The organism is Actinomyces provencensis (genome assembly GCF_900155435.1).
GTDB classification, from domain to species: domain Bacteria; phylum Actinomycetota; class Actinomycetes; order Actinomycetales; family Actinomycetaceae; genus Pauljensenia; species Pauljensenia provencensis.
The window spans coordinates 2,804,602-2,919,944 of sequence record NZ_LT700212.1 but is presented as its reverse complement, the minus strand read 5'-3'; the positions used below and the strand labels follow the sequence as shown (position 1 = coordinate 2,919,944).

Annotated in this window: 86 protein-coding genes and 11 pseudogenes; 52 read left to right on the top strand and 45 right to left on the bottom strand. The window is 68.7% G+C overall.

Annotation, left to right across the window (positions count from 1 at the left end; genetic code table 11):
- Nucleotides 1-372 precede the first annotated feature (372 nt).
- The 9 genes and pseudogenes from BQ9890_RS12705 to BQ9890_RS12665 all read left to right on the top strand — a co-directional run bounded on the left by BQ9890_RS12705 (nt 373) and on the right by BQ9890_RS12665 (nt 11,653).
- Nucleotides 373-1,299, top strand: a complete 927-nt coding sequence (locus tag BQ9890_RS12705; protein ID WP_075891976.1) for an ABC transporter permease — start codon at nt 373-375, stop codon at nt 1,297-1,299.
- On the top strand, nt 1,292-2,266 hold the full coding sequence (locus tag BQ9890_RS12700; RefSeq protein WP_075891974.1) for an ABC transporter permease: 975 nt from the start codon (nt 1,292-1,294) through the stop codon (nt 2,264-2,266). The genes BQ9890_RS12705 and BQ9890_RS12700 overlap by 8 nt, the downstream gene beginning before the upstream one ends.
- 179 nt (nt 2,267-2,445) lie before the next feature.
- Nucleotides 2,446-4,182 (top strand): dipeptide ABC transporter ATP-binding protein, encoded by a 1,737-nt coding sequence (locus tag BQ9890_RS12695; RefSeq protein WP_075893213.1) that lies wholly within the window; start codon nt 2,446-2,448, stop codon nt 4,180-4,182.
- Nucleotides 4,183-4,372: 190 nt separating this feature from the next.
- Nucleotides 4,373-5,626 carry a Na+/H+ antiporter NhaA gene (nhaA, locus tag BQ9890_RS12690; RefSeq protein ID WP_043534885.1) on the top strand — a complete coding sequence of 418 codons (1,254 nt, stop codon included), beginning with the start codon at nt 4,373-4,375 and terminating at the stop codon, nt 5,624-5,626.
- Nucleotides 5,627-6,268: 642 nt separating this feature from the next.
- Nucleotides 6,269-6,577 (top strand): type IV toxin-antitoxin system AbiEi family antitoxin domain-containing protein, encoded by a 309-nt coding sequence (locus BQ9890_RS16970; protein WP_407638905.1) that lies wholly within the window; start codon nt 6,269-6,271, stop codon nt 6,575-6,577.
- 57 nt (nt 6,578-6,634) lie between these two features.
- Nucleotides 6,635-7,750: pseudogene (locus BQ9890_RS12680) on the top strand (ISL3 family transposase); the annotation flags it as partial.
- 136 nt (nt 7,751-7,886) lie between these two features.
- Nucleotides 7,887-8,981 (top strand): annotated as a pseudogene (locus BQ9890_RS12675) (ISL3 family transposase); the annotation flags it as partial.
- A 136-nt stretch (nt 8,982-9,117) separates the two neighbouring features.
- A pseudogene (locus BQ9890_RS12670) lies at nt 9,118-10,212 on the top strand (ISL3 family transposase); the annotation flags it as partial.
- A gap of 136 nt (nt 10,213-10,348) precedes the next feature.
- Nucleotides 10,349-11,653 (top strand): ISL3 family transposase, encoded by a 1,305-nt coding sequence (locus tag BQ9890_RS12665; protein WP_075891970.1) that lies wholly within the window; start codon nt 10,349-10,351, stop codon nt 11,651-11,653.
- A gap of 464 nt (nt 11,654-12,117) precedes the next feature.
- Here the strand turns inward: BQ9890_RS12665 and BQ9890_RS12660 are convergent.
- Nucleotides 12,118-13,580, bottom strand: a protein-coding gene (locus BQ9890_RS12660) for an IS3 family transposase (protein WP_407638904.1) whose coding sequence is annotated in 2 segments (ribosomal slippage) — nt 12,118-13,211 and nt 13,211-13,580 — 1,464 coding nt in all. Because the reading frame shifts where the segments join, the coding sequence is not laid out codon by codon here.
- Between the two features lie 23 nt (nt 13,581-13,603).
- Complete coding sequence (locus BQ9890_RS12650) at nt 13,604-14,158, bottom strand: hypothetical protein (RefSeq protein ID WP_075891966.1); 555 nt, start codon at nt 14,156-14,158, stop codon at nt 13,604-13,606.
- 301 nt (nt 14,159-14,459) lie between these two features.
- Here BQ9890_RS12650 and BQ9890_RS12645 point away from each other — a divergent pair, with 301 nt between their 5' ends.
- A complete protein-coding gene (locus BQ9890_RS12645) occupies nt 14,460-14,885 on the top strand; it encodes a NifB/NifX family molybdenum-iron cluster-binding protein (protein ID WP_075891964.1) in 426 nt (141 codons plus the stop codon).
- Nucleotides 14,886-15,123: 238 nt separating this feature from the next.
- Here the strand turns inward: BQ9890_RS12645 and BQ9890_RS15985 are convergent, their stop codons facing one another.
- Entirely contained in the window at nt 15,124-15,276 is a 153-nt protein-coding gene (locus BQ9890_RS15985; RefSeq protein WP_195907713.1) for a hypothetical protein, read from the bottom strand.
- Between the two features lie 25 nt (nt 15,277-15,301).
- Between BQ9890_RS15985 and BQ9890_RS12640 the strand changes: the two genes are divergently transcribed.
- Entirely contained in the window at nt 15,302-15,565 is a 264-nt protein-coding gene (locus BQ9890_RS12640) for a four-helix bundle copper-binding protein (RefSeq protein ID WP_230297945.1), read from the top strand.
- Between the two features lie 106 nt (nt 15,566-15,671).
- Here BQ9890_RS12640 and BQ9890_RS12635 read toward each other — a convergent pair whose 3' ends face one another.
- Complete coding sequence (locus tag BQ9890_RS12635; RefSeq protein ID WP_195907678.1) at nt 15,672-16,013, bottom strand: hypothetical protein; 342 nt, start codon at nt 16,011-16,013, stop codon at nt 15,672-15,674.
- 234 nt (nt 16,014-16,247) lie between these two features.
- Entirely contained in the window at nt 16,248-19,433 is a 3,186-nt protein-coding gene (locus BQ9890_RS12630; protein ID WP_075893205.1) for an alpha-mannosidase, read from the bottom strand.
- 325 nt (nt 19,434-19,758) lie between these two features.
- On the opposite strand from BQ9890_RS12630, the gene BQ9890_RS12625 reads away from it, so the two are divergent.
- Nucleotides 19,759-20,241: a hypothetical protein gene (locus BQ9890_RS12625; RefSeq protein ID WP_075891962.1), complete on the top strand. Its 483-nt coding sequence runs from the start codon at nt 19,759-19,761 to the stop codon at nt 20,239-20,241.
- Nucleotides 20,242-20,289: 48 nt separating this feature from the next.
- Here the strand turns inward: BQ9890_RS12625 and BQ9890_RS12620 are convergent, their stop codons facing one another.
- From BQ9890_RS12620 to BQ9890_RS12605, 4 genes are all read right to left on the bottom strand, one after another.
- Nucleotides 20,290-22,044 (bottom strand): alpha-glucosidase, encoded by a 1,755-nt coding sequence (locus BQ9890_RS12620; RefSeq protein ID WP_075891960.1) that lies wholly within the window; start codon nt 22,042-22,044, stop codon nt 20,290-20,292.
- Nucleotides 22,045-22,093: 49 nt separating this feature from the next.
- Nucleotides 22,094-22,996, bottom strand: a complete 903-nt coding sequence (locus BQ9890_RS12615; protein ID WP_075891958.1) for a carbohydrate ABC transporter permease — start codon at nt 22,994-22,996, stop codon at nt 22,094-22,096.
- Nucleotides 22,983-23,933 (bottom strand): carbohydrate ABC transporter permease, encoded by a 951-nt coding sequence (locus tag BQ9890_RS12610; protein WP_075891956.1) that lies wholly within the window; start codon nt 23,931-23,933, stop codon nt 22,983-22,985. Before BQ9890_RS12610 ends, BQ9890_RS12615 begins: the two co-directional genes overlap by 14 nt.
- A 78-nt stretch (nt 23,934-24,011) precedes the next feature.
- Nucleotides 24,012-25,310, bottom strand: coding sequence for an ABC transporter substrate-binding protein (locus BQ9890_RS12605; RefSeq protein WP_075891954.1), 1,299 nt, complete (start codon nt 25,308-25,310; stop codon nt 24,012-24,014).
- A 233-nt stretch (nt 25,311-25,543) separates the two neighbouring features.
- Here BQ9890_RS12605 and BQ9890_RS12600 point away from each other — a divergent pair, with 233 nt between their 5' ends.
- Nucleotides 25,544-26,695, top strand: coding sequence for an ROK family transcriptional regulator (locus BQ9890_RS12600; protein WP_230297944.1), 1,152 nt, complete (start codon nt 25,544-25,546; stop codon nt 26,693-26,695).
- 122 nt (nt 26,696-26,817) lie between these two features.
- Here BQ9890_RS12600 and BQ9890_RS12595 read toward each other — a convergent pair whose 3' ends face one another.
- From BQ9890_RS12595 to BQ9890_RS12585, 3 genes are all read right to left on the bottom strand, one after another.
- Nucleotides 26,818-27,645: a Cof-type HAD-IIB family hydrolase gene (locus BQ9890_RS12595; protein WP_075893201.1), complete on the bottom strand. Its 828-nt coding sequence runs from the start codon at nt 27,643-27,645 to the stop codon at nt 26,818-26,820.
- Between the two features lie 290 nt (nt 27,646-27,935).
- Nucleotides 27,936-30,314, bottom strand: a complete 2,379-nt coding sequence (locus BQ9890_RS12590; protein ID WP_075891952.1) for a glycoside hydrolase family 3 C-terminal domain-containing protein — start codon at nt 30,312-30,314, stop codon at nt 27,936-27,938.
- A 146-nt stretch (nt 30,315-30,460) separates the two neighbouring features.
- The gene (locus BQ9890_RS12585) at nt 30,461-31,342 is read right to left on the bottom strand and encodes an alpha/beta fold hydrolase (protein ID WP_075893199.1); all 882 of its coding nucleotides are present in this window, start codon (nt 31,340-31,342) and stop codon (nt 30,461-30,463) included.
- Nucleotides 31,343-31,635: 293 nt separating this feature from the next.
- Here BQ9890_RS12585 and BQ9890_RS16475 point away from each other — a divergent pair.
- The 3 pseudogenes from BQ9890_RS16475 to BQ9890_RS17060 form a co-directional block, all read left to right on the top strand.
- A pseudogene (locus tag BQ9890_RS16475) lies at nt 31,636-32,178 on the top strand (MptD family putative ECF transporter S component); the annotation flags it as partial.
- A 64-nt stretch (nt 32,179-32,242) separates the two neighbouring features.
- Nucleotides 32,243-33,580: pseudogene (locus tag BQ9890_RS16470) on the top strand (ABC transporter ATP-binding protein); the annotation flags it as partial.
- 1 nt (nt 33,581) lies between these two features.
- A pseudogene (locus tag BQ9890_RS17060) lies at nt 33,582-35,329 on the top strand (ABC transporter ATP-binding protein).
- Between the two features lie 645 nt (nt 35,330-35,974).
- Here the strand turns inward: BQ9890_RS17060 and lpdA are convergent.
- Genes lpdA through BQ9890_RS12550 form a run of 4 tightly spaced genes read right to left on the bottom strand, consistent with a single transcriptional unit; the run spans nt 35,975 to nt 41,148 of the window.
- Nucleotides 35,975-37,468, bottom strand: a complete 1,494-nt coding sequence (gene lpdA, locus BQ9890_RS12565) for a dihydrolipoyl dehydrogenase (RefSeq protein WP_078062447.1) — start codon at nt 37,466-37,468, stop codon at nt 35,975-35,977.
- Nucleotides 37,469-37,475: 7 nt separating this feature from the next.
- Nucleotides 37,476-39,095, bottom strand: coding sequence for a 2-oxo acid dehydrogenase subunit E2 (locus BQ9890_RS12560; protein ID WP_075891948.1), 1,620 nt, complete (start codon nt 39,093-39,095; stop codon nt 37,476-37,478).
- A 1-nt stretch (nt 39,096) separates the two neighbouring features.
- Nucleotides 39,097-40,113 carry an alpha-ketoacid dehydrogenase subunit beta gene (locus BQ9890_RS12555; RefSeq protein ID WP_075891946.1) on the bottom strand — a complete coding sequence of 339 codons (1,017 nt, stop codon included), beginning with the start codon at nt 40,111-40,113 and terminating at the stop codon, nt 39,097-39,099.
- A gap of 27 nt (nt 40,114-40,140) precedes the next feature.
- Entirely contained in the window at nt 40,141-41,148 is a 1,008-nt protein-coding gene (locus tag BQ9890_RS12550) for a thiamine pyrophosphate-dependent dehydrogenase E1 component subunit alpha (protein WP_075891944.1), read from the bottom strand.
- A 214-nt stretch (nt 41,149-41,362) separates the two neighbouring features.
- On the opposite strand from BQ9890_RS12550, the gene BQ9890_RS12545 reads away from it, so the two are divergent.
- Nucleotides 41,363-42,616: a GAF domain-containing protein gene (locus tag BQ9890_RS12545; protein WP_078062446.1), complete on the top strand. Its 1,254-nt coding sequence runs from the start codon at nt 41,363-41,365 to the stop codon at nt 42,614-42,616.
- 230 nt (nt 42,617-42,846) lie between these two features.
- Here BQ9890_RS12545 and BQ9890_RS12540 read toward each other — a convergent pair whose 3' ends face one another.
- From BQ9890_RS12540 to BQ9890_RS12470, 15 genes are all read right to left on the bottom strand, one after another.
- Nucleotides 42,847-44,034: an ABC transporter ATP-binding protein gene (locus BQ9890_RS12540; RefSeq protein ID WP_078062445.1), complete on the bottom strand. Its 1,188-nt coding sequence runs from the start codon at nt 44,032-44,034 to the stop codon at nt 42,847-42,849.
- Nucleotides 44,034-45,794 carry an ABC transporter permease gene (locus BQ9890_RS12535; RefSeq protein ID WP_078062444.1) on the bottom strand — a complete coding sequence of 587 codons (1,761 nt, stop codon included), beginning with the start codon at nt 45,792-45,794 and terminating at the stop codon, nt 44,034-44,036. The genes BQ9890_RS12540 and BQ9890_RS12535 overlap by 1 nt, the downstream gene beginning before the upstream one ends.
- Nucleotides 45,791-46,855: an ABC transporter substrate-binding protein gene (locus tag BQ9890_RS12530; protein WP_075891940.1), complete on the bottom strand. Its 1,065-nt coding sequence runs from the start codon at nt 46,853-46,855 to the stop codon at nt 45,791-45,793. Before BQ9890_RS12530 ends, BQ9890_RS12535 begins: the two co-directional genes overlap by 4 nt.
- A 156-nt stretch (nt 46,856-47,011) precedes the next feature.
- The gene (locus BQ9890_RS12525) at nt 47,012-47,704 is read right to left on the bottom strand and encodes a response regulator transcription factor (RefSeq protein WP_075891938.1); all 693 of its coding nucleotides are present in this window, start codon (nt 47,702-47,704) and stop codon (nt 47,012-47,014) included.
- Nucleotides 47,704-48,585, bottom strand: coding sequence for a sensor histidine kinase (locus BQ9890_RS12520; protein ID WP_143226347.1), 882 nt, complete (start codon nt 48,583-48,585; stop codon nt 47,704-47,706). Before BQ9890_RS12520 ends, BQ9890_RS12525 begins: the two co-directional genes overlap by 1 nt.
- Nucleotides 48,586-48,703: 118 nt before the next feature.
- Nucleotides 48,704-49,621 carry a VOC family protein gene (locus BQ9890_RS12515; RefSeq protein ID WP_075891936.1) on the bottom strand — a complete coding sequence of 306 codons (918 nt, stop codon included), beginning with the start codon at nt 49,619-49,621 and terminating at the stop codon, nt 48,704-48,706.
- 186 nt (nt 49,622-49,807) lie between these two features.
- A complete protein-coding gene (locus BQ9890_RS15700) occupies nt 49,808-51,067 on the bottom strand; it encodes a CehA/McbA family metallohydrolase (RefSeq protein WP_078062443.1) in 1,260 nt (419 codons plus the stop codon).
- The gene (locus BQ9890_RS12505; RefSeq protein ID WP_075891934.1) at nt 51,064-53,868 is read right to left on the bottom strand and encodes a glycoside hydrolase family 38 N-terminal domain-containing protein; all 2,805 of its coding nucleotides are present in this window, start codon (nt 53,866-53,868) and stop codon (nt 51,064-51,066) included. Before BQ9890_RS12505 ends, BQ9890_RS15700 begins: the two co-directional genes overlap by 4 nt.
- Nucleotides 53,865-54,956: an ABC transporter ATP-binding protein gene (locus tag BQ9890_RS12500; protein ID WP_075891932.1), complete on the bottom strand. Its 1,092-nt coding sequence runs from the start codon at nt 54,954-54,956 to the stop codon at nt 53,865-53,867. Before BQ9890_RS12500 ends, BQ9890_RS12505 begins: the two co-directional genes overlap by 4 nt.
- Entirely contained in the window at nt 54,953-55,822 is an 870-nt protein-coding gene (locus BQ9890_RS12495) for a carbohydrate ABC transporter permease (RefSeq protein ID WP_078062442.1), read from the bottom strand. The genes BQ9890_RS12500 and BQ9890_RS12495 overlap by 4 nt, the downstream gene beginning before the upstream one ends.
- A complete protein-coding gene (locus BQ9890_RS12490) occupies nt 55,819-56,745 on the bottom strand; it encodes a carbohydrate ABC transporter permease (RefSeq protein WP_197067831.1) in 927 nt (308 codons plus the stop codon). The genes BQ9890_RS12495 and BQ9890_RS12490 overlap by 4 nt, the downstream gene beginning before the upstream one ends.
- An 8-nt stretch (nt 56,746-56,753) precedes the next feature.
- Nucleotides 56,754-58,172: an extracellular solute-binding protein gene (locus tag BQ9890_RS12485; protein WP_052450461.1), complete on the bottom strand. Its 1,419-nt coding sequence runs from the start codon at nt 58,170-58,172 to the stop codon at nt 56,754-56,756.
- A 61-nt stretch (nt 58,173-58,233) separates the two neighbouring features.
- On the bottom strand, nt 58,234-59,403 hold the full coding sequence (locus BQ9890_RS12480) for a Gfo/Idh/MocA family protein (RefSeq protein ID WP_195907677.1): 1,170 nt from the start codon (nt 59,401-59,403) through the stop codon (nt 58,234-58,236).
- Complete coding sequence (locus tag BQ9890_RS12475; RefSeq protein WP_230297942.1) at nt 59,400-60,308, bottom strand: TIM barrel protein; 909 nt, start codon at nt 60,306-60,308, stop codon at nt 59,400-59,402. The genes BQ9890_RS12480 and BQ9890_RS12475 overlap by 4 nt, the downstream gene beginning before the upstream one ends.
- Nucleotides 60,309-60,433: 125 nt before the next feature.
- Nucleotides 60,434-61,669 carry an ROK family transcriptional regulator gene (locus tag BQ9890_RS12470; protein ID WP_143226346.1) on the bottom strand — a complete coding sequence of 412 codons (1,236 nt, stop codon included), beginning with the start codon at nt 61,667-61,669 and terminating at the stop codon, nt 60,434-60,436.
- Nucleotides 61,670-61,788: 119 nt separating this feature from the next.
- On the opposite strand from BQ9890_RS12470, the gene BQ9890_RS12465 reads away from it, so the two are divergent.
- The 10 genes and pseudogenes from BQ9890_RS12465 to BQ9890_RS16960 all read left to right on the top strand — a co-directional run bounded on the left by BQ9890_RS12465 (nt 61,789) and on the right by BQ9890_RS16960 (nt 70,788).
- Complete coding sequence (locus tag BQ9890_RS12465) at nt 61,789-63,306, top strand: MFS transporter (RefSeq protein ID WP_230297941.1); 1,518 nt, start codon at nt 61,789-61,791, stop codon at nt 63,304-63,306.
- A complete protein-coding gene (locus BQ9890_RS12460) occupies nt 63,303-64,190 on the top strand; it encodes a carbohydrate deacetylase (protein ID WP_075891924.1) in 888 nt (295 codons plus the stop codon). Before BQ9890_RS12465 ends, BQ9890_RS12460 begins: the two co-directional genes overlap by 4 nt.
- A 260-nt stretch (nt 64,191-64,450) precedes the next feature.
- Nucleotides 64,451-64,762, top strand: a complete 312-nt coding sequence (locus tag BQ9890_RS12455) for a hypothetical protein (protein WP_143226345.1) — start codon at nt 64,451-64,453, stop codon at nt 64,760-64,762.
- Between the two features lie 26 nt (nt 64,763-64,788).
- Nucleotides 64,789-65,643, top strand: a pseudogene (locus tag BQ9890_RS12450) (IS256 family transposase); the annotation flags it as partial.
- A gap of 132 nt (nt 65,644-65,775) precedes the next feature.
- Nucleotides 65,776-66,996 carry a site-specific integrase gene (locus BQ9890_RS12445; protein ID WP_075891920.1) on the top strand — a complete coding sequence of 407 codons (1,221 nt, stop codon included), beginning with the start codon at nt 65,776-65,778 and terminating at the stop codon, nt 66,994-66,996.
- Nucleotides 66,993-67,934, top strand: coding sequence for a tyrosine-type recombinase/integrase (locus BQ9890_RS12440; protein WP_075891918.1), 942 nt, complete (start codon nt 66,993-66,995; stop codon nt 67,932-67,934). Before BQ9890_RS12445 ends, BQ9890_RS12440 begins: the two co-directional genes overlap by 4 nt.
- Nucleotides 67,931-68,923: a tyrosine-type recombinase/integrase gene (locus tag BQ9890_RS12435; protein ID WP_075891916.1), complete on the top strand. Its 993-nt coding sequence runs from the start codon at nt 67,931-67,933 to the stop codon at nt 68,921-68,923. The genes BQ9890_RS12440 and BQ9890_RS12435 overlap by 4 nt, the downstream gene beginning before the upstream one ends.
- A 109-nt stretch (nt 68,924-69,032) precedes the next feature.
- Nucleotides 69,033-69,554, top strand: a pseudogene (locus BQ9890_RS12430) (transposase); the annotation flags it as partial.
- 23 nt (nt 69,555-69,577) lie between these two features.
- A pseudogene (locus tag BQ9890_RS16965) lies at nt 69,578-70,312 on the top strand (DUF222 domain-containing protein); the annotation flags it as partial.
- Nucleotides 70,313-70,473: 161 nt separating this feature from the next.
- Nucleotides 70,474-70,788, top strand: coding sequence for an HNH endonuclease (locus tag BQ9890_RS16960; protein WP_075891912.1), 315 nt, complete (start codon nt 70,474-70,476; stop codon nt 70,786-70,788).
- A 303-nt stretch (nt 70,789-71,091) separates the two neighbouring features.
- Here the strand turns inward: BQ9890_RS16960 and BQ9890_RS12415 are convergent, their stop codons facing one another.
- Nucleotides 71,092-71,946, bottom strand: a complete 855-nt coding sequence (locus BQ9890_RS12415; protein WP_075891909.1) for an aldo/keto reductase — start codon at nt 71,944-71,946, stop codon at nt 71,092-71,094.
- 99 nt (nt 71,947-72,045) lie between these two features.
- Here BQ9890_RS12415 and BQ9890_RS12410 point away from each other — a divergent pair, with 99 nt between their 5' ends.
- From BQ9890_RS12410 to BQ9890_RS14955, 8 genes are all read left to right on the top strand, one after another.
- Nucleotides 72,046-72,525 (top strand): 2-thiouracil desulfurase family protein, encoded by a 480-nt coding sequence (locus BQ9890_RS12410; protein WP_075891907.1) that lies wholly within the window; start codon nt 72,046-72,048, stop codon nt 72,523-72,525.
- 9 nt (nt 72,526-72,534) lie between these two features.
- A complete protein-coding gene (locus BQ9890_RS12405; protein ID WP_075891905.1) occupies nt 72,535-72,918 on the top strand; it encodes a YchJ family protein in 384 nt (127 codons plus the stop codon).
- Nucleotides 72,915-73,310: a substrate-binding domain-containing protein gene (locus tag BQ9890_RS15975; protein ID WP_075891903.1), complete on the top strand. Its 396-nt coding sequence runs from the start codon at nt 72,915-72,917 to the stop codon at nt 73,308-73,310. The genes BQ9890_RS12405 and BQ9890_RS15975 overlap by 4 nt, the downstream gene beginning before the upstream one ends.
- A gap of 129 nt (nt 73,311-73,439) precedes the next feature.
- Nucleotides 73,440-73,742, top strand: coding sequence for a transposase (locus BQ9890_RS12395; protein ID WP_230297939.1), 303 nt, complete (start codon nt 73,440-73,442; stop codon nt 73,740-73,742).
- Nucleotides 73,739-73,945 (top strand): hypothetical protein, encoded by a 207-nt coding sequence (locus tag BQ9890_RS16450; protein ID WP_230297938.1) that lies wholly within the window; start codon nt 73,739-73,741, stop codon nt 73,943-73,945. Before BQ9890_RS12395 ends, BQ9890_RS16450 begins: the two co-directional genes overlap by 4 nt.
- 264 nt (nt 73,946-74,209) lie before the next feature.
- Nucleotides 74,210-74,533, top strand: a complete 324-nt coding sequence (locus tag BQ9890_RS16445) for a hypothetical protein (protein WP_230297937.1) — start codon at nt 74,210-74,212, stop codon at nt 74,531-74,533.
- Nucleotides 74,530-74,688: a hypothetical protein gene (locus BQ9890_RS16440; protein ID WP_230297936.1), complete on the top strand. Its 159-nt coding sequence runs from the start codon at nt 74,530-74,532 to the stop codon at nt 74,686-74,688. Before BQ9890_RS16445 ends, BQ9890_RS16440 begins: the two co-directional genes overlap by 4 nt.
- Nucleotides 74,685-74,843, top strand: coding sequence for a transposase (locus BQ9890_RS14955; RefSeq protein ID WP_195907674.1), 159 nt, complete (start codon nt 74,685-74,687; stop codon nt 74,841-74,843). The genes BQ9890_RS16440 and BQ9890_RS14955 overlap by 4 nt, the downstream gene beginning before the upstream one ends.
- A gap of 181 nt (nt 74,844-75,024) precedes the next feature.
- Here the strand turns inward: BQ9890_RS14955 and BQ9890_RS12380 are convergent, their stop codons facing one another.
- Entirely contained in the window at nt 75,025-76,365 is a 1,341-nt protein-coding gene (locus BQ9890_RS12380) for a right-handed parallel beta-helix repeat-containing protein (RefSeq protein WP_075891901.1), read from the bottom strand.
- A gap of 105 nt (nt 76,366-76,470) precedes the next feature.
- On the bottom strand, nt 76,471-77,766 hold the full coding sequence (locus BQ9890_RS12375) for a glycoside hydrolase family 32 protein (protein WP_195907673.1): 1,296 nt from the start codon (nt 77,764-77,766) through the stop codon (nt 76,471-76,473).
- A gap of 180 nt (nt 77,767-77,946) precedes the next feature.
- On the opposite strand from BQ9890_RS12375, the gene BQ9890_RS12370 reads away from it, so the two are divergent.
- The 7 genes and pseudogenes from BQ9890_RS12370 to BQ9890_RS16950 all read left to right on the top strand — a co-directional run bounded on the left by BQ9890_RS12370 (nt 77,947) and on the right by BQ9890_RS16950 (nt 84,512).
- The gene (locus tag BQ9890_RS12370; protein ID WP_075891897.1) at nt 77,947-79,269 is read left to right on the top strand and encodes an ABC transporter substrate-binding protein; all 1,323 of its coding nucleotides are present in this window, start codon (nt 77,947-77,949) and stop codon (nt 79,267-79,269) included.
- Between the two features lie 78 nt (nt 79,270-79,347).
- The gene (locus tag BQ9890_RS12365) at nt 79,348-80,241 is read left to right on the top strand and encodes a carbohydrate ABC transporter permease (RefSeq protein WP_075891895.1); all 894 of its coding nucleotides are present in this window, start codon (nt 79,348-79,350) and stop codon (nt 80,239-80,241) included.
- Nucleotides 80,238-81,077, top strand: coding sequence for a carbohydrate ABC transporter permease (locus tag BQ9890_RS12360; protein ID WP_075891893.1), 840 nt, complete (start codon nt 80,238-80,240; stop codon nt 81,075-81,077). Before BQ9890_RS12365 ends, BQ9890_RS12360 begins: the two co-directional genes overlap by 4 nt.
- Before the next feature lie 137 nt (nt 81,078-81,214).
- On the top strand, nt 81,215-82,288 hold the full coding sequence (locus BQ9890_RS12355) for a LacI family DNA-binding transcriptional regulator (protein ID WP_075891891.1): 1,074 nt from the start codon (nt 81,215-81,217) through the stop codon (nt 82,286-82,288).
- Nucleotides 82,289-82,593: 305 nt separating this feature from the next.
- Entirely contained in the window at nt 82,594-82,875 is a 282-nt protein-coding gene (locus BQ9890_RS12350; RefSeq protein WP_078062439.1) for an MFS transporter, read from the top strand.
- A gap of 147 nt (nt 82,876-83,022) precedes the next feature.
- A pseudogene (locus BQ9890_RS16955) lies at nt 83,023-83,942 on the top strand (glycoside hydrolase family 32 protein); the annotation flags it as partial.
- A complete protein-coding gene (locus BQ9890_RS16950) occupies nt 83,934-84,512 on the top strand; it encodes a GH32 C-terminal domain-containing protein (RefSeq protein WP_407638917.1) in 579 nt (192 codons plus the stop codon). The pseudogene BQ9890_RS16955 and the gene BQ9890_RS16950, both read left to right, overlap by 9 nt.
- Nucleotides 84,513-84,677: 165 nt before the next feature.
- Here BQ9890_RS16950 and BQ9890_RS12340 read toward each other — a convergent pair whose 3' ends face one another.
- The 4 genes from BQ9890_RS12340 to BQ9890_RS12325 all read right to left on the bottom strand — a co-directional run bounded on the left by BQ9890_RS12340 (nt 84,678) and on the right by BQ9890_RS12325 (nt 89,246).
- A complete protein-coding gene (locus BQ9890_RS12340; protein ID WP_075891887.1) occupies nt 84,678-86,192 on the bottom strand; it encodes an FAD-dependent oxidoreductase in 1,515 nt (504 codons plus the stop codon).
- On the bottom strand, nt 86,189-87,142 hold the full coding sequence (locus tag BQ9890_RS12335) for an FAD:protein FMN transferase (RefSeq protein WP_143226343.1): 954 nt from the start codon (nt 87,140-87,142) through the stop codon (nt 86,189-86,191). The genes BQ9890_RS12340 and BQ9890_RS12335 overlap by 4 nt, the downstream gene beginning before the upstream one ends.
- The gene (locus BQ9890_RS15500; protein ID WP_075891885.1) at nt 87,135-87,569 is read right to left on the bottom strand and encodes a hypothetical protein; all 435 of its coding nucleotides are present in this window, start codon (nt 87,567-87,569) and stop codon (nt 87,135-87,137) included. Before BQ9890_RS15500 ends, BQ9890_RS12335 begins: the two co-directional genes overlap by 8 nt.
- Nucleotides 87,570-87,854: 285 nt before the next feature.
- Nucleotides 87,855-89,246 (bottom strand): NAD-dependent succinate-semialdehyde dehydrogenase, encoded by a 1,392-nt coding sequence (locus BQ9890_RS12325; protein WP_075891883.1) that lies wholly within the window; start codon nt 89,244-89,246, stop codon nt 87,855-87,857.
- Between the two features lie 372 nt (nt 89,247-89,618).
- On the opposite strand from BQ9890_RS12325, the gene BQ9890_RS12320 reads away from it, so the two are divergent.
- Nucleotides 89,619-92,075: an excinuclease ABC subunit UvrA gene (locus tag BQ9890_RS12320; RefSeq protein WP_075891881.1), complete on the top strand. Its 2,457-nt coding sequence runs from the start codon at nt 89,619-89,621 to the stop codon at nt 92,073-92,075.
- A gap of 86 nt (nt 92,076-92,161) precedes the next feature.
- Here BQ9890_RS12320 and BQ9890_RS12315 read toward each other — a convergent pair whose 3' ends face one another.
- Nucleotides 92,162-92,539, bottom strand: a complete 378-nt coding sequence (locus BQ9890_RS12315) for an SHOCT domain-containing protein (RefSeq protein ID WP_075891879.1) — start codon at nt 92,537-92,539, stop codon at nt 92,162-92,164.
- A gap of 180 nt (nt 92,540-92,719) precedes the next feature.
- On the opposite strand from BQ9890_RS12315, the gene BQ9890_RS12310 reads away from it, so the two are divergent.
- Both BQ9890_RS12310 and BQ9890_RS12305 read left to right on the top strand, forming a co-directional pair.
- The gene (locus BQ9890_RS12310; protein ID WP_075891877.1) at nt 92,720-93,352 is read left to right on the top strand and encodes a response regulator transcription factor; all 633 of its coding nucleotides are present in this window, start codon (nt 92,720-92,722) and stop codon (nt 93,350-93,352) included.
- On the top strand, nt 93,349-94,821 hold the full coding sequence (locus tag BQ9890_RS12305; protein ID WP_075891875.1) for a sensor histidine kinase: 1,473 nt from the start codon (nt 93,349-93,351) through the stop codon (nt 94,819-94,821). Before BQ9890_RS12310 ends, BQ9890_RS12305 begins: the two co-directional genes overlap by 4 nt.
- On the opposite strand, the gene BQ9890_RS16430 is transcribed toward BQ9890_RS12305, so the two are convergent.
- On the bottom strand, nt 94,769-95,239 hold the full coding sequence (locus BQ9890_RS16430; RefSeq protein ID WP_078062249.1) for a transposase: 471 nt from the start codon (nt 95,237-95,239) through the stop codon (nt 94,769-94,771). The two genes, BQ9890_RS12305 and BQ9890_RS16430, sit on opposite strands and share 53 nt — an antisense overlap.
- On the bottom strand, nt 95,236-95,709 hold the full coding sequence (locus BQ9890_RS16425) for a transposase (protein ID WP_078062248.1): 474 nt from the start codon (nt 95,707-95,709) through the stop codon (nt 95,236-95,238). Before BQ9890_RS16425 ends, BQ9890_RS16430 begins: the two co-directional genes overlap by 4 nt.
- 643 nt (nt 95,710-96,352) lie before the next feature.
- On the opposite strand from BQ9890_RS16425, the gene BQ9890_RS12295 reads away from it, so the two are divergent.
- Entirely contained in the window at nt 96,353-97,384 is a 1,032-nt protein-coding gene (locus tag BQ9890_RS12295) for a hypothetical protein (protein WP_075891873.1), read from the top strand.
- Between the two features lie 96 nt (nt 97,385-97,480).
- On the opposite strand, the gene BQ9890_RS16420 is transcribed toward BQ9890_RS12295, so the two are convergent.
- The gene (locus BQ9890_RS16420) at nt 97,481-98,881 is read right to left on the bottom strand and encodes an Ltp family lipoprotein (protein ID WP_230297933.1); all 1,401 of its coding nucleotides are present in this window, start codon (nt 98,879-98,881) and stop codon (nt 97,481-97,483) included.
- 295 nt (nt 98,882-99,176) lie between these two features.
- Here BQ9890_RS16420 and BQ9890_RS12280 point away from each other — a divergent pair, with 295 nt between their 5' ends.
- The 4 genes from BQ9890_RS12280 to BQ9890_RS12265 all read left to right on the top strand — a co-directional run bounded on the left by BQ9890_RS12280 (nt 99,177) and on the right by BQ9890_RS12265 (nt 107,174).
- On the top strand, nt 99,177-101,153 hold the full coding sequence (locus BQ9890_RS12280; protein WP_075891871.1) for a hypothetical protein: 1,977 nt from the start codon (nt 99,177-99,179) through the stop codon (nt 101,151-101,153).
- A complete protein-coding gene (locus BQ9890_RS12275) occupies nt 101,150-102,829 on the top strand; it encodes a class I SAM-dependent DNA methyltransferase (RefSeq protein WP_075891869.1) in 1,680 nt (559 codons plus the stop codon). The genes BQ9890_RS12280 and BQ9890_RS12275 overlap by 4 nt, the downstream gene beginning before the upstream one ends.
- 113 nt (nt 102,830-102,942) lie before the next feature.
- The gene (locus BQ9890_RS12270) at nt 102,943-104,001 is read left to right on the top strand and encodes a restriction endonuclease subunit S (RefSeq protein WP_230298036.1); all 1,059 of its coding nucleotides are present in this window, start codon (nt 102,943-102,945) and stop codon (nt 103,999-104,001) included.
- A complete protein-coding gene (locus BQ9890_RS12265; protein WP_075891865.1) occupies nt 103,998-107,174 on the top strand; it encodes a type I restriction endonuclease subunit R in 3,177 nt (1,058 codons plus the stop codon). The genes BQ9890_RS12270 and BQ9890_RS12265 overlap by 4 nt, the downstream gene beginning before the upstream one ends.
- A gap of 257 nt (nt 107,175-107,431) precedes the next feature.
- On the opposite strand, the gene BQ9890_RS12260 is transcribed toward BQ9890_RS12265, so the two are convergent.
- The 3 genes and pseudogenes from BQ9890_RS12260 to BQ9890_RS12250 all read right to left on the bottom strand — a co-directional run bounded on the left by BQ9890_RS12260 (nt 107,432) and on the right by BQ9890_RS12250 (nt 112,560).
- The gene (locus tag BQ9890_RS12260) at nt 107,432-108,940 is read right to left on the bottom strand and encodes a leucyl aminopeptidase family protein (protein ID WP_075891864.1); all 1,509 of its coding nucleotides are present in this window, start codon (nt 108,938-108,940) and stop codon (nt 107,432-107,434) included.
- 133 nt (nt 108,941-109,073) lie between these two features.
- Nucleotides 109,074-110,708: pseudogene (locus BQ9890_RS12255) on the bottom strand (AbgT family transporter).
- A gap of 61 nt (nt 110,709-110,769) precedes the next feature.
- On the bottom strand, nt 110,770-112,560 hold the full coding sequence (locus BQ9890_RS12250) for an SLC13 family permease (protein ID WP_075891862.1): 1,791 nt from the start codon (nt 112,558-112,560) through the stop codon (nt 110,770-110,772).
- Between the two features lie 333 nt (nt 112,561-112,893).
- Here BQ9890_RS12250 and BQ9890_RS12245 point away from each other — a divergent pair, with 333 nt between their 5' ends.
- Together BQ9890_RS12245 and BQ9890_RS12240 are read left to right on the top strand one after the other, a co-directional pair.
- The gene (locus BQ9890_RS12245; RefSeq protein WP_075891860.1) at nt 112,894-113,961 is read left to right on the top strand and encodes an iron-siderophore ABC transporter substrate-binding protein; all 1,068 of its coding nucleotides are present in this window, start codon (nt 112,894-112,896) and stop codon (nt 113,959-113,961) included.
- 4 nt (nt 113,962-113,965) lie between these two features.
- Nucleotides 113,966-115,018 (top strand): FecCD family ABC transporter permease, encoded by a 1,053-nt coding sequence (locus BQ9890_RS12240; RefSeq protein WP_075891858.1) that lies wholly within the window; start codon nt 113,966-113,968, stop codon nt 115,016-115,018.
- Nucleotides 115,019-115,343: the final 325 nt, after the last annotated feature.

Below are 115,343 nucleotides of genomic sequence, written 5' to 3'. Positions count from 1 at the left end.
CTCCGCACACGGGAGGTACGCCGAGCCGGACGCTCCCTCACCACCGCCACGCCGCGACCGCGCCGCCCTCGTCAATCCGGAGGTACCTGGTCGCGCGGACGGGGCAGTTGCGCACGATGCGACTCCGCATGGCCTGTGGGCAGGTGTGACATGTCGGCCAGATGGGTGCGGTTTGCCCGTCGTTTACCCTATGCTGCTCCTGGGTTGGAGAGCGCCTGGCGGCGCACCACCCCGGTGGGAGCCCGCGATCCGGGATCCTGCGAAGACTGACTGTGAACGCGACCGAACCGCGTCCACCGGGACAGAGGTGCGACCCACCCCTCCGGTGACCGGGGATGGGCGCGACCGTCCCTTCCCCAAAGGAACCACCCCATGCTCCGATACGTCGGACGTCGACTCCTCCAGACCATCCCGGTCTTCTTCGGGGCGACGTTCCTGATCTTCGCGATGGTGTACCTGATGCCCGGCAATCCGGTCGAAGCCCTGGGCGGCGACCGCGGTCTCACAGAGGCAGCACGCGCCAAGATCACCGCCGAGTTCAACCTGGACAAGCCCTTCTGGCTCCAGTACCTGCTGTACCTCAAGGGCGTCGTCACCCTCGACTTCGGCTCGACCTTCTCCGGGCGTCCTGTCAGCGAGGTCATGGCGCATGCATTCCCGATCACCATCAAGCTCGCGGTCTACGCCCTGCTGATCGAAGCAATCCTGGGCATCTCCGCCGGCGTCGTGGCGGGCATCAGGCGTGGGGGATGGTTCGACTCCACCGTCCTGGTGGTCTCACTGGTCGTCATCTCGGTGCCGACCTTCGTCATCGGCTTCGTCATGCAGTTCCTCATCGGGGTGAAGTGGGGGATCCTGCCCACCACCGTCGGTCCGAACGTCTCGTTCAAGGCGCTCACGATGCCAGCCATCGTGCTGGGCGCCCAGTCCCTGGCCTACGTCCTCCGACTCACGCGCCAGTCGGTGTCCGAGCACGTCTCCGCCGACTTCGTGCGCACCGCGCGCGCCAAGGGACTCTCCAACGGAGCCGTCATGCAGCGCCACGTACTGCGCAACTCCCTGATCCCCGTCGTCACCTTCCTCGGAGGCGACCTGGGCGCCCTGATGGGCGGCGCGATCATCACCGAGGGCATCTTCAACATCTCCGGCGTGGGAGGGACGCTGTGGCAGGCCATCACCCGCGGTGAGTCCGCCACCGTCGTCTCGTTCACCACCGTCCTGGTGCTCGTGTACATCGTGGCCAACCTGCTGGTCGACCTCCTGTACGCCGTGCTCGACCCGAGGATCCGCTATGAGTGACCACCACATCCCCTCCGCACGCATCCAGCGCACCCGCCGGGGCCAGCAGCACTACGTCTCCGACGTCGACGAGACCGGCCTGGGTGCCGTCGACGCCGTCGCCGACGACTCCGCCCCCTCGTCCATGTGGGGTGAGGCGTGGAAGAACCTCCGGCGCAGACCCCTCTTCTGGATCTCGTCCCTCATCATCCTGTTCGCCGTGCTGCTCTCGCTGTTCCCGGGACTCTTCACCTCCCAGGATCCCCGTTTCTGTGAACTGGGCAACTCTCTCGTCACCCCCGCCCCCGGGCATCCCTTCGGCTTCGACAAGCAGGGGTGCGACATCTACTCTCGCGTCATCTACGGGGCCCGCGCCTCGGTCACGGTCGGCGTCTTCACGACCTTGGTCGTCGTCGTGATCGGGTCCGTCCTGGGTTCACTCGCCGGCTTCCTGGGAGGCTGGATCGACGCGCTGATCTCGCGTTTCACCGACATCTTCTTCGCGGTCCCCCTGCTGCTGGCGGCCATCGTCATCATGCAGATGTTCAAGGAGCACCGCACGGTCTGGATGGTCGTGATCGTGCTGGCCGCCTTCGGGTGGACCCAGATCGCGCGCATCACCCGAGGTGCCGTGATGTCGGCCAAGAACGAGGAGTTCGTGACGGCGGCCCGCGCCACCGGCGCCTCCAAGTGGCGCATCCTCACCAGCCACATCCTGCCCAACGCGATGGCCCCGATCATCGTCTACGCCACTGTGGCACTGGGGACCTTCATCGTCGCGGAGGCGTCCCTGTCCTTCCTCGGCATCGGTCTGCCGCCCTCGATCGTGTCCTGGGGCGGGGACATCTCCACCGCCCAGGTCTCACTGCGGGTGAGGCCCATGGTCCTCTTCTACCCGGCACTGGCCCTGGCCCTGACCGTCCTGAGCTTCATCATGATGGGCGACGCCGTGCGCGAAGCCCTCGACCCGAAGGCGCGCAAGAAGTGACAGATCCACTCAACCCCGCTGGCATCCCGCGCACGGACCCCGAGTTCTCCGGCGCGGTCCCACCCATCGAGCCCATCCCCGAGGGCAATCCCCTGCCCGTCGGTGACGAGGCCGGCGGCCCCTCCGAGGAGGAGCTGCGCGCCCCCGTCACGCGCGCGGTCCTCGGCGACGACGCCGCTTTGGACGCCGACGCCGGGACCCCCGCGCCCACTGCGTCGCCCTCGTACGAGGACGACCACCCCGACGACGCCAATCCCCTGCTGGAGATCACGGACCTGGAGGTCGCCTTCACCTCCTCCACGGGTACCGTGCCCGCCGTGCGCGGGGCGAACCTGACCATCTACCCCGGCCAGACGGTGGCCATCGTGGGCGAGTCCGGGTCGGGCAAGTCGACGACCGCGGCCGCCATCATCGGGCTGCTGCCCGGCACCGGCCGGGTGACCGGTGGAACCATCGAGTTCAACGGTCGCGACATCACCAACCTCTCCACCAAGCAGTGGGTGGAGCTGCGCGGATCCGGCATCGGCCTGGTCCCCCAGGACCCCATGACCAACCTCAACCCGGTGCTGCGCGTCGGCAAGCAGGTCAAGGAGGCCCTCGAGGCCAACCACGTCGTGCCACGCTCCGAGGGCGGGGCGCGCGTCGCCACACTGCTGGAGGAGGCCGGGCTGCCCGACGCGGAGCGGCGCGCCAAGCAGTACCCGCACGAGTTCTCCGGCGGCATGCGCCAGCGCGTCCTCATCGCCATCGGGCTGGCGGCCCACCCCAAGCTGCTCATCGCCGACGAGCCCACCTCGGCCCTGGACGTCACCGTCCAACGCCGGATCCTCGACCACCTCGGGCAGATGACCGCAGAGCTGGGCACGGCCGTCCTCTTCATCACCCATGACCTGGGGCTGGCCGCGGAGCGCGCCGAGCAGCTGGTGGTCATGCACCGTGGCCGCATCGTGGAGTCGGGACCGGCGCTGGAGATCCTCCAGCACCCGCAGCACCCCTACACCCAGCGCCTCGTGGCGGCCGCACCCTCCCTGGCCTCGGCACGCATCGAGTCCGCGCACGCCCGCGGCATCGAGGTCACCGAGGAGGAGCTGACGGGTTCCGGGGCGGGGTCGGTCGCGACCTCCGACATCATCCGTGTCGAGCACCTGACCAAGGAGTTCGACGTGCGCGGGGCGAAGGGCGAGGCCAAGAAGCTGCTGGCCGTGGACGACGTGTCCTTCGGGCTGCGCACCGGCACCACCCTGGCGCTGGTCGGCGAGTCCGGATCGGGCAAGTCGACGGTGGCCAACATGGTGCTCAACCTGCTGGACCCGACATCGGGCAAGGTCTACTTCAAAGAGCAGGACTGCTCGGAGCTCAACGACAAGGAGCTCTTCGCCCTGCGACGCAAGCTGCAGGTCGTCTTCCAGAACCCCTATGGTTCCCTGGACCCGATGTACTCGATCTTCCGGATCATCGAGGAACCCCTGCGGGTCCACGGCATCGGCTCCAAGGCCGAGCGCCTCGCCCGCGTCCAGGAGCTGCTGGACCTGGTGGCCCTGCCCCGCTCGGTCATGCGCCGCTATCCGAACGAGCTCTCCGGTGGGCAGCGCCAGCGCGTGGCCGTGGCGCGTGCACTGGCGCTGAACCCCGAGGTGGTCGTCCTGGACGAGGCCGTCTCCGCCCTGGACGTCCTGGTGCAGAACCAGATCCTCAACCTGCTCAACGACCTGCAGGCGCAACTGGGACTGTCCTACCTCTTCATCACCCACGACCTGGCCGTGGTGCGCCAGATCGCCGACGACGTGGTGGTCATGGAGCACGGGAAGTTGGTTGAACAGGCATCCTCCGACGACCTCTTCGCCCATCCCACCCAGGACTACACGCGTGAGCTCATCGAGGCCGTGCCCGGGCGGAGGATCCAGCTGAACCTGTGACACCTGGGTGGGGAGAGCAACGCACCCTGCCCCCGGTGGGCGTGACCCCACTGTGCGTCTCCCCACCCCTGGGCCCAGTCCGTGCGGGCAGGCCCGGGGGTGCGGGTAGGCTGATCACCGGTGCGTCGGGAAGTCTGGTCGACATCTCCGTCGGCATGTCCGGCCGTCGGGGATCGACCCGAGGAGACAGATGACCCAGTTCACGCGTGTGCGTTCAGCCCGAGCCCGTTACCGGCGGTGGGTGACCACTGAGACCGTCAGTGGGATGCTGCTGCTCGCTGCAGCCACTGTGGCCCTGGTGTGGGCCAACTCCCCCTGGCGGGGAACCTACGAGGCGATCTCCCACTTCACCTTCGGCCCCGGGATGCTCCACCTGGATCTCAGTGTCTCGGAGTGGGCGGCTGACGGCCTGCTGGCAGTGTTCTTCTTCGTCGTCGGTGTCGAGCTCAAGCATGAGGTCATCAGGGGGAGCCTGCGCAACCCGCGCGAGGCCGCAGTTCCGGTGCTGGCCGCCATCGGCGGAATGCTCACGCCTGCGGCGCTGTTCACCCTGATCATCCACCTCTCGGGTGACACCGCTGCCCTGCACGGCTGGGCCATCCCCACCGCGACGGACATCGCCTTCGCCCTGGCAGTCCTGGCGATCTTCGGCACGGGCCTGCCCAAGGCGCTGAGGACCTTCCTGCTGACCCTGGCGGTGGTCGATGACCTGCTGGCCATCATCGTCATCGCCGCCTTCTACACCGCGGGCATCGATCCGGTGGCCCTGGTCGCCTCCCTGGCAGCGGTGGCCGCGTTCGCCGTGGCCGTGCGTGCGCGCGACCCCCGCTGGTACCTCTTGGTGCCCCTGGCGGTGGTGGCGTGGGGTGCCATGCATTCCTCCGGGGTCCACGCGACGATCGCCGGGGTCCTCCTCGGCTTCACGGTGCCCGCTCGCCCTGTCCACGGCGAAGTGGAGCCTCGGACCCGGCGCTTCGACGAGGACCTGCGCCCCTTCTCCAACGGTGTGGCCCTGCCGGTGTTCGCCTTCTTCTCCGCGGGCGTCTCACTGCTGGAGGGCGAGGGTCCCGAAGGGATCCTGCTCCAGCCCGTCGTCCTGGCGATCGTCGTCGCCCTGGTGGCCGGAAAGCTCATCGGCGTCCTGGCCACGACCCTGGTGACCACGAAGTTCACTGCGCTGCGCCTGCCCGACGCAATCGGGCTGCGTGACCTCTTGCCCGTCGGCTTCCTTGCCGGTATCGGGTTCACCGTCTCCCTGCTCATCGCCGAGCTGTCCTTCCCCGACGGGGAGCACACCGACGGCGCGAAGATCGCCATCCTGCTGGGGACGATGCTGGCGGCAACCCTGGCTGCGGCCCTGCTGCGATGGGACGCCCGCAAGGTGCGCCACCACGACATGAACGAGGACGGGGTGCCCGACAGGAACGTGGACCTCATCGAGTGAGGGGTCGACGCGAGCGGGGCACCGAGCAGCAGTCCGGTGTCCATGCGGCTCCTGCAGTGCGCCGTCGACGGCGCGAGCGCCGCGGTGGTGCCGCGGTGGCGCCACGGCGGATGCACGTCGAGTTCTCATCCACCTCGACGCCGACGCGCAGGAGTTCATCGCAGTTGTCGTCGGCTGCCACGACCTCATTCGGAGCCCGCGACAGGGTGTGGGACCCCGTCTGGCCCCTCTGGAAGGCCTGTCGAGAACGTCAGGGAGGTCGCAGAGGTGGCAGGCGCATCAGCCGGAGCCGTGCTCGGCAAGGTCGGCGAGGCCTTCACAGTGGCAGCCGTCGACTCGGCGGGGGCAGGTGGATCTGCTCGTCCTGGTGGTGGTACCTCCTCGAAGTGCCTCGTGAACCCCCACGCATGCAGGGTGACCCCTCGTCGGATCCGAACGACGGCCCCCGGCGTTCCCCACTGGCCATTCATGGAGGTGATCCGATCACCCATGCCGCGGTCGTGCGCGGTCTGCGTCCACACCGATCGACTGGAGATCACCGTCTCTGGCAGCCATCGCCACAACGTCGGTCGAAGCGATGCTGGTCAACAGGGACCACAACAGATGCGCTGTATCTGTCACAGACTCTGCTGACCGAAGGTGATGACGGACCTCATGACGCTGCCCGACCTGCTGAGCTACGACGATCTGGGCGCACAGGGTCTCTCTCGGCATGGCCTCGACCGATTGACCGAGTCCGGTGAGTTCGAGCGCATCGCCCCTGGCCCCTTCCCCAGATGGGGCATGACCCCTGGTATGGCGCGGGAAATCGCGCAACAGCAACTGGGGCGAGACCCCGAAGAGCCACATGGTCGGCGTGATGCGGCGCGCCAGTGGCGAGATGTGTGGCTCTTCCCAGATGAGGGTGTAGCGCACCTCGCGCGGCGGGCCGGCGCGTCGGGGTCCGGGTAGGGGTCGAGGTCTCCCGAGGATGAGAGCTCCTACACACTCAGCCCGAAAGACCTCGACGTGCACGACGCTACCGTCGGCGGGCGCGCTGATGCGTTCGCCAGCCCCGACCTGACCGTGTTCTGCCGCCTCGACGAACTCGGCCTCGTTGTCACCGGGCAGCGACTCGAGCCGGATCGTGCCGTATTGGCCTGCCAGGTGGTCGAGCCCGACCAGTGGTGCCGGCGCTGCGGCTGCGAAGGGAGACCACGTGACACCGTGGTCCGACGGCTCGCCCACGAACCACTGGGCTGGCGGCCCACGACGCTGGAGGTCGTCGTGCGCCGTTACCGCTGCAGCGGCTGCGGGTATGTGTGGCGCCAGGACACCACCGCCGCGGCCGAACCGCGGGCCAAGTTGTCTCGGCGCGCTCTGCGGTGGGCGCTGGAAGGGATCGTGGTCCAGCACCTGAGCGTGGCTCGGGTCGCCGAGGGGCTCGGGGTGGCCTGGGACACCGCCAACGACGCCGTTCTGGCCGAGGGCAAGCGGGTGCTGATCGACGAGGAGCACCGCTTCGAGGGGGTGAAGGTCGTCGGGGTCGATGAGCACGTGTGGAGGCACACCCGTCGCGGCGACAGGTACGTCACCGTGATCATCGACCTCACCCCAGTGCGAGATGGCACCGGCCCGGCACGGCTGCTCGACATGGTCGAGGGCCGCTCCAAGCAGGCGTTCAAGACCTGGCTGGCCGACCGCCCGCAGGAGTGGCGCGACGGCGTGGAGGTGGTCGCGATGGACGGCTTCACCGGGTTCAAGACCGCCGCGGTCGAGGAGTTGCCCGACGTGGTGACCGTGCTAGATCCCTTCCACGTCACCAGGCTCGCGGGCGAGGCACTGGACGTGTGCCGCCGTCGGGTCCAACAAGCCATCCACGGGCACCGCGGGATGAAGGGCGACCCGCTCTACTCGGCGCGACGCACGCTGTGCACCGGCGCCGACCTGCTCATAGACAAGCAGGCAACCCGACTCAGGTCCTTGTTCGCCGACGACAACCACGTCGAGGTCGAGGTCACCTGGGGCGTCTACCAGAGGATGATCGCTGCCTACCGGCACGAGGACCGAAGCCGTGGCCGTGAGCTGATGGCCAAGTTGATCGACGACCTCAGCGCCGGCGTGCCCAAGGCCCTGGTCGAGATCACCGGCTCCTCACAATTGGGGGTGTAGCGGGGGAGTGACCTCGTTGGTGGTCGTGTTCGGCGCGTCGGGGTCCGGGTAGGGGTCGAGGTCTCCCGATGATGGGGGTTCCTACGCCACCCATCTGGAAGACCTCGACTTGTCTGACGCTACCTTCGCTTGCCCCGACCTGACCAAGTTCTGTCGGCTCGACGACCTCGGGCTCGTCGTCACCGGGCAACGGATCGAGCCCGACCGTGCCGTTCTCGCGTGCCGGGTCGTCGACGACGACCGCTGGTGCCGCGGCTGCGGCTGTGAAGGCAGCCCGCGCGACTCGGTCACGCGCGAGCTCGCCTACGCCCCGCAGGGCTGGCGGCGGACGACCTTGGTCGTGACGGTCCGTCGGTACCGGTGCACCGGCTGCACCCGCGTGTGGCGCCAAGACACCAGCGCGGCGGCCGAACCGCGGGCCAAGTTGTCTCGGCGCGCTCTGCGGTGGGCGCTGGAAGGGATCGTGGTCCAGCACCTGAGCGTGGCTCGGGTCGCCGAGGGGCTCGGGGTGGCCTGGGACACCGCCAACGACGCCGTTCTGGCCGAGGGCAAGCGGGTGCTGATCGACGAGGAGCACCGCTTCGAGGGGGTGAAGGTCGTCGGGGTCGATGAGCACGTGTGGAGGCACACCCGTCGCGGCGACAGGTACGTCACCGTGATCATCGACCTCACCCCAGTGCGAGATGGCACCGGCCCGGCACGGCTGCTCGACATGGTCGAGGGCCGCTCCAAGCAGGCGTTCAAGACCTGGCTGGCCGACCGCCCGCAGGAGTGGCGCGACGGCGTGGAGGTGGTCGCGATGGACGGCTTCACCGGGTTCAAGACCGCCGCGGTCGAGGAGTTGCCCGACGTGGTGACCGTGCTAGATCCCTTCCACGTCACCAGGCTCGCGGGCGAGGCACTGGACGTGTGCCGCCGTCGGGTCCAACAAGCCATCCACGGGCACCGCGGGATGAAGGGCGACCCGCTCTACTCGGCGCGACGCACGCTGTGCACCGGCGCCGACCTGCTCATAGACAAGCAGGCAACCCGACTCAGGTCCTTGTTCGCCGACGACAACCACGTCGAGGTCGAGGTCACCTGGGGCGTCTACCAGAGGATGATCGCTGCCTACCGGCACGAGGACCGAAGCCGTGGCCGTGAGCTGATGGCCAAGTTGATCGACGACCTCAGCGCCGGCGTGCCCAAGGCCCTGGTCGAGATCACCGGCTCCTCACAATTGGGGGTGTAGCGGGGGAGTGACCTCGTTGGTGGTCGTGTTCGGCGCGTCGGGGTCCGGGTAGGGGTCGAGGTCTCCCGATGATGGGGGTTCCTACGCCACCCATCTGGAAGACCTCGACTTGTCTGACGCTACCTTCGCTTGCCCCGACCTGACCAAGTTCTGTCGGCTCGACGACCTCGGGCTCGTCGTCACCGGGCAACGGATCGAGCCCGACCGTGCCGTTCTCGCGTGCCGGGTCGTCGACGACGACCGCTGGTGCCGCGGCTGCGGCTGTGAAGGCAGCCCGCGCGACTCGGTCACGCGCGAGCTCGCCTACGCCCCGCAGGGCTGGCGGCGGACGACCTTGGTCGTGACGGTCCGTCGGTACCGGTGCACCGGCTGCACCCGCGTGTGGCGCCAAGACACCAGCGCGGCGGCCGAACCGCGGGCCAAGTTGTCTCGGCGCGCTCTGCGGTGGGCGCTGGAAGGGATCGTGGTCCAGCACCTGAGCGTGGCTCGGGTCGCCGAGGGGCTCGGGGTGGCCTGGGACACCGCCAACGACGCCGTTCTGGCCGAGGGCAAGCGGGTGCTGATCGACGAGGAGCACCGCTTCGAGGGGGTGAAGGTCGTCGGGGTCGATGAGCACGTGTGGAGGCACACCCGTCGCGGCGACAGGTACGTCACCGTGATCATCGACCTCACCCCAGTGCGAGATGGCACCGGCCCGGCACGGCTGCTCGACATGGTCGAGGGCCGCTCCAAGCAGGCGTTCAAGACCTGGCTGGCCGACCGCCCGCAGGAGTGGCGCGACGGCGTGGAGGTGGTCGCGATGGACGGCTTCACCGGGTTCAAGACCGCCGCGGTCGAGGAGTTGCCCGACGTGGTGACCGTGCTAGATCCCTTCCACGTCACCAGGCTCGCGGGCGAGGCACTGGACGTGTGCCGCCGTCGGGTCCAACAAGCCATCCACGGGCACCGCGGGATGAAGGGCGACCCGCTCTACTCGGCGCGACGCACGCTGTGCACCGGCGCCGACCTGCTCATAGACAAGCAGGCAACCCGACTCAGGTCCTTGTTCGCCGACGACAACCACGTCGAGGTCGAGGTCACCTGGGGCGTCTACCAGAGGATGATCGCTGCCTACCGGCACGAGGACCGAAGCCGTGGCCGTGAGCTGATGGCCAAGTTGATCGACGACCTCAGCGCCGGCGTGCCCAAGGCCCTGGTCGAGATCACCGGCTCCTCACAATTGGGGGTGTAGCGGGGGAGTGACCTCGTTGGTGGTCGTGTTCGGCGCGTCGGGGTCCGGGTAGGGGTCGAGGTCTCCCGATGATGGGGGTTCCTACGCCACCCATCTGGAAGACCTCGACTTGTCTGACGCTACCTTCGCTTGCCCCGACCTGACCAAGTTCTGTCGGCTCGACGACCTCGGGCTCGTCGTCACCGGGCAACGGATCGAGCCCGACCGTGCCGTTCTCGCGTGCCGGGTCGTCGACGACGACCGCTGGTGCCGCGGCTGCGGCTGTGAAGGCAGCCCGCGCGACTCGGTCACGCGCGAGCTCGCCTACGCCCCGCAGGGCTGGCGGCGGACGACCTTGGTCGTGACGGTCCGTCGGTACCGGTGCACCGGCTGCACCCGCGTGTGGCGCCAAGACACCAGCGCGGCGGCCGAACCGCGGGCCAAGTTGTCTCGGCGCGCTCTGCGGTGGGCGCTGGAAGGGATCGTGGTCCAGCACCTGAGCGTGGCTCGGGTCGCCGAGGGGCTCGGGGTGGCCTGGGACACCGCCAACGACGCCGTTCTGGCCGAGGGCAAGCGGGTGCTGATCGACGAGGAGCACCGCTTCGAGGGGGTGAAGGTCGTCGGGGTCGATGAGCACGTGTGGAGGCACACCCGTCGCGGCGACAGGTACGTCACCGTGATCATCGACCTCACCCCAGTGCGAGATGGCACCGGCCCGGCACGGCTGCTCGACATGGTCGAGGGCCGCTCCAAGCAGGCGTTCAAGACCTGGCTGGCCGACCGCCCGCAGGAGTGGCGCGACGGCGTGGAGGTGGTCGCGATGGACGGCTTCACCGGGTTCAAGACCGCCGCGGTCGAGGAGTTGCCCGACGTGGTGACCGTGCTAGATCCCTTCCACGTCACCAGGCTCGCGGGCGAGGCACTGGACGTGTGCCGCCGTCGGGTCCAACAAGCCATCCACGGGCACCGCGGTCACGCCGGCGACCCGCTCTACGGGGTCCGCCGCACCCTCCACACCGGCGCGAGCTTCCTCACCAAGAAACAGACCGCGCGGCTCGACGCGGTGTTCGCCGCCGAGGAGCACGTCGAGGTCGAAGCGACCTGGGGCATCTACCAGCGCATCGTCGCCGCCTACCGCGAACCCGACAAGAACAAGGCGAAGGAGATGATGCGGGCGGTGATCGACTCTGTCAGCAACGGCGTCCCGAAGGCGCTCACCGAGGTCATCACGCTGGGGCGAACACTGAAGAAGCGAGCCGACGACGTACTGGCCTACTTCGACCGACCCGGCACCAGCAACGGCCCAACGGAGGCGATCAACGGCCGGCTCGAGCACCTGCGCGGTTCCGCCCTCGGCTTCCGGAACCTCACGCACTACGGCGCTTATGCGGAATTCCGCATAAGCGATGGTATGTCGACCTCGGGGTTATGTTGACCGGCTCGGTGAGCGCCCAGGCGGGGCGGGGGTGAATGGTTGAGCCGGTCAACATAACCATTGGCTCTGGAGTCGGGGTTCGCTTGATCTGACCGGGGCGGTCGCTGGGATCGCTCGGCTTCAGGTCGAGGAGGACCGAGATGGTGGTTCATCGTGATCAGCGCACGCTGTCCAGCACCACGCCGCAGACGCCGCGCGCCGTCCCACCGCCAGGTGGGGGCCCGCCGACGAGGGCGGACACGCCGATCCTGGAGCTCTCCACTGCGGGACCTGTGGTGCCGGAGCGCTGGGAAGACGAATGGCTCCGGGCCCTGATGTCAGCATGCCCGCGGGGTGACGGACGCTCCATGTCGGGGTGTCACGGGGGGACGGGCGCGGACCCTGCCCGGACCCTGCCCCGGCTCCCGGAGGGCAGGGTCCTGGAGCTCAGTCCCTCCGGGTCGGAACCTGTCAACCTGGGTGGGTCAGTGAATGTGCTGGATCGTTGAGTTGGTCGTCTCCTTGGGGGGTTGGTTGATCCACGCCGTCTCTGGCAGTGTCAGCGGGACGGGCGGGTGGTGGACGAAGCGCTCGGGGTGGGCGCCGTATGCGCGGGTCAGGACACGGCAGCGGTGGTCCTGGACGGTGGTGGCGCGGCCGTGGTGGACGTCGAACGGGGTGTGCATCGCGATCCCGGAATGGCGGTGTTCGGTGTTGTACCAGCGGTAGAACTCGGCGCAGAACGCGCGGGCGTCCTCGATCGAGCCGAACTGGTGGGGAAACTCCGGGCGGTACTTCAGGGTCTTGAACTGGGCCTCGGAGTAGGGGTTGTCATTCGACACGTGGGGGCGGCTGTGCGACTTCGTCACTCCCAGGTCGGCCAGGAGGAACGCGACCGGCTTGGAGGCCATCGAGGAGCCGTTGTCGGCGTGGATGCTCAGCTGGCCGCGGTCGATGCCCTGCTTGGTGATCGTCTCGGCCAGCAGCCGCTCGGCCAGCGGCGCGGCCTCCCTCGTGGCGACCATCCAGCCCACGGTGTACCGGGAGAAGATGTCGATGATGGAGTACAGGTAGTAGTAGGTCCACTTCGCCGGACCGTGCAGCTTGGTGATGTCCCACGACCACACGCGGTTCGGGGCGGTAGCGACCAACTCGGGCTTGACCCGGGCCGGGTGGGTGGCCTGGCGGCGCCGCTCGCGCACCTCGCCGCGCTTGCGGAGCAGGCGGTACATCGTCGAGACCGAGCACAGGTAGGTGCCCTCGTCAAGCAGGACCGCGTAGATCTCGGCCGGGGCCATGTCGACGAACCGCGCCGAGCGCAGCACGGTCAGCACCTGGGCCTCCTCCGCCGCGCTCAGGGCGCGGGGCTGGCGGGCCGGCTCGCGTCGTGGTGGCCTCGGCGGGGTCGGGCTCTTGCGGTGGTGACGGTAGTGCGTGGCCCGCGACCTGCCGACCGCCCGGCAGGCGGCCTTGACACCGATCAGGGGTGTGAGCTCGGTGATCGTCTCGTCGATCATCGCTCGTCGGTCTTCTTCGCGCTGTCGGTCGAGAACTGGTCCAACAGAGCCGAGAGTTTTCCCTGGATCTCGATGACCTTCCGGGCCGTGTCCAGCTCGCCGGTCAGCCGCTCGTTCTCCCTGCGCAGCCGGGCCGCCTCCTTCTCGGCAGCAGTGGCCGGCGCGGCGCCCGACGAGCGCCCCAGCGCCTCCAAGGCGCCGCGGTCGCGCTGGTCACGCCACGAGCTGATCAGCGAGGTGTACAGCCCCTCCCGGCGCAGCAGCGCCCCCTTGCCCTCCCGATCGCACGCCTCGTACTCGGCCAGGACCTTCGCCTTGTACCTCGCCGTGTAGGTCCGCCGCTGTGCCCTCGCCGGCACCTGCGGATCCGGGACGTCTTCCATGCCTACAGCCTGCCCCGCCCCAGCGGGCGCCGTCATCGTCGTACTCATCCTGGGGAACTCCTCCCCGCCCTCTACGACACCGATCCGGACTGTCCGGGTGTCTTACTCAAGGTTGGCACAGAGGGGGTCCCCTCACCCTGGCTGGTCGCTGTGGGGCTGGCAGCGACGACCTGCTGGACGATGTAAGGGGGCCGGTCGACTCCGGAGGCGAGGGCGTCCGCGGCGGGCAGCATCGTCGCCCCGCCGATGGCCACGAGCACCGCCCAGCCCAGCCCCAACCTGAGCGCCCGCCAGCGACGGCGCACTCCCGTACGCCGTGGGTGTCGGGCACCGGTGCTCTCGGTGGGGACCGCGCCAGCCAGCGTCGCGCGCCCCGGGGCCGCCGCCGAGATCCCCTGTGTGGGCGTACCCGGTGCCTGGATGCCCCGTGCGGGCGTGCCCGGTGCCGAGGCGTGTGGGTTCAGGGCGTCCAGGGCCAGCGCATCCCGGGCCAGCGCATCCCCACCGAGTGCATCCTCGGCGAAGACATCCACGGTGACCGCGTGCCATCGCGGCACGCCCGCTGCGGCCCCATCCGTGCCGGAGCATTTCCCGACGTTCCCCTCGTGTGCAGACGTCCCGGTCATCGTTCCTGCTCCTCTCCTCCGTGCCTCGATGCACCCAAGGTGGTCCGTCCCGCTGTCCGGAGCCTGTGACCGCACTGTTGCCGAGGTCAGGAAGCCTTGAGGCCGTACACGTCCTTCCCGCGTCTGGACCTGCACCCACATCTGCATCTGTGACGGCGCCCGGACCTGCACCGCACCTGCGCCAGCGACCACACCTGTGTCCGCACCACCCCCAGCGCCATCGCCTGCACTTGCACCGCACTTGCACTTGCACTTGCACTTGCACTTGGCAGGGAACCCGGAAGAAGGAAAGGATGGGGGCATGGAGCAGGACACACAGCAGGACCAGGACCCAGCCGCACCCGAACAGGCCATCGTCGTGGCCGTCAACGTCACCGGGAACCAGGTCGGGGGCGGTTGGGGTCGGGCCCACACGGTCGCCCTGGCCACGATCGCTCGCGGCACCATCGTGTCCTGGGAGGAGATCGAGGTCGGGTGGGACGTCTCCCATGACACCGCCAGTTCGGAGGGCTCCCACCACGCGAGCATCGTCCGTTTCCTCCGTGACCACGACGTGCGCGCAGTGGTCACCGGACACATGGGGCCACCCATGGCCCAGACCATGCGCAAGCTCGACGTGTTCCCCCTGGTCAATGCGACCGGTGACGCGCGCGACGCCGCGCTTGCGGGTGCGGCATTCGTCGCCGAGCACGAGGGCGCGGCCGGGGAGTCCCCGGCCGAGTCCTGAGGCTCCGGGGCTTCGCAGCGCACGGATGACCCCGCAGCCGGAGGCCGCCCTGTCCGCACCGCTGTTGTTGCCGTTGCCGTTGCCGTGGGTGTTCCGCCCACCAGTACCCACGGGGACGCCCACGCTCACCTGACCATTGGGTGACCGCCGGGAGAACTGCCCATGGTGATCGGAACCACACCGGCCTACCATGGGGAGCGACGGCGGCCGGTCATCGCGACAGGATCCTGTCGGACGGTCACCGAGGGAAGAGGGCAATGATGGACATGATGTCATCCCCGATGATGGCCATGCTCGACAAGGAGATGCCCGGCATGGACATGATGATGATGCAGCAGTGCATGGAGTCGTGTACGGCCTGCGAGCAGTCCTGCACGATGTGTGCGGACATGTGCGCCTCCTCCGGTATGGAGGACATGGCGAAGTGCATGGCCATGTGCATGAACACCGCTGACATGTGCCACGCCACGATGCGCATGATGATGCGTCCCAGCGGTATGGACTCCATGGTCATGATGAAGATGCTCGAGGCCTGCATGATGATGGCGCGCGCCTGCGCGGAGGAGTGCATGAAGCACGACGACATGGAGCACATGAAGGCCTGCGCCCAGGTCTGCATGGACTGTGCGAAGGCCTGCGAGTCCATGATGGGCTCGATGACGATGATGATGGCCAAGTGACCCTGGGGTCACAGGCCACCCGTCCCCGTGAATGATGTGTGCCCCGTCCCGGCAGGGAGACGGGGCACCCCGGGGTGGGGACCCCGGGTGTCACGGTCCTTCTCGACTACGCGGCCTCACCGGCAGCGTCGAGGGACCGGACACTGACCAGTCGACCCGGTAGGGCGAGCACCCCGTAGGCCTCCTGCAGGGCCACGGGTTCGCCCGGTCGGACGGCCTCCGTCAGGTCGGCGTGGTTCCACAGGCGGTGCGACAGCCCGGTGAACGCCTCGACGACCTCGAGGGATCCGTCCTCGTGCACGGAACGGACGAGGGCGTCCACCCAACGGCTCGGCATCGCGGCGGCAGCGCACGCCCGAATGGCGTGCAGCTCGTGCCCGGGAGCGGTGCACTCGCAAGTGACCCCGCACAGGCTCCGACCGATTGCTGCGGTCCGTGTGTCGTCCATGCGGACCAAACTAGGACCGGCACAGTGGCGCGCCAACAGGTGGTCGGTGAGCGGTCGAATGTAACAGGACTTGTCCGGCAGGTGGACCGCACCAGAGGCGTCCCCACCGGGAGCTGTCCACACGAGGGCCGGTCCCCCGGACCACCCGGGAGCAGCCCACGGAAGGACCGGTCCCCCGGAACTCGGCCGGGACGCAGCTGGGGCTGCCATGTGGTCCGTACCCCGGCCCGGTGCTCAGTGCTGCTCCGGCCTGATCCTCAGCGTCGCGATCTGGAAGGGTCCGAGTTCCACCTCGACGTCCTGCGTGCCTTCCACCCAGTGGACTGTCCCCGGGCGCGGCCCGTCACACCCGACCGGATCCGGCCCCGCGTCGCCGAACGGACGCTCCCTCCCGTCCACGCCTTCGACGGCGTCGGCCCGCAGACCGAGCGCCACCCGCGTCCGTCCTCGTCGACCGAGCGACTCGTACAGGCGCACCACCACGTCACCGGACCCGTCATCGGCCAGCTTCACCGCCTCGATGACGCCGCTGCCGCCCGTGGTCGACACGAGGGCGGGCACACCGTCACCCCCGGTCACGGTGCGGAGGGGCATGTTCAGGCGGTAGCCCTCGTGCACGGCGTCCTCGGTGGCGGCCCCGACGACGACACCGGTGCGCAGGACGTGGTGCCCCTGGTCGGCATCGGGGTCGGGCGCCGTGGGCGCACGCAGCAGCGACTCCCCGATCTCGACGAAGGGGCCGTCGGTGCCGTGGAGACGCCGGAAGGAGTGCCCGTAGGTCTCGTCGTTGGCCACGGCCACCCCGAAGTCACCCTCGGCGACCCGCACCCATCGCAGGGCCACGGTCTCGAAGCGCGCCACGTCCCAGGACGTGTTCGTGTGGATGGGCCGCGTGACGTGCCCGAACTGGACCTCGGACTGTGCGTGGTCGGTCAGGAGCGCCAGTGGGAACTCCAGCTTGAGCAGCTTGTGCCGCTCGTGCCAGTCCACCGCGGTGGTGATGTCGAGGGTCCTGGAGCCGGCTGCCAGGCGCAGCTCCTGGGTGAAGGTGCTGGCGCCGTGGGTGCGTACGACGCGCACGAGGGCGCCGCCCTCGTCCGCGGAGACCTCCACGGATTCCACCGAGGTGAGGATCTCCCCGGAGTCGACGTCGGCCAGGTCCGTGTTCCAGGCGTCCCAGTCGGAGGGAATGTCCCGGCGCAGGTGCAGGCGGGCCAGGGTCTCGCCGGTCGGCACCACCTCACGGGAGGAGGCCAGGTCCACCACGGAGGTGATGGAGCCCTCGGCATCGACGACCAGACGGAGCACCCCGTTGTCCACCACCCGGGTGCCAGCGGGGCCGTCCCCGACGAGCACGGCGGGCGCGACGGACGGGGCGACGGGCAGGGCGTCGGTCGAGGCACTCGGGTCCCCGACCGGACCCGGGGCCGCGCTGGGTCCGCTCACCGCACTCGCGGCGGGTCGGACGCCCGCCCGCACCACCGCCCCCGAAGGCACCCCGTCGAGGGTGAAGGGACCGGCGTTGACGAGGAGGTGGTCCTCGCCGGGACCGGTGAGGACCTCCAGACTGGAGGAGATGAGGTCCTCCAGGTCGGACTCCAGACGCGCGTACATCTCCTCGGCCTCACGGTGGACCCAGGAGATGGAGGAGCCCGGAAGGATGTCGTGGAACTGCAGGAGCAGGAGCGTGCGCCAGTCCTCGTGCAGTCGCTCGTGGGGATAGGGGACGCCCCGGCGGACCGCGGCGGTGGTGGCCCAGAGCTCGGCCTCGCGCAGGAGGTGCTCGCACCGCCGGTTCCCGCGCTTGGTGCGGTGCTGGGAGGTGAACACCCCACGATGGTTCTCCAGGTAGAGCTCACCGACCCAGGTCGGGGCCGCCGGGACCCCATCCGTCGCCTCTGCCAGTGCCTCGGAGAAGAAGGTGCCGGGGGTGGAGAGCCGCACGTGGGGAACCCCTTCGAGGTCCTCCTGGCGGTGGGCCCGCTCCACCTGCTCGCGGGTGGGCCCGCCCCCACCATCGCCCCATCCGAAGGGTGCGAGGGAGACCGTGGCCCGCCCGCCCTGGCGCAGCCGTGACTGGGCGCGCCCCATCTCCGCGGGGGTGAGTTGGGAGGTGTACGTGTCCACCGGCGGGAAGTGCGTGAACAGGCGCGTCCCGTCGAGGCCCTCCCACCAGAAGGTGTGGTGGGGGAAGGTGTTGGTGTCGTTCCAGGACAGCTTCTGGGTCAGCATCCAGCCGCGCCCCATGTGACGGGCGATCCCGGGCAGGTTCGCGCTGTAGCCGAAGGAGTCGGGCAGCCAGACTCCCTCACTCTCCGTGCCGAACTCCTCCCGGAAGAAGCGGATGCCCTCCAGGAACTGGCGGATGAAGGCCTCCCCACCCACCATGTAGGGATCCGACTCCACCCACTGACCCCCCACCGTGACCCAACGGCCCTCCGCGACTCGTTCACGGATGCGTGCGAAGACGTCCGGGTGGTCCTCCTTCAGCCAGGCGTACTGCTGGGCGGAGGACGCGGCGAAGGACACCGTGGGGTCCGCATCCATGAGGTCCAGGGCGTTGGAGAACGAACGCACCACTTTGCGGCGCGTCTCGCGCAGGGGCCACAACCATGCCGAATCGATGTGGGCGTGCCCCACGGCGTGCACGGTGTGGGCGGAGGCGTCGGCGTGGCGATCCAGTGCGGGGTGCAGGACGGCGCGCGCAGCGGGGACGGAGCCCGCCACGTCGTCGGGGTCGAGGGCGTCCATCGCCCGCGAGAGGGCCAACAGGATGCCGTCGGCGCGGGGGCGCGAAGGGTCGAGGACTCCGAGGACGCCCCGCAGCACGTCGATGTCCGCCAGGAGGCCCTCGACCTCGGTGTCGCGAAGTCGCAGTTCGATGGGACCGAGGCGGTAGAGGGGTTGCGTCCCGGCGGTGTCCGGATCGCCGAGCGGACTCGGTGTGATCCAGTCGTAGTTCTGGACATCGGGGTTCGAGGCTGCCTCGACCCAGTACTCGAAGGCACCGTCCCGGTCCACCTCCGGGCGGTGTCGGTGGTTGAGGGGTTCCAGTCCGCGCACCACGGTCCCGTCCGCCCGGTAGAGGGTGCCCTCGGCCTGGAACCCCGGCTCTGAGGTGGTGAACCCGAGGTCGATGACCAGTTGGGGGAGCGAACGGGGGGCGAGCGCCGACCAGTGGGCGGGGACCGTGCCCGTGAGGTGCAGCCAGGTGGTGCCCCACGGGCGGGACCACGGCTCACCCGTGGCCGTGGGTGCGTACTCGTGGCCGACTGCCTCACGGAAGGGCACCGGCTCCCCGGGTGCCTCCCACGCCGCGAGGGTGACCTCGGTCGGCTCGGTCTCCAGGCCGGGGCGGAGCCACTGGCGCTCCAGACGTCCGAGACGGGCGAGGACCCGGGCAGCGTGGTCGACGGTCATGGAGAGGCTCCTGCGGACGAGGGCGGGATGGGACACGGATCGGTCATCGACCCGCATCCCATCATCGCCGAGTCGCTCCCACCGTGCGTCCCGGCGCGCCCGGACCGCGCCGGGACGCCACCGTCACACGGTGCGCGTCCGTCCCCACCCGTTGAACGTCTGGCCACCTGCGGCCGCCCGGCCCGAGCCGGGAAGCCGCGCCGGCCGAGTTCCCGCAGGTCAGGGGAGAGCGCTCTCACGGCGCCATCCCGGGGCATCTGCCCTGCCGTCCCGACGTGACGGATCTCCCGCCCCAGGTGCACATGGTGGTGAGGACACTGGTCCCATGGACGTCCCCGACACTGTTCCCCACGGATGGGAATCCGACGCCCCCATCCGTGTGAGTTCCCTCGAATGGCCCCCCTTGCGATGGGTGCCGTGCAGGTCCACTGCCGACGTCCGCACGGTCCTGGGGACCTTCCTGACGCTCGACGAGCTGCTCCTCTTCCGCCTCTCCGCACAGGACCGCGGGCACTATGTCTACCGCGAGCCCACGGACGGGATGCTCTACGTGGAACACCGGGCCTCACCCGCGACGCGCTCGCGCAACTGCCCCGTCGTCGCCACCACACGTCCTGCCCACGCGACGGAGGACCTCGTCCTGCCGCGCACGGTCATGGCACGCCGGTTCCGTGAGTCCTCCGACATCTGGCGGACGGATGCGGAGGTGGCAGGCATCTTCACGACCTTGGCGGCCACGGGCAGCTACCCCGCAGGCTTCGGGATCGGGGCCCCGGTCGTCTTCGCGCTCCCGGGTTCGCGGGCATGACGCCGCCCTCGTCGGTGTCGACGAGGGCGGACGCAGCGGGTGCGGGGTTCAGGCCAGGGGGCGCAGGGCTGCGGACGTCGCGTACACCCGGGCCTCCCAGGGGGCCAGCCCTGCGCCGTCACCGGAGCCGGCGCCATTGGTGAGCACCAGGTCCCCGGCGAGGAGGACCGGGTCACCGCCGGACCACACAGGGGTCAGCGACTCGGAGGAGAGGTTGACGATGACCAGCACCGACTCCTCCCCGAGCCCACGTCGGTAGGCGAAGATGGCAGGATCACCTGCGTCCAGACGCTCGAAGTCACCCAGGGCGATGACCTCGCTGGCGTGGCGCAGCGCGATGAGGGCCCGGTAGTGCTCGAACACGGATCCCTCGACACCCACCTGGGCTGCGGCATTGATGCTGGCCGCATTCGGGTTGACCTCGATCCACGGAGTCCCGGCCGTGAACCCTGCCTCGGGGCCGTCACTCCACTGCACAGGGGTGCGGGCGTTGTCGCGGCTGATGACCGACATCCCGGCCAGTACCTCCGTCGGGTCCTCGCCCAGGGCCGTGCGCTCCGCGTAGTAGTTGACGGCCTCGACGTCACGGTAGTCATCAATGCTGGTGAGGGGCGCATTCGTCATGCCCAGTTCCTCACCCTGGTAGACGTAGGGCGTCCCGCGCAGGAGGTGCAGGGCCGTGGCCAGGGCCGTGGCCGACTCGCGCCAGTGGTCGCGGTCGTCGCCGAAGCGTGACACGGGGCGGGGCTGGTCGTGGTTGCCCAGGTAGAGGCTGTTCCACCCGTGCTCGGCCAGACCTTCCTGCCACTTGGTGAGGCTCGCGGCAAGCGCGCCCCGCTCCAGGGGTACCGGACGGTACTTGAGCTCGCCGTGGTCCAGGTCGACGTGCTCGAACTGGAACACCATGTCGAGCTCGCGGCGGGCGGGATCCGTGACCAACCGCGCCTGGTCGATCGTGGCACCCGGTGTCTCGCCCACGGTCATGAAGCCGTGGCGGCCGTCGAAGACCTCGCGGTGCATCTCCTGGAGGAACTCGTGCAGGCGCGGACCGAAGGCGTAGAAGGGGAACCCGTCGCCGAAGAGCTCACCGGGGTGCACCTCACCGTCGGGCAGACCCGGGACCTTCGAGATGAGGTTGATGACGTCCATGCGGAACCCGTCCACCCCACGGTCCAGCCACCACCGCATCATCTCGTGGACGGCGGCGCGCACCTCGGGGTTCTCCCAGTTGAGGTCGGGCTGCTTGCGGTGGAAGAGGTGCAGGTAGTACTCCCCGGTCGTCTCGTCGAGGTCCCACGCGGGTCCCGAGAAGAAGGAGCCCCAGTTGTTGGGCTCGGCACCCGGTTCACCCGCGACGGTACCCGGACGGGCGGGACGCCAGATGTACCAGTCCCGCTTGGGGTTGTCGAGGCTGGAACGGGACTCCTGGAACCAGGCGTGCTCGTCCGAGGTGTGGTTGACCACCAGGTCCATGACCACCCGGATCCCACGGGAGTGTGCCTGCTCGAGCAGCTCGTCGAAGTCCTCCAGTGTGCCGAACATCGGGTCGATGTCGCGGTAGTCGCTGATGTCGTAGCCGTTGTCCGCCTGGGGGGAACGGTAGATCGGCGACAGCCACACCACGTCGACACCGAGGGTCTCGAGGTGGTCGAGATGGTCGATCACTCCCCGGAGGTCCCCGTAGCCGTCAGCGTCGGAGTCGGCGAAGCTGCGCGGGTAGACCTGGTAGATCACCGCCTGCTTCCACCAGTCATCGGAGGTGGCGAGGGGGGACGTCGTCCGCAGCTGGAGCTGTTGGCTCATCGGAGAGCTTCCTTCCGGGGAGAGACGGTGCATCGGTTCTGTGTCGGGATCACTTGATGGCACCGATGTTGATGCCACGCATCAGAGTGCGCTGGAAGATCAGGAAGAACACGAGTGCTGGCAGGATACCTGCGAGGGACGCCGCTGCGAGTGCGGTCGGGTCGGACGTGTACTGCCCACTCAGCGCGCCCAGTGCCACCGAGACCGTCTGGTTCTTCGCCGAGGGCAGCAGGATCATCGGCAGGAAGAAGTCGTTCCAGGTCCAGATGAAGAAGAACGTGACGAGGACGGCCAGGGTGGGCCGCGTCAGGGGCAGCACGATGTCGCGCAGCAGTTGCCACCGCCCGGCACCGTCCAGGCGTGCGGCCTCGAGGACCTCCTTGGGGAAGGTTCCCAGCACCGAGGAGAGCATGTAGGTCCCGAACGCACTCTGGAGGACGGCGAGGATGATGATCACGCCCCAGATCGAGTCGTAGAGGCCCGTGTCCCGCGAGATCTTGAACAGCGGGTAGACGAGGGCTTCCTGGGGGATCGTGAAGGCGACCATGAAGACCGCCAGGATCCACACACGCCCCTTGATGCGCCCGATGCCGATCGCGAAGGCACTGAACAGGGACAGTGCCACGGCGGTGAAGGCGACCCCACCGGAGATGATCACGGAGTTCAGGAGCTTCCGGTTGAAGTCGATGCTCACCCAGAAGTTGGCCAGGGCCGAGAAGTCCAGGCGGCTGGGCAGGGAGAGGGGGCCGTTGTGGATGTAGTCATCGGCCGGCTTGAAGCCGTTGATCAGCGCGATCCACAGGGGGAAGACCATCAGCAGTGCCAGCGCGCAGGTCATGACCAGCACGACCCAGCCGCTCACCCTCCGCTTCGAGCGGCCACCCCGGGCACGCTGGGGACGCCCTCGTGAGGGGGTCGTGGTCGGGGGAACTGTTGCCTCAACGGCGGTCATCGTCGAACCCTTCCGTGGTGCGGGTCTGGTAGCGCAGCAGTGCGACGGCGATGACCGTCACGAGGACGGCGAGCACCGTGGCCACTGCGGCGCCGTAGCCGACGCGGGTCGTGGTGAAGAAGTTGGAGTAGGAGAAGTAGGAGGGGACCATCGTGGAGGTCCCGGGGCCACCCTTGGTGAGGATGAAGATCGGCGCGAACACCTTCAGCGCCGCGACGGAGGTCGTGATGAGCACGACGGAGATCTCGGGCCGCAACTGGTCCAGGGTGATGTGGCGGAAGCGCTGCCACCAGTTCGCTCCGTCCAGTTCGGCGGCCTCGTACAGGGCCGGGTCGACGCGGGACAGACCCGCCATGAACAGGACCACGGTGTAGCCGATCTGGAGCCAGACCAGTACGTTCATCACGGCGTAGATCGCCAGGTTCGAGTCCCCCAGCCAGTTGTTGCGCAGGCCGTCGAGGCCGATGTTCGACAGGATCGTGTTGATGACCCCGTACTCGGGCTGGTACATCCACTTCCAGAGCACTCCGGCCACGGCGATGGGGAGGATCTGGGGCAGGTAGATGATCGCTCGCAGGGTGCTGGTCACCTTCGACCCGAACTTCGGGGCGATGAAGTCGAAGAGGACCGCAGCGACGAGCACACCGATGGCGGTGGGCAGGAGGGCCATCGCCACGATGAAGAAGAGCGAGTTCTTGAAGGAGATCCAGAACGTGGCGTCGCCCATGAGCTTGACGTAGTTGCCGAGACCGATGAAGGTCGGCGTCCCCACCCCGCTCCAGTCGGTGAGGCTGTAGAAGATGTTCATGCCGAACGGGAGCAGGACGACCAGGAAGAACCCGATCGCACCGGGAATCAGGTAGAGCCAGTACCCGGCCTGGGGCTCCGTGGTGGATCCCCGGTGTCGGCGGGAGCGCGCTTTCGTGGGCGAGGTCATGTGTGGTCCTTAGGCGGGTGGTGCCACGCCGAGCGGCGCGGCACCACCCGAGTTCAGTGGACAGTCGGTGGACAGGGTTCAGTTCTGGGGCTTGCCCGCCTCGTAGGCGGTCTTGATGGCATCCACCACAGCCGCGGGATCGGTCGTGCCCTGGACCAGTGCGGAGGACTGTGCGAGCAGGACGTCGTTGAGTCCGGCGACGGGCCAGTCGGGGTACCAGGCGAGCGAGCCGGCATCACCGGAGAGCAGGTCATTGAACCGGGAGGTCACCAGCTGGCCGACGGGGTCGGTGATCGCCGACTCCTCCGCACCCACGGGAACTCCTCCGAGGTTGCCGAGCTCGTTCTGGATCTCGGGACGGAGCGTGATGTCGATGAAGTCGTAGGCGAGCTGCTTGTTCTCGGCCTTTGAGGGCACGACCCAGAGGTTCCCACCCGAACCGGGGTGCAGGTCATTGCCCGGGAAGAGCACCTGGCTCCACGTGAAGTCCTTGATGTCGGCGCCGAAGGGGCCCGCCCACCACGTGCCCGAGTAGAACAGCGGGTACTTGCCTGCCTCGAAGGCATTGCCGGAGTCCTGGGCGGAGATGCCCGTGGAGTCCTTGCTGATGTAGCCCTTGTCCACCCATTCCTTGTAGGTCGTGGCGGCCTTGGTCCAGGCATCCCAGTCGGGCTCACCGGCGAACTGCTGGTAGTCGGCCCAGGAGCTCTCATCCATGTTCGCCAGGGCCAGCGCGTACAGGAGGTGCGGTCCCGGGTAGTCGTTGGAGCCCAGGGCCAGCGGCGTGACGCCGTTGTCCTTGAAGGTCTGCATGACCTTCTCCAGCTCGTCCAGCGTCGTGGGGACCTGGAGGTCGTACTTGGCCAGCTCGTCCTCGTTGTAGAAGAGGCCGACGTACTCGCCGTAGTTCGTCACGCCGTAGCGCTGGCCGGAACCCATGATCCCGTCCTGGTACAGGCCCACGTCCTGGGCGGAGTTGTCGAGCTTCCACCCCTTCTCCGTGGCGACATCCGTGAGATCGGTCAGCAGACCGGCCTTGGAGACGACTCCCGCGGTGGCGTTCCCCTTGAGGTACTCGATGACATCGGGCGCGTCATTGGAGTCGAGGATCAGTTGGGCGGATTGCTGCATCTGCTCGTAGGTCTTGAGCTCGAACTGCACGTCGACGTCCGGGTGCTCGGCCTTGAAGGTCTCGATCGCCTTGTTCCAGGTCTGGGACAGTGGGCTCTCGTCGTTCTCCCACCACCACACCTTGAGTGTCTTGCCGTCCTCGGCGCCACTGGCACCCGAGGAGGCGCTGCCTCCGCCTCCACAGGCAGTGAGGGCCAGTGCTGCGGTCAGTGCCCCGGCTGCAACTGCCACCATGCGTCTGCGCATGTCATTCCTCCTGAATCGACATCCTCGTCATCCGCCCCCGGGTTCCGCGACGGACGCCGACAGGCGGTCGCAGTCCACGATCGGGACGCTCCTTTTCTTTGCAGTGATATTAACTACCCAGACACGGGTCGCTGTCAAGCGGGACACTCTCAGAGTTTCTGGCTACCGACATGTTCGTCCCCTGATTCCATTGCAGTAGTATCGGATCACCACATTCCCTTCGAGGAGCACAGGTGCTGAACTCGACATCCCCCTGGACACCGCTGTCCGACTCCGAGCGCCGCGTCGTCCTGGACCTGCTGGTCCACGGTCCACTGTCGCGCACTGAGCTCGCCGACCGTCTGGGCCTGTCCACACCGAGCCTCACACGCTTGACGCGGACCCTGCTCGAGTCGGGAGTGGTGCAGGAGGTCCGCGAGGAACAGCCCCACACCGGAGGACGCCCCCTCCAGCCACTCGACGTCGACGCGGGTCTCCAGACCTTCATCGGGATCAAGCTCACCGCCACCCATGCCTTCGCCGTCCTCACGGACCTTCGCGCGGACATCCGCGCCTCCCTCGTGCGGGAACTGGGGGACAGGGACCCCGCAGCGGTCGCCGAACTCCTGGGCGAGGTGGTGCAGGAACTGTCGGAGGGCAACGGACCCGCTGCGGTCGGGGTCGGGCTGGGCGGAGAGGTCCGGGAGTCACGCTTCGTCCGGCGTGCCCCGTTCCTGCGGTGGAAGGACGTCGACCTGGGGCCACTGGTCAGGAGGGCCACCGATCTGCCGAGCATCGTCACGAACGACCTGGATGCCCTGATGGAGGCCGAGCACTGGTTCGGCGACGGACGTGACGTCACCTCCTTCGCGACGATCACGATCGGCGTCGGCGTCGGCATGGGCCTGATCGTGCACGACCGGCTGGTGGGAGGGCCCGACTCGGGCCTGGGCCTGATCGGCCACTTCCCCCTCGACCCGTTCGGACCCTCCTGTCCCGACGGGCACCGCGGGTGTGCCGACGCCATGCTCGTCAACGAGTCCATCCGCGCCCAGGCTTCCCAGCTGTCGGGGCGCACCATGACCTATGACGAGGTCCTCGACCTGGCCGAGGTGGGCGATCCCGCGATGGAACAGTTGGTGGCCCGTTCTGCGCATGCGCTGGGTGTCCTTGTCGCCGCAGTGGCCAACATCGCGCAACCCCGGCGCATCATCCTCACGGGCGAGGGCGTCCGCATCGCCCGGGTCGGCGAGGTGCGGATGCGGGAGTCGATCCGGCGGATGCGCGACCCTCTCGCCTCGGAGCCCGACCTGCGCATCATCGATGATGATCCCCTCCTCTGGGCGCGCGGTGCAGCCGCAGTCGCGATCCAGCGGACGGTGCTCGACCTCCTGCCCGAGACCTGAGGCGTCGCCTGCACCCGCGGAGGACCCTGAGCGCCCGCCCGTGAGTGCGGTCCCGTGTGCGACCGGAGGGATGCCCATCATCCACCGGCACTGCACCGCACGGGGGTGTGTGGGGCCGGGAGTCACCCCAGCAGCGCATCGAGGACGCGCACCACCCCGTCCTCGGTGTTCGCAGGCGCGAGGTGACGCGCCGCCTCGATGACGTCGGGATGGGCGTTGGCCATCGCGAAGGACATCCCCGCCTCGGCCAGCATCCCCAAGTCGTTGTGGAAGTCCCCGAATGCCACGGTCTGGGCCCGGGTGATCCCGAGGTCCGCCTGCAGGGCCCGCACTGCGGTCCCCTTGTCGACACCCCGAGCCATGAGGTCCGACCATCGTTCCCCCGACACCACCCACTGGTGGGTGTCCTCGAACGGGCCGAAGGCGATCCTGGAACTGGCGGCCACCTCCCCGAAGTCGAACAGGGCAGCCTTGAGCACGGCTCCCGGCAACTCCAGGAGGTCCGGGACAGGGGTGATGGACCGGTAGTAGGGGCGCGCCTGGACGAGGAATCGCTCGTCCGTGCGCTCGACCCATGCCGTCCCCGCCCCGGCCAGGACCAGGCCGACATCGGATCCGTCCTCGGCCAGGGTGCGCACGGACCGCACGGCCGCAGCGACGGTCTCCCGGTCCAGGGCCGTCGAGGACACCTCCACACCGTCGCGCATCACCAGTGCACCGTTCTCCGCAATGAAGGTCATCCCCCGCGCGGCCCGCGCGAACATCGCGCGCAGGGTCGCGTACTGGCGACCGCTGGCGGGAGCGAAGACGCTGCCCCGCTCCTCCATCCGGTCCAGGAGCGGCCACAACCCCTCTGGGATCTCACCGTCACCGTCCAGCAGCGTGCCGTCCATGTCGGCGACGACGAGTCGGACGTCCGGGTTCTCGGGCAGTTCCTCAGGCAGGTCCACACCCTGATTGTGCCCGAGGACGCCGAGCGGGTCGACCACCGACCACCCCGCCCACCTCCCCCGGACACGGTCCTCCCCCGCCGAGGCATGCCCCACCACCCTGCCGAGGCACGGCCCCGGCACACCCCGAGGCACACCCCGGGACGCGCCCCACCCGGCGTGAGCAATCCATCTCCACCCAGCGGAGAACCACGGGAGGACGGACCGCGACACGGGAAATGAGCGGACCTCGAGGGTCGAACAGAGCGGACTTCGACCCCAGAACAGAGCGGACTTCGACAGGAGGAGGGTCAGGAGGGGTGACGGTCCTCTCGCGCACGCTCGACCAGGTCCTCCACCTGTTCCCCGGTCAGTGACACCATCGGGAAGTGGACCACCTGGCCCAGGCGCATGCCGGACAGCATCTCCACGAGCGTCATCGCCCCGTGGTCACGCGCCTGCCCGCCCGAGGGGGAGACGACCTCCCCCAGTGCGTCGGTCAACAGCTCCCGCCCCACCGGGTCGGCCATCCAGTCGCCCACGGTGGAGGCCGCGTCCAGGGGGACCACCACGGTGTCGCCGGGCATGTCGACCCTCCCGGAGAGGCGGATGTCGCGACTGGACGCGCCGACCTCGACGATCCACTCCCCACCCTCCACGACCCAGCGGTGGACCCGGTCGTCCCAGTGGGCCAGGTCCGCACGAGGGATGCGCACCTCGACCTCGACCCTCTCCCCGGCCGGCACCGCGACACTGGTGAATCCGCGCAGTTCCCGCGGTGGTCGCGACACCGTGGAGCCGGCCGGTCCGGCATAGACCTGGGCCACCTCGCGGCCGTCCCGCGTTCCCGTGTTGGTGATGCCCAGGCGCACGACCAGCTGCCCGCCCTCGTCCCGGGCCACGCCCTCGTCACCGCTCCCGGGCCCGCCCTGGTCCCCCGGTCCGCCCACCCGGCCCACCCGGTCCTCGCGTCCCTCACGCGCACCGGCCTCCCATCGCACGTCCACCGAGTCGTACCCGAAGGTCGTGTAGGACAGTCCGTGCCCGAAGGGGAAGGCGACGTCGAGACCCCGCCCGTCGTACCAGCGGTAGCCGACGTGGATGCCCTCGCCGTAGCGGACCCGGTCGTGCTCACCGGGGAAGTTCAGGTGGGCGGGGGTGTCCTCCAGGCGCAGCGGCAGCGTCTCGGTCAGGCGCGCGGACGGGTTGACCACCCCGAACAGCACATCCGCCACGGCCGCTCCCCCGGCCTGCCCGAGCAGCCACCCCTCGACGAGGGCGGGGACCCCGTCCGACCACGGCGACAGCCGCACCGCCGACCCGTTCGAGAGGACCACCACGGTGCGCGGGTTGGCCTCCAGCACCCGGCGCGCCAGGTCCACCTGGACCAGCGGCAGGTCGATGACGGTGCGGTCGTAGCCCTCCGATTCCTCCCGGTCCGACAGGCCCAGGAAGACCACGGCGACGTCCGCCCGCGAGGCCGCCTCCACGGCCTCGGCCACCAAGGCCTCGTCCTCCTCCCCGTCCAGGCGGAACCCGGGGGCGAAGAGCACCTCGCCCGTGGTGTCAGCCCGCAGGGCGTCGAGCGCGTTCTCCAGGCGGGTGGGCACGATCTGGGAGGAGCCCGCGCCCTGGAAACGCGGGGTGCGGGCGAACTCCCCGATGACCGCCAGACGCGCACCGGGGTCCAGGGGCAGCAGGTCGCCCTCGTTGCGCAGCAGGACGACGCCCCGCCCGGCCACCTCGCGGGCCAGGTCGTGGTGGGCGTCGGCATCGTAGCGGGCGGTGGGGTCCACGCGGTCGGCCGCGCGGAACACCAGCTCCAGCATGCGTCGCACCGAGGCGTCGACCAGCTCCTCCGCGATCTCCCCGCTGCGCACCGCGGCGAAGACCTCGCCGGGCCCGACCTCACCGGTGGAGGGCATCTCCAGGTCGAGGCCGGCGCGCAGGGAACGCACCCGGTCCAGGACCGCCGTCCAGTCGGAGACCACGACACCCTCGAACCCCCACTGCCCGCGCAGCAGCTCCGTGAGCAGGAGGTGACTCTCGGAGGCGAAGGCGCCGTTCACCCGGTTGTAGGAGCACATCACGGTCCAGGGTTGCTCCCTGCGCACGATGCGCTCGAAGGCGCGCAGGTAGGTCTCGTGCAGTGGGCGCTCGTCGACATCCGCCGAGACGGAGTTGCGCCGGGTCTCCTGGTTGTTCGCGGCGAAGTGCTTGAGGGAGGCACCCACACCCCTCGACTGGATGCCGTGCACCCAGGCCCCGCCCATGACGCCCGCCACCAGCGGGTCCTCCGAGTAGTACTCGAAGTTGCGCCCGCACAGTGGGGAACGCTTGATGTTGACGCCGGGTCCGAGCACCACCGAGACCTGCTCCTGGAGCGCTTCCTCCCCGATGGCCGCACCCACGCGCTCCACCAGTGAGGGGTCCATGGAGGCACCCAGTGCCACGGGTGGCGGGAAGGCGGTGGCGGGAACGGAGTCACCGATGCCGAGGTGGTCGGAGTCCTCCCCCTGTTTGCGCAGGCCGTAGGGGCCGTCCGTCATCATCGTGGCGGGCACACCGGCGTCGGGGAATGCCGCGGTGTGCCAGAAGTCGGCACCCGTGAGCAGGTGCGCCTTGTCCTCGAGCGTCATGGCCGCCAGGGCCTCGTCAATGCGGTCGTCGGGCGTGGATGCGGTGGTCATCGGTGACCTCTCTGTCGTGGGTGCTGGTGCAGCCCGTGCGGACATCGGCGGGCAGCAGTGGATCGGGTGGTCGGGCCCCGCGACACCGCCCGGTCGCGGGGCAGGGCGGGTGGGCGGGGAGCAGGGGGTTCCGGCGTCGGTGCGGTTCAGGGGTGGGCCTCCCAGAAGTCGACGAGGGCGGCCGCGAGCGCATCGGGGTTCTCCAACTGGGCGGAGTGCTGGGCGTGGGGGATCACGGTGTGCACCGCGCCGAGTCGCTCCACCTCCGGCCCGTACCACTCCAGGGGCCAGACCGGGTCCTCGGCGCCGTGGACGACGTGGACGGGCAGGTGGGTGGCACGCAGCTGCTCGGTGGTGTCGGGGTAGGTGGTGAGGATGCGGGCGGTGGCGACCAGGTTGTCGTCCGAGGTCGCCTCCACCCGCTGGCGCAGCATCTCCAGTCGTGGATCCGTCTGGGGGGAGGTGGGCATGTTGGGGTGCAGGGTGCGTCGCAGCAGCCGGTGGGTGGCCCGCCCTCGTGGCAGCAGGGCGAGCAGTGCCGGGGGGACGAACTCGCGCACAGCGCGCGGACCCGAGGAGAAGAGGGTAAGGGTCCGGAACGGGTCGGGGGAACTGATCGCGGTCGCCCTGGCCACCACACCTCCGAAGCTGTGGCCGAGCAGGTGGACCGGGGCGTCACCTGCTCCCAGCGTGTGGGCCACGTGGAGGGCGTCAGCGGTGAAGTCCTCCAGGTGGTAGTGGCGCCTGCCGCGGGGAGCTGCGGAGTCAGCCTGTCCGCGCTGGGAGTAGGCCAGGGACGTGTACCCGGCGGCGGCCAGGCGGGGCAGGAAGTGGCTGAAGTCCTCCTTGGAGCCCGTGAACCCCGGGATGACGAGTACCCGCCCACGCTCGCTCCCCCGTGCCGGGGCCAGGAGGGCGGTGAGCTCTCCGGCGGGGGAGTCCAGGGAGACCACCTCCACGCCCCGGGGCACGGGATCGGGTCCGAAGGGAGCGTGCGCGCGCGTGCCCAGCAGCTGCACTCCGGCCATGGCCACCTCCACGGGATCGACCCTCCGAGTCGGGTCGACATCGACACCTCGGAGTCTAGGCGCCGGGGCGCAGGCGGACAGGCGCAGGCGGACAGGCGCCGACAAGAGGGCGGACAGACATACGGGCCGGGCAGGGGCACCATTCCCCTTCTTATTGACGATGATTCTCATTTGAGAGTAGCGTCTGTTCCGGTCGCCAGCAGCAGGAACAGGCTCGGACCCACCCGCCCGGTGGGACCTCGGGCCCGACTGGCACCCACACCCAATGGATAAGGCGAGCCTTACCTAATCACATGCGAACACCCCCGGGAGCACCCATGGCACAGACGAGCACCGGCCTGTCACCCCGCAACCTCATCAACATCGGCGTCTTCACGGCGATCTACTTCGTCATCACCTACGTCACCGGCATGCTCGGCTTCTTCAACCCGTTCATGATGTTCGTCGGATGGGTGGTCGGCATCCTCCTCAACGGCACGGTCATCATGCTCTTCCTGGCCGAGACGCCGACCTTCGGGGCCCTGACGGTCCTCAACACGATCGTCGGACTCCTGATGTTCCTCACAGGCCATGTCTGGTACACGGTCATCGGCGCGGCACTCGTCGGCTTCCTGGCCGACCTGGTCGCCAGCAGCGCCCACTTCCGGTCCCCCTCGCGCAACGCCCTCGCCTACGCCATCGCACAGCTCTGGCTCGTCTTCCCCCTCCTCCCGATCTTCTACCAGTCCGACACCTACTTCGCGAGCATCGTGTCCAGCATGGGCCAGGAGTACGCCGACGGTATGAAGGCCCTCTTCACCCCCGGGGTCATCGGCGCGTGGGCCGTCGTCATCCTCATCGTCGCCCTCGTGGGCGGCTGGATCGGGACGCGCATCCTCCACCGCAACTTCGAGAGGGCCGCCCCTGAGCCTCCTCGTCTACGCCCTCGTCATCGACTGGAGGCTCGGCCTGCTCAGCGTGGCGACCTTCCCCCTCTACGCCGGCCTGCAGGCCTGGTCCATGAAGGACATGCCCGCCAAGACCGCGGAGATGGACACGCGCCTGGCGAAGGTCTCCTCGACGATGGTCGAGTTCGTCAGCGGGATCACCGTGGTCAAGGCCTTCGGCAAGGTGGGGCAGGCGCACCGCAACTACGCGGACGCGGCCCACGAGTTCTCCGACTTCTACCTCGCCTGGTGCAAGCCCCTGCTCAAGGGCTCAGCCGTGTCGATGGCAGTGGTCGCACCCTCGGTCCTCCTGGCCGTCAACCTGGGGGGAGGTGCCGCCATGGTGGCCGCGGGATGGGTCAGCCCCGTCGACGTCGTGGCCTGCGCGCTCATCGCCCTGGTGCTCCCCGCCTCCATCGAGGTCATCGGCAACACGCAGTGGGCCTACCAGCTGGCGGGCGCCTCCGCGCTGCGCATCGTGGAGGTCCTCGACACGCCCACCCTCCCCGAACCCACGGACCCGGTCGTGCCGACCTCCCACGACGTGCACCTGGACCACGTCTCCTACTCCTACGGGGAGACCCTCGCCGTCGACGACGTCACCCTGGACCTCGCCGAGGGCACCACCACGGCCCTCATCGGGCCCTCCGGGTCGGGGAAGTCCACGGTGGCCACCCTGGTCGCCCGCTTCGCCGACCCCGACTCGGGCACGGTGTCCATCGGTGGCGTCGACGTCCGGCGCATCGCCACCACCCAGCTGTACCGACAGGTCGCCTTCGTCCTGCAGGACCCCCAGCTGCTGCGCATCTCCATCCGCGACAACATCGCCCTGGCGCGCCCCGACGCCACCGAGGAGGAGGTCCGGGCGGCTGCCCGCGAGGCCTGCATCGATGAGTTCATCATGTCCCTGCCCCGGGGGTACGACTCCGTCATCGACGAGGACACCCTGCTCTCGGGCGGGCAGGCCCAACGCGTCGCGATCGCCCGCGCGCTGGTCGTCGACGCCCCGATCCTCATCCTGGACGAGGCCACGGCCTTCACCGACCCGGAGTCCGAGGCGGAGATCCAGCAGGCCCTCAACCGCCTGGTCGTGGGGCGCACCGTCCTGGTCATCGCCCACCGCCCGGCCTCCGTGGTGGGCGCCGACCGCATCGTGGTCCTCGACCGCGGTCGCATCGTCGCCCGGGGGACCCACAAGGAGCTCGCCGGGGAACCCCACTACGCCGCCCTGTGGCGGATGACCGCCGGTGAGGTGCCACTGGTGGGCCCGACCACGGGCGACCACAGCACCGACTCCGGGAACGAGGACTGACATGACCACCACCGACACGAAGAACGTCCTGACGCGCTACGCCCGGCTGATCTCGGAACCGACCCGTCCCCTCTTCACCACCACGCTGCTCTCCAACGCACTCAGCGGTGTCCTGCGCGGGGTCTCCCTGGTCCTGCTCCTCCCCGCCTCCGTCGCCCTCAGCACGGGTGGCACCTCCTGGGGACTGGGCATCTGGGGCTGGGTGCTCGTCCTGGTCGCACTCGCCCTGGCGGGAGGTGTCATCGAGTACCGCAATGCCATCATCGGCTACACGGTGGCGCTCGACCTCATCCAGACCGTCCACACGCGCCTGGGCGACCGCATGGCGGCCCTCCCCCTGGGCTGGTTCCGCAGTTCCTCGTCGGGGCGCCTCTCCCGTCTGGTCTCCAAGGAGCTGCTCCAGCTCGGGGAGAGCATCGCCCACATGCTCGCCCCCGTCGTCTCCAACATCGCATCGGCCGCGGTCATGGTGGTGGGTGGATGGCTGTGGGACTGGAGGCTCGGCGTGGTGCTGACCGTGGCCGTCCCCCTCTACTGGGGCGCTCTCAGACTGGCCCGGCGTGCCCTCGACCATGGCAAGGCGATCTCCGAGCCCGCCGAGCGCGAGCTCGGCGACCGGATCGTGGAGTTCGCCCGCTGCCAGGGTGCGCTGCGTTCCTGCGGACGCGGCTCCGACTTCACCCAGCTCGAGGAGGCCAACAGGGCCAGCCTCGTCGCCCAGCGCCGTGACCTGTGGTGGGGCATCCTCGCCAACTTCCTGCACGGCACATCGTCGTCGCACTCATCGTCCTGGCGGCGCGCCTGGCCCTGGGCGATCTCCTCGGTCCCGTTCAGACCATCGCCTTCATCGGCCTGAGCCTGCGCTTCACCCAGTCCCTGGAGGAGATCGGCAGCAAGGTGGTCGCCATCGAGGAACGCCAACCCATGCTCGACCACGTCGACGAGATCCTGGACGCCCACACCCTGCCCGAGCCGGCGACCATGGTGACCCTCAACGCCCCGGGCAGCATCGAGCTGGACCACGTGGACTTCTCCTACGAAGCGTCCACCCCCGTCCTTCGCGATGTGTGCCTGGAGGTCCCCGCGGGGAGCATGTGCGCGCTGGTCGGTCCCTCCGGCTCCGGGAAGTCGACGATCACCAAGCTCATCTCCCGCTTCTACGACGTCGACGCGGGCGCCGTGCGCGTGGGCGGCACCGATGTGCGCGACCAGCCCGTCGGGCAACTCATGTCCCAGCTGTCCATGGTGTTCCAGGACGTCTACCTCTTCGACGAGACCCTGGTGGAGAACATCCGCATCGGCCGACCCGACGCCGGCGACGAGGAGATCCGCGAGGCCGCCGACCTGGCGGGTGTCACCGAGATCGTGGACCGCCTGCCCGCCGGGTGGGACACGAGGGTGGGCGAGGGCGGCCGCGCCCTGTCGGGAGGAGAACGCCAACGGGTGTCGGTGGCCCGGGCCCTGCTCAAGGGCGCCCCGATCGTGCTCCTCGACGAGGCGACCAGTTCCCTGGACCCCGAGAACGAGGCGAATGTCGTGGCCTCCATGGAGCGCCTGCGGGCAGGCTCGACGCTGGTGGTCATCGCCCACAAGCTCGACACCATCCGCACCGCGGACCGGATCGTCGTCCTGGACGAGGAGGGCCGCGTCGCCCAGACCGGTACCCACGACGAGCTGGTCGGGCGCCCCGGCCGGTACCGGGACTTCTGGCAGGCCCGCGCCTCGGCGGCCGGGTGGCGCCTGGCCTGAGGTGCCCGCCGGAGTGGCACCCCCAGTCGCCCGAAAGGGGTGCCCAGGTTGGTGGTGGCTCGCTGGGCCTACAACCAGAGTCTCTGCACGCATCCAGGGTCGACCTCACGGCCCATCCCGACTCGGGTGTGGTCACAATCCGCTGTCTCAGTCCCGTCGCAGTCCAGGATCCGCCACCTCAACCCGGCCGCAAGAACAGGCGAACCCCTGACCTGCACAAACACTCCGCCCAGTAGCGTTCCGCGGGTCGAGACAGCGGATTCATGACAAGACCCCGGCCCAGAACCGCCATCCCAATCCCGAAAACGACCAGAACCCGCCACCTCAACCCCAGCACCCGCCGGGTGGCACTTGGCCCGAGATACCGGGAGGAGTGGCGCACACGCGCTCACCCCCGTGCGGTCCACACAGTGGTTCGGCCCCGGGGGTCCGGTGATCCGGACCCCCGGGGCCTGCTCGTGGGGAGAGGTCGTGCCCCACCCTCGTCGGTCGGTGGGGCTGCGGGAGACGTGCACCCGACCTCCCCACCGACCGGCTCAGCCGCGTGCCCACCGGGGCGACCCGCCCATCACCCCGGCCCACCCGGGCGCCTCACCCGCCGCCCCGGGCCCACCGCCCCGAACCCGTCCGGCCGACGCACCCGCCTCACCCCGCCGCCGCGCGCCTCCGTGCAGGGGGCCAGTGGAGAGTGCGGCCCAGGGAGGCCAAGACCGACTCGTGCATGGCCTCCGACACCGTCGGGTGTGGGAAGACCACTTCGGCCAGGGACTCCGCGGTGGCCTCCAGGGAGTGGGCGATCCCGAAACCCTGGATCATCTCCGTGACCTCCGGGCCGACCATGTGGGCGCCGAGCAGCTCCCCCGTGGTCGCGTCGAAGACGGTCTTGACGAAGCCCGTGGGCTCGTCCCGGGCCAGGGCCTTCCCGTTGCCGGAGAGGTCGAAGACACCCACCTCCACCCGGTGGCCCCGCTGCCGGGCCTGCGCCTCCGTCAGTCCCAGGCTGGCGACCTGGGGGCGGGAGTAGGTGCAGCCCGGCACGAAGTCACGCTCCAGTGGGCGCACCCCGGGCACACCCACGATGTGGTCGACGCATAGGACGCCCTCGTGGCTGGCCTTGTGCGCCAGGCAGGGGGCACCCGCCACGTCACCGATCGCGTACAGCCCGGCGACACCCGTGCGGCACCACTGGTCGGTCACCACGAACCCGCGATCCAGGGTCACCCCGAGCTCCTCCAGGCCCAGGCCCCCCGAGTTCGGTGCCACGCCCGTGGCCACCAGGACGCGCTCGGAAGCCAGGACCACCTCCTCACCCCCGGGCACCCCGACCACGGTGGTGACCGTGTCGGCGGGGGTGTCGACGTGGACGGAACGCACCGCGACCCCGGTGTGCACCGTGATGCCGCGCCGGGTGAACTCCCGCTCGACGAAGCGCGAGACGTCCTCGTCCTCGACGGGGAGGATGCGCGGGGCGACCTCCAGCAGCGTGACCTGCGTGCCGAGGTCGGCGTACAGGCTGGCGAACTCCACCCCGATGGCGCCGGAGCCGATGACCACCAGCGAGTCCGGGCGTGCATCCGGCCGGAGGGCCTCCGTGGAGGTCCAGACGCGGTCCCCGTCGGGTTCCACCCCGGGGACGGACCGCGGCCGCGCGCCGGTGGCCAGGATGGTGTGGTCGGCGTGCAACTCGCGCACGGACCCGTCCTCCCCGGTCACGGTGACTCGTCCCTTGGCGGGCAGGTGCGCGCTGCCGTGGACCACCTCGATGCCGTTGGCGTCCAGGAGGCCGCCGATGCCCCCCACCAGGCGGGAGACGACTCCGCGGGAGAAGGCCACGAGTGCCCCCATGTCGAGGTCGACGTCGCCCACCGTGAAGCCCACGCGGGAGGCGGTGGCCAGGGTGTGGGCGGTCTCGGCACCGTGCAGCAGTGCCTTGGTGGGGATGCACCCGCGGTTGGCGCAGGCCCCGCCCAGCCGGTCCCTCTCCACGACGGCCACCCGCAGTCCGTGCTGGGCGGCACGGATGGCGGCGACGTAGCCGCCCGGTCCGGCCCCCACCACGACGACGTCGAAGGTGTCGGCGCGCCGCTCGCGGGGCGTCAGTGTCCGCGACGTCGTTGTCCGTGACGTGTCTGCAGCCATGTCCGCCTCACACCAGCATCTGGGTCGGGGACTCGAGGATCGCCCTGAGCTCACCGACGAAGCTCGCGCCCGTCGCACCGTCGATGACACGGTGGTCCCCCGAGAGGGTGACCTCCATGACGGTGCGCACCACGACCGACCCGTCCCCGTCGACCACCGGGCGGGGCAGGCCCGCACCCACCGCGAGGATGGCCGCCTGGGGCGGATTGATGATCGCGTCGAAGCCGGTCACCCCGAACATCCCCAGGTTCGACACGGTGAAGGTGCCACCCTGGAACTCGTCCGGGGTGAGCCTCCCGGCCTTCGCGCGGGTGATGAGCCCGGCCAGGTCGCCCGAGACCTCGGACAGCGAACGGGTGTCCACGGATCGCACGATCGGGGTGATGAGCCCGTCGGGCACCGCCACGGCCACCGCCACGTCGGCGTGGGGGAAGCGCAGGACCGACTGGGAGGCCTCGTCGAACTGGACGTTGACCTCGGGGACCCGCACGAGCGCCAGCCCCGCGGCCTTGACCACCAGGTCGTTGACCGAGATCCTCACCCCCGGCACCGCGGCGTTGATGCTGCGGCGCAGGGCGAGGAGTTCGTCCAGGACGATCTCCTGGCGCACCCGGAAGTGCGGGGAGGTCTGGTAGGAGGCCTGCAGGCGTGACCCGATGGTGCGCCGCATGGGGCTGAAGGGCACCGCCTCGGGGGCGGGTGCCGGTGCGGGTGCGCCGCCGCCCGTCCCGGTCCCCGTCGGGGCGGAGGGTGCCGTCGGGGACAGTGCCGACGAGGGCGGCGCCGCCTCCCCCGGGAGGGGGATCCCGAAGCGGCGCGCGGCCTCCTCGACGTCGAGCCGGCACACCCGGCCCCGCGTGCCCGTGGTGCGGCAGTCGTGGAGGTTGATGCCCAGCTCCCCCGCCAGTCTGCGGGCGACGGGGGTGGCCGGCACGGCCGAGTCGTCCTCGCGGGAACGCGCGGGGCCGTTGCCGCGGCGTGCGGGCTCCCGGTGGGGCATGCGCCCCCCGGCGGCGGTGACCGCCGAGCCGACGTCGGCCAGGCTGATGCGCCCCGCCCGACCCGTGCCGGTGACGGCACCCAGGTCGATACCGTGCTCGTCCGCGAAGGCGCGGGCGTGGGGTGTGGCGAACACGGAGTCGTCCGTGCTCCCGCGCAGGGACTCCGGGACCACCACGCCACCCGTGTCGGTGGGTGCCGGGCCCGCGGTGGCGCAGGTCGCGGAGCCGCCCTCGTCGGTGGCACAGGTGCCCGCGGGGACGGGTGCGGGGGAGGACTGAGCCACCGGGGACGGTGCCTCCCCGGACGCACCCGGTGCCGCGGGGGCGGGGCCCGACTGGGTGTGCTCAGCGATGAAGGCCTCGACCTCGGAGTCGGGGACCGACGGGTCGGCGCTCACCGCGATGAGGGCACCCACCGGCAGGGTGTCCCCGATGCCGACCACGATGCGACGGAGGAACCCGTCGAAGGGGGCCTCCAGCTCGTTGCTGATCTTCGAGGACTCGATGGTGCACAGGGGTGCTCCCTTGGAGAAGGACTCCCCCTCGGCGACCTGCCACTCGCCGACGGTGCCCTCCTCCATCGTCATCCCCCACTTGGGGACCTCGATGGGGTGGATCTCGCTCATCTCATGCCCCCAGGACCTTGCGCACCGCATCCTCGATGCGGGCGTCGGAGGGGACCCATTCCTTCTCCAGGACCGGCGAGAAGGGGACGGGCGTGTGGGGAGGCGTGACCAGCTGGACCGGGGCCTTCAGTGAGTCGAAGGCCTGGGTGGCCGCGAGCGCGACCACGTCGTGGCCGAACCCGCAGCGCGCCGCGGACTCGTCGGCGACGACCAGACGCCCGGTGGAGGCCACCGACTCCAGGATCCCCTCCTCGTCCAGGGGGCTCGTGGTGCGCGGGTCGACGACCTCCACGGAGATCCCCTCCGCCGCGAGCTTGTCGGCCACCCTGTTGGCGGCGTTGACCAGGTTCGACAGGGCCACGATCGTCACGTCACTGCCCTGGCGGGTGTAGTTCGCGACCCCGAGAGGGATCGTGTAGGGCTCGTCGGGGACCTCGCCCTTGACGTCGTAGATCGCCTTGTGCTCGCAGAAGATCACCGGGTCGTCGTCCCGGATGGACTCCAGCAGCAGCCCGCGCGCGTCGTAGGGGTTCGAGGGCGCCACCACCTTCACCCCGGGGGTCGAGGTGAAGATCTGGTAGGGCGAGTTCGAGTGCTGGGCGGCCGCGCCCACACCCGCCCCGATGATGCCGCGCACCACCAGGGGGGTGGTGGCCTTGCCGCCGAACATGTAGCGGAACTTCGCGGCCTGGTTGTAGACCATGTCGTAGGCGACCCCGAAGAAGTCCATGAACATGAGCTCCGCCACCGGTCGCAGGCCGGTGGCCGCCGCCCCGGCCGCCATGCCCAGGATCGCGGACTCGGTGATGGGCGTGTCGATCACCCGGTCGTCACCGAACTCGGTCCACAGGCCCAGGGTGACGCCGAAGACGCCACCGAAGGCCTCCACGGTCGGGTCGGGGTTGGTCCCTCCCTTCCCCCCGCGCAGGTCCTCACCCATGAGGACGACCTTGTCGTCCTCCCGCATTGCGTCTGCCATCCCCATGCGGATGGCCTCGCGATAACTCCTCGACGTCATCGTCGATCCTCCTTCACGTGTGTGGGCTCAGTACGTCTTGTAGACGTCGGTGAGCACCTGGCTGGGGGCGGGCCATTCGGCGGCCCGGGCGTAGGCCACGGCCTCGTCGACCTCGGTGGTGGCGGCCTCGTCGATCGCGTCGAGTTCGGAGGGGTCGATGACACCCTTGGTGTTCTCGCGGAAGATCTTCAGCGGGTCGCGCTCGTCCTTGTAGGTCTGGAGCTGCTCGGGCGTGCGGTACAGGCCCGCGTCGCCCTCGAAGTGTCCGTAGAAGCGGATGGCACTCGCCTCGATGACGGAGGGGCCCCCGCCCTCGCGCGCACGCTGGACGGCCTCCGCCGCAGCCTCGCGGACCGCGAAGTAGTCGGTGCCGTCCACGACCGTGGCCGGCAGGCCGAAGCCCGCCGCACGCCCGGCGACGTCCCCGGAACCCACGGCGAAGGCGGCGCCCGTGGCCTCACCCATGCCGTTGTTCTCGAAGACGAAGACGACGGGCAGCTGCAGCACCACCGCCATGTTGAGCGCCTCGAAGGTGAGGCCCTGGTTGGAGCCGCCGTCCCCGGTGAAGGACACGCCCACCCCGCCGTTGCCCAGTGTCTTCGCGGACAGTCCGGCCCCGATGATCAGGGGTGGGCCGCCGCCGACGATGCCGTTGGCACCCAGCATGCCCACCGACAGGTCGGCGATGTGCATGGATCCGCCCTTGCCGCGGCACAGGCCCTCGTCCTTGCCGAAGATCTCGCACATCATGGGGCGGATCCCGCACCCCTTGGCCAGGCAGTGGCCGTGACCGCGGTGGGTGGAGGCGATGATGTCGGTGGGCCCGAGGTTGTCACAGACGCCCACGGCGATCGCCTCCTCCCCTGCGTAGAGGTGGATGAATCCGGGGATGTCCCCGGTCATGTTCTCGAGGTGGAGGCGGTCCTCGAAGGCGCGGATCTCGCTCATGCGGCGATAGGCGTCCTTGAGCTCCTCCACGGGGAACGCGGCCGCACCCGACTTGCGGGTCGACCGACGCTTGGTCGTCGTACTCATCTCACACGCATCCTCATCGACTCGTGTTGCCGGCGTCGTGCCGGCATCCGACCCCCGTTGGCCGGACCTGACCCCACGGTAGGCACGAAGGTCCCGGGCAGCGTCGCCATCGCCCCCCTGCTTCTCCGCAACCGCGGGATCATGCGGATCCGGGGCACATGCCACGTGGTGCAACGTTGCCCTCCCCAGGGGGAGTGCCCCGCACTAGACTGGAATGATCCGACCGGAGGCAATGGTGCTCAGGGGAGGCAGGGTGCGCGGCTACGAGATGGCGATGGGCCACGGGCTCAGCCCTGAGCGCCAGATGCGTCTGCTCAGCCAGGTCCACGCCGCCTTCCTGGAGGGTCGACGCCCCCCGGCCCAGCCCAGACGCGTCATCCGGGACTCCTGGACACGCGTGCGCCGCAGTGGGCTCAACCCCGTTCGTGGGGGCGTGCCCGTCGACGGCGGGGACATGACCCGGGCCCGGGAGTCCGACCCCGCCCAGCACGGAGGGGCCGCCCTGCTGGCCGTGTCGAAGGTCCTCTCCGCACAACTGGATCCCCTGCTCAGCGACGGTGACCTGCTGCTGGTGCTGGCCGACCGGGACGCGAGGGTCCTGACCCGGGCGGGATCTCGCGGGATCACCCGGGGTGCCGACGAGCTCGGCTTCCGGGCCGGCTGTGAGTGGTCGGAGGCCTCGGTGGGCACCAACGCGATCGGGACCACGCTGGTGACCGGGGCGCCGGTCCACGTCCATGCCGCTGAACACTTCTGCCTCTCCCAGCACACCTGGAGTTGCGCGGCGGCGCCGGTGCGTGACCCCCGCACCGGACAGGTCCTGGGAGCCATCGACCTGTCCTTCCCCGCCCGGGCCGTCCACCCCAGCGTGGTGGCCCTGGCGACGTCCCTGGCCGCGCAGGCCGAACTCATGATGCGGGACGCCCACCGACGCAGCCTCTCACGCCTGCGCGACTCCGTGACCGCAGCACCCGGCGGCGGAACCTGGGCGCTGGTCGATCCCTGGGGGTGGGTGGCCGACTCCGGTGGTGTGGCACTGCCCGACCGTCTGGCCCTGCCCGCCCACCCCGTCGGGACCGCCGTCGTGGAGGGGCTCGGTGCCGTGGAGGCACGCGAAGTGCGCGGCGGGTGGCTCCTGGTGACCCGACCGGGGACCGACGAGGGCGCCGAGGGGATCCGTGTCCGCCTCGAGGGCGCACGTTGCGAGGTCGGGGTGGTCGTGGCCGGACACACCTGGAACCACGTGCTGGTCGGGCGCCGGTCGGCCATCGTCGCCTGCCTGGCCCGCCACCCCGAGGGACTCGGCGCCCTGGAACTGGCCCGGGAGGTCTACGGCGAGGGCGGTTCGGAGGTCACGGTCCGGTCCGAGATCCACAGGATCCGCACGGCGATCCCCGGACTGCTGGACACCCGGCCCTACCGGTTGGCCGCCGGGGTCGAGGTGTCGTGGGACGGGCCCGGCTCTTGACGGTGCCACGACCTGCGCAGCTCACGCAGACCGTCCCGGGAGCGACGGCTACCGGGCCTCATCCGAGGAGTCGGCCGGCACGAGGGGAGTTCACCCGGGGAGCGTGCAGCGTCGCGACGCCCGTGCGAGGGACGTGGAGCGCACCTCATGCAGAGGAACTCGGCCCGGACGGTCTCGTCCCCCCGGAGCGGATGTCCGGGGAGACGAAACCCGGGGATGGTCGGACCGCCTCAGGCCGAGGCGGTCTCACCCGCAGGGAGGAGCCACGCGCGGTCGGGCTCGATTGTGACCCTCACCCTCTGGGACTCGTGCAGCAGATTGTCAGCATCCGGGTCGGGAACGACACACACCATCAGTCCGAACTCGGTCTCGACCTCGTACTCGACCGTCTCCCCGTAGAAGACGCTCGTCACGATCTCCCCGACGGAGCCGGAGAGGCCTCCGGGGGTGTCCCCGATCGGCTGCAGACGGACGGACTCGGGTCGGACCATCAGGACGACCTCCTCCGCCGTCCCCGCCTCCTCGTGGGCCGGCACCGTGACCTCCTGGCCGAGAACCTCGACCAGCTTCCGACCGTCCTCCCGGGACGACAGGACCTTCGTGGCCAGGAAGTTCGCCCGCCCGACGAAATCGGCGACGAACACCGACGCGGGATGACGGTAGATCTCACTGGGTGAGGCCACCTGCTCGATACGACCTGAGTTCATGACGACGATGCGGTCCGACATCGCCATTGCCTCGGACTGGTCGTGCGTGACATAGACGGAGGTGATGCCCAACCGTCGCTGCATGCGTCTGATCTCGAGCCTCATCTTGACGCGCAGTTTCGCGTCCAGGTTCGACAAGGGTTCATCGAAGAGCAGGACCTTGGGGCGAACGACCATGGCCCGGGCCAGTGCCACGCGCTGTTGCTGTCCACCCGAGAGCTGGGCGGGTGCCCGGTCCGCCATCGATGTGAGGTTCATCGAGGCGAGGGCGACATCCACCGCCTCATCCAGCTCCGCACGGGACATCTTCCGGAGTTTGAGGCCATAGGCCACGTTGTCCCGGATACTCAGGTGGGGGAACAGTGCATACGACTGGAACACCATCGACATGGGCCGCTTGTTCGGGGGCACCACCACCATGTTCTCGCCGTCCAGCAGGACCCGGCCGGATGTCGCGTCCTCGAAGCCCGCGATCATGCGCAGCGTGGTCGTTTTCCCGCAACCGGACGGCCCGAGCAGGGTGATGAACTCACCCGGCTCGATCTCGAGGTTCACGGCATCGACAGCAGTGACCTCGGTGGGCCCGTCCCCGAACCTCTTCGTGAGGTCGACCAGACCGAGACGGCCGACCTGGCGGTCCTTCCCGTCCGGACCGGATGACGTGGCCGCTTCCGGCCCGTCGACATCCTGGTCACGCAGTGCATGTGGCATCAGAACCCACCTCCGAGTTGCCGTGCCATGACCGATCGGTCACGCACGAGCAGGTTGAGCAGAAGAATGACGACCATCACGATGACGATGAGGATCGTGCAGTACGCGAACGCGTTGCCGAACCGACCGACGTCGACCTCGGCGAGAATCTGGGCGGTCATGATCTTCACCCCGGGGGTGGTGATGAAGATGATCGGTGACAGGGTCGTCATCGCACGGGCGAAGGCGTATGTGAGACCCGACAGCATCGCGGGTTTGATCAGGGGAAGCGTCACCTTGCCGAAGGTCTGTGTCCCCGTCGCACCCAGGGAGGTCGAGGCCTCCTCGATGGCACCGCTGATCTGTTCCAGGGACGCGACACCCGAGCGGAGTCCGTTGGGCATCGAACGTGCGACATAGACCATCACGATGGCGGCGGCTCCCGAGAAGACGGCGCCACCTCCCGCGAGTGCAGGCATGATCTGGTGTCCGAACACCGTGATCGGATGGTTGAAGGCGATGGCGTAGCCGATGCCGAGAACCGTCCCGGGCACCGTCATGCCGAGCATGCCGACGAAGTCCAGCAACCCGGCGAACCGACGGAGCTTCCTGGAGACGAGCCAGGCCGTGACAATTCCCAGGACACCGGCGATGGGCGTCGAGATGAGTGCCAGGACCGTCGTGTCGACCATGGCTGCCTGACCGAGGCCGAACAGCACGTACTTGTAGTTGTCCAGGGTCAAGGTGTTGTTGACTCCGAGGATCCTGGCGAAGCCCCCCACCAGGACGGTCCCGTAGATGAGGACGATCAGCGCCGCGACGAACCAGGCGACAGCGCAGACGATCCACGATCCCAGTCCCTCGACGGGCTTTGCGCGCCCCGTCGGCTTCCCCGTGACAGTGACGACGGACTTGCGGGACACCCAGTACCGCTGCAGGAGGAACACGAGCAGCGCGGGGACCAACAGGACCAACGAGTACGCCGCACCGGCGTTGATGTTGTAGTCGGCGGTGATGGCGATGTACGCGCGGGACGCCAGGACCGAGAAGTCGCCACCGATGACGAGGGGGTTGGCCAGGTCGGCGATTGCCTCGACGAACAGCAACAGGAAGGAGGCGGCAATCCCGGGCACGAGCATCGGCAGGGTGACCGTGAGGAAGATGCGTCCCTTGGTTGCCCCCAGTGAGGCGGCTGCCTCGTCGAGGGAGGGATCCAGACTCCGCATCATGCCCAGCATGTTCATGTAGGCGACAGGGAAGAAGGAGAGGGTGAGCACCAGGGTCAGACCGGGCAGGCCGTAGATGTTCCAGTCCCTGCCCAGCAGCTGGTGCGTGATCACCCCGTTGCGACCGAAGAGCACGATGGACGACGTCGCCACCGCGAAGGGAGGGGCGACGATGGGCAGGAGCGACAGCAGGTGCAGGACTCTCTTGCCCCTGACCCGTGTGCGCACCTGGACGAACGCCAGCAGGAAACCCACTGCAGTTCCGGTCAGGCCGACGATCAGTCCGAGTGTGAGGGTGTTGACGATGATCTCCCTGCTCGCCACCGTCGAGAAGAGGTTCCGGAACACCTCCAGACCCTCGGAACTGAACCCGGCGCTGAGGATGGACCCGATCGGGTAGATGACGATGAGTCCCAGGACGAGGACGATGACGAGGAGGAGGAGGCGCACTGTCGGGTCCTGACGGACCTTCTGACGACCGTCGGACCGAACCCGACGTGCCCTCCCCCTCCCGATGTCCCCGACAGCTCCCGGTGTCGAGGTCGCGGTGCTCATTCCTTCGGAGCCGTCGCAATCTCGTTGGTGAAGGCGTCGACGAGTTCCTGCTTCTTCTCACCGGCAGCAGTCATGTCCATGTCGATGAGCTTGACCTTGTCGAACGTCACGACGGCAGGATCGGCCGTCGCCTTGGTGTTCACGGGAATCTGGTACGAGCTCGCCGCCGGGTAGAGGTCCTGTGCATCTGCTGAGAGCGCCCAATCCATGAATGCCTTTGCCGCCTCGAGGTTCTTCGAGCCCTTCACGAGGGAGATGGCCCCGACCTCGTAGCCGGTCCCCTCCTCGGGGAAGCTCAGCTCCAGGGGCATTCCTTCCTTCTGGTACTTGACGCAGTCCTGGCTGAAGATGATGCCCGTCGCGATCTCCGAGCGGCCGGCCATCTGTCCTGGTGCGGCACCCGTCTTGGCGTACTGGAGGACGTTGTTGTTGAGCTGCTTCAGGTAGTCGAAGGTCTTCGCCTGGTCCTCACCGTGGAGGACGTACTGCGTCCACAGGAATGTGTAGGCCGTCGAGGACGTCCCCGGGTGGGACACCGCGACCTCCTTCTTGTACTCGGGCTTGAGCAGGTCGTCCCATGACTCCGGCGTGGACAACCCGAGCTCGGCAAGCTTGTCGGTGTTGGAGCAGAACCCGACGATGCCGCCGTAGATCCCGACCCACACACCATTCGGGTCCTTGTAGGCATCGGGGGTGTCAGCTGCAGCGGGGGACACGTACGGCTCGATCACACCGGCCTCGTCACCGGCCTCGTGCTGGTCAGCTCCGGCGCCGTACCAGACGTCGAACTCCGGGTTGTCCTTGGCGGACTGGAGACGGGCGAGCGCCTCACCCCCGGAGAGCCTGACGTAGTCGGTCTTCACCCCTGTCTTGTCCTGGTAGGCCTTCGCCATGTACTGGCACCAGTCCTCCTGGTTCGAGCAGGCCAACGTGAGGGAGCCTCCCCCCGAGCCAGCGGAACCACTCTGGCCGCTCTGTGCTCCGGACGAACAGGCCGAGAGCCCCAAGGTGGTGGCCAGGGTGAGGGCGACAAGGGGAGCGAAGTACTTCGTGGTGCTCATCTGGATTCTCCTTCGAATCGAACAGCGGTGGTCGATGGGTTCATTCCTCATCAGTGCCACAGCAATGGTCGCCCGCCGATCAGCGCCCTCACACACCGATGGGTAACGCTCGGTAACACCTCTGTCACCGATGGGTGCACGGGTGTCCGGGCACCCTCAGCGACCACCCACCGGGGGCATCGTGTACCCGACACCCCTCACCGAGCGGACCAGTACCGGCCCCCGGTCCCCCAACGCCCGCCTCACCCGGTAGGCGGTCGTCTTGATCATGTCCTTGCCGCCCGTCTGGTCGGCGGTGCCCCAGACCTCGTTGAGCAATTGGCGATAGGTGACGTCCTCGCCGAGGTGGCGCATCAGGGTCTCGAGGAAACGCGCCTCGGTGGTCGACATGTCGAGGACCCGACCCTCGAGCAGGACCCGGTGCTCCTGTGCATCGACCACCAACGGGCCGTTGCCCACCATGCCGCTGCGGCGCCCCCGCCACCGTCTCACCAGTCCCTGCGCCCGCAGGGCGAACTCCCGGGGGCTGAAGGGCTTCGTGATGTAGTCGTCCGCCCCGGCCTCCAGTCCCCTCACCCGATCGGCCTCCTCGCCCAGTGCGGTGATGATGATGACCGGGATGTCGGAGGTCGCGCGAATCCTCTCGCACAGCGTCACGCCGGACACCACGGGGATCATCAGGTCGAGGACCACCAGGTCGAAGCCACCGGAGGTGAACTCCTCCCACGCCGCAGCACCGTCGGCGGCCGTCCGGCACTCGAACCCCTGTGTCTCCAGTGCGAAGCGCATGATCATGAGGATCTGCGGCTCGTCGTCGACCACCAGTGCCCGCGGTCGTTGCCCATCCATCAGTCCTGCTCCCCCTTCCCGCCCTCGTCCCCGCTGCCGACTCCCACCGACTCCTGCCCAGGAGCGACACGGTCCGGGCCACTGCCCGCCCCGGGCTGCCATCTCAGGGGGAGGACCAGGTAGACGGTGGTACCGCGTCTGGCGATGGAGTCCACGAGGACACGCCCTCCGTGGAGCTCGACGATCCTCTGGGTGATCATCATGCCCAGACCTGTCCCCGGTCGACGTGATCCGCCGGTCGCGAAGGGCACGAACAGGGAGGCCCTCTCCTCCGGCGTCATCCCCTCACCGTCGTCGGAGACCGCGAGGGTGACGGTCTCCTCGCCGTCCAGGACCGAGACCGTGATGGTGACGCCCTCTCCCGCGTGCCTTGCGGCGTTGTTGATGAGGTTGGTGACCGCCTGGCGCATGAGGGCCGGGTCCACGACGAGGTGGACCGGGGCACCGCGACTGTCCAGGCGGATGGGCGCCTTGTGCACACGCCGCAGGGTCCGCACGCACTCGCGCACGAGCTGGCGGATCTCGACACGCTCGGGGTGCATGTTGAACAACTCGGACTCGATGCGCGCCTCCTCGAGGAGGTCGTTCGCCATCTCGATGACCTGGTGGGAGTTCTCGGCGATGGTGGAGACGAACTCCCGCTGGAGGGCGTTGAGCGGTCCCGGACTCTCCTCCAGGAGGAGTTCGGCGGACCCCTGGACGACCGTCAGCGGGGTGCGGAGTTCATGGGAGAGGACATTGGGCCGGGCGCTGCGCTCCTCGTGGTAGGCGCGCAGGTGGGCGAGGGCGTCCCGGGAGTGCCTGAGGTCCCGCCGCGTGGCGACGAGGGCGGCCACGGCGAGCACGAGGGCGACTGACAGCACGCCCATCGCCACCCACATCCCCGCCTCCTCGCGTGGTCACACCCGGCCATGACGGCCGCGACTGACCCCACTGTAGGCGCCGTGCCGGGGAGGTCTGTGTCCATGTACGGAACAGGGACAACTCCCCATCGAGCGACTACTGCTCTTCCCAGGCTGCGCGCAGTGCGGCCAGGTCGAGCTTGTGCATCGGCAGGAACGCCTGCGTGAGGCGCGCGAGTTGCTCAGGGGATCCCGTCTCCATCATCACGGTCATCTCCGCGGGAGCGATCTGCCAGGAGACCCCGAAGCGGTCCTTGAGCCATCCGCACTGCTCCGCCGCGGGGACCGCGGAGAGCGCCTCCCACAACCGGTCGATCTCGGTCTGGTCCTCACATTCGACCAGCAGGGAGACGCCCTCGTCGAAGGAGAAGGAGTCCTCCAGGGCGCTGTCGGCCGCGGCGAACCACTGCCCGGCCAGGGTGAAGTCGCCGAACATCAGGGTGCCCTCCACCTCCGGCTCGGCACCGGCGGGATACGGCGCGGTCAGTCCGGCGTGGGAGTCCTCGAAGACGGACATCCAGAAGTCCCGGGCGTCGAGCGCCTGACCTGCCCGTTCCCCCGTGAACAGCAGGGAGGGGACGATGACCGGTCGTGGGTCGCCGTCCGGGTCGGTGAGGATCAGCTGCCAGGAGACCCCGAAACGGTCCCGGAGCCATCCGTAGTGGGCGGAGAAGGGGTACTCACCGAGCTCCATGAGCACCTCGCCACCATCGGAGAGGACCTGCCAGAGTCCGTCGAGGTGTGCGCGGGCCCGGGGGTCGCGTGAGGGGTCGAAGTTGACGAAGAACGAGATCGAGGGGTTCGGGCGGAAGTAGGGGCCGCCGTTGATGGCCACGAAGCGGTGGCCGGCCAGCGTGAACAGGAGGTTCAGCGCGTCCCCCGAGGGCGTGTCGGGCAGGACGACGGACGAGTCCACCCGTGACTCCCCCAACGGCGCGAAGGCCCGGACGTACGTCTCCACGGCTTCGCCGGCGTCGTTGTCGAACCAGAGGTGGGGAACGATCTCCTGGACCATGGCGGACTCCCGGTGCGACGGAGGGACAGGGCCCCGGACATGTGCCGGGGATCACAACCCTAGTCCGGGGTCGCGCCCTCGGCGCGAGGTGGCGGAGGTGGCGCCCGCCCACCGGGAGACGGTCCTGACCGCCGGGGGCGGGGACGCACACCCGGGGGCGGGCACGGCGCCCGCCCCCGGTGGGGGTCACGAGCACACGGCCAGGACCGTCCTGCTCGCGTCCTCGAGCCTGTAGGGCCCGTCCTCCTCGGGTGCGGTCACGAGTTCGTCACGGGAGCGCACCATCCGGCGGCGGCCGTCGAGCGAGACCAGCACCGTCCCCTCCGCGTCGATGGGGCGCAACCGGGCCCCCTCCCGGATGAGGACGGGGACCCCCGCATGGACGGGCCGCCCCACCCCGCCCTCGAGGATGCCGCTGGTGGTGACCGTCGTGCGTCCTTCCCGCATCCCCTCGAGGATGGCCTCCTCCGAGCACTCCTCGGCTGCCACCCACGTGGTCGGCAGGCCCGGACGCACAGGCGTCGAGCGGTTGTGGAAGTCGCCTCCCCCCAGCACCACGACGTCCCTCTCCCACCGCAGCATCCAGGCGATCACGGAACGGCCGTGCGGCTCCTGGTACCACGTGCTGTGGCACAGCTCCACGCCCCGGGGCACACGGTCCAACTCGTGGATCCAGGAGCAGTCACCGGAGACCGGGTGGTTGACGGAGAGGATCCCACCCCGACCGGCCACGTCCTCCACCCACTCGCGCGCCGGTCTGCGGAAGTCGATGAACCCGATGCGTCCGAAGGCGTTGGCGTGGCCCATGTGCGTCGTGACCTCCTGGCCGGCGACGAGTGTGATTCCCTGGCGCTCCCCCACGGCGGCGAGGTGTGCGTGGTGACTGGTGGTGTTGTGGTCCGTCACGCACAGGAAGTCGAGTCCCGAACGCACACCCTCGTTGGCGAGCTCCCAGAGGCTCAGCGCCCCGTCGGAGTGGAGCGAGTGGCTGTGCGTGTCGCCCGCGTACCACCGCATGCCCGCAGGTGCGGGCAGGTCCCGGTCGCTCCCGCGGCGCTCCCTGTGAACCGGGTCCTCGACCGGGCCGTGGTCGGGTCGGTCGACCGCAGGGCTGACCACGCGCACCTTCAGGTCGACCCCCGCGGCCGGGACGGTGTGCACGCCGAGGACCACCCACCACCGCCCCGCGTGGACACCCCCGGGGAGGTAACCGGGGGTCGCGTCCTCCTGCGACACCACGAAGGAGCGACGCGCGCCTCCCGACCAGCCCCTCCAGCCGTCGGGGCCCTCGCACCCCAGGTCGATGCACGCGCCCTCGACGTCGTCGACCTCGAGGAACACCTCGAAGGAGGTGTCCCCCTCACGGAGGTCGAAGGGGACGCGCGGATAGCGGTCCGTCGCCTGGGTGGACAGGTCGACGTGCATCTCGGTGACGGTCTGCGTCATGATTCCTCCTCTGGTCCTGCCCGTGTGATGTCAGGTGCCACCAGCGCGTCCCCGGAGCGGAGCGTCACGACCGCCCCGGCGGGCACGGGGTGGTCCCAGAGGTCGACCGGGCCGGTGGCACCCAGTCCCTCCATGTCCGTGGGCGACCACGACCCCACTGCCCTGACGCGCATCGGTTCCGGCTCGCGACCGTAGTTCACGAGACGGGCCTCCAGACCTGTCTCCCCCACCCGTCGAAGGGACTCCAGGGCGACGCGGCCCTCCGTGACCAGTGGACCGGAGGACTGCCCGGGACCCGCTGCCCCAGCGGACGCCGCACTGCCCGCGACCGTGACGGGGTCGAACCGGAAGACGTCGGAGTGCTCCACGACACCGGGTCCCGACCCGTCACCGGCGGAGAGGTCGAGGGCGAAGGAGGCGCGCACGTGGACCCCCACGTACTGGGCCCCCGGGACGGCCAGCTCGGACCCCGCCGGCTCGTCGCGCAGGGGATGGACGTTGACGCTCATGAGCCCCACGGCCCTCAGCACCGTCAGCGCGATGTCGGTCGTGCCCCCACCGGGGCGGTCGACGAGCTCGTACTCCGTGAGCTTGTCGAGGAGGACGCCGGCCGACCCGGCCCGGACGAATCGTGTGGCGGGGAAGGTGGGGAGGGGGAACTCCCCCCACCCGCCCTCGGCACCGCGTCCACGGGTGGTCACCCCGAACTGTCCTGCCGAGGAGGACTCGGCCACCGCCGCCACTCCTGTCGGCACGAGCACCCGCAGCCGGTGGTCGCGCACGGTGTTGACGAGCTCCACCTCCACGCGCAGGAACGGTTCGCCGACGCGGAGCTCGAGGTGGGTGTCCACCTCCTGTTCCACCGTCTCGGAGGAACGCCGTGAGCGATCGGACGGGTCCAGCCCACGGGGCAGCCGGTAGCGCCTGCGGACGCGGATCCGTCCCCGCAGCGGGCCGGACTCCACGATGTCGACGTCGACGGACACCGGTTCCCGGACGGTTCCACCCCCCAGGGGACCGAAGTTGTAGGAGTCCCCCCGGTCCCCCTCGTCGACGAGGCCCAGGGCATCGGTGATGCGCCTGCCGCTGACCGGGTCCTCCACCTCGACGAGACCTGTCGGCCGGACACGGACCGTGACGAGGGAGTTGCCCATCGAGGCGGACGCCCCGTCGACCTCGACCGGTGCTCCCCCCGGCCTGGAGTGGCCGGGGACCAGGGGCACCACGGAGTTCCCGGGCACGTCGGCGCCCACCAGCACCCGGCTCCGGGGCGGGGTGACCGTGAGGACGTGCCACAGGTGGTCCTCGGTCGTCCCCGCCACTCGACGGGAGAGCTCGTCGGAGAACTCCGCGAGGTCGAAGTCCCCGGCGGCGGACTCCGCGACCTCGAAGACGAGCTCGCGACCCTCCCAGCTCCACCCCCTGATCTGTCCCCCGAACAGCTCCTGGCCGTGGATGCGTCTCAGGAGCCTGGGGAGGTCCCGCGAGGTCATCGACTCATCACCGATGACGGTGTCGAGTTCCTCCAGGAGTTGCGTGTCCGCGGGCAGGTCGTCCACGGTCCGCTCGACGACGACCTCGGTCAGGACGGTGCGCCCCCAGCCGGACTGGTTGAAGACGGCGACGGAGCCACGGGGTGCACACGCGGCGAGCCGGGGGAGACAGGTGTCGATGGCACCCCGGGCGGTGTGGGTCGCCACGTGGAGCCTGGACTCGACCTCCTCGGCGGTCTCGTCCACACCGCACCCCGTGACGGAGTCGTGGGCGGTGGACTCGACGACCATCCTCCACCCCCTGCGGAAGAGGGCCGACCGTGACGGGCCCCCCGCCCACGCGTCGAGTCGTTCCGCCGTGGTGAGGGCCCGTTCCGCGGCAGCCATCGCGGCCTTGATGTTCGTCCGGACGGAGAAGACCCCGGGGAGGATGTTGCCGCGGGCGTGGGAGCGCAGCTCACCGCGCACGAGGGGCAGTGCCCCGAGGGCCTCCGGGGTGTGGTCCCTGGAGTCGATGACCTCCCCGACCGTCGCGATGCGCAGGGCGAGCCCGGGCGAGACCTCGTGGACGCCCTCGACCACCTCGACGAGGTCCTGCCGCGGCAGCATGTGGTCGGTGCCGAACATGCCCGCGGCAGGCTCCCCCCGGAACCATGCGGCATTGGTGCGCAGGTACTCGCCGATGAGTTCCGGTGCCCTGTCCAGGGGGTCGAAGAGCTTCAGCGCGCTCCCGTAGCCGTCCCACAGGTACTCGACCCTGACGCGTTCCCCGTCGAGTGCCTCCCACTCGAAGGCGTGCTCGCGCACGGAGTCGGGGACACCCCGCCACAGCGCGGCGTCCGCGATCCCGAACCCGCGCAGGATCTGCGGCATCTGTGCCGCGTGCCCGAACATGTCCGGCAGGTATCCCACGCGCATCTCGGTGCCCACCCGCCGGGCGGCCTCGATCCCGAGCTCGAGGTTGCGCACGATGGTCTCCCCGTCGCAGCAGAACTCGTCGAGGAGGATCAGGAAGGGACCCACCGCCAACTGGCCACGTTCCACCGCCGAGCGCAGCCGACCGGCCGCCTCGGGGCGGATCTCCAGGTAGTCCTCGAAGGCCGCGCTCTGTCCGTCCAGGGTGAACCGGTAGTCGGGTTCGGACTCCAGGAGGTCCAGGAGCGCATCCACCATGACCACCAGGCGTGCCCGGAAGACGTCATGGGGTTCGTACCACTCCCGGTCCCAGTGGGTGTGGGGGACGACCCACATCGCCGGGGGGGCCGCCGCACCCGGAGCGGACGACCCGGGCTCGGAGGCACCGTTCACCGCTCGCCACCACCGATCCTGGTCCCGTTCCCCGCGTCGAAGAGGAGCGTCTTCGACACGGGCATGGTGAACCAGCACTGCTGACCGACCTCGGGGAGCGGGTCCTCGGCGACCACGGCCTGCAGACGCGCCCCACCGACACGGGCGGTCAGGAGGACGCTGGCCCCGAGGTTCTCCACCGTGGCGACCTCCGAGCCGATGGCCCCGTCCACGGCCTGCGCGGACCACCCCACGTACTCCGGTCGCACACCCCACACGACCTCGAGGCCGTCCTCGACCCCCTCCAGGACGCCGGCACGGACGGGAAGCTCCGTGCCGTCGGCGGTGCGCACCGCGCCGCCCGAGACGCGGGCATCGACGAGGTTCATCGGGTGGGAACCGATGAAGGAGGCGACGAAGGTGTTGATCGGATCGTGGAAGACCTCCCGCGGGGTGCCGATCTGCTGGATCCGCCCCTCCTTCATGACCGCGATCCTGTCGGCCAGGGCCAGTGCCTCCGACTGGTCGTGGGTGACGAACACCGAGGTCACGCCCAGCTCCTGTTGGAGCTCCTTGAGGAATGACCGTGCCTCGAGACGCAGGCGGGCATCGAGGTTGGAGAGGGGTTCGTCCAGGAGCAGGACCCTCGGTCTGGTGGCGATCGCCCTGGCGAGGGCCACCCGTTGCTGCTGGCCACCGGAGAGCTGACCGGGGCGGCGCTCCAGCAGTGCACCCAGTGAGAGCTTCGCGGCCGTGTCGGCGGCGACGGCGCGACGGTCCTCCTTGGGGACCTTGCGCACGCGCAGGGGGTAGGCGATGTTGTCGCTGACGTCCATGTGCGGGAAGAGCGCGTAGTCCTGGAAGACCATCGCGACCCCGCGGTCGCCGGGTTCGCGGTCCGTCATGTCCTCGTCCCCGATGAGGAGCTGTCCCTCGGTGATGGACTCGAGCCCGGCGATCGAGCGCAGCAGGGTCGTCTTGCCGCACCCGGAGGGGCCCAGCAGGGCGAAGAACTCCCCGTCGTCGATCTGCAGGTCCACCCCGTCGACGCCCCGTACCCCGTTCGGGTACTGCTTCACCAGGGATGTGGCGGTGATGGTAGCGGTCATGACTTGATCCCCCCGTAGAAGCGGAAGCCGAACTTCCTGTTGACGAAGAAGTAGATGAGGATGACGGGCAGCGCGAAGACGAGGGAGAAGGCGGAGATCAGACGGAGGTCTGCCTGTCCCGATTCCGTGTAGAAGGTGTACATGAGCACCGCCGCCGGTTGCCGGTCGGGATCGCGCAGGAGGAGGTAGGGCACCAGGAAGTTGCCCCACACCTGCACGATGGTCCAGATCGCGACGAATGCGATCCCCGGTCTGGCCACCGGCACGACGACATCGCGCAGGATCCGGAACGGACCGGCCCCGTAGAGGCGCGCCGACTCCTCGTAGGACTTCGGGACGGAGTCCATGAAGTCCTTGAGGATGAAGACGACCGTGGGGAGCAGCCCTCCCGACAGGACGAGCATCACGCCGGTCTGCGTGTTGATGAGCCCCACCGCGTTCATGAGCTGGAAGGTGGGGACCATCGCGGCGGTGCCGGTGACGATCGAGGAGAGGAGGAGCAGCCCGTAGAGCAGGGAGTCCCTCCCGGGGATCCGCACCCTGGACAGCGCGTAGCTGGCGAGGGTGCCGAACACCACCGTGACGGCCATCGTCCCGGCGGCGATCAGCAGGGAGTTGCCGATGGAGCGCAGCGCGTAGGGATTGTCCACCAGCCTCTGGAAGTTGCCGAACGTCCAGTCCGGCCATTTGACCGCCATGGTCGGGTTCGCGTCGAAGGGCGCCACGAAGAGCCAGACGAGGGGCAGTGCGAAGAACACCCCGATGAGGGTGAGGCCTGCGACGAAGAGGATCCTTCCCAGCACCTTCCGGAACTGCCTCGCCAGGCCCGTCCTCCGGGGGGTCTCGATCCCGGGCCGTGTGCTCATGACCTGCTCCTTCCCACCCGCATGTAGAACAGCGCGATGACGAGGTTGATCAGCAGCATGATCATCGACAGTGCTGCGCCCAGGCCGAGCTGACCGCCCGGGATCGCCGTCTGGTAGATGTAGACCGACAGGATCGACGTCTTCCCGTTCGGCCCGCCCGCGGTGAGCAGGTAGGGCGTGAAGGTGTTGAAGGTCCACAGCGTGATCATCAGTGTGTTGGTGAGGATGTGACCCCTGATCGTCGGGATGACGACGTCACGGAGCTGCTGGAACCCGGACGCCCCGGCCATCTGGGCGCTCTCGAGTTGCGAGGGCGGCACGGCGGAGAGGGCCGAGGAGAAGAGCTGCATCGAGAACGCGGTGCCGATCCAGATGTTGAACACGATGATGACGAGCATCGGGTGCTCGATGAGCCAGGCCTTGTTGGGGGTGTTGAGGATCTCGTTGAGCGTGCCCCCGCGTCGGTCCAGGAGCGCGATCCACAGGAAGGCGTGGACGCTGCCCGGGATGACCCAGGCTGCCAGCACGATCGACTCCAGGAGCGTGCGCGCCCATCCGGCGATCCGCCTGGTGCTCCACGCGAGGATGAACCCCAGCACGGACTGACCGATGACGCCCGAGAAGAGGACGAAGACCACCGTGAGGCGCAGCGAGTTCCAGAAGGATGGGTCCTTCAGGGCTCCGATGTAGTTGTCGAACCACACGAAGCTCGTGTCGGCCGCCGCCAGACCGGTCAGACGGAAGTCCGTCAGACCCAGGTAGATGGTCCATATGGCGGGGAAGAGCAGGAAGAACCCGATGATGACGAGGGCGGGGACGACGAAGAGTCCGGCACGTGTCATGCCGAGCCCGGCGACGTCCTCCGCACGGTGCCGGGAGCGCGTGCGCGTCCCCGGCACCGTGGTCTGCTGAGGCGTACTCACGGATGCGCTCAGTTCCCCGCGATGTTGTCCGCGCCGACGATCCCGCCGAGCGTCGAGACGTAGCTCGAGATCGCGTCGTCCACCGAGGTCCCGGTGACGACGTCGAGGCTCAACTGCTGCAGGGCCGAGGAGACCTCCGGGTACTCCGCGAGGCCCGGACGGTACGCCGTGATCGGCAGGACCTCCTTGCTGACGAACGTCAGCATCGGATCCGAGGCCAGCAGCTTCTCGTTGACGTCGTCGCGCGGGGAGATCGACAGGGTCCCGGCCGCGCGGGCCTCGAACGCCTCCGGGGAGTTCATGAAGGTGAGGAGGTCCCACGCCAGTTCGGGGTTGGCGCTGTTGGGGTTGAGGACCCGCCCGGTGCCTCCCGACATGGACACGAAGTCCTGACCGTTCAGGCCCTTCCCGGCCGAGACGGCCGGGATCTTGGCGTAGCCGACGACCTCGTCGCGGTCCGCCATCGGGGCGGTTCCCACGCCCTCCGCCGGGTTGATCACGGAGCGCCAGAAGTAGTCGCCCTCGAGGAGGATCCCGATCTGCCCGTCGGCAAACTCCTGGAAGGAGGTGTCACGGCCGGAGGCCTCCTGCTGGAGGACCGCGTCGCCCAGGTCCTCGTCCACGTAGATCGTCTTGTAGAGGGAGAGGACCTCGCGGAGCCCCTCGGTGTCACCGGCCCACTTGCCGTCCGACCAGAGCTGCTGCCCCGTGCCCGCCAGGAGCGGGAGGATGCCCTGCATCGTCGTGGCCTCCCCCATCGCGGTACCCGCGTTGAGCTGGAGCGGGACGACCCCGTCGAGCTTCTTCAGTGCCCGGGCGGCCGTGAGGATGTCGTCCCATGACGTGGGCTGCCAATCGGTGGAGAGACCGGCTTCCTGGAACAGCTTCTTGTTGTAGTAGAGCACCCTGCCGTCCGTGCCCTGCGAGATGCCGTAGCGCTTGCCCTCGAAGGAGATCGAGTCCTGGACGGCCTGGGGGATCTGGTCCCATCCGTCCCATGAGTTCACCGCGTCACCGGCGACCTCGTCGAGGGGCTTGATGTAGCCGGCCTGGGCGAACTCACCGATCCAGATGCCGTCCAGCCCGAGGATGTCGGCACCCTTGCCGGACTTGAGGTCCAGGGCGACCTTGGTCTTGTAGTCCTCGTCATCGACGCCCTGGGGCTCGAACTTGACGGTGACCTCCTTGCCCGCGGCCTTCTGGGCCTCCTCGAACTTGGGGATGACCCAATTGGTGATCCAGTCGGCCTCCGCGGCGTTCTTGCCCCCGGAGATGGCGTTGGTGGTGATGGTGAGCACCGTGGCACCACCCTGGCCTCCCGAGGCCGCACCGCTCTGGCCACCGGAGGAGCATGCCGTCAGGGTCAGCGCGGTTGCGGTGCCCACGGCGAGGGCCGCACAGGCCCACGACGCCTTCTTCGACTTCATCGTCGTTCCCTTCTCGTCCCCGGTGACACGGCACCGGTTCCCGGATGTCGGGCGGGGCCGGTCAGCCCCGCCCCTGTCTTCCAACTTCGCCCTGGGGATCGATCGTGATCCCGTCTGACTCCGCGCAGGCCCTCCACAGCGCCTGTGCGGTGATGAGGTCCTCGCGCGCCTGCACGGGACCGGAACCGGAGGGGTCCGACCCCCGTCCGAGATCGGCGAGCATGCGGAGCTCCTGCTCGAATGCCTCCTCCTGGGGCCACGTGGTGCAGGTCTCGGCGGCGCCCAGCGGTCCTGAGGCCTCCCTGACGCGCAGCTCGGTGGGGGCATTGAGGATGTAGGGGGTGCGGAACAGGAGTTCCAGCGTCCCCTTCTCGTGGTGGATGGTGACGGTCTCGCGGTACTCGGGACAATCCGCGATGAAGTGCCACCCCATCGTCCAGACACCGTCGCCCACCGTCGTCCCGACCACGGTCAGGGAACCGGGGAAGCCGGGACCCGTGCGCCTGGCGGTGTCGACCCGCACGAGGGGGACTCCGAGCGCCCGCGTGAGGGAGATGTCGTGGATCACCGATCCGAGGACGACATTGGTGTAGAGGGCGCGCATCGTCGGGTCAGCAGTGCCGAGCGTGCGGTCCAGCAGCAGGTCCATCGAGCGCCTCGAACGGGCGGCGACCACGGGAGGGATGTCGTCGGTGGGCGGCTGGAGGTGGGCGAAGGAGAGCTGACGGGCATCGGCGGGGTGGAGGACCTCCACCCGTACGGCACGCACGTCCAGGTCCCTGGCCAGTTCCGCGGCGCGGCGGACTGCCGGGTCGTACTCCTTCATGTAGCCGACACGCACCCAGTGGGAGGGATCCCGGGAACCGGCCCTGATCCTCTCCTCGAGGCCGTCGAGCTCCTCCAGGGAGTAGGCGAGGGGCTTCTCGACCAGGACCCTGATCCCTGCCGCGACCAGGGCGGCGGCATCCTCGACGTGGCTGCCCGTGGAGGCGAGGACCGCGACGTCGACCGGGGCGGTTCCCGCCTCCACCGCCTCGACCAGGGCGGGTACCGAGGAGAAGCGCCGGGCCTCGGGCACGCAGTTCAGTCCGCCGACCGTCGCCAGCCGGGACGGGGAGACGTCGACGACTGCGGTGAGGTCGAAGGTCTCCCGGTTGCGTCGGACCAGGGGGAGGTGGACCGTCTGGGCGATCGTGCCGAGTCCGATGACCGCGATCCCCAGCCCCGTCACGGGACCCACCTCCGGAGGCGGTCACGGTTCCTGCGTTGGTCCTCGACCGCGCGGCGCACGTCCGCGACGTCCATCAGCACGACGTCCTGCTCGACGACGACCCATCCGTCGTACCCCGACTCCACGAGCCGGTCCATGAAACCGGGCACGTCCACGTCTCCCTCGCCCAGGGCGACGAAGACGCGCCTCTCCCAGATGTCGCGCACGGGGTCGTCGGACCCCCTCCCCGCCACCATGACCTCCCGGTCGACGTCCTTGAGGTGGACGTGGTTCACACGGTCGTGCCACCGCTCCAGCGCCTCGAGGGGGTCGCCACCCCCGAGGACGAGATGACCGGTGTCGAGCGTGAGGTCGATCGTGGTGTCCTCGAGCAGTCGGTCGATCTCCACGGGCGTCTCCACGTGGGTGACGGCGTGGTGGTGGAAGGTGGGCTCGAGCCCGAGGTCACGGACCTCCCCGGCGACCCTCTCGACCCGCCGCGCGAAGGTGTCCCACCGTTCGCGGTCGAGGGAGAGGCCCGGACCTCCCCCCGGGTGACGCCTGCGCTCCTCGGAACCGGAGTCGGCGATCGTCGGGAGGGGGGCTGGTCCGTCCTGACGGGAGGCGACCGTCGCGAAGTCGTCCAGCACGGCACGGGCCTGCGTCAGGGCTGCGTCGAAGTCCCGATCGGACCCCGCGAACGGGAAGTCCAGCCACCCCCCGCACAGGCGCAGTCCGTGCCGCTCAAGGTTCTCCACGAGGGCGGTCCCGGTGCCGAGGAGTCCGTGGGGTCCCAGGTCGACACCCTCGTACCCTGCGCCCTGCACCAGGTCCAGCAACTCCTCCCCGCCGGGCAGCGGGACGCGGTCGGGACGTGAGAGGGCGAAGACTCCGTAGGAGACGGGCGCGTTCGCGGACAGGATCAAGATCGGGCACCTCCACATCGAGGACCTGAGGCGGGCAACGGGACCCCGGGGCCACCACTCATTTAAATCCTAAGCTCGGATTTATTGTGGTCAAGATCTCCCACCGTTCGATACCGAACCGTGACCTAGGAACCGCTGCCGCCCACCACCGGGGAGGCCCTGCGCGGCGCACGTGGAACGTACCGCTGGTCGAGGACCACCGATGCCGCACCGATCGCACCCACGTCCGCCCCCATGGCCGTGGAGAACACGCGCACCGGGTGGGGCCCCCGTGCCGAGGGCGCGGCCAGCGTCGAGATCGCGACCGGCTCGTACCACGGGCGCACGAGCTCCCAGTAGGGACCACCGAACACCGCCATGTCCGCATCGACGATCTCGGTCGCCATCAGCACCATCTCGGCGATGCGCACGGCGGCCTGCTGGAGGAGGTCGGCGGCGTCACCACCGTCCCGCGCCGCGATGGCGCACAGCCGTCGGAAGTCGCGGTCCACCCCACGACGGTCCCGCGGACCCGGCGCCGGCTCGTCCAGGATCCCCGACTCGTGGGCCTTCGCGACGACGGCAGCGGGATCGTTGTCGATGCCACCGGCACGCCGGTCGTCACGGGCCCCCACCGCCACCAGCATCGCGCCGACCTCGCCCGCGTTCCCCGAGAACCCCCTCACGGGTTCCCCGTTGAGGGAGAGCCCCACACCCGTGCCCGCACCGAGGTAGACGAAGACCATGGTGGCGTCCAGCGACTCCCCGCCCCGGACCCAGTTCTCACCGATGACGGCGGCGAGGGTGTCCTTGACGACCGGCACGGGGAACCCGAGGTGGGTCCCCAGGGCCCTCCCGACGGGGAAACCGGTCCAGGCGGGCATCCAGACCGAGTGCCAGGGCGCCTGGGTGACGGGGTCGATCGGGCCCGGGGAGGCGACGCAGGCACCGACCACCCGACCGCGGTCCACCCCGGCGCCCCGCACCAGCCTCGTGGCACCCTGCGCAAGGTCCTCGACCGTGCGCCCGGGGTGGTCCAGGTCGACCTCGTCCTGCGAGGAGGAGGCCACCACCGTCCCCTTCATGTCGAGGAGCACCGTCGTCACCAGTGCCGGGTCGATGTGGAAGCCGATGGCATAACGTGCGGATGCCACGAGGTCGATGATGACGCGGGGACGTCCGCGCCCGACCGACTCGGTCGTCAACTCCCTGACCAGACCGCGCACGGCGAGACCACGGAGAATGGCCGACACCGTCTGCACCGAGAGACCCGACATCTCCGCGATGGGCCCCTGGCTGGAGGGACCGAGTCGACGCAGGGAGTGGATCACCACGTTCTCGTTGTACTTCGCAACCCTGCTGAGACTTGATCCAGCGCGCACCGGTCCACCTCCCTGTCGCCACCCCGAACCTGCGGCGGATCACCGACGAGGTCACCACCACTGGTGACATCATGGGCTGGATCGCGCAGCGCCGCGCGGAAAGGACACCGAGAAGTCCCATGACCCCTGCACCCCCCGACAGTGCGTCCCGACGCCCCACCTCACCGGCGCGGTACGCCGTCGGAATGTTCGGGACGTCGATCCCCATCAACGTCATCAAGGGATCGATGCTCTACTTCTACGTGTCGATCCTCGGCATGGACCTGCGCGCCTACGCCGCGGTCTACACGGTCTACGGCGTGATCGACGCGATCGACAACCCGATCTTCGGGCACATCTCCGACCGCACCCGGTCACGGTGGGGACGACGCAAGCCCTACCTGATCGTGGGCGCCCTGGTCCTCATGTGCTCGATGGCGGCGCTCTTCTGGGTCCCCGACGCGGTCACCGCGCGCACGACGACCCTCCTCGTGGCCTGGTTCGCGGTGTTCGCCATCCTCTCGGAGGCCTCCGACTCCCTGATCAACGCGAACTACGGGGCGCTCCTGCCGGAGCTGTTCCCGCAGGAGAAGCGTCGCGCCCTGGCCAACTCCCTGCGCCAGGGTTTCCAACTCGTGGCGATGGTCCTCTCCCTCGGCCTGACCCCCCTCCTCGCCAGGAAGGTCCTCGGCTGCGAGGTCACGGACGTCACCTGCTCGGACCCGACCGTGGGGTACCGGTGGCTGTCCCTGGTCTACGGGGTGCTGGGGGCCGGCGTGATCATCTTCATGGCCCTGGGCGTGCACGAGAACACGCAGATCGAGGACACGGTCAGGCCACGGTTCCTCCACTCGATCAGGGACGTGGTCACCAACCGCTACTTCTGGACCGTCGGGCTGGTCTCAGCGCTCTACGGGGCCTCCATGGCACTCCTCCTGGGTGGCCTCCAATTCTACGTACGGCATTCGCTCGGAGGCACCGCACTGGACGCGACCATCCTCCAGGTCGTCGTCATCCTCGCCTCCGTGGGATTCCTGGTCGGGTGGACAGCGGTCGTTCGCAGGCTCGGCGCCGCCCGCACGTGGCGCATGGCACTGCCCATCGCAGCGGTCAGCTTCCTCCCCCTCTTCCTGGCCCGGGACCTCGTCACCGGGATCATCGCCGGTCTCTGCGTCGGGTTCGGGTACGCGGGCCTGCTCGCCACGAACGACCTCATCATGGCCCGGGTGCTGGACGACGACGCACGCAGGACCGGCGTCCACCGCGAGGGCATCTTCCTGTCGGCCTTCGGGGTGCTGGGCCGACTCTCCGCGATCCCCACATCCGTCGCGCTGCTGTCCCTGGGATGGTTCTTCGGATACCGGTCCGGGGACGTCCCGGGCCCGGATCCGGGGACTGCCTGGCGTATCTACATGTCCCTCTACCCCTTCGCGTTCCTCGCCCTGGGCTCCCTGATCTCCCGCTTCATCCACCTTCCCGCGGACGCGTCCCCGGACTCCTCCGAGTTGCCCGACCCAGCCGGACCGCCCGACTCCCCCGGACTGCCCGACTCCCCCGAACTGCCCGGGTCACCGGACCCCGGGCCCCTCGACCCCACTGCGGATCCCGGGCGCCCAGGCGTGGCCACCTCCGGGCCGTGGGACGGAGGTGCCCAATGACCCGGGTGGAACCGACCTCGCCGGACGCCACGACGCCGGCGGGACAGCGGAACCTCGTCCTCACCGCCGATGACTTCGGGTACGACCCGGGGACGAGCGCGCTCATCGTCTCCCTGTTGGAGAAGGGTTGCGTGTCCGCGACCACCGTCCTCGCCGTCGCCGGGGACCTCCGGGACCAGGTGTCCCCGCTCCTCGACGTGACGCAGGGCCGCTGCGGACTCCATGCCGCGACGAACTCGGACAGGGGCCCCGCCCCGTGGCGCCCCCTGTCGTCGCCCGGCACGGCACTGGCCGATCCGGAGGGCCTCCTCCCCGACGACCCCCTCGTCGCCGAGCAGGGGGCGACACCCGATGTCATCAGTGCGGAACTGCACGCGCAGATGTCCCACCTCCTCGCGTCGGGGCTCACTCCGGTGCGGCTCGACTCCCACTCGGGCACGCTCTACGGACTCCACGGGAACTCGATGCTGGGGGTGGCCATCTCCTTCTGCGCCGAGCACCGACTGGGACTGCGACTGCCGCGCACACTCGGTCTCCTCGCGGGACCACGGCCCCCCGAGCACCTGCGCCTGGCCCATTCCCGGGCGGTGGCCGCCGCGGATGCGTCAGGGGTGACCCTCCCCGTCGAGGTCGCCACCGATCCACGCCCCCACGACCGGATCGAGGACTACGCGGACCTGCGTGCCCACTACGTCTCCCTCCTCCGCTCGCTGCCCGAGGGGACGAGCGAGATCTTCCTGCACCCCGGCGCGGACTCCCCCTGGTCGCGGGCCCACATGGGCCCGGCCTGGCGCAAACGCCTGTGGGAGGCGCGCCTCCTGGAGGACCCCCACTGGCACCGGGTGATCGAGGAGGAGGGGATCAACCTGGTCGCCACGTGGTGATCCACACGGATGCCGGCATCCGCGACCGTGGTGATCCACACGGATGCCGGCATCCGCGACCGTGGGATCGCGCGTCGTCGGCATCCCAGGAGGAGCGGCGACGCTGTGGAGCTGGTCAACCACTCCTGACGCGGGTCCCCGCACGGGCTCGCGGCGTCATCCGTGTCAATGGTTGTCCACAGGAATGGGGCGGCCAGGAAGTTGTCCACAGATTTTGGGGAACACTGGTGGTCGAACATGTGTTCTACTACGATGGGGTCATGGAAGCACCGACCTCCCTCCCAATGGCCCCACCGGGGCAGGCCAGCACCTGGGCCCTGCCGGGGCGGGAGTCCACTGCGCCCGTGTCGGGCCGGGAGATGCCCGGCCCCAAGGGCCCGACGGGGGTGGTGGGTCCGACGGGATCTGGGGGCCCGGCGGGAGTGGAGAGCCTGGCGGGGATCTCCGCGCTCCTGCGTGACGGGGCCACCCTGGTGGAGGCGTGCAGTGAGAGGGAGCTCGTTGACCTCATCGGGCAACTCGAGGACATCAAGAACCAGTGCAGCGGAGGGTGTCAACTGTTCTGTGTGTGAGGGTCGACTGATTGGATTGACCCTTGATGAACACCGACGATTCCGACACCGCAGGAGAGACGCCCGTGACGTGTGCCCCGACAGGCCAAGAGCTGGTCGATGAGCTGGCTGCCTCGGGCAAGCTGGATGAACTCTTCGCCTCCATCGACGCCGGTGGCGTGCAGCTGACCGGCAAGGGCGGCGTGGTACCTGCCTTGATCAGAGCCGCCCTCGAGCGGGGCCTGCAAGCGGAGCTTACCGACCACTTGGGCTTTGAGAAGGGTGCCCCGGAGGGGCGCGGTGCCCCCAACATACGCAACGGGACGACCCACAAGACGGTGGCGTCCGAGGTTGGGGACATCGACTTGGACGTGCCCCGAGACAGGGAGGGGACCAACACTGCCCGCTTGGTGCCCAAGAGGTCACGCCGCCTAGGGGGCCTCGATGACATGATCATCAGCTTGTATGCGGGCGGCATGACGATCCGGGAGATCCAGCATCATCTCGCCTCCACCATCGGCACGGAGCTGAGCCCCGAGACGATCTCCAACATCACCGACGCGGTCATGGAGGAAGTCAAGAAGTGGCAGGCCCGCCCCCTGGAGGCCTTCTATCCCGTGATGTACCTCGATGCGATCGTGGTCAAGATCAAGGACGCCGGCAAGGTCGCGAACCGCGCCGCTCACATCGCCATCGGGGTCGACATGGAGGGCATCAAGCACGTCCTGGGGATCTGGGTCCAGGCCAAGGAAGGCGCGTCATTCTGGGCGGGGGTGTGCGCGGATCTGGCCAACAGGGGCGTCAAGGATGTCCTCATCGTGTGCACCGACGGGCTCTCCGGCTTCCCCGAAGCGATCGAGGCGACCTGGCCTCAGGCCATCGTCCAGACCTGCGTCGTCCATTATGCCGATGTCCGGGTTATGCCGATGGTGCGGGTGGTTCCCTTGGGGCGCGTGGGTTCCGCGCTGGCGAGGTCGGCATAATCCGGTGATCTGATCGACGCTCTTCTCATCCGTTCTTGGAGAGGAGAGGTCATGGTCAAGGTGTTGCGTTCGATCGTGTGCGGCCCGTTGGAGCCGTATGCGGCCGGGTTCGTGGGCGAGTTGCTTCGTCGCGGCTATTCGAGTGGTGGTGCCGATCAGCAGGTGTGTTTCGTCGCCCATCTGGATCGCTGGATGCTCGCCGAGGGCGTCGGCCTGGGCGGGTTGAGCACGCCGACGCTGCAGCGGTATCTGGGACAGCGGCGCGCGGCGGGGTATCGGGAGTACTTGTCGATGAAGGCGCTCGCGCCTCTGCTGGGGTATCTGTCGCCGTTGGGTGTGTTGCCGGTAGAGGAGCCTGCCGCGCTCGGTCCGGTCGAGGAGCTGCTGGGGTCCTACCGCAGGTACCTGCTCGTCGAGCGCGGAGTGACCGCAGGGACGGCTCGCGGCTACGTGGACAACGTCCGCCCGTTCGTGACCACCCGGCTGCGCGGCAGCGCGCTGGATCTTGCTGGGATCAGCGCGGCCGACGTCACCGGCTTCATTGGGACGGTCTGCCCGGGTAGGGCGATCGGTTCGGCGAAGCTGATCGTCTGCGCGCTGCGGTCGCTGCTGGGATGGCTGTACCTGACCGGGCAGCTGCCGGTGTCGCTGGCTGGGGCGGTGCCGTCGGTGGCGGGGTGGAAGCTCTCCAGTCTGGCGAAGGGACTGGAGCCGGGTCAGCTCGCGCGGCTGCTGGGCAGCTGCGACAGGCGCACGCCGACGGGTCGAAGGGACTATGCGGTGATGGTGCTGTTGTCCCGGCTGGGACTGCGTGCCGGGGAGGTCGCGCGGCTCGGGCTGGATGACATCGACTGGCGGCGCGGCGAGCTCACCGTTGTCGGGAAGGGCAACCGGAGCGAGAAGCTGCCGCTGCCACCCGACGTGGGGAAGGCGATCGCGGCGTATCTGCGCCGCGGCCGCCCGGCCAGCGCGGAAGGGCGCAGTGTGTTCGTCAGGGTCCACGCGCCGCTACGCGGGTTGACCGCCGGCGGGATCACGATGATCGTGTTCGACGCTGCGCAGCGCGCGGGGCTCCCGAAGATGCACGCGCATCGGCTGCGGCATACCGCTGCGACTGCGATGCTCCGCGCCGGCAGCCCGCTGCCGGAGGTCGGGCAGGTGCTGCGTCACAGGTCCGTGCTGAGCACCGCGATCTACGCCAAGGTCGACCGCGACGCGCTCCGCGCGCTGGCCAGACCCTGGCCGAGCATCGTCGAGGACGGTGTGTCATGACCGGGCCGTTGAGGGATCAGCTCGCCGACTACCTGACGCTGCGTCGCGCGCTGGGCTACCGGCTGGAGCGACCGGAGAAGCTGCTCAACCAGTTCCTGGAGCACCTCGAACACCATGGCGAGGAGGTGGTCACCGTCGCCGGCGCGCTGGACTGGGCGCGGCAGCCGGCAAGTGGAGCCTCGAACTGGTGGGCCTACCGGCTGGGTGTGGTCCGCGGTTTCGCCACCTATCTGCATGCGATCAACCCGGTCCACGAGGTCCCCGCGCGAGGGCTGCTGCCGCAACGGCCGCTGCGCGCCAGTCCGTATCTGTACTCCGATGTCGAGATCGCGGCGCTGATCGCCGCCACCCAGGCGCTGCGCACCCCGCTGCGCCAGGCCACGTTCGCGACGCTGATCGGGCTGCTCGCGACCACCGGGATCCGGATCGGGGAGGCGATCGGGCTGGACCGTGGCGACGTCGACCTTGCAGACGGGCGGCTCACGGTCCGGTCCGGGAAGTTCGCCAAGACCCGGGAACTCGCACTGCATCCCAGCACGATAGACGCGCTGCGCGCCTACCGTCGGCTGCGTGACAGGTCCGCGCCGCGGACGGGAACACCGGCGTTCTTCGTCTCCACCGCCGGGACTCGGCTGATCTACTGCAACGTCCACAACACATTCCACCGGCTCGTCCAGGGCGTCGCCCTGACGCCGCGGTCGCCATCATGCCGGCCACGCATCCACGACCTGCGACATACTTTCGCCGTCAACACGATGCTCGACGCCTACGTCGCAGGTGAAGACGGGCAGGCCCGGCTCACGCTGCTGTCGACATGGCTTGGTCATGTCCACCCCCGCCACACCTACTGGTATCTGTCCGCAGCGCCGGAGCTGATGGCCCTGGCCGGGCAACGCCTCGAAGCCCACCTGACCGGGGAGTCGAGGGCACGATCATGAGCGCCCTCGCACCCACCCTGCAGGCGTTCTTCACCGACCGGCTGATCCGGCAACGAAACGCCAGCGATCACACCATCGCCGCCTACCGGGACACCATGCGGCTGCTGCTCGGCTACGTCACCGCGCAGACGGGCACCGCACCGTCACGGCTGGACATCGACCAGCTGGACGCACCGATGATCGGCAGCTTCCTGGACCACCTCGAGCACGAGCGCGCCAACAGCGTCCGCACCCGAAACGCCAGACTCTCCGCGATCCACTCCCTGTTCCGCTACGCGGCGCTGACCCATCCCGAGCACGCCGACAGCATCGCCCGGGTCCTCGCGATCCCACCCAAACGGTTCGACCGGGCCGTGATCGCCTACCTCACCGAGGACGAGGTCGACGCGCTGCTGGCCGCCTGCGACGCGGGCACCTGGACGGGGAGGCGCGACCACGCCCTGCTGCTGCTTGCCACCCAGACCGGGCTGCGGATCTCCGAACTGCTCGCCCTCACACCACACGACGTGCACCTCAGCGCAGGGCCGCACGTCGCCTGCCACGGCAAAGGCCGCAAGGACCGGATCACCCCGCTCACCCAAGCCACCGTCACCGTGCTGCGCGCCTGGATCGCCGAACTCGGCGCGGACCCGGACGCCCCGCTGTTCCCATCGCGGCGCGGCACCCGACTCAGCCGGGACGCGATCGAGCGCCGCCTCGCGCACTACACCACCCAGGCCAGCAGCGCCTCCCCGTCGCTGCGCGGCAAGACCGTCACCGCGCACGTGCTCCGGCACACCACCGCGATGCGACTCCTGCACGCCGGCGTCGACACCAGCGTGATCGCACTGTGGCTCGGACACTCCAGCGTCGAAACCACACAGATCTACCTGCACGCAGACATGACCCTGAAAGAGAAGGCCCTCGCCCGCACCAGCCCACCCGGCCGGCCGCAAGACAGCCGATACCGACCCCCAGACACCCTCCTGGCCTGGCTCGAAGCCCTCTGATTATGCCGACCTCACCAGCGCGGAACCCACGCGCCCCAAGGGAACCACCCGCACCATCGGCATAACCCGGACATCGGCATAATGGACGTTATGCCGACATCGGCATAACGTCCACCTCCTGCGGGCCTCCATGAGGTTCGTCAACTACAAGGACCGCAAGGCCGTGGCAGCTGCACTCAAGCCCATCTACACCGCCCCTGGTGAGGACGTGGCCCTGGAAGCCCTCCAGGCCTTCACCGAAGGACCGTGGGGAGTCAAGTACCCCACGACCGCGGCAGCTTGGGAGAGGGCCTGGGAGAAGTTCACGCCCTTCCTGGCATTCCCTCCAGAGCTTCGCCGGGTCATCTACACCACCAACGCGATTGAGTCCTTCAACTACCAGATGAGCAAGATCACCAAGAACAGGGGCCACTTCCCCTCCGACGACGCTGCCATCAAGTTGCTATGGCTGGGCATCATGAACATCGAGGACAAGAGAGCCCGGGCCCGGCAAAAGGAGATGGGGAAGCCTCGCAACCTCCGCCGACCAGTGCCAGCCACCATGATGGAAGGACGCGCCACCACCAACTGGAAGCAGGCCCTCGCCCAACTCGCAGTCGCCTACCCCGACCGCATCAACCCCTACCTCTGAAAACCACCCCACACACAGTTCAGTTGACAGGCTCGTGCAGCGCAGCCCAGACCCATGCGGCCCTCGCCCTGGAGGACGCCCGCGAGACCCGGGCCACCACCCCAGGGGAACGCGAGGCCGCGCACCGCAGTGTCGTCAGTGAGATCGCCCTGGCACGCCGCGAGTCCCCCCACCGCGCCCGCACCCTCCTCGGACTCGCCACCGCCCTGCACACCGAACTCCCCCACACCCTCGCCCACCTCGCCGCCGGGCGCATCAGTGAGTACAGGGCCACCCTCGTGGCCAAGGAGACCGCCTGCCTGGACCCCCAGGACCGGCGGGTGGCCGACCGGGAACTCGCAGAAGGCCTCCCCTCCTGGTCCAACCGGGAAGTCTCCACCCACGCCCGACACATCGCCTACACCCTGGACCCCCACGCCATGGTCACCCACATCGAGCGGGCGGAGGGGGACCGCCACGTCACCATCCGCCCCGCCCCCGCCTGCATGGCCCTCATCACCGCCCTCCTACCCGCAGCCCAGGGCGTCGCCGTCCACGCAGCCCTCCTGCGCGCCGCCGAATCCGCCCACGCCACAGGGGACGCGCGCGCACGCGCACAGGTCATGGCCGACACCCTCGTCACCCGCATCACCGGACAGGACAGACCCGAGACAGTCCCCATCGAGGTCCGCCTCGTCATCACCGACGACACCCTCCTGGGACAGGGCGACACCCCCGCACGCCTCATCGGCTACGGACCCGTCCCACCCACCATCGCCCGACGACTCCTCACCCACACCACCAGTGGCAGTGGCTCCGGCGACGACCGCGACAATGGCACCGGCAGTGGCAGTGGCACACCCCCAATGACACCGAGACCCAGACCCGTCAGTGGATCCGACGCCTCTACGCCCACCCCACAACCGGCCAACTCATCGCCATGGAATCCACCCGCCGCCTCTTCCCACCCGGCCTGCGCCGCTACATCGCCACCCGCGACGCCAACACCTGCCGCACGCCCTGGTGCGGGGCACCCATCGCCCACATCGACCACGTCACGCCCGCACGCAACGGAGGCCCCACCACTGCCACCAACGGCCAAGGCCTGTGCATCCACTGCAACCAGACCAAGGAAGCACCCGGCTGGGACGCACACGCCCACCCCGACGGCACCATCACCCTGACCACACCCACCGGACACACCCACACCACCCGACCACCACCACTGCCCCACACCAGAGCCCCAGCCGCCTGACACCACCCCACACCCACCCCGGACCCCAACACCACGCGGACCGAGCCCCAGACCGCGCCGCCACACCCCCTCAGTTGTCAGAACGCGAGAAACGGTTGCACATCCCGTTGCTGGCGATGAGGAGGACGCGGTCCAGCAGTGACTCGGTCTCCGCGCGCACCGTGGCGGCGTCGCGAAGATCCCGGCCCGCAGCGGAGCACCCGCCGCCTGACACACACGGAGAGGACTGCCGGGTCACCGACCCGAGGGGTCCGGCGCAGGAGACCAGGCACTGGGTCCGGTGCGGACCGCCATCCCGTCCGCTCAGAGCTCCTCCATGGCGGGGGCGGACTCCGTCGGTGCGGGGAAGTCCGCCTCGAGGACTGCCAGGTCCTGCGCATCCAGCTCGGCGGCCAGTGCCCGCGCGGCGGCGTTGTCACGCACGTGCCCAGGACTGGAGGCCTGGGGGATCGCGATGACGCCGGGGTGCGTGAGCACCCAGGCCAGAGCCACGCGCGCCGGGGACACTCCGTGGCGCCCGGCCACCCGCCCCAGGGCGTCGGAGCCGAGGATCCGACCCTGCTCGATCGGGGAGTAGGCCATCATGGCGACACCACGGGCACGGAGTTTGGGCAGCAGCGCCGGTTCCGGCCAGCGACGCGACAGGTTGTAGAGCACCTGGTCGACCTCCGGAACCTGTCCCTCCGGCAGGTCGGCCAGATCATCGACGTCCAGGTTGGACACACCCCACCCTCCGATGAGTCCACGACCGACGAGGTCACGGAACCCCTCGATCGTCTCCTCCAGGGGCACCCGGCCCCGCCAGTGCAGGAGGTACAGGTCGACGTGGTCCGTGCCCAGACGGCGCAGACTGGCCTCGCAGGAGTCCTGCACGCCACGGCGCGTGGCATGGGAGGGAAGCACCTTGGTCACCAGGAACGCGTCATCCCGCCTGCCCGCGAGCGCCTCCCCGACCAGACGCTCCGAGCGTCCGTCGCCGTACATCTCGGCCGTGTCGACCACCGTGAGACCGAGGTCGAGGCCCTCGCGCAGGGTGGCGATCTCGCGTTCCCGGCGGTCGGGCCTGTCCCCCATGTGCCAGGTTCCCTGGCCCAGTGGGGGGACGGTCCTGCCCGATGGGAGGGTGACGGTGGAGGATGGTGCTGACGGTCGGTCCATGGGTCCACGCTAGGCGCGCACCCCCACAGGTGCATCCGCTGGGCCCGGCACCGGCACTGCGGGTGCGGCCGGGGCGATGACAGGGGAGGACGCGAGTTCATGGACGGTACGAGGGAACCCCGGACGACCCCGCCCGTCCTCGTCAGTGCCTGCCTGGCGGGACTCCCCTGCCGCTACGACGGACGGTCGAAGCCCGATCCCGGGATCGTCGCCCTCGTCGAGGAGGGCGGGGCCATTCCGGTCTGCGCTGAGCAGCTCGGCGGACTGGACACTCCCCGTGCGCCTGCGGAGATCGTGGGTGGGGACGGGCACGACGTCCTGCGCGGACACGCCCGGGTCCTCACCGACACCGGTGAGGACGTCACGGCGCAGTTCCTCGAGGGCGCCGGACGGACCGCCGCCGTCGCGCGCGAGCACGGGGCGCAGGAGGCCGTCCTGCAGGCGCGCAGCCCCTCCTGCGGGTGTGGCCGCATCTACGACGGCACGCACTCGGGCTCCCTCGGCGACGGGGACGGGGTCCTCGCAGCGCTCCTGCAGGAGAACGGCATCTCGACGAGGGCGCTCCGCGGAGGGCGATAGCCTTCACCCATGTCCTCCTGCCCCTGTGGATCCGGTCGCGACCTCGACGGGTGCTGCGGGCCGTTCCTGGACGGCTCCGCCGCCCCCACGGCCGAGGCCCTGATGCGTTCGCGGTACAGCGCCTTCGTCCGGGGCGACGAGGACCACCTGTTCCGCACCTGGCACCCCCGCACCCGCCCGCCGGGACCGTACGCGGCTCGCGACATCACGTGGACGGGTCTGCAGGTCCTCCGCACGTCCGGCGGCGGGGAGGGGGAGCTCGCCGGCACCGTCGAGTTCATCGCCTCCTGGAGACGCGACGACGGCGTCACGGGGGAGGTCCACGAGATCTCCCGGTTCGCCCGTCGCGCGGGCCGCTGGTTCTGCCTGGACGGGGAACTGATCGAGGAGTGACGGCCCCGGGCCGGGTCGTCCATGAGCGCCGGGGGAGAGGGATCGACTGGGAGCCCGACTTGGGTCATCGCGCCGCCAGAGACTTCGTGGCGCAGCCCGACGTCACCGCGATCATCGTCGCGAAGGACCGCGTGGCCTTCGGCGTCTGCTCAGTGGCGCAGGAACTGGGTCTGTCCATACCCACGACCTTGTCCGTCATCTCCTTTGACGATGAACAGCTGACCACCTTTCTTCGGCCGCCGGTCACGACCCTGAGGCTGCCCCACTGGGAGACGGGCACCGCCGCCACGTCCATGGTGCAGGACAGCGCGGAAATGCGTGCCGTGGATTCCCCCGGTTATCTTGTTGGTGGGCCCGGGACTGCGGGTCCGGGCCGGTGGCCTGCGGCATGATGTCTTGCCCCTGTTGTGTTTGATGATCCGGGGGGTGTTGTTGTCGCGCGTCAGGCTATGTGGCAGGGGTGGTTGGTTGCTGGTGCAGCGCTCCAGTTGAAGGGTCTGAATGTCATGAGTCGTCCAGCGATGATCCCTGTGGAGAAGGAGCTCCGCATTGTGTTGTCCGTGCCGCAAGGTGAGATCACGATTGCCGAGGCCGCGCGCCGGGAGAAGGTCTCCGAGAAGGAGGTTGGGAACTGGAAACGCCAGTTCCTCGAGGCGGGAAGGGTGGGGATCGAGGTCGGCAAGTCCGGGCCGTCGACTCGAGAGCAGCAGCTCGAGGATGAAGTCGCCGAGCTGACCCAGGCTCTGGGTGAGGCGGCGGTCGAGATCCGGGTGTGGGAGAAGTCAGCGGAGGGCCGGGTGGGCCCTTCGAGGACCTCGAGGTGATCTGCATCGAGGCGGGCATGTCGGCCGCGAGGTTGTGCAAGCTGATCGACATGCCCGAGCGCACCTGGCGGCGCTGGCAGGCCAAGGCGAAGCGGGAGCAGCCGCCGAAGGGACCGTGGCCGCAACCGGCCCGCGACGCCGCCCGGCCGCTGGTGGTGAAACATGCGTTGGCGAAGTCGGCGTGGGGGCATTGGAAGATCTGAGCGCTGACCCGCCACGACGGCCACAAGATCTCGCAGACGACCGTGCTGCGGCTGCTGCGCGATGACAGGCTGATCCTGCCCTGGGCAGTATCAGAAGCAACGCCGTGAGCTCGCCAAGGAGCACAAGGCGGCGTTCGCGAACAACCCGACCGGGCCAACCAGGTCTGGCAGCTCAACTTCAGCGAGTTCGAGACCACGACCGGTGGGACCTGGCGGATCGCGGGGTGCCGGGACTGGTTCTCGAAGGTGGAGCACCCATTCCACGTGTCGCCGACCGCGAACCGGTACGACGCGATCGCCGCGATCAAACTCGCTTTCGCCGAGTGCGAGCGCCTGTTCGGCCACCCGCTCGTCGACCGGTGTCAGGTCGACCCGGAGACGGGAGAGCTGATGCCAGTGGTGACGATCGTCACCGATAACGGCGGCCCGTTTCGGTCGCTGAACTTCGAGCTGTTTATCATGGGCCACCCCGAGCTGCGGCACGCCCCCACCCGGGTGAAGCCACCGGGCCAGAACGGATCACGCGAACACGGATTCGGGACGCTGAAGTACGAGCGACTGTTCCTCGAGACGTCCCCGACGCCATGACGCTCGTGGAGCGCGCCGAGGACTACCGGCTCGAGAACAACACCGTCCGACCTCACCAGGCGATCGCCTGGAACCGGCCGATGGAGGTGCACCTGGGACTGGCCGACCCGACCACCCCCAACTTCGAAAGAGAAGAAATCCTGCCACCTACTTGACGCGGGACAATGCCTACAAGGGCCGCAACGTCGTGGAACGGCTCTTCGCCCTCTCCAAGCAATGGAAGGGCATCGAGACCCGCTACGAGGAACTCCCCATCACCTGCCGATCCAGCGTCACCCTCTGCGCCATCCTCACCTGGCAACGCCCATGAGGAGACACGTTCTAGTTTCGCCGACATCCCATGGCCAGTGGACCTTCGATGGATGGCTGGTAGCTCTAGAGTTACCTGCCACCGCAGTGGGGGAGGCTCATGGATAGTGGCTCCTCTCACACAGTCTCTACGGCAATCCCAAGGCTCTGTCTGGCCACGACGAACTCCAGCTCTGGCGTTGTCAGCAGCCAAGCTTGGGCGTCGCTCGGACTGCGTTGATCGCACGATCCGCAATCACCTCGGTGTCGCTCCCAGAGTCGAGAATCGTGTTGTGAGTCGCCTCATTTTGGACCAACACGGTGCTGACAGCGAGTTCCTCTGAGACCTCAGTCGCCAACAAGGCATCGACTTGGGCCTCGAAGGCACTGCTCCCCGAGTTCACCAAGGCATCCTTCGCGACGGCGTGATTGCTCGAGACGTAATTGTGACTTCCCGCCTCAAGTCTGATGATGACTGGAGTCGCACCAGCTGGACGCACCCGTCGAGAGTTGATGACCAGGGAGAAGTGGTTCCCGATGATGGAGTTGTCATTGCCACTGACACAGAGGAGGCCGCGCACGTCGTCCAGACCGTTGTCGATCTCCAGGAACGGAGTCCAGGGCTCATGGTCACGCAGGAGGTGATTGGTAGCAACGAGGTTCTCCGAACTGTTCGCATCGAGCACCACCATCCCTGGATAGAAGGAGTGCAGGCGGTTGTTCGTGATGCTCGAACGAGTGACTCCCCTGAAGTAGATGCTGCTCGAACCACGCGGGAAGACGTTGTTCGCAGTGACAAGAAGTCCACCGTGATGCTCGACGTAGATGGAGTGGCCCTTGAAACCCGCTCCGATCAGGTTGGCGGTGATCATCGACGCCTGTCCCCACCCGCGAAGCTCAATGCAACTCCCACATTCGGCGATGAAGTTGCCACGAATCGTGAGCGCATCTGCATTGTTGATGGTGAGGGCGTGCTCCAGGTAGACGAATCCCATGTCGGTGATGCGGAACGAGTCATTCGCATCTGCGACGTAGATTCCCGTCTTGCCGTTGACATAGGAGTTCTCCGGATCGATCGTCGTGCCGTCCGGTTCGAAGTGGACGCCATCGATGCAGAAGTTCGAGAACTCCACCGAGCTGATGCGTGGGCTTCCATTTCTTGCAACTCGGAAGGCGGCTCCTTCGGCTTCTTGGGCATCGTCTCCCAGGGGGATGCTCACCGCGATGCGGCTGCCTCCGGGCCACAGCTCGTGCAGGTCAGTCCAGTCCTCTTCGGAGACGTTGAACCTAATGCTCGAGGAAGTGAAACCGTGCCCGGAGCCCTCAATCCTGAGGAAGCTGATGTCGATCAGAACCTGGGTTCGGAGCCGGTAGTCGCCTGGGGGGATGCGGATCACTGCTCCGGGCTTTCCGCCCTCGTCCACATCGACATCCGCTTGGCGGCGTTTGACGTCAGCGATGATGCTATTGATGACCTCTCCGATGTCCTCCGCAGGATCACCCACGGGCCAGGTGGTCACGTCGTAGTTGTTTTCGCTTGGCATGGCTATCACCCTTATGTCGTTGTGCTGTGGGACCAGCCTCTAGTGGACTTGCACCACGGGACTCCAATGGACTGAACACGACGAGACGTCACACTGCGCTTCCCGTCACTCAGCGTGCGCCTCCACCTGCCGAGACTGGCTCGATCTTGCGTACTCCAAGCTCCGAACGCTGGTCACCGGATGCCCAGAAGTCCGCAGCAGCCCTTGGATCACACCCTCGGTCCCGAACGCCGCCACCGAGGAGCCGGTGAAGATCTCAACGACCTGCCTGTCGATGATGATCGTGACGGAGTCTCCCCGTGTTCTGAGATCCACCTTCGCATCCCCCAGGGAGACAGACAGATGACCCGTGTGCATCTCCAGGATCAGCGCCTCGCTTCCCTCACCGACAGTGAGGTGCCCCTCGGTGGCAGGCCAGGTGATCCTCCATGTCTGCTCGGATCCGAGACGCGTTGGAGTGATCACACTGGTCGCACGACGCTCGAGGACAGGGTGCGGTTGGAGTTGGAGAACGTCACCGTCGAGGGCCAGGAGATGGGGCACACTCAACGCGCTGGCCCGTTCCTGGTCCTGGTCCATCACCCCTCGAATCCAGAAGATCAGGCACGGTCGCCCCTCATCGTCGCGAAAGAAGGAAGGCGCATAGTAGCCGTCACCGTAGGTGAGGCGATGCCACGAATCCGCTGAAAAACGGCCATCGGCGTAGCGACCGACGCCGTAGGCCACGTAATGCAGCTCATCGTCGTCCCACACGGAAGTGATCAGGATGTGTCGACCACCGATCTCGAAGAGCTGCGGGCACTCCCACAGGGATCCCGTCCACACCGGTTCGTTAACCGATGTGGCACGGAACGCCGCCAGACCGTCGTAGCGCCAAATCCTCAGGTCGCTCGAGGAGTAGGAGGACGCGGCCGCGACTCCGCCTCGGATCGCCGTTCCGACGAGCATGCGCCAGCAGTCCGCATCACGGAAGACATAGGGGTCTCGAAACGCGATCAGGTCGCTACGGGTGGCCTCTACGACAACATCACCCTTGACCCATTCACTCCAGCCCGAATCACGCGGACGAGCCACGCGGATGCGCCCCACGCCGAAGTCGGGCACCGTCACGGAGGTGTAGAAGATGGCTGGCCCTGTGTCTGGATCGATGACGAGGGAGCCCGACCAGGCGCCGTCATCACCATCTCCCGGCCCAAGGATCGGCGAGTGCTCGCTCCAGTGGACCAGGTCATCCGAAGTGGCATGCCCCCACCGGCACTCGGGCGCCCAGGTGGTGCGCCCCGGAACGTATTGGAAGAACAGGTGGTAGAGACCGTCGTGCCACGTCAGGGCGAGTGGGTCGTTCATCCACCCCACGTGAGGTGTGAAGTGAATGAGGGGGCGGGTGTCGTCGATGGCCATGTGCGGCGCCTCCTTCAAGCGGACATCGTCGGTGGGAGTCCGCACTGAGATCATCATGACCTTGACAAGACGTTTTGGCAAAACGTATTGTCATCTCGTCAGGACGCAGGGTCCTGGTCCAGGGCGGCCTCGGGCCGCCCTGCCATCATGCAATGCCGCACAGAAACTGGAGTCGAAGTAATGACGCTTCGCCGCACGTTCGGGCCTCAGGCTCATCGCGCCCCGGCTGCCACAGTCGGGATCCTCGCCGCTGTCTCGGCGCTCACCCTCGCAGGGTGCGGCGCAGGCGGCGGCACTGCCGCTTCCGGTGATGACTCGATCACGGTGCTCGTCGAGGCCGGTGGCCACGGTGAGCTCAAACCGATTGCCGACCAGTTCGAGAAGGACACCGGCACCACGGTCACCTTTGTCGAGCTTCCCTACGACGGTCTCTACAACCGGCTCAACAGTGAGTTGAGTTCGGGATCTCTCTCGTTCGACGTGGCGGCGATAGACGCAATCTGGCTGCCGGCCTTCGCCGACGCGCTAACCCCTCTGGACGACATGTACACCGACGACGTGAAGTCCGACCTGTTCCCATCTTTGGTGACGGAGGCAAACGTCGACGGGAGGTACGTCGGCATGCCTGCGTGGACCAACGCAGAGATTCTCTACTACCGCACAGACCTCTTCGATGACCCAACCCAGCAGGCAAACTTCAAGGCGAAGTACGGGTACGACCTCGTCCCGCCCACCACATGGGAGCAGTACACCGACGTCGCACAGTTCTTCACCCAGGACACCGACGGAGACGGACAGACGGACCTCTACGGGACCGATGTCAAGGGCGCAGTGGAGACCGAGTGGCTGGCCACGCTCTCACAGACAGGCGAGAAGAACATGGTAGTCGGCGCAGACGGCTCCGTCTCCCTCGGCAACGAGAACAGCAAGAAGGCTCTGGACTTCTACACCAGCCTGCTGCCATATGCGCCTTCCGGATCAGCCCAGCTGGACTGGGCTGGGTCTCAGAACCTCTTCAACCAAGGCCAACTTGCCATGATGCGATTCTGGGCCCACGCCTACAAGCAGATCCCGGACGACTCCCCCGTCAAGGGCAATGTCGGAGTCGCCACGATGATCGGTGGGCCCGGGGGAGTGGCCGGAGTGCCGGGAGCCTGGTACCTCTCCGTCCCCACAGCGACCCAGAAACAGGACAAGGCGTTGGAGTTCGTGCAGTACGCCTATGACCACAATGAGCTCTCGGTGGACACATCGCTGGGCCTCGCCTCAAGGATCTCCGTCCTTGAGAAGTTCGAGAACGAACCCGGTTATGAGAACTACAAGCCTCTCATCGAGACACTCAAAGCGGAGTCGACGATCCCCCGCCCGGCAAACCCGAACTGGCAGGAGATCGTGGACACGGTCCTGATCCCGATGATCCAGAAGGCAGTGGTGCCAGGAGCCGACAACCAGCAGCTGCTTGACGACGCCAAGGCTCAGGTTGAAGGCATCATCAGCAAGTAGCGCACCGGGTGCGGCGTCGCCTCCTGTGGACGCCGCACCCGACCCTCACATCGATACCCCTGACGGAAAGTCCTTCCCGTGCGTCTCACAGACCGCAGATTCGCCTTCTTGCTGATGCTCCCCGCCACCATCTTCCTCGCGGTGTTCGTGGCGTGGCCACTCGTGCAGTTCGTCTCCGACTCCTTTTTCAAAGTCTCCAGGTTCTCCGGTGCCCCCCGCACCTTCGTCGGACTCGACAACTACGTCACCGCGTTCACCTCGACCGACTTCGGCAATGCAGCTTGGCGGACTCTGGCATACACGGTGATCGTCGTTGTGTTCGAGTTCGTCCTCGGCCTGGCGGTCGCACTGCTCTTCACCGCGTTGGGCGACAAGTCACGGGTGTTCCGTACGATCTTCCTCTACCCCCTCATGATCGCCCCGATCGTCGCGGGCCTCTTGTGGAGGTTCTTGCTCATCGACAACTTCGGCATCATCAACCGGCTGCTCACAGAGATCGGGATCCTGCAAGATCCCGGCCAGATCCAATGGCTGAGCGACCCGCGTATCGCATTGCTTTCAGTGGCGATCCCGGACATCTGGCTGACCACTTCATTCATCACGCTTGTTCTCTTCGCGGGCCTCCAGAACATTCCCGGCGACATCGTCGAGGCCGCACGTCTGGATGGCGCCCGGTACCCGACGATCCTCTTTCGCATCGTCATCCCCCTGTTACGTCCCGTGATCGCAGTTGCTCTCGTCATTCGCGGGATCGACGCCGCTCGCGCCTTCGACGTCATCCTCATCCAGACCAATGGTGGACCACAGCAAAGCACGGAGACAATGTCCCTCCTCATCTACCGCACCTTGGTGCGCTTCGGGGATCCAGGGTTGGCCAGCGCGATGGGCACCGTCTACCTGATCGCCATGCTCGCCGCCTCGATTGTGGCCATTCTGCTGATCTGGCAGCCAGGAAGTGAGAACGAACGATGAACGGTCTTCAGGCCACGCGCATGAGCTCGCGGACAATCCTCTGGATCGCACTTTCGCTGCTGGTGGCGCTGTACGGATTTCCCTTCGTGTACATGCTCTTCACATCCTTCAAGACACCGCTCGAGACCATCGCGGTTCCTCCCAGTGTCCTTCCCACGCAATGGACGATCGAGAACTACATCTCCGCCATCGGTCGTGATGGCGTGGTTGCCTCGTTCGTGAACAGCATCGTCACGGCAGTGCTGAGCACCCTGATCTCGTTGACCCTGGCAGTGCCCGCCGCGTACGCGGTGACCCGCTTCCATACCCGGTTCGGCCAGTTCTTCATCATCGGATCGCTGGTGATGCGAATGGTCCCGCCGATCGTGGTGGGCGTGCCCTTGATCACGATCTTCCGCAACCTGGGAATCTCGGACACCTCATTTGCCTTGGCCATCGCACACGCCACCATCTCCTTGCCATTGTCGATCTGGCTCATGGCGAGCTTCTTCGAAGCCGTACCCGTCGACCTGGAGGAAGCAGCCAAGATCGACGGCGCCTCGCGCCTGGGAGCGTTGTGGAGAGTCGTCCTTCCTGTCACTGCCGGCGGCGTGGCCGTGACGGCCATCTTCGCTTTCCTCGCCTCATGGAATGAGTTCCTGTTCGCCCTCTTACTCACGGCGGTGCGTTCGCAGACTACCCCCATCGTCATCGCCAACTTCCAGACACAGTTCGGACTGGACTGGGGAGGCATGACCGCGTTGGCCATGCTGTACTCGCTGCCGATGGTCCTCCTCGCCCTGGTTCTGCAACGTCACATTGTCGCGGGCCTCACTCTGGGTGCGGTCAAGGGCTGACGCGGGGCACCACGTCAGTCCTGACCAGCGGCGGCAAGCTGGCAGCACGCGGGCTGCCTCAAGGCGAGAGCGAGTTCGTTCACCAGGTCGACCTGGGTGACTAGTATCAGGACAAACCTTGACCAGTGAGGAGATCTGTGGCACAGCAACGGGTGGGAATCCGCGATGTGGCGCGCGAGGCAGGAGTGTCGGTCACCACTGTCTCCCATATCCTCAACAACGTTGAGTCAGCTCGAGTCAGCGAGACGACTCGGCAGCGCGTCAAAGCGACAGCTGCGCGCTTGGACTACGGCCCCAACCTCATAGCCCGAGGCCTTCGCCGCCAGCAGTCCGACATGATCGGGTTGCTCAGCGAGGAGATCGCGACCACGCCGCATGCCGGCCGGATCATCCTCGGCGCCCAGAATGCGGCTCGTGCCCACGGCCTCACCCTCGTGCTGATCAACACTACCCACGGGCCCACCGACATCGACCGCGATGTGCACTCCCTGCTCCGCCAGCAGGTGGACGGCGTTCTTTACGCGACGATGTACCACAGAGAGGTGGATGTTCCACTTGCCCTCTTGGAGGTGCCCACCGTCCTCATCGACGCTGTAGACCGCGCCGGTCGGGTGCCCGCCGTCGTCCCCGATGAACAAAGTGGCGCCCATGCTGCAGTCCTGGAGCTGTTGAGGGCGGGGCATCGCCGCATCGGCTTCGCAACGAACACTGACGACGTACCTGCGACCCGTGGTCGTCTCGCCGGGTACATGGAGGCATTGAATGGGGCCGGAGTTTCCGTCGACCCACGCTTGATCGTGGCACGCGAGTCAGAGACCTATGGCGGCCGTCAAGCGGCTCTTGAGCTACTGAGCAGGGCGGACCGCCCCACCGCCCTGTTCTGCTACAACGACCGTATGGCTATGGGCGCATACCGTGCGGCGGCAGAACTGGGTCTGCGGATCCCGACCGATCTCTCAATCGTGGGCTTCGACAACCAGGAGTTGATCGCTGAGGGCCTCTTTCCCTCTCTCACCACCGTCGCACTTCCCCACCTCGAGATGGGTGAATGGGCTGTCGAGCGACTCAGCGCGATCATCCGAGATCAGTCCAGCCAAACCCATGACCCGGAGGATCTGGACACTCCGGACACTTTCGAACCAGCCGTACTGGAATGCCCTTTGGTGCCTCGCCGTTCCGTTGCCGCTCCACACTGGCAGGCACACGCATAGGGATGTCTCCCCAGCCTCACCGAGTGAGTCACCACAGAACCTGCGCTCATCGAAATCCTCGTCTTGAGGCACGCGCTCCATCTGAATCACATGCCGGCGGCGTCAGCCGATCGCCACGAGAGAGCACCTGCTGCAAGGCTCCATCCGCGAGCTCACGCGCCTCCTGGACGTAGGCGCGCAACGCCGCAAGGTCTGCGACCGGGCCGGCCCCGGCACCCCCTGCCGCACCGGCGCCGCCCTCGTGCTGCCCACGGGCTTCATGGGCGGTGTCGGGCGGCTCGAGGCACTCCTGGACCTTCTACGCCGTGATCGACCAGCAGATGTTCCCCGACTTCTACACCAGCCTCTTCCAGACGCAGGAATGTAGGCAGCAGGTCTACGGCACGCGGAACTCCGCGCAGGTCTGCAACGTCATCCTGTCGACCCCCCTGGGCTGGCTCCACGACCAGATCGGCTACCAGCCCACCTTCCTGGTCATCGCCGGCACCGTGGCCCTGGCGGGAATCTACGCGTTCTTCGTCCTCGAGAAGGACGACGTCGAGGTCCTGGGGGACCCCTTCGTCAGGGAGCCTACGAAGGTCGCCTAGCCGGCGGGAGGCTGCCCGCGCCGGGGCATCGGTGCCGGGCCCGGCACCGGACCGAGCGGCGCCGCCCTCGTCGGAGTACCCCCCCGCCGACCGCCACGGGGACACACCACGACCACCACACACGACGGAGTGAGAGGCAGGACCACCATGACCACCATGAAGGAACAGCTCGAACGGGCGGAGCAGGGCGTCGAGGCCCTCCTGCGAACCCGCAACGACCGTTGGTACCCGACGTTCCACATCGCGGCCAAGGCGGGCTGGATCAACGACCCGAACGGGTTGTCGTACTTCCACGACCGCTACCAGGTCTTCTTCCAGCACCACCCCTTCAGCACGGAGTGGGGCCCATGCACTGGGGACACGTCTCCAGCCCCGACCTGGTGACCTGGAGGCGCGAGCCCATCGCCATGGCCCCCAGTATCGAGGCCGACCGGGACGGGGTCTTCTCCGGTTCCGCCGTGGTCTCCGACGACGGGAAGCTGGTCGTCTACTACACCGGTCACCGCTGGCGCAACGGCGTCAACGAGGACGACGGCAACCTGCAGGTCCAGCGCATGGCCGTCTCCGATGACGGCGTCAACTTCCACAAGCTCGGCACCATCGTCGAGTGCCCGGAAGGGCTCCTGCACTTCCGGGACCCCAAGGTCTGGCGCACGGGGGACACCTGGCACATGGTCTTCGGCGCCTGCTCCGCCGACAAGCGCGGCCAGGTGTGGCTCTACACCTCCCAGGACATGCGCACATGGGCCTTCGACCGCGTCGTCTACGAGGACCCGGACCCCGACGTCTTCATGCTCGAGTGCCCCGACATGTTCCCCCTGGGGGACAAGTGGGTCATCGGGTACTGCCCGATGGGTCCGCGCCCCCAGGGCTACGTCGGTCGCAACGGCCACAACGCGGGCTACGTCGTGGGTTCGTGGCAGCCGGGGGAGGAGTTCCACCAGGAGACCGACTACCGGCTGTGCGACTGGGGGCACAACTACTACGCCCCCCAGACCATGCTCGCCCCCGACGGGCGGCGTCTCGTGTTCGGCTGGATGGGGTCCTTCACGCTGCCGGTGGCCACCCAGGCGGAGGACGGGTGGTGCGGGCAGCTCACCGTCCCCCGCGAACTCACCCTGGGCGAGGACCTGCACGTGCACGCCGTCCCCGCCCGGGAGCTCACTGCCCTGCGCGAGGACACGGTCGACTTCGGGTCCTTCGAACTCGGAGCGAACGAGGACAAGGTCCTCCTGGAGGACGCCGAGGCCGTCGAGATCGAGCTGGAGGTGGACCTCACGCGCACGACCTCGGAGCGTGTGGGCCTCAACGTCCACAAGACCCCGGACGGGCACCACACCTTCGTCTGCTACGACGACCTGGCCCACCGCGTGGTCATCGACCGGCGGGACTCCGGCAAGGGCGACCGTGGCTACCGGGGCGCCCCGTTCACCGGTGACCACCTGAGCCTCAGGGTCCTGGTGGACCGCGGTTCCATCGAGGTCTTCGTCAACGGCGGCCAGGAGACCGTGACCTCCTTCAGCTTCCCGAACGAGGGCGCCCGCGCCGTCGAGCTGACCTCGGAGTCGGGGACGATCGCGGTGGAGTCCCTGCGGGTCCACCACCTGCGCAGCATCTGGGAGACCCCGGACCGTTGAGTCCGGCGGTCGCGGGGTGCGTGCGCACGACCGGGGTCATGCCCTGGTCAGCCGTCGGCCCGCACCACCCCGCGAACCCGGGGCCCACTCCCCCGGACCGCTGCGTCCCCGGGGCGACCTCGGCGTGGCCGAGCGCCCCGGGGACGGGTGACCGACCACGCGCCCTCAGTACCCGGTGAAGGTGTCCGTCACGACCCCGGCAGCTCCCGCGCGGGCGAGGGCCTCCCGCGCTCCGGCCACGAAGTCCGGGGCGCCGGACACGTGGACGCGGCGCCGCGCCAGGTCGGGGCAGAGGGCGAGGAACTCCCCCTCCCCCAGCCCCGCCCGCTGCTCCCGCTCCTCCACCAGGACGACCTCCACCCCGGTTCCGGGCGCCCCCAGGTGCCCGACGAGGGCGGCGTCACCGGGAGTGCGCACCACGTGGACCAGGACCACATCCACTGCCTCGCCCCGCTCGCGCAGGTCGGCGAGCTGACCCAGGAACGGCGTCACACCGATCCCGCGCGCCACCATGAGCACGGGGACCAGGGGGTCCTCGGGCAGCAGGAAGTCGCCGCGGATGCCCTCGCTGCGCACCACCGCACCCGCAGGCCGGGAGACGAGGGCGGCCTTGAAGGCGCTCGGCCTCTCGGGCAGGCGGAATGCCACACGGAGCACCGGGTGGGGACCCTTCGCCTCCCCGGGGGCACTGACCAGCGAGAACACTCGGCGGTTCTCCCGCACGTCGGCGGGAGCGGGCACCGTCAGCTCCAGGTACTGGCCCGCCCGGAAGGACAGTGGGCGTCCCGGGGCCAGGACGACCTCGGCCACGTCGGGAGCCGGCCACCTGACCTCCACGACCTCCAGGTCGCCCGCCGCCCCCCGTCCGGCGAGCACCGCCGCGACGAGGTTCGCCAGGACGATCCCCGCCTCCGGACCCAGCGTGAACACCCACGCTCCCAGGTGCGCGGTCACGGGCAGGCAGACGAGCACACCCATGAGGACCGCGACGCTGTGGCGCTGCCACCTGCGCGGGGGCAGCGTCAGCGGTTCGGTGGCCATGAACAGGGCCAGGAACACCACGGGATACGACACGACGGCCATGGTCAGCGCCGACGCGCTCGGGCTCCCTGCCAGCACCAGACGCAGGGACGTCCCCACCAGTACGACCGAGGCGACCAGGACCGCGACACCACCGCCTCCCGACCGGCGCAGTACCAGCGCGCCCCTGACCAGCACGACGGGCAGCATCCACGCGGTGGCGACCCACCACACCGGGGCGCCGATCCCGACGACTGCGACCACGAGCGCCCCGAAGGCCGCGGGGTTGACCAGGCGCCGACCCCTCACCACCAGCAGGTACTTCGATGCGGTGGCCACCACGGCTGCGGCAGCGGCCGCGAGGACGTCGACGGTGTCGGTGGAGGGCCACAGCAGGAAGAACAGCAGCAACTCCGTGGACAGGGCGGAGACATGGCGCCTGGGGGCATGGACCAGGGAGGCGATCAGGCAGTTGGCGCCGACGGCGACTCCGACGCACACCGCCAGTGAGGACACCAGGTCCACGGAGGACTGCGGCAGGGCCCCCACCAGGGACCCGAGCAGGGCCCAGGCCGCGAGGACGGTGAGCACCGCCAGGAGCAGCGTGTACATGGAAGTACGCCCCAGCAAACGGTCCAGGCGCACGGAGGCACGGGTCATGCGAAGACCTCCCACCGGCGTTCCCCCGTCCCGCTCCACGCGGCGGTGCGGTCCTCGCCCAGGACCAGGGCATCCACCCCGAGGGCCCGTGAGACCCGTGTCGGTCCCTCGAAGAACAGCGCGGTGGTGGCGGCATCGGCGAGCATGGCGCAGGGCGCCGCTGCCCATGTGGCCTGCACGCCCCGCACAGGTCGCCCCGTGCGGGCATCCAGGACGTGGTGGACGCCGGGTGCCCAGGTGCGCCGGTTGGTCGAGGACCCGCACACCGCGCCCCCTGCGGAGGTGACGACGCCGATGACACGAGCCGGGTCCTGGGGATCCTCCAACCCCACGCGGCGTCGGGGACCCACCCCGGCCACGTCCCCTCCGGCGTCCACCAGCACCACGGGGACCCCGTGGGAGAGGACCTCCTCCACGACCAGGTCCACCAACTGCCCCTTGCCGACGGCCCCGACATCCAGGGTGAGGGGGGTGGAGGTGGTGAGCCGGGAGCCCTCCCGGCTCACCACCTCGTCCCACGCGGGGGCCGGGAGGTGGCCGGGGAGGGGCGTGAGGCGGTAGTCGGGCCCGTAGCCGAGATGGACCAGGGAGGCTCCCACCAGGGGGTTCACCGCGCCGTGGGTCAGGTCCCCCAGGCGCTCGTACGTCTCCAGGAGCTCCGCCGCACAGGAGGGCAGCTCGAAGGTGCCCGCGGCACGGGACATCCGGGTGACCAGGGAGTCCTCACGGAAGCGGGAGAACGCCCGGTCGTAGTCCTCGATCACCGTGGACACGGCGCTGCGCACCCGCTCGGGGAGTGGATCGGGAGTCGTGATCCGCCACTGCGTGCCGATCGCCTCGAAGGTCCAGTGGTGGCCGCCCTCGTCGATGCCCCCCGGTGCCGGGACCGCCGCAGCCGGGCCGCCCTCGTCGCCCCGGGTCCCCACCCGCGCGGCAGGACCCTCACTCACCGGCCTGCTCGCGGATCTCCTCCAGGGCGCTGTTGAACCCGGCACCCGTCAGGGACGAGCTCGCGACCGTCGTGACGTCGGCCTCCTCCAGGGTCTTCCCCACGACCTCGGCGGACACGTGCTCCGCGAAGTCCTGCTGGTAGCGCAGTGCCTGGGAGTCGGAGGCACCCGGGGTGACCGTGACGGCGGTGACGGTGCCGTCCTCGAGGGTGAGTTCGACCTCGATGCTCTGCTGCCCGCCGGGGCTGGAGTAGGAGCCGGTGGCGGAGTAGCTGCCGCTGGCCCCCGTCGAGGAGGTGGTCGGGTCCTGCGTCGTCGCACCGGTGCCCTCGAGGGAGGTCGTGGTCGACGAGGAGGCACAACCCGAGGCGAGGACGACGAGTCCTGAGGCGGCTCCGAGGCGGAGGAGGACGGAGGGGCGGGGCATGGGGACTCCTTGGCGGGTGGTCGTGGGCGGTCGGACATGGATCCGGTCCCACGGGTGCTGACGGTGGCACCCGCCGGTTCTGCTGGCGGCAGCACCTCCGGAGCTCCCCGGGGACCGACATGGCAATGCTCGGGCACGGGCCTTGGCGGTCTCGATGACGGTCCTGTCTGTCTCCTGTGGGCTCCTCCTCCCGGCCGACGACTCTCCCCGTGCCCCACTCCGAGGCCCCGTCCGTGACCTCCGCCCGGGGCCCGTGAGCAGGGGCCTCCTGTCAGGGCCTCCCGATCAGAAGGTCCCGTCGATGTCGGAGACCACGACGACCTTCTGGTTGACGAACTCGGTGAGCCCGAGATCGACGAGTTCGCGTCCGTAGCCGGACCGCTTCGTGCCTCCGAAGGGGATGTCCGCCTTCACACCTGTGGGCTGGTTGATGTAGACCATCCCGGTGTCGAGGCGGCGGGCGAGGTGCTGGGCGCGTGCGATGTCCGAGGAGAACACCGTCCCGCCCAATCCGAAGGGTGAGGAGTTCGCGATACTCACGGCGTCGTCCTCGTCCTGGGCACGGTAGAGCTGGGTGACCGGGCCGAAGAACTCCGTGTGTGCGGTGTCGGAGTCCAGGGGGATGTCCGTCAGGAGTGTGGGACGGAAGAAGGCCCCGTGGTCGGGCACGGCCCGGCCGATCTCCTCGACCGTGGCGCCCTCCTCCTTCGCGTGGTCGACCTGGACGTGGAGGATGTCCACGGCCTCCTGGGAGGACAGCGGCGCCAGGGTGGTCGCAGGGTCCATGGGATCACCGGCGACCAGCTCGGCCACACCCTCCCGGTAGACCTCCAGGAAGTGGTCGTACACGGAGTCGACGACGATGAGGCGCTTGGAGGAGGTGCAGACCTGCCCGGCGTTCCAGTGGCGCCCGAAGACGGCCCAGTGCGCGGCCTTGTCCACGTCGGCGTCCTCCAGGACGATGAAGGCGTCCGCGCCGCCCAACTCCAGCGTCGACTTCTTGAGGTTCTGCGCGGCGATGGCGGCGATCGATGCGCCGGCGCCCTCCGAGCCCGTGAGGGCGACGCCGCGCACGCGCGGATCGGCGAGGATCTGCTCCGAGGCCTCGTGGGAGGCGAAGACGTTCGTCAGCACGCCCTCCGGGGCGCCCGCCTCCTGCATCAGACCCTCCATGGCCTGGGCCGCCTGGGGGACGATCGAGGCGTGCTTGAGCAGCATCGTGTTGCCGGCCAGCAGCAGCGGGGCGCCCACGCGCACGACCTGGTAGTAGGGGAAGTTCCACGGCTCGACGGTGTAGATGACGCCGAGGGGGTCATTGACCAGTGCCACGTCCGTGTCACCGTAGCCCTCGGCGTGCAGGAGGCGAGGTCCGAGCAACTCTGCGCCGTGGCGGGCGTAGTACTCCAGGATCTTGGCCGAGAGCTCGACCTCCGCCTCGGCCTCGCCGATGAGCTTGCCCATCTCCAGGGTGAGGATCCCGGCGTAGTGCTCGTGGTCACCGCGCAGGAGGTCGGCGGCGCGCTGGAGGATGCCCGCGCGGTGCTCCGCCGTGGTCGCGCGCCACGCCCTGAAAGCCCGGTCACCGCCGGCGATGGCGGCGTCGATCTGCTCGGGTGTGGCGGTGGGGAAGGTCGCGAGGACCTCCCCGGTGTGGGGGTTGGTGGTGGCGTAGGCCATGGTGTGCTCCTGGCGACCCGGCCCGGGGACGAGGGCGACGCCCGCGCGCCGACGTCCGGTCGCGAGGGGCGGACGACGTCGGGGCGCGGGTACGTCCGGGACCGAGGTCGACAATTTCGTTGACACGTCAACGGTAGGCGTGACAGTGGGCACCGGCAACACGTGCACACGGTGCGACACCATCCATGCCCCGTCCTGGCGCACACGGCTACCCTCGAAGTGATGACCCGACCATCCCGGAACCCCGTTCCCCCACACGCCAGCCCCACCGGCCCCACTCCGACCGTCGCCCCCGCGACCGGCCTCACGCCCGGGGATTCCACGCCAGCACACGCCACCCCGGTTGGTCCCACCCCGGTCGACCCCACGTCGGTGGGTCCCACCGCGATCGAGGTGCGGGGCGCGCGAGTCAACAACCTGCGCGACATCGACCTCGACATCCCTCTCGGGCGCTTCGTCGGCATCACCGGCCTGTCGGGATCGGGGAAGTCCTCCCTGGCCATGGGTGTCCTCTACGCGGAGGGATCCCGGCGCTACCTCGACGCCCTCTCCACCTTCTCGCGTCGCCGCATCGCCCAGCCGGCGCGCCCCGACGTGGACCGTCTCGGGTTCCTGCCCCCGGCCCTCGCGCTGCGCCAACGCCCACCCCTGCCCGGGCCCCGCAGCACGGTGGGCACGATGAGCGAGGTGCTGGCCGTCCTGCGTCTGGTCTTCTCCCGTCTGGGCATGCACCGCTGCCCCAACGGGCACCCGGTCCCGCCCTCGTACCTGCAGGGCGTCTCCCCCCAGCGCACCTGCCCCACCTGCGGGGCGGTCTTCGAGGCACCCAGCGCCGAGGACTTCTCCTTCAACACGCTGGGGGCGTGCCCTCGCTGCCACGGCCTGGGTGAGACCCGCGAGGTCGACCCCTCCACCTTGGTCCCCGACGAGGACCTCTCCATCGACGAGGGCGCCGTCCTGCCCTGGCACGGCCTCATGCGCTCCAACATGCCCCAGGTGGCGGCGGAGCTCGGCGTGCGCACGGACATCCCCTACCGGGAGCTCACCGCGCAGGAGCGCGAGACGGTCCTGCACGGCCCCCGCGTGACACGCCGCATCGTCATCCCGCTCAAGAACGGGTCCGGCGTCGCCCTCAATGCCGCCTACACCAACGCCTTCGAGGCGGTCGAGCAGATCGCGCGCGAGGGCGAGGACGGCGCCCCCTCCTCACGTGCCGACCGCTTCCTCGTGCGCCGAACCTGCCCCGAGTGCCACGGGACCCGGCTGCGCCCCGAGGCCCTGCGCACGACGGTGGCGGGACGCAACATCGCCGAGGCCTGCGCCCTGACCCTGGAGGACCTGGACACCTGGGTCCCGACCGTCGTCGACTCCGTGCCACCCGTCACACGTGAGTTCGCCCGACGCCTCGGCACGGAGCTCGCGCGCGCCCTGGCGCCACTGCTCACCCTGGGTCTGGGCTACCTGGGGCTGGACCGTTCCGGGGACACCCTCTCCACGGGGGAACGCCAGCGCATCCAGTTGGCGCGCACGGTGCTCAGCCGCTCCACCGGACTGCTCCTGGTCCTCGACGAGCCGACGATCGGCCTCCATCCCGCCAATGTCCACGGACTGGTCGACGTCATGCACCACCTGGTCGCCAATGGGAACTCCCTGGTGGTCGTGGACCACGACACCCAGGTGCTGGCCGCCGCGGACCAACTCATCGAGATGGGACCGCGCGCGGGTGAGCAGGGCGGGCGCGTCGTCGCCCAGGGCACCGTCGAGGAGTTGCGTCACGACCCGCACTCGCTCATCGGGCCCTTCCTGGATCCCGGCAGGCAGCGCAGGGTGCGAGACCAGCGACCCGTGTTCCTGGGGGAGGGCGCGATCCGCGTCTGCGTCGGTGACCACTTCAACCTGCACGGGGTGACGGCGACCTTCCCCGTCGGAGCCATGACCGCGGTGACCGGTGTGTCGGGTGCCGGCAAGAGCGCCCTCGTGCTGGACAGCCTCGTTCCCGCCCTGCAGGCCGCCTCCGAGGGCCGCCCGCTCCCCGACCACGTCCAGGAGCTGCACGACGGTGGCATCCGCCGCGTCATCAGCGTGGACGCGACCCCCATCGGGCGCAATGCCCGCTCGACCCCGGCCACCTACTCCGGGGTGTTCGACCCGATCCGTCGCCTCTTCGCAGCGACCCCCACCGCCCGCGAGCGCGGGTGGAAGGCCGGGCACTTCTCCTACAACACCACCTCCGGACGCTGCCCCACCTGCCAGGGCCTGGGCGAACTGAGCCTGGACGTCCAGTACCTGCCCGACATCCCCATGCGCTGCCCGGACTGCGGGGGAGGACGCTACAACCCGGAGACCCTGGAGGTGCACTGGCAGGGGCGTTCCATCGCCGACGTCCTGGGTCTGTCGGTCACTGAGGCCACCGAGGTCTTCGCCGGGGAACCGTCCATCGCCCGCGTCCTGCAGTCCCTGGCCGATGTCGGCCTGGGCTACCTGCGACTGGGGGAGCCGACCCCGACACTGTCCGGGGGTGAGGCACAGCGCCTGCGCCTGGCCACACACCTCCGTCGCGGCCAACGCCACCAGATCTTCGTCTTCGACGAGCCCTCCATCGGACTGCACCCGCTGGACATCCACACCCTGCTCGGCGTCTTCGACCGCCTCATGGACGCGGGCGCCACCCTCATCGTCATCGAGCACGACACCGACATGATCGCCAACGCCGACCATGTCATCGATCTGGGTCCCGGCGCCGGGTCGGAGGGCGGTCGCATCATCTCCACCGGAACGGTCGAGGAGGTCCGCGCCGATCCCGCCAGCCTCATCGGACCGTGGCTGTGAGGTGAGCCGGGCGGGGCGGGTCCGCGCCGATTCGGGTCGGGTCGGGCAGGGCCGCTGGCCCGGGTCGGGCAGTCAACAGACCGGTGTCAGGCCAGGGCCTTGGCCTTGAGGGTCTCGAACTCGGCGGGCGTGATGGCCCCGGAGTCCAGGAGCGAACGCGCCTCGGCGATCTCCTGTGCCGGATTCCGGTTGGCCGTCTGGCGGATGTAGTCCTGGACGCCCTTCTCGGCCGTGATCTGGGCATCGCGACGGCGTTCGTCCATACCCCTGCCGCGCGCGATCAGGTAGATGAGTGCGCCGAGGATCGGCAGCACCATGAGCACGACGACCCACAGCGCCTTCGCGACACCCCCGAGGCGGGTGTCACGGAAGAGATCGGAGATGATCTGGAAGAAGACGATGAGGTATGCCATGAAGAGGAAGATCTCGATGACCAGCCAGAACGACTGCCAGAATGTTGACATGTGTGCCACCTCGTGGGACGGACGTCGATCGACGTGAAGGTTCCGGTCCAGAGCTGATGCACTGGGCCCCATGCACAACTATTCTCGTCAGGGGTGGACTGCCGGACCATCCCCACTTCCGGGGGGTGCAGACGGTACCGTGTCCCCGGGCACGCGCCCACGACTCAGGGGGACGACGGCATGGGAGCGAGACTGGGGCTGGTCGAGGACCACTACCTCGTCATCACGGGACTCCGTGACTGCCTGAGCGAGCTGCCCGAGATCGGCGAGGTTGCCGCCGCCCCGACCGTCGACGAACTCCTCGGTGCCGCACCCGCACCCGACCTCGTCCTCCTGGACCTGCGTCTCGCCGACGGTTCCCGCCCCGCTGACAACGTCGACCACCTCCGCTCACAGGGCTGTGCCGTCATCGCCTACACCTCCGGGGAGAGCGTCGCCCTGCTGCGGGAGGCCGCAGCTGCCAACGTCCTGGGGATCATCTCCAAACGTGAACCCGTGGACGTCATCATCGAGGGCGTGCGCGCCGGGCTGCGAGGAGAGGTGGTCGCCTCGACCGACTGGGCGGCGGCCATCGACGCCGACCTGGAGGCCGCCGTCCACCTCACCCCGCGCGAGCGGGAGGTCCTCGGTCTCTACGCCTCGGGGGAGAAGGCCGACTCGGTCGCCCGCCACCTCAGGATCTCCCGGGACACGGTCCTCGACCACATCCGCCACATCCGCTCCAAGTACGCGGCCGTCTCCCGACCGGCCGACACCAAGGTCGACCTCTACCGCCGGGCAGTCGAGGACGGTGTCCTGCCGGGGGACGCGTGAGCGCGGCGACGACCCCCGGCCCGGGCGGTCGCTCGACCTTCCCCGGTGCCGGTGCGGGAGATGCCACCGGGCCCGACACCGGGCCCGCTGCCGGAGGCAACCCGGGGTCCGGCGCGAGCCCCCGCCCGCACGCCGGAACCGGACCGTCCACCTCGGCACGTGAGCGGGCGGACACCATCATCGCGCGCGCCACCTCCGCCGCCGGCCCCGTCCTGCTGGCTGCGGGCATCGCCTCCGTCCCCGCCCCCTTCTCCGGGGTGGCGGGGTGGTGGGTGGTCCTGGCCGGTCTCGTCTCACTCGCCGTGGTCGCTGCGGTGCCCGTCTCCTGGTGGGCTGGCCGGGAGTGGATCCGACGCGTGTCCACCGCCGTGGTGGTCCTGGTCCCGCTGACGACGCTCACCTTCGACGCCGCCTCAGGAGATGGCGTGTGGCAGGTCCCCTGGACCTGGACGCTGGAGCCACTGGCCATCGGCGCCGCGATCGTCATCCTGCCCGTCCGCTGGGCCTACGTGTACGCCATCACCTCGGTCGCCAGCGTCCCGGCCCTGGCGATCCTCTCGGGCGCGCACCCGGAGCACTCCTGGTGGGGGACCGTGGGACTCCACGTCGGCAACATCGTCTTCGTGACCCTCATCGACGCGATGCGCTCCCAGCTCGCCCGCCAGGCCACGGCCGACGAGGTGGCCCGCTCCACCGCGGAGTCCCGGGCACTGGCCCTCGCCTGGCAACGCGAGCGCACCCGGGTCGACGGGGTCGTCCACGACGAGGTCCTCGCCACCCTGCTCGCCGGCGCGGTCGCGACCCCCGCGACACGCGACGCGATCGCAGAGCAGGCGGGTCAGACCCTCGGTCTCCTGGAGCGCTGGCGAGAACTGGACGTCCCGACGGGAGGCGCTGGGGGTGGTGGCCCGCTCCCACTCCCGTCCGGGAAAGCCACGGGAGGCTTCCGTGAGGACCTCAGGGTCCTCGCCGAGGGCTCGGGCGCCCACTTCAGCGTGTCCGGGCCGGGCCTCGTGGTCCCCACGGATGTCAGGGGTCTCGTCACCGCCGCCGCCCGGCAGGCACTGCGCAACTGCGCGCTGCACGCACCGGGCGCCGCCGTGACCCTCGGCATGGACACGACCCACGGCGTCCTCCTGGTGACCGTGACCGACTCGGGGCCCGGCTTCGACCCCACCACGGTTGCCCCCCAGCGCCTCGGGATCCGTGTCGGCATCCTGGAGCGCATGAGGTCCATCGCCGGAGGCTCGGCCCGCGTCCTCTCAGCCCTGATCCACCGTTTTGGGGTGGGTGGGTCGAGTGATCCCGTGGGAGGTCTCGTGGAGGGGTGTGGGTGTGACTGGTTCTCCGACCGCTGGTGTCGGCTTGTCCTGGGGTTCCTCGGGGTTGGGCCCGGTGGGGCTGTGTGGGTGGTGGTCAGGCCGCGATGGGCGGGTCGCTGCCGGTGGCGTGGTCCCACAGGTCCATGAACTCCTGCTGCCAGGGCCAGTGGGTGGGGTAGTGCAGGAATCGGCGCCTGGAGCGGTGGGCGATGCGGGCTGGCACCATGACCAGGCGCTGGCGGATGGTGGGCATGCGGGCGGTGTTCATGCCCGCCTTGTGGGCTGCGGCGCGAGAGATGTTGAAGGCGAGGATGGCCAGCTGCAGCCAGGCGGCGTTGGCGGTGAAGCGGCCTGAGGGCAGGTGGGCCAAGGCGTTGCCCTTCAGTTCGGCCATGACTTGTTCGATGATGGCATGGCCTCGGTGGCGCTCATCGGCTTCCAGCATGGCCAGGGTGGAGTTGGTGAGTGAGGGGTGGTACCTGTACGTGTCGAAGAGTTCCCCCTGACCCGTATGAGCCTTCGTGTTCAACCGCTTGACGCGTCGCACGATCAGGCGGCACGTCACCTGGTCCTTCTTGGGGTGAGAGGTGAAGGCGGTTGAGAAGGGACTTCAGCGACCTCAGCGTCACTGATCCACTCTCCGGTGTCTTCTTCGAAGATGGCGTCCGGGTAGTGGATCCCCACCCAGGCATCTTCCTCGATCATGGTGATGGCTCGGATCACGCTCGACCATTGGGGCACCGTGACGGAGAACCAGCATCCGGCGTCTTGGAAGGCGTGGACGAAGGTGCAGGTGCAAAACGCGCTGTCAGCCCGACCCATGATCTGGGCTGCGGGGCGGACCTTCTTCGCCAGGGTGAGGGCTCTCGTGGCATGCCAGGCAGCATGATCCCCCGACTTCACGTTGCCGCGACGCAGTTGGGCCCCAGCGATGACGGGCGCAGAGTGCTCGGTGCTGATGGTGGCAACCAGGGCATTGAGACCCTTGACATGGTTGTACCCATACGCCACCGCTTGCTTCGCGTACCCGTGCACCTCGCGAATGTGGGGGTACCTCCCGCTTGCGGGGGAGCATCGAGGTCGACCATCACCAGCTCATCACTGCCGAAGAGGGTGGGGACCAGGTGTGCGAGGTTGGCTTGGAGATCCCGGTTGATGGCCCCCAACTGGAGAGTGTGACCATGGGTGAAGGACCTGAGGTGCGTCCCCAACGTGGAAGGAGCACGCACCGCCCCCAGCACTTTCGCTGTTCCTCCTGACCGCAAGACATCCATGCCGTCAATCGTGTCGGCACCGGCCAGCATGCCCGCCACCAGCGCGCGGACCTTCACGGGCGCGTTGGGGGAAGCCACCGTGAGGCGCGCCTTCAGCAGACCTGTGAAGCCTGCCCGCTCGGCCAGGCCCATCACCGCAGGCAGGCCCCCAGCCGACACCAAGTGATCCTCATCGAAGACGGGCGTGAAACGGCGGGTGTGAGTGTGAGACGATTGCACCTCGAAGATGCCCCCTCGACCTGGTCAAATGGATTGTCTACCAACACCCATTGTCCCAGATCAGAAGGGGCATCTTCTCTGTTCCGACACCCCAAAACCACCCCCACAACGGTGGATCAGGGCTCAGGACCCGGCACCGGCACCCGCATCCTCCTGACCTGGCAGCCTCCGTCGGAGGAACCGTCATGAGCGCCTCCCCCGACCCGCGTGCCACCCCACCGGGACCCCGGACGACGGACGTCACCTCGGCCTCCGGCATCACCTCCCGGGCCATGCGGCGGGCCCTCATGGTCTGCTGGGTGATCGGGACATCCCTGTCCGTCCCAGCCTGGGCCGGCGGCTCCGTCGCCGGTTACCTCCTGTGCTCGGCCTGGCTCGGGGTGTCGTCCTACCTCGTCACCTCACGCGAGCCCTGCCTGGGGCCCGTACGCGCGGGCATCATCGCGGCCGCCCCGACCGTCGCCGCCTGCACCCTGCTCCTGCCCCTCGACTCACCCCCGGACAGCCAGATGTGGGCCTGGCAGTTCTCCGGGAACCTCCTCGGCCTCCTCGCCGCACGGGGTGCCCGCGCTGCCGGCGCGGCCGGTCTCGCCGCACAGGTCGCGCTGTTGACGTTCTGGCTGGCAGGACTCCCCTCCACCTCGCTGTTCTCCGCCACCGTCGAGATCCTCGTCGCTTGCCTCCCCTTCGCCGTCGGACTGGTGTGGTACCAGATCCTCCGCACGAGCCTCCGATCGGCCCGGATCAGCGACGAGGCCGCGGAGTTGGCACGCCTGGAGGCCGATGCCGCCCGCACCGCCACGCAACGCGGGCTGGAGCTCATGGACCTCGTGTCCACCCGATCCGCTCCTCTGTTGGAACGTCTGGCCGGGGGCGACCCCACAGCGACAGGCAGGCAGTGCCTCGTCACGGAGGCCTCCGTGCGGGACCTCATCCGTGCCCCGCGGTTGACGGTGCCACCGCTCGCCGACGCCGCAGCCCACGCCCGGGACGAGGGCGTCGCCGTCACCCTCCTGGACGACGGCGAGGAATCCCTCCCCGTCCCACCGGGTGTGCTCGCGGAGGTGGCCGCCCTCGTGGAGAGGTCTGCGCGGATGGGTGCCACCCGGGTGCTGGTCCGGGCGCTGCCGTCGGGGCGGGCGGACTCCATGACGTTCCTCGCCGACGGCATGCCCAAGGACGCGGCCCTGCGGAGGCGCTGGAGCTTCCCCGGCTGACAGGGGCGGGCGGTGGCCGCCCTCGTCCCCCCTCCCCTGCTGCATCCGCCCCCGCCGCCTGATGGTGGCGGCGGGAGCACCTCCGGGGCGCTGTGGCTACAGTCCTGCGCTCGTCACGCCGGACTCGGCCTGCTCGGGTGTGAATCCCTCGTACTGCAGCTGCTCGACCAGGCCGGAGTGCGAGAAGGACGTCATGTCCAGGTATTCCTTGGCCTTGGCCGCGGCCTGGGCGTTCCAGTCGGTGCCCAGGGAGTCGACAGCACTGGTCGCGTCCTGTTCGCTGAACTTCTCGTAGACGAGCTGCTCGATGAGTCCGCTGCGGGAGAACGCCTGGAAGGAGAGGTAGTCCTCCGCCTTCTTGGCGGCCTGCTCACCCCAGTTCGCGCCGATGTTGTCCACCGCGTAGGTCGCATCTTCGGTGGGGAACCCCTCGTACTCGAGCTGCTCGACCAGCCCGTCCCGGGAGAAGGCCTGGAAGGAGAGGTAGTCGGAGGCCTTCGACAGCGCCTGCTGCTGACTGGCCGTCACCCCCTGGGTGTCGGCGGCAGGGGCCGCGGTCTCCTCCTCGGGGGTCGAAGTCGCCTGCGGTGTGGTCTCCTCCGGGCTCGGCGAGGTGGAGGCGTCCGCACTCGCCACGGTCGGGGTGGGCGAGGAGATCGCCGGTGCGGTCGAGGCTCCTCCGGCACTCGATGTGTCCGGCGAGAGGGCACCGATGACCATGGCCAGCACGATGACGGCACCCGAGACCGCCCAGGCGATCTTCGGCTCGTTCCCGGCACCGACCACCTTGCGACCCCTGGCGTCGGTCGCATTGCCGGTGAGGGTGAGGATCAGGTCGATGAGTGCCCAGAGGCCGAGTCCACCCATCGTCACCAGCTTGAGCACACCGGTCCCGGTCTTGCCGAGGTAGAACCTGTCGGCGCCGAACCCACCCAGGAAGAGGGCGAGGAGCCAGGTGGTGACGAAACTCTTCTCCGAAGGGCCGTCGGCCAGGGCCTGGGGAACACCCGGTCCCGCCTGGTAGGGGCCGGGCGTCTGGTAGGAGCCGGGCGTCTGGTAGGAGCCGGGCGTCTGGTAGGGGCTGGACTGGTAGGGGCCGGGCGCCTGGTAGGGGCCGGACCCCGGGTAGGGGGCCTGATGGGGAGTCTGCCCGACTGGGGGTGCGGCGTACGGGCCCTGGCCCGCTGCGGGCGCGGGGTAGGGAGACTGACCTGTCGGAGGACCGCCGTAGGGGGACTGCGGCGTAGTGGCTCCCGGATGGGGAGACTGTCCGGTCGGAGGACCGCCGTAGGGGGACTGCGGCGCGCCGGGCGCGGGGTAGGTGGACTGTGCCGCGGTTGGCGCCGTGAACACTCCCGCCCCGCCCGGGGGCGTCACGGTCGTGTTCTCCCCCGGCCCTGTCACAGACGGGTCCTGGTTCCCACTCGGGGGCGCGAAGGGGTTCTGGGACTCCGAATGTCCTTCACCCGGCGTCCCCGGAGTTCTCGTGTCGCTCATGGTTTCCTCGCAGACAGGTCGATGGAGATGACCCGGCTCCAATCCTTGCGCGATTGCATCACTCCCGATCCTTCTCAGGCGACGCAATCGCACCAGGACGGAGCGAAGACCCACGAACCGATCTCGGCAGCGACGGGCTCGGGTCATTGGCCAGAGCCTAGAACAGCATCTGCGCGGCGTCTGGATCTGTTCTGATAAGGGGGATTATCACCGCTAGCATTGCCCCGTAGCCCGTGCACGGCCTATCTTTTCCGCAACACCCGAACGATTGCGACACCATCACTGAGGAGGAGCGATGAACACCTCACCGATCTCGCTCTCCCTGGCCGATGTCGCTCGGCTCGCCCACGTCCAACGACCGGTCGTCTCCATGTGGCGTCGACGCACGAAGGAAGGCTCACCCTTCCCCGCACCGTTGCCTGACGGTCGCTTCCCGGCCGAAGCCGTGGTCAACTGGCTGGAAGAAACCGGCAGGGGCAAGAACCCGGACCCTCGTGCCGAACTCTCCGTGTACGCGACGACATCGGCCGGTGCCGACGCTGGCCAACTGCGAACACTCCAGGTCCTGCTGACCGCACGGGTCCTGCTCGATGCACCTCTTGCCGCAATGCACTTCGAGGATCTGCTCGATTCCGTCGATGGCATTGATCCCGATGATCAGTTCCTCTTCCGCGAGGTCGAGGCGATCGGTGCCGAGCATTTCCCGACGCTTGCCGCCAAAGCTGACTCTCTCGCTGACGCCGCGTGGCATCCACGCAACGCCTACGAACATCTCGAGGACGCCCTCGTCCGGCAGACCCGGCCTGGAGTGGAGCACCCGCATCGTGACCGGCTCAGCGACCACCTCCTGAGGATTCAACGATCTCTCGGGGAGCACACGACGAGTGCGGGAGGCGAGGTCGTCGACGTCGACGGTGCGTGCACTGACGCCGTCATCGCACTGCTCGATGACGAGGATGTGCCCGATCCTGGTGTGCTCGTGACCGGCACCGAACCTGATCGCTCGGTGTTGCGCAGGTATCGCATCCACGGCTTGACGCCCCGGTGCGCCACCCCTGAGGAGGACTGGGAGCTTCCGGACCACTGCACCATCCTCACACGACTTACCGATGCTCCCTCGGAAGCCTTCGATGTACTCGACAGCATTGAGTGGCAGCTGCCCCGGGGTGGCCGGATGCTCGTCATCGGCACCGCGGAAGCGCTCATCGACCGCCTGCCAGTCACACTGGTCGCTTCCCGCGACCGCTACCTACGCGAGAATCTGCTCCGCGCAGCCGTGCGCCTGCCACAGGGTCAGACAGCTGACGGATCACAGACACGCCTGGCACTCTGGCTCCTCACCCGACCTGCCGACGAAGCCTCGGGGCTGCGAGTCGCAGATCTGGCCGGACGGAATTTCGGGAACACGTCGGCACAGGCACTCCTGGACGATCTGATCGCCGCCTGCAGCCCGGCTAGAGCCCGAGTGCGCTCGTTCTCGGCGCTCGTCACAGTCGACCGAACGCAAGTCATCGCCCGAAGCTCCTCATTGCTCGACGCCATCGGCATGGTCGCGACACGCGGCCAGGAGACCGCCGCGGATGACGCCGCACGTCTCATCGAGCTCAGGACAGCACTGAACACTCCTCCTCCTGAGGTGCTCCCACCCGCGACACCCACCATGCGCGAGGCGACCCCCCACTGGGCTGCACTCGGCCAAGTGATTGACTCGCGGGAGGCCGCCCTCGTGCCCGGAGCACGCCTGGAGGACACTCCGGGCGGAACGACGCCACTGTGGAACCCTGCGGCCGTCACCGCCGGAGAACCACGGACGGTGGACCTCGTCCGCGTGGTCGGACTCCACCCGCACGTCCAGCTCACCGAGCCCGACGACGTGGTCTTCACCCTGCGTCCGCAGCCGGCCGCGACCGTGGACCGCGACGGCGGCGCCGTCGTCGCCTACCCGGCCCGCGTGCTGCGGGTGCGCTCACACCGCCTCGCCCCGACCGCCATCGCTACCGCGATCAACTCCGCGCCCTCGGGCAATGCGGCGTGGCGCAGCTGGCGGGTACCAGTGGTGCAGATGGACCGGGGACAGGCCGACGAGATCCTCGCGCACCTCGACAGCTACGAGACGAACCTCCGCCTACGGGGCGCCCAGCTCGCCGAGCTCCGGAGCATCGTGGACCGCTCGGTACTCTCGGGCGCGATCGAACTCGACACCCGTACAGGACTTGACCACGAGCCGCCCACATCCGTCGGCGGCGCCCCCCACCAGAAAGGCCGCCCATGACTTCGAGGACGAAACAGCCACCCACCCCCTCCACACCACCGGAGCTCCGCGACACCCTCTGGAAGGCCGCGGACAAGCTGCGCGGCTCCATGAGCGCATCCCAGTACAAGGATGTCGTCCTGGGCCTGGTCTTCCTGAAGTACGTCTCCGACGCCTTCGAGGAACGTCGCAGGACGATCGAGGCGCAGCTGCATGAAGAGGGTTTCGACGAGGATGCCATCGAGGAGACCCTGGAGGACCCGGACGAGTACACCGCCCAGGGCGAGTTCTGGGTCGACCCTGACGCACGGTGGAAGTACCTGGTGGAGTCCGCCAAGGCCCCCGGCATCACCCAGAAGACAATCGGCCAGCGCATCAACGAGGCCATGGACCTGCTCATGGACTCGAACCCCTCCCTGGCGGGCACCCTGCCGCGCCTGTTCAACCGCGACAATGTCGACCAACGTCGACTTGCAGAGCTCCTGGACCTCATGAACTCCGTCTACTTCAGTGGGCAGGGAGCGGCCCGGGCACGCGACCTGCTCGGTGAGGTGTATGAGTACTTCCTCGCGAAGTTCGCCCTCGCAGAAGGACGACGCGGGGGCGAGTACTACACACCGGCGAGCGTCGTGCGAGTGATCGTCGAGGTGCTCCAGCCACGCAAGGGCCGTGTGTACGACCCGTGCTGCGGGTCCGGCGGCATGTTCGTGCAGGCCGAGAAGCTGCTCGCCGCGCACGACGAGGACCCGACCAACCTGTCCGTGTACGGACAGGAACTCAACGAGTCGACGTGGCGGCTCGCGAAGATGAACCTGGCCATCCACGGGATCGACGGGAACCTGGGGCCGCGGTGGGGCGACACCTTCGCTCTCGACTTCCACACAAGTGTGTCAATGGACTACGCGATGGCGAACCCTCCGTTCAACATCAAGGACTGGAATCGGCGGGAGGAGGACTCCCGCTGGGTCTACGGCGTTCCACCTGCCCGCAACGCCAACTACGCGTGGATGCAGCACATCATCTCCAAGCTCGGACCCGATGGCGTTGCGGGCGTCGTGATGGCGAATGGTTCGATGACCTCCAACACCGGCGGCGAAGGGGAGATCCGCGCTCAGTTGGTGGAGAATGACCTGGTCGCCTGCATGGTCGCCCTACCGGACAAGCTCTTCCGGTCGACCGGAATTCCCGTGTGCCTCTGGTTCTTCGCGAAGAACAAGCGCGCAGGCCACGGTGGCTCCAAGGATCGCCGCGGCGAGGTGCTGTTCATCGACGCGCGTTCCCTGGGCCACATGGCAACCAGGGCGGAGCGCGCCTTCTCCGACGCGGACATCCATCGGATCTCGGACACCTACCACGCCTGGCGCGGGATGGAGCAGCTGGGGCTCGGCACGGTCGACGCCACCGACACCGGCGCAGCCCCCGCCGACAAAGAGGGGGACGAGGGCGGCTCCGACGGGATCGAACCGCTGGTGGAGTACCGGGACGTCCCCGGGTTCTGCAAGTCGGTGACACTCGCCGAGATCAAGTCAGCTGACTATGCACTCACCCCGGGTCGCTATGTCGGGATGCCACCTGCGCCTGAGGATGCCGAGCCCCTCGAGGACAAGATCGAGCGGCTGACCCAGCAGCTCAATGACCAGTTCAAGGAGTCCGACCGCCTCCAGGCCGTCGTCCGCGAGCAGTTGGGGAGGTTGTGATGCGTCGGACCACCCTTGGAGCAATTTGCGCCCTCTCAGGCTCGATTCAGACTGGCCCTTTTGGAAGCCAACTGCATGCTCGTGAGTACACGGACGAGGGTGTCGCGGTGATCATGCCTCAGGACATCACCAGCCAGTCAGCTTTGGACCTGTCGAGTGTCAAACGAATTCCACAGATCCTCGCAGGAGACCTCTCACGACACCAGCTGTGTGAAGGCGACATCGTCTACTCCCGTCGGGGCGATGTTGAGAAGTCCGCTTATGTGACCCCCGACGTTCTTCCTGCGATCTGTGGAACTGGATGCCTTCGTGTGCGCGTTGGAAAGAGCCCAGAGGTGTCTCCGCGTTTCTTGCACTATCGACTTGGTCTGCCCGACACCCGATCCTGGATCGCCCAACATGCCATCGGGGCAACCATGCCAAACCTGAACACCTCGATTCTTTCGTCGGTGCCACTTACGATCCCGGCCCTGGCTGAGCAACAGGCAATCGCGGACGTTCTCGGCGCGCTCGACGAGAAGATCGCCTCCAACTCTCAGATGGTTCGCACTCTGACTGAACTCGCCCAAGCACACATTGAGCACCTTCTCCTAGAATCAAACTCCCAACGCTTGGGTGACTTTACCGATATTCTGATGGGGTCTGCACCCAAGGGAAGCTCATATAACGAGCACGGTGATGGGGTCCTCCTTTATCAAGGAATGAGAGACTTTGGTGAGCGTTGGCCGAGTCCAAGGATCTGGACGACGGCGCCCACACGGATCGCTGAAGCAAACGATATCCTCGTCAGCGTGCGCGCCCCAGTCGGATCCATAAACGTCGCAAGTGAGCGGTGTTGCATTGGACGGGGCCTTGCAAGAATTAGAACGCGGACACCTGCGACGCTTTACCACCTGCTCCGCAGTCAGACGCACATCTTTGCTAGTTTCAATAGCGAGGGAACAGTCTATGGTTCGATCAACAAGGATTCTCTACGGGAACTGCCGCTCATGGTTCCAAACATAGGACTCGAAGCCACTGAGCTCGAGCTCGCACCGTTGGAAGCTCGCATCGGTGCAGCTTTGCGCGAGTCCCATACTCTCGTGGAGCTCCGGGACACGCTGCTGCCGGCTCTCATGGATGGACGCATCCGGGTGAAGGACGCGGTCAGGACGGCCGAGGAGGCATTGTGATCAGCGAAGCCGAGTGGGAACTGGACCTTCTGGAGTGGCTCGGGGAGCTGGCCTGGGAGCCGGGGACCGGCGTTGACATCGAGGGCGACCGGGCATCCCTGTCCGACCTGGTCCTCCACGAGGAATTCCTCTCGGCGCTCCGACGCCTGAACCCGACGGTCCCGGATGAGTACCTGCGCCAGGCGGAGCAGGCAGTCCTGCGCGCCACCTCGCAGGACGCGATCGCTGAGAACAAAGCGTTCCATGACGCCCTCGTCCACGGTTTTCGCGGACTGACGTACGTCGACTCCGCAGGACAGGAGCAGACTCCTACCCTCCGACTCCTCTCCGCCGACCCCGACGAGAACACCTACCGGACTGTGCAGCAGGTACGCATCCGCACCCGCGAGGCGAACCGGCGCTTCGACGTGGTTGCCTATGTCAACGGATTGCCCCTGGTGATCTTCGAGCTCAAACAAGCCGGTTCACCCAACGCCACCATCGAGAAGGCCCACGCCCAGATCGGCACCTATGTCCAGGAGTTCCCACTCGCATTCCGCACTGTCGTCGCCACGGTGATCAGCGACGGCATCTCGGCCCGCTACGGCACACCATTCACGCCCTTCGAGCACTACTCCCCGTGGAACGTCGACGATGTTGGCGCACCCATCGAGCCCGACGCGGAGCACCCCGAGCTCGAGTGGCTCGCTTACGGGCTCTTCGAACAGGAGCGCTTCGTCGACCTCGTCCGCAACTTCATCGCGTTCGACACCACTGATGAAGGCCTCCACAAGCGCATCGCGAAGCCACACCAGTACTTTGCTGTGCGAAAGGCGCTCCAGCGCACCCTCCAGGCGGTTCGCGCTGACGGACGGGCGGGAGTTGTGTGGCACACGCAGGGTTCCGGCAAATCGATGGAGATGGAGCTCTATGCGAACCTCGTCATCACAGATCCCGCCCTGCTCAACCCGACCATCGTGGTCATCACCGACCGCAACGAACTCGACGGACAGCTGTACGAGACATTCCTGCGCTCCCAACTCCTGCCCGAGAAGCCGATCCAGGTCCACCGGCGCAGCGAGCTGCGGGACTCTCTGAGCAGCCGCCTCAGCGGTGGCATCTACTTCACGACCCTGCAGAAGTTCGGACGCACCGACCCAGAGCGGGACGCGGGTCTTGACCACCCGCTCCTCACAGCACGCCACAATGTCATCGTCATCGTCGACGAGGCCCACCGCAGCCACTACGACGACCTCGACGGATACGCCGCCCACCTCCGCCACGCGCTCCCGAACGCGACACTGATTGCCTTCACCGGCACCCCCATCAGCGAAGTGGAGCGCAACACCCGCCAGGTGTTCGGCGACTACATCGATGTCTACGACCTCTCCCGCGCCGTCCAGGACGGCGCAACGGTCCCGGTGTACTTCGAGCCACGGCTCATCGGAGTCGGACTCGCGCGGGACACGACCCCCGAAGAACTCGACGAGCTCGCCGATGAGCAGACCCGCGGCCTTGACGACGCCGAACGCGACCGGGTGGAGCGTTCGGTGGCCGTCCTCAACGCGATCTACGGGGCGCCCGAGCGCATCGAGCGGCTCGCGGCTGACATCGTGACTCGATGGGAGCAGCGGCGCGCAGCCATGGACGAGTCCCTCCAACCCACAGAGGGCGACAAGGACGCCGATCCTCATGGCAAGGGGATGATCGTCTGCGCCACGCGGCAGATCTGCGCCGACCTCTACCGGGAGATCGTTCGACTCCGGCCCGGATGGCACAGCGACGACGTGAGTTCAGGCGCGATCAAAGTGGTCTACTCCGGGAGTGCCTCCGATCCAGCGCCCATCCGTGAACACGTGCGGCGCGACTCCGAGAACCGCACGATCAAGAACAGGCTCAAGGACATCGACGACGAACTCGAACTCGTGATCGTCAAGGACATGATGCTCACAGGGTTCGACGCCCCGCCCCTGCACACTCTCTTCGTCGACCGGCCCCTCAAGGGAGCGCTACTGATGCAGGCTCTCGCCCGCGTCAACCGGACCTTCCGAGGCAAGCAGGACGGACTGATGGTCGCCTACGCGCCGCTGGCGGAGAACCTGCGCAAGGCACTGCTCGAGTACAGTCCCAGTGACCAGAAGCAGCGTCCCCTGGGACGTGACCTCGACCAAGCGGTCTCGGCAACTCGTGAACTTGTCGCCGCCCTCCGCAACCTCCTGCGGGGCCACGATTGGCGGAGCGTCCTCACCGGCAATGACCCCTCCCGCGCCCGCAAGGCAGTGGGCGGCGCGGTCAACTACCTGCGCTCCCCCCGGACTGCCGGCAACCAGGTGGAGGAGGGAGAACCGACGCTCGGCGAACGGTTCCGTGTGCTCTCCTCGCAGCTCGGTCGGATGTGGGCGATCGCGTCCGGAGCAACGACCCTTGATGACCTGCGCGAGGAGATCGCCTTCTACGAAGAGGTCCGGGTGTGGATGGCCAAGTTCGATGCGCGCGAGCGCGAGGCACGAGGGGAAGCGATTCCCGACGAGATCGTGCGTGTCCTGCGCGGAGCGGTGGCCGATGCCACCGGAGCTGGCGAGATCACTGACATCTACGAGGTCGCTGGCCTTTCGCGTCCCGACATCCGCCGTCTCGCGACACAGGGCAGGTCACTGGAGACACACGCGGATGGACCCACTGCCCATCTGGCGATCGAGATGCTGCGCGACCTGTTGCTGAAGGAGGCCCAACAGGTCACGATCCACAATGTCACTCGGAACAAGGCGTTCAGCGAGCGCATCCAGGACCTCATGAACCGCTACACGAACCAGCAGCTCACGGTGGCCGAGGTGATGCACGAGCTCGGGAACCTGGCCGAGGACGTCGCAGCCGAAGCCGACAGGGGGCAACGCTTCGATCCACCACTCAGCCATGATGAGCTCGCCTTCTACGACGCGGTCAGTCAGAACGAGTCGGCCTCGCTTGCCTTCGGTGAAGGGGTGCTCGCACAGATCGCACGGGAACTGGTCGAGGTGATGCGTCGCGACACGCGCACTGACTGGACACAGCGTGACCGTGTGCAGGCGAGACTCCGTACGGAAGTGCGGCGCCTGCTGCGCAAACACCACTACCCGCCCGACAAGCAGCGCGGTGCCGTCGAGCTGGTCATCGAGCAGATGGAGGAGCTCACTCCCGGCTATGCAGTGGAGTGATCTCCCGGGGAGCGCCACACGAGGGCGATTGCGTGGCCCATGTGCCGGCCGTTCGGTCATTGAACGCCGAGCGGAGGACTTCTCACCGAGCCGAGGGGATACGAGGCCTCGTTTCGGTGGGACGTCCCCACCTCAAGGGGTGCTGCTCGACTTGAGGGACATCTCGCTGCTCTGAGTGCGAGGAAGCGACCATCTTGGCGTCGTTGGCAGTCGAACTTCGTGGAACGTCCTCGTCCGCCTGCCCTGCGAAGGCGCCCTCACTCAGCCGACGGCACCTCGAAACCAACTGCGGTCTCCAGCAGCAGGCGGGCACCGAAGCCGGTGGGCCCGCGACGGATCCAGCGGTCCTCAGCAGGCGCCTGGGCGGTCCCGGCGATGTCGACGTGGGCCCAGGGCAGACCGTCCACGAACTCGCGCAGGAACAGGGCGGCCGTGATCTGGCCGGCGTTGATCCCGCCGATGTTGCGCAGGTCCGCCACATCGGAGTCGAGCTCCTTGCGGTAGGCATCGACCACGGGGAACTCCCACAGCGGCTCGTCCACGGTGGCACCCGCCGCCTCCAGCTGGGAGACCATCTCCGGGGAGCTGCCCATGACACCAGCCAGCCGCGTCCCCAGCGCCCGCAGGCACGCGCCCGTCAGCGTGGCGATGTCGATGATCGCGTCCGCCCCGGCCTCGGCCGCCAGCACCAGTGCATCGGCCATGACCAAGCGTCCCTCAGCGTCGGTGTTGAGCACCTCGACCGTCTTCCCACCACGGATCGTGAGGATGTCGCCCAGCAGCATGGCGGTGCCCGAGGGCATGTTGTCGGTGCACATGAGGTACCCGGTGACCTCCGCCGTGCAGCCCAGGTCCCGCAGACCGGTCATGGCAGCCAGGACGTCGCCCGCACCCGTCATGTCGTTCTTCATCTGGGAGTGTGACTCGTCCCCCGGCTTGATGGAGATGCCGCCGGAGTCGAACATGATGCCCTTGCCCACCAGGGCGAGGTGTCCGCTGGGCTCGCCCTCGGGGCGGTAGTGCAGGACCACCATGCGCGGCTCGCGCGCGGAGCCCCGGTTGACCCCGAGCAGGCCACCACAGCCCAGGGTCTCCAGGGAGGCGCGGTCGTGCACCTCGACCTCGAGTCCGGCGGGGACACCGATGGTGGTGGCGACCTCGGCCATCCTCTCGGCCGTCAACAGGTAGGCCGGTGAGGTGGCCAGGTCGCGTGCCAGCAGGGACACGCGCGTCCCGATGAGACCACGGCGGACGCCCTCGTCGGCGGCCTCCCGGGACTCCTCCGCCACGACGATGACGACGCGCGACACGGGCACCTCGGCGGGGTCGGTCGTGCGCAGGGACCAGCGGTGGCGGGCCAGGAGGATGCCCTCGATCGCCGCGGAGGTCACCTCCCCGACACCGACTCCGGCGTCGGAGGGGACGGCCACGGCCAGTGCGGCGTCCCGGGGGACCGCCCGCGCGAAGACCGCCGCCGCGTCACGTACGAGGGCGGACGTGAGGGCGTCGCCCTCGCCGATGCCGGTGGCCACCAGGACGGGGCCGGAGGGGACGGGCAGCGCCAGGGCGGAGCCGATCGCGCCGGTGAAGCCCGCACGCCGCAGCGCGTCGCGGTCCAGACCCAGGGAGTCGGGGACGTCGCCGTCACTGGTGACGGGCACGGCGACGGCCTCGATGTCGTCGGGCAGGTCGGTGACGACGCGGACGTCCAGGCCGGGCAGCGCGGTGTGGGAGGGAACGATGGTGGAGAGGGTGGTGGGATCCATGTGGATCAGCTCCTGGGGTGGAAGGGGTGGGTGGAAACGGATGGGGGGTCGGGGACTCCGGTCGGGCGGGCCTCAAGGCCAGAACTGAGCGGACTTCGAGGTGGGAACTGAGCGGACTTCGGCGAGGGGAGGGTCAGAGGGAGACGGGGGCGCCGGGGCCCCAGGGGATGCCGAGCAGGAACCAGGCCACGAAGATGACGATCCAGGTGACCAGGATCCACACGGTGTAGGGCAGCATGAGCGCAATGATCGTGCCGATGCCCGCGTCCTTCTTGTAGCGCTGGGTGACCGTGACGATGAAGGGCAGGTAGACCATGAGCGGGGTGAGCACGTTCATCGGGGAGTCACCCACGCGGTAGGCCGCCAGCAGGGTCTGGGGAGCGATGTCGAGGGCCTGGAAGATCGGCACGAAGACCGGGGCGAAGATCGCCCACTTGGGGACGAGTCACGGCAGCATGATGTCCAGGACGAAGATCACCAGGATGAACAGCACCAGCAGGATGACGGGTGGAACGGAGGCCTGCTCGAGCACGTGGGCCGCCCAGATCGCGGTGACCGTGGGCAGGTTGGTCCAGTTGAACAGGGCGATGAACTGGGCGATCATCATGAACATCACCAGCAGCCCGCCGAGGGAGGCGAAGGTCTTCGCCACCGCCGCCACCGTCGCATTGCCCCCGCGCAGGGTGCCAGCTCCCACGCCGAAGGCGATGCCGCACACGAGGAATGCGGCGGAGATGACGAAGATCAGGCTCGACATGAACGGGGTGACACCGATGAGGTCCCCGCTGGCCGGGTCCCGCAGGGGTGCGCCACTGGGCAGGGACAGGGCGAGCACCACGACCACCACCACGACCAGCGCCCACAGCGCGTGGCGCAGTCCGCGGCGCTCCGCGACCTCGTCGATCTCGCCGGACTCGGTCGTGGCGACCGCGCCGTCGGACACGTAGGTTCCCAGGCGGGGCTCCACGACCCTCGTCGTGATGAGGGTGACGAGCAGGGCGAGCACCAACGAGCAGAAGACGCCGAAGTAGTAGTTCGCCGTCACCTGCAGGTGGGGGGAGGCGGACCCGAGGACGTCATTGGTGATCTCGGTGATCATCGAGTCCGAGGGGGTGGGGATCACGTTGACGGTGAACAGCGTGCCCACACCGGCGAACGCCCCGGCCATGCCGGCGAGTGGGTGACGGCCCACGGACAGGAAGGCCGCGGCCGCCAGGGGGACCAGGATCAGCTACCCGGCATCCGTCGCCACCGAGGACAGGACACCCCCGAAGATGAGGATGAAGGCCAGGGATCAGCGCGGCGCGATCCGCACCACCGCACGGATGAGGGCCCCCATGAGGCCCGCCTCCTCGGCCACACCCACACCGGCCATGGACACGAGCACCACGGCGACCACACCGAACCCCGCGAAGTGGTCGACGAAGCCCGAGAAGAACTCCCGCAGGCCCTCCACCGAGAGCAGGGAACGCACGGCGACCGTCTGCTCGGAGACGGTGTACTCGGGCAGTTCGGCGATCGTGCCCGTCTGGGTGTCGAAGGGCACGATCGACCCACCCAGGCTCTGGCTGAGCTGCTCGAGCTGCGCCTTGGGGACCTCGGTGACGATCTCGTCCTCCACCGAGACCCCCGCCCAGGCGAGCAGTGCGGAGAGGACCGCGATGAAGGCGATGAGGTAGACGAACATGATCGTCGGGTTCGGGACCTTGTTCCCCAGCCTCTCGATGCGATCGAGGAAGCCGGAGGGCTTCACGTCTGTGGCATTCATGCGGGGGTGCTCCTGTCTGGTGGGATGGGGTGGGGACGGGAGATGTGGGGGACGGGAGGCCTCACGGGGACCACACGGCCGGGACCAGGAGCACGCCGACGAGGAACCAGACCACCATGGTCACGGCCCCGAAGCGCCAGTAGTCCCCGAAGCGGTACCCGGCCGCGGCGCTGACCATCATGTTGGCCGGGGTCGCGATGGGGGTGAGCAGCGAGGCACCTGAGGCGACCGCCAGGGACATCAGCACCATGCGCGTGTCCAGGCCCGCCACCTGTGAGATCGCGACGGCGATCGGGATCATCACCAGGGCCGTGGCGGCGTTGGAGATGACCTGGCCGAGCAGGGCCGTCACCACGAACACGACGGAGAGGACGGCGAAGACGTTCCCGGACCCCGACAGGGACACCACGAGTCCGGCGATGAGGTCCGCCGCTCCGGAGTCGCGGATGGCGACCGACAGGGGGATCAACCCACCGATGAGGACCACCGTCTGCCAGGACACCGAACGGTAGGCCTGGGGCACCGTCACCACCCGGGTGAGCACCATCGCGCAGGCGGCCAGGAGGCCGGCGGCCGCGGGGGCGACGAGGCCGGACGCCAGGAGGACGACCATTCCCACGGTGATCGCCCCCGCCCACCGCGCGGACGCCCCGAGGGGGGCGAGCTGGCGCTGCACCTGGGCGGGACTGTCGACGAGCAGGACGTCGTCGTTGTCCTCGAGCTGGTGGATGGCCGGCCAGGGGCCGTGCAGCAGCAGGGTGTCCCCCTCGGCCAGGCGCACGTGGGAGGTCCCGACGTCCCGGGAACCCCGGCGCAGCGCGAGGACCGTGATGACGCCGCGGCGCATGCCGGTGAAGAAGGACTCACCGATGAGCATGGAGCGCGGGGGCACGATGACCTCCGCCAGCCCGACGTGCTCGTGGAGCATGCGTTCGCGCGACGCACGGGTCAACGGCACCTGGTCCACCTCCAGGGGAGCCGTCCCGGTGAGGCCACGCACCGCCTCCCCGGGTCCCGTGGCGAGGACGGTGTCGCCCTCGTGCAATTGGTCGTCCAGGTCCATCACCTGCCCGTCGCGCCCCTGGACGGCGTAGACCACCGCTCCGTGTCCGCGCAGCCCGCGCGCCGTGAGTGCCTCGACCGGCTCCCTCGCCACCCGCAGCCGGAAGAAACCCTGGTCGATGTCGTAGTGGTCGATGAGCGTGTCGAGGTGGGCCCCGAAGTCGCGCTGGATGGAGGCCCCACGCTCCTCGGGCACCATGCGGCCGAAGAGCGCGGCGACGAGGACGGACCCGGCCACCAGGAAGACACCGGCACCGGCGAACTCGAAGAAGCCGAACTCCCGGCCCACGGACTCCGCGGCGGCCTCGGAGACCATGACGTTGACGACGGATCCGGACAGGGTCAGCAGTGCCCCGGCACTGGCCGCGAAGGCGACGGGCATGAGCAGCGCCGCCGGGCGCACCCCCGTCGAGCGCGCGGTGGCCAGGACCACGGGGATCATCGCGGCGGCCGCGCCATTGGGGGTGACGAGGGCGGAGAGCACCGCCGTCACCAGCATGAGCACCACCAGCAGGGAGATGCGGTCGGAGCGGACGCCCGAGGTGATCCTCCTGCCCACCCACGCGGTCAGGCCCGAGGCGTCCAGACCCTCCGCGACCACGAAGAGACTCGCGATGAAGACCACGACGGGATCCCCGAAGCCACCCAGTGCGGTGTGCAGGTCGACGACCCCCAGGGCGAGGAGGGACAGGGACGTGAGGATCGCCACAACACCCACGGGGACCCTGTTGGAGATGAAGAGGCCCACGCAGACGGCGAGCACGAGGAGGGTGACAGTTGCCTCCGACACGGTCCCTCCGTTCCCCGTCGACCCCGGGTGGATCCGGGTGGGCGGCAGATGTCGTCCGGCCCGCAGGACCGGGGTGCACCAGCGGTTGGCATGGCTGACGACAACCCCGCCACACCCCAGATCCTAGGAGCAACCGGGGCTCCCGGGGCATCCCCGCACCCGGGGTTTCCGAGTCCCGGACGGCGGTCCCCCGACCGGGTCGCAAGGAGGGCTCCCCCCTCCGGGGAGCGGTCGGGACGGCGGCGCAGGGGTTCCCCGGAAGGCGGGAGGAGCATTAAGGTAAGCCTGCCCTCACGTAATTGAGGGCACCGTCACCGCCTACAGGAGGTCCCCGTGCTCCGTGCCCGTCTCACCGCTGCGATCATCGCGACGGCCGCCCTCGCCCTCACCGGATGTTCCGGCGGCGCCGCGCAGTCAGGGGATGCCGCCACCTCAGGGGACACCCAGAGCTCCGGCGCCTCCTCCACCACGCTGGCCGACGGCACCTTCCCCGTCACGATCGAGCACGCCTACGGCTCCACCACCATCGAGTCCCAGCCCGAACGTGTCGCCACGGTCGCCTGGGGCAACCACGAGGTCCCCCTGGCGCTCGGCATCGTGCCCGTGGGCATGAGCAAGGCGACCTGGGGCGACGACGACGGGGACGGCGTGCTGCCCTGGGTGGAGGACAAGCTGGAGGAGCTGGGCGCCGAGACGCCCGTCCTCTTCGACGAGACCGACGGCATCGACTTCGAGGCCGTCGCGGACACCCAGCCCGACGTCATCCTCGCGGCCTACTCCGGCCTCAGCCAGGAGGACTACGACACGCTGTCCAAGATCGCCCCGACCATTGCCTACCCCGGGGTGGCCTGGGGGACGTCCTACGAGGACATGATCCGCCTGAACTCCGAGGCCATCGGGCTGGCCGCCTCGGGCGAGGCACTCATCGAGAACCTGCACGCCACAGTGGAGGCCGCCCTGGACGAGCACCCGGCCCTGAAGGACGCCAAGGTCCTCTTCTCCTACCTGGACCCCACGGACTTCAGCCAGATCGGCTTCTACACCAGCCACGACACCCGCCCCGGGTTCCTCGAGTCCCTGGGCCTGCCCGCGCCCTCCGTCGTGGAGGAGGAGTCCGCCAAGACCGACGCCTTCTACACCACCGTGTCCGCCGAGCAGGCCGACCGCTTCGACGACGTCGACGTGTTCGTCACCTACGGCGACGCCGACGGCTCGATCATCGACCAGCTCCAGGCCGACCCGCTGCTGTCCCAGATCCCCGCGATCAAGGACGGCCACGTCGCCATCCTCCAGGACTCCACGCCGCTGGCGGCCTCGGCCAACCCCTCGCCCCTGTCGATCCCCTGGGGGATCGACAAGTACTTCGACCTCCTCGCCGGGACACTCGACCAGGCCGACTGAACCCATGAGCACCACCGCGCCCGCCCTGGGCCAGCCGCTGCCGGACGTCGCACCCCTGCGACGCCCGGCAGCGGTGCGCCTGGCATGGCTGGGGATCGTCCTGGCCTGCCTGGCGCTGCTGTGCATGGCATCGGTGGCCTTCGGTGTGCGATCGGTGGGCCCCTCGGACATCCTCGCCGCCCTCGCGGGCGACGCCACGGGCGTCGACCGGGCCGCCGTGGTGGCCCGCATGCCGCGCACCGTGCTGGCCGTGGTGGTGGGGGCGGCGCTGGGCATGTCGGGCGCCAGCATGCAGGCCGTCACCCGCAATCCCCTGGCCGACCCGGGGATCCTCGGGGTCTCCAGCGGCGCCGCGTTCGCGGTCGTCGTCGGCATCGCCTTCTTCGGGATGTCGAGTCCCCACGCGTACATGCTGGTCGCCATCCTCGGCGCGGCCGGTGCGGCGGCCTTCGTCTACACCGTGGGCTCCCTGGGTGGAGGCGGGGCGACACCGCTCAAGCTCGCCCTGGCCGGTGCCGCCATCTCCGCGGCCTTCACCTCCCTGACCAGTGCCGTCCTACTGCCCCGTGTCGACGTCATGGAGTCCTTCCGTTTCTGGCAGATCGGCGGCGTGGGCGGCGCCACCTGGGAGCGCACCCTGGCGGTGCTGCCGGTCCTGGGTGCGGGCGCGCTGGTCTGCCTCGCCGCCGCACGCGGTATGAACTCCCTGGCCCTGGGCGACGACATGGCCTCATCCCTGGGTGAGAACGTCGCACGCACACGTCTCATCGCCTCCGCGGGAGCGGTGGTCCTGTGCGGGGCCGCGACCGCGGTGGCCGGCCCCATCGGCTTCGTCGGGCTGGTCGTGCCCCACCTGTGCCGGCTCCTCATCGGCACCGACCACCGCTGGCTGCTGCCCTTCTCCGCCGTGACGGGAGCGGGCCTGCTGGTCGCCGCGGACATCGTCGGTCGCCTGGTGGCGCGTCCCTCCGAGGTCGAGGTCGGCATCGTCACCGCCGTCATCGGAGCCCCGTTCTTCATCTGGATCGTGCGGCGTCAGAAGGTGAGGGAGCTGTGAGCACGCAGACCCGCAGGTCCGACGGTTCCACCGGGGGCGCCCTCGTCGACCTGGACGCGCCCCCCACCGCACCCGCACACCCGGACGCCCCGGCGACCTCGCGCGCGGAGGCTGGCGCAGGTTCCCGCGCCCCACGGACCGCGGTCGGGGACACCCCCACCCCGGGGCCCGCCACCGGACCCGCCGTCGCCACCGTCGTGGCGGGCCCCCCCGCCCGCCCCCCCCGCCCCCCGCTCCCCCCCCCCGCCCCCCCCCCCCCGGTCCTCGCCCCCCCCCCCCCCTCTCTCTCTTTTATACCCCTCTCCCTCCCCCCCCGAAAAAAGGG

Bases quoted from the DNA above. Each gene is read 5' to 3' on its own strand.
- BQ9890_RS12705 (WP_075891976.1), top strand. From the start codon at position 373: ATGCTCCGATACGTCGGACGTCGACTCCTCCAGACCATCCCGGTCTTC.
- BQ9890_RS12700 (WP_075891974.1), top strand. From the start codon at position 1,292: ATGAGTGACCACCACATCCCCTCCGCACGCATCCAGCGCACCCGCCGG.
- nhaA (WP_043534885.1), top strand. From the start codon at position 4,373: ATGACCCAGTTCACGCGTGTGCGTTCAGCCCGAGCCCGTTACCGGCGG.
- BQ9890_RS16970 (WP_407638905.1), top strand. From the start codon at position 6,269: ATGACGGACCTCATGACGCTGCCCGACCTGCTGAGCTACGACGATCTG.
- BQ9890_RS12650 (WP_075891966.1), bottom strand. From the start codon at position 14,158: ATGACCGGGACGTCTGCACACGAGGGGAACGTCGGGAAATGCTCCGGC.
- BQ9890_RS12645 (WP_075891964.1), top strand. From the start codon at position 14,460: ATGGAGCAGGACACACAGCAGGACCAGGACCCAGCCGCACCCGAACAG.
- BQ9890_RS15985 (WP_195907713.1), bottom strand. From the start codon at position 15,276: ATGTCCGCACACATCGTGCAGGACTGCTCGCAGGCCGTACACGACTCC.
- BQ9890_RS12640 (WP_230297945.1), top strand. From the start codon at position 15,302: ATGGCGAAGTGCATGGCCATGTGCATGAACACCGCTGACATGTGCCAC.
- BQ9890_RS12635 (WP_195907678.1), bottom strand. From the start codon at position 16,013: ATGGACGACACACGGACCGCAGCAATCGGTCGGAGCCTGTGCGGGGTC.
- BQ9890_RS12630 (WP_075893205.1), bottom strand. From the start codon at position 19,433: ATGACCGTCGACCACGCTGCCCGGGTCCTCGCCCGTCTCGGACGTCTG.
- BQ9890_RS12625 (WP_075891962.1), top strand. From the start codon at position 19,759: ATGGACGTCCCCGACACTGTTCCCCACGGATGGGAATCCGACGCCCCC.
- BQ9890_RS12620 (WP_075891960.1), bottom strand. From the start codon at position 22,044: ATGAGCCAACAGCTCCAGCTGCGGACGACGTCCCCCCTCGCCACCTCC.
- BQ9890_RS12615 (WP_075891958.1), bottom strand. From the start codon at position 22,996: ATGACCGCCGTTGAGGCAACAGTTCCCCCGACCACGACCCCCTCACGA.
- BQ9890_RS12610 (WP_075891956.1), bottom strand. From the start codon at position 23,933: ATGACCTCGCCCACGAAAGCGCGCTCCCGCCGACACCGGGGATCCACC.
- BQ9890_RS12605 (WP_075891954.1), bottom strand. From the start codon at position 25,310: ATGCGCAGACGCATGGTGGCAGTTGCAGCCGGGGCACTGACCGCAGCA.
- BQ9890_RS12590 (WP_075891952.1), bottom strand. From the start codon at position 30,314: ATGACCACCGCATCCACGCCCGACGACCGCATTGACGAGGCCCTGGCG.
- BQ9890_RS12585 (WP_075893199.1), bottom strand. From the start codon at position 31,342: ATGGCCGGAGTGCAGCTGCTGGGCACGCGCGCGCACGCTCCCTTCGGA.
- lpdA (WP_078062447.1), bottom strand. From the start codon at position 37,468: ATGGCTGCAGACACGTCACGGACAACGACGTCGCGGACACTGACGCCC.
- BQ9890_RS12560 (WP_075891948.1), bottom strand. From the start codon at position 39,095: ATGAGCGAGATCCACCCCATCGAGGTCCCCAAGTGGGGGATGACGATG.
- BQ9890_RS12555 (WP_075891946.1), bottom strand. From the start codon at position 40,113: ATGACGTCGAGGAGTTATCGCGAGGCCATCCGCATGGGGATGGCAGAC.
- BQ9890_RS12550 (WP_075891944.1), bottom strand. From the start codon at position 41,148: ATGAGTACGACGACCAAGCGTCGGTCGACCCGCAAGTCGGGTGCGGCC.
- BQ9890_RS12545 (WP_078062446.1), top strand. From the start codon at position 41,363: ATGATCCGACCGGAGGCAATGGTGCTCAGGGGAGGCAGGGTGCGCGGC.
- BQ9890_RS12540 (WP_078062445.1), bottom strand. From the start codon at position 44,034: ATGCCACATGCACTGCGTGACCAGGATGTCGACGGGCCGGAAGCGGCC.
- BQ9890_RS12535 (WP_078062444.1), bottom strand. From the start codon at position 45,794: ATGAGCACCGCGACCTCGACACCGGGAGCTGTCGGGGACATCGGGAGG.
- BQ9890_RS12530 (WP_075891940.1), bottom strand. From the start codon at position 46,855: ATGAGCACCACGAAGTACTTCGCTCCCCTTGTCGCCCTCACCCTGGCC.
- BQ9890_RS12525 (WP_075891938.1), bottom strand. From the start codon at position 47,704: ATGGATGGGCAACGACCGCGGGCACTGGTGGTCGACGACGAGCCGCAG.
- BQ9890_RS12520 (WP_143226347.1), bottom strand. From the start codon at position 48,585: ATGTGGGTGGCGATGGGCGTGCTGTCAGTCGCCCTCGTGCTCGCCGTG.
- BQ9890_RS12515 (WP_075891936.1), bottom strand. From the start codon at position 49,621: ATGGTCCAGGAGATCGTTCCCCACCTCTGGTTCGACAACGACGCCGGC.
- BQ9890_RS15700 (WP_078062443.1), bottom strand. From the start codon at position 51,067: ATGACGCAGACCGTCACCGAGATGCACGTCGACCTGTCCACCCAGGCG.
- BQ9890_RS12500 (WP_075891932.1), bottom strand. From the start codon at position 54,956: ATGACCGCTACCATCACCGCCACATCCCTGGTGAAGCAGTACCCGAAC.
- BQ9890_RS12495 (WP_078062442.1), bottom strand. From the start codon at position 55,822: ATGAGCACACGGCCCGGGATCGAGACCCCCCGGAGGACGGGCCTGGCG.
- BQ9890_RS12485 (WP_052450461.1), bottom strand. From the start codon at position 58,172: ATGAAGTCGAAGAAGGCGTCGTGGGCCTGTGCGGCCCTCGCCGTGGGC.
- BQ9890_RS12465 (WP_230297941.1), top strand. From the start codon at position 61,789: ATGACCCCTGCACCCCCCGACAGTGCGTCCCGACGCCCCACCTCACCG.
- BQ9890_RS12460 (WP_075891924.1), top strand. From the start codon at position 63,303: ATGACCCGGGTGGAACCGACCTCGCCGGACGCCACGACGCCGGCGGGA.
- BQ9890_RS12455 (WP_143226345.1), top strand. From the start codon at position 64,451: ATGGAAGCACCGACCTCCCTCCCAATGGCCCCACCGGGGCAGGCCAGC.
- BQ9890_RS12445 (WP_075891920.1), top strand. From the start codon at position 65,776: ATGGTCAAGGTGTTGCGTTCGATCGTGTGCGGCCCGTTGGAGCCGTAT.
- BQ9890_RS12440 (WP_075891918.1), top strand. From the start codon at position 66,993: ATGACCGGGCCGTTGAGGGATCAGCTCGCCGACTACCTGACGCTGCGT.
- BQ9890_RS12435 (WP_075891916.1), top strand. From the start codon at position 67,931: ATGAGCGCCCTCGCACCCACCCTGCAGGCGTTCTTCACCGACCGGCTG.
- BQ9890_RS16960 (WP_075891912.1), top strand. From the start codon at position 70,474: ATGGAATCCACCCGCCGCCTCTTCCCACCCGGCCTGCGCCGCTACATC.
- BQ9890_RS12415 (WP_075891909.1), bottom strand. From the start codon at position 71,946: ATGGACCGACCGTCAGCACCATCCTCCACCGTCACCCTCCCATCGGGC.
- BQ9890_RS12410 (WP_075891907.1), top strand. From the start codon at position 72,046: ATGGACGGTACGAGGGAACCCCGGACGACCCCGCCCGTCCTCGTCAGT.
- BQ9890_RS12405 (WP_075891905.1), top strand. From the start codon at position 72,535: ATGTCCTCCTGCCCCTGTGGATCCGGTCGCGACCTCGACGGGTGCTGC.
- BQ9890_RS12395 (WP_230297939.1), top strand. From the start codon at position 73,440: ATGATCCCTGTGGAGAAGGAGCTCCGCATTGTGTTGTCCGTGCCGCAA.
- BQ9890_RS16440 (WP_230297936.1), top strand. From the start codon at position 74,530: ATGACGCTCGTGGAGCGCGCCGAGGACTACCGGCTCGAGAACAACACC.
- BQ9890_RS12380 (WP_075891901.1), bottom strand. From the start codon at position 76,365: ATGCCAAGCGAAAACAACTACGACGTGACCACCTGGCCCGTGGGTGAT.
- BQ9890_RS12375 (WP_195907673.1), bottom strand. From the start codon at position 77,766: ATGGCCATCGACGACACCCGCCCCCTCATTCACTTCACACCTCACGTG.
- BQ9890_RS12370 (WP_075891897.1), top strand. From the start codon at position 77,947: ATGACGCTTCGCCGCACGTTCGGGCCTCAGGCTCATCGCGCCCCGGCT.
- BQ9890_RS12360 (WP_075891893.1), top strand. From the start codon at position 80,238: ATGAACGGTCTTCAGGCCACGCGCATGAGCTCGCGGACAATCCTCTGG.
- BQ9890_RS12340 (WP_075891887.1), bottom strand. From the start codon at position 86,192: ATGACCCGTGCCTCCGTGCGCCTGGACCGTTTGCTGGGGCGTACTTCC.
- BQ9890_RS15500 (WP_075891885.1), bottom strand. From the start codon at position 87,569: ATGCCCCGCCCCTCCGTCCTCCTCCGCCTCGGAGCCGCCTCAGGACTC.
- BQ9890_RS12325 (WP_075891883.1), bottom strand. From the start codon at position 89,246: ATGGCCTACGCCACCACCAACCCCCACACCGGGGAGGTCCTCGCGACC.
- BQ9890_RS12315 (WP_075891879.1), bottom strand. From the start codon at position 92,539: ATGTCAACATTCTGGCAGTCGTTCTGGCTGGTCATCGAGATCTTCCTC.
- BQ9890_RS12310 (WP_075891877.1), top strand. From the start codon at position 92,720: ATGGGAGCGAGACTGGGGCTGGTCGAGGACCACTACCTCGTCATCACG.
- BQ9890_RS12295 (WP_075891873.1), top strand. From the start codon at position 96,353: ATGAGCGCCTCCCCCGACCCGCGTGCCACCCCACCGGGACCCCGGACG.
- BQ9890_RS16420 (WP_230297933.1), bottom strand. From the start codon at position 98,881: ATGAGCGACACGAGAACTCCGGGGACGCCGGGTGAAGGACATTCGGAG.
- BQ9890_RS12280 (WP_075891871.1), top strand. From the start codon at position 99,177: ATGAACACCTCACCGATCTCGCTCTCCCTGGCCGATGTCGCTCGGCTC.
- BQ9890_RS12275 (WP_075891869.1), top strand. From the start codon at position 101,150: ATGACTTCGAGGACGAAACAGCCACCCACCCCCTCCACACCACCGGAG.
- BQ9890_RS12270 (WP_230298036.1), top strand. From the start codon at position 102,943: ATGCCTCAGGACATCACCAGCCAGTCAGCTTTGGACCTGTCGAGTGTC.
- BQ9890_RS12260 (WP_075891864.1), bottom strand. From the start codon at position 108,940: ATGGATCCCACCACCCTCTCCACCATCGTTCCCTCCCACACCGCGCTG.
- BQ9890_RS12240 (WP_075891858.1), top strand. From the start codon at position 113,966: ATGAGCACCACCGCGCCCGCCCTGGGCCAGCCGCTGCCGGACGTCGCA.